This window comes from Shewanella sp., from assembly GCF_013214165.1.
Taxonomy (GTDB): Bacteria; Pseudomonadota; Gammaproteobacteria; order Enterobacterales; family Shewanellaceae; genus Shewanella.
This window is the reverse complement of the sequence record NZ_JABSSM010000005.1, coordinates 1-84,047: the sequence shown is the minus strand read 5'-3', so window position 1 is coordinate 84,047 and position 84,047 is coordinate 1. Positions and strand designations below refer to the sequence as shown.

The window sequence follows — 84,047 nt, the reverse complement described above, 5'->3', positions numbered from 1 at the left end:
AAGATGCTGTCATCGTCTGTATGGGGGCCGGTGCGGCCGCTATTGCTTGCATGACCATGATGGTTAAGTGTGGCGTGCAGCGTGAAAATGTTTATATGCTCGACAGAAAAGGCGTTATTCACACTCGTCGTGAAGATATCAATGAGTATAAGGCATTATTTGCTAACAATACTGACAAGCGTACCCTGCAAGATGTGATTAAGGGCGCCGATGCCTTCTTAGGCCTCTCGGGTCCCGATGTGCTGGGCGCCGAAGACGTAGCCATGATGGCTGCAAAGCCCGTCATCTTCGCTTGTTCAAACCCAGATCCCGAAATCAGGCCAGAAATAGCTCATAAAGTTCGCCAAGATTTGATCATGGGTACGGGACGCAGTGACTATCCTAACCAGGTGAATAATGTGCTCTGTTTCCCATTCATCTTCCGCGGCGCATTGGATGTGCGTGCATCGAAGATCAACGATGAAATGAAGATTGCAGCGGTACACGCCATTGCCGCCTTAGCGAGAGAAGAGGTGCCAGCATCTGTACTCGCTGCGTATCCGGATGTGACGTCATTGAGCTTCGGTCCTGACTATGTGATCCCTAAGCCTATGGATCCACGTCTACTCTCGAATGTGGCTAAAGCCGTGGCCCAAGCGGCCATCGATTCTGGCGTCGCTGTGATTACTGAATTACCAGAAAACTACATGAGCTAAGTTTGTTTTCATTGGTATTTAAAGGGCCATTGGGCCCTTTTTTGTTTTTAGAATCTTAGGTATGCGATTTGAACTTCTGCTTTAAAATCATTCAAAGATTGTAGCGGGGGGGATTTGTTTGTATTGTGGAATTTTAGATAGGACTCATTTGCTATCTTTCTGGCTTTATTTACTGCTGTTTAAACGACTTTCTAAACGATGAATCGAAGCTACTTGTCATAAACCTAATCTTGGTTTCGATTTTAATAATAAGAATAATAAATTCTGCAGGAAGCGGATAATGAAACTGACACGACTTTTAACTAATAAATTGACCAGCTTTTGGCTACTTTCTTTGGCAGCCGTTGCATTTATATTTTTGCTTGTTGCCCTAGTAAGCTTCACGCAATTGACCTATAAATTTCAACAGCAGAAGGTCACCGAGCTCGAGTCCATGCTCATTCATCATTATGAGCATGAGAATAATAAAGCACTCTCTACCTGGCTCCCCTCCATATTAACCGCGTATAACACGGTGAGTTTAACCTTGCACGCCGAAGGTCAAATACTCTACCAGTATGGCAGCGACAAACTTGGTGCTGGGATGATCACCTATGAGCGGCAGCTGCTCGAGGCTGGCAATCTCAACTTAGTGATCACCTTACCTCAGCCATTTAAGATGTACTCACTATCCTGGTATGAATTCTCCATATTAGTCATTGGCTTACTCTCTATCTCTGGGTTTGTTTGCTTCGGCCACAGATGGTTATCGATGCAGCTACAGGGCATAGAAGATCTGGCGGTGCGCAGTAAGCTGATTCTAGAGAATGAATACGATAAGGCCTTAGCCGAGAGAGGAGATGGCAGGCCGAGAATGATAAATCGTGCCCTGACACATCTATTGTTAGAGCTAGATGATGCGGAGAAGCATAGAGCTAGGTTCGATCAATTTATCCGCTCAAATACGTTTCTGGATCCTCAAACTGGCATAGGAAATCGGCTATTTCTTAAGAATCGTCTCGACGCCTTGAGTAACGATAAAGGTATGATGGCTCCAGGTGTGCTGTTTTTACTCGAGATGGAAGATATGGACCTGCTGCAGCAAGAGCTTGGTGATGACTCCATCGATGAGTTGTTGCATCAGACGATTAGCGATATTAATCAGATCTTGGACAGTCAGGCTAACAGTATATTTTCGCGTCGTTCTTTCAACCAGTTTGCCATCGTAGTGCCTCAAATCTCTTTAAAAGACGTTGAGAAGTTAGCCGCTAGATTACTCAAGGTATGCTTGAATCAAAACGTCCCCGAGACAGAGAACAGCGAAGACTTTTTCCACATTGGTGCCGCCTATTTTAAAGTCGGTGATACTAAGGAGCAGTTGCTCGACGAGTCAGAGAGAGCCCTAAGGGCGGCTCAATTTCAGGGAACCAGTGGCTGGTTTATGTATGATAAAGGGGCCGTGGATGAAGAGTTGGCCAAGGGGTCAGTCAGGTGGCGCAGTTTTCTCGAATATGCCCTGGTCAATAGACGTTTAGTGATTTTTTCTCAGCCTGTGGTCGACAGCGATATGGAAACTCATCACTTAGAGGTATCCAGTCGAATACGTGACAATAAAAACAACCTGGTTAGAGCCACGCTATATATCCCTATGGCAATAAAATGTGGGCTGACGCCTCAGTTTGAACGTCAGGTTATCGAGACGGTATTGTTCGATCTGCTCGCAGATCCTAAGGATAGAAACACCAGGTTCAGCATCAATCTCAGCCTAGATACCCTGATGAGTAGGGCATTTATCCGCTGGCTTAAAACGACCCTGTTAGAGTATAGGCATCTCACCCCCTGGCTCATCTTCGAGATCAATGAGGACATAGTGGTGCATCATAAGGAGGAGCTGAAATCCAGACTCGATATGATTAAGAAAATGGGCGCAAGCTTATGTGTCGACCGTGTGGGACAGCAGGTGGTCAGTACTCAATACATCAAAGAGTGTCATTTCGACCTGATAAAACTGCATCGTTCAATCGTGACTCAAATACATCTTCGTCAAGAAAATCAGTTGTTTGTGCGTAGTCTTATCGGTGGTTTATATCGAACTGATGTGCAGGTTTTTGCCGAGGGAATAGAGTCTTTCGAGGAGTGGCAGACCCTGAAAATTTTAGGTGTTAGTGCCGGGCAGGGAAGCTTGTTCAGTGAGCCTGTGGAAGAAATCTAGCCGCTTATGTAGAAAATTTATTGGCTTATAAAATTACATTTTGCCCGCAGTAAATTACTTAACACCTGCTTCAATTACAGTTTAGATGATACAAAACACTCGTTGATCGTTTTCATTCTGTTTTTTTTCTATAAAATGAGCAGATTAGCCGCTACAATGAGTGTAAGTATTTTGGCGCTCATCGGTTCGTTGACTTTTGATAGGGACATCTAGTCATTTCTTATATGTTGCCCAAGTGTTATGGGCTACTATGCTTTCATCTAAGGCATGAGTCGCCCATGATAACAGAGGTTTTGGACATTCTTTAAATGAAAAAGAGTCTTTTAACGAGATTGGCCTTCTGGCAAAAAAAACAAGCGCAGCTTGAACTCGGCATCTACGTGTGTCCGGATAAGCTTGTCGTGTTCCAAGCTAAGTCCCCCGATGTCATCTCGTCAATCGAAACCGAATCTCATGTCGGCGCGCGGATTGAAACCGAAAGTATGGCCCACGAATTTTCGTTTAATGGTTCAAATTGGTCCGCTGTCTTTGCCTCGATTGCCCAGCAATTCCAACCCGCTAAGCTGCACATCACCTTGAGTGCGTCATTTTATCAATTGTTAGTTGTCGATAAACCTAATGTAGAGCCCAGTGAGATGTCCCAGGCACTACTCTGGTCGGTCAAAGATATGGTGACTCACGAAGTCACCGATATCCACCTCGATTACTTCGATTCACCATTAGCCAATAGCGCTAAGTTAAGTGTTGTCGTTGCCGAGAAGGCAAGATTATCCGCCATGGTATTAGCGGCTCAAGAGCACCATATGCAAGTCTTAGGCATAAGCATCGAAGAGATGGCTGTTACTGGCCTCTTTGCCAAAGATAATCAAGCCAAGTTAGTCTTGTGTCATACCCCAGGGCAGGAATTATTGCTGACAGTAGTCAAACAGGGGCAGCTTTATATGCAGCGACGCGTGCGGGGATTTAACAAGCTAGATACCGTTAGCGCCGATGATTTAGCCATGGGGATGGCCGATAACCTAAGTTTAGAGCTACAACGTTCAATGGATTATTTCGAGAGTCAACTGCGTCAGGCTCCTGTGGTGTCTATCGAGTTACTGGTCAATGGTCAAGTCGATAAACTGGTTGAGCTGGTGAGTGCAAACTTCGATCAGAAGGTCAATGCGATTGCTGTCGATACCGTCGAGACCAAGATTGCCCAGCTGACATGTGGTGAGTTTTACCGTGTCGAGCCTACAGAGCCTGGAGTACAGGTATGACCTTGAAGACGAGAGTCAATCTGTATTCAGATACCTTGTTGCCACCGGTACAGAGGCTCAGCTTTAAGCGTCTGACTCTGGTGCTCGTCATCATGCTTGTCCTATTTGCTATGGCGAGCTCAGCCAGCTACATATTAGTGTCAGGGCTCGAGGCCGATAAGCTTGAACTGGCTAAGCAAAAATCTAGCCTAGATCAGCAGAAACAGTCCCTCGAAGTAGCAATCGAAAAACGTGCCCCCGACGCCAAACTCGTGGATAAAGTGGCTCTTCTCACGCAACAAGTTGAACTCAAACAGATGCTCATGGGTGAGCTGAGTCAGCGAGAAGCGCTGACGAGCCATGGATACTCAATGTTATTTAAAGATCTCGCTCGTGTTGGCAATAGTAATATCTGGCTCAACCGCATCAGAGTCGAAAATAATGAATTCATTTTCGAGGGCTTTAGCTCAGCGCCCAATAGTGTTCCTTTGTGGATTGAACGCCTCAAGTCGACAGAAACGCTAAAAGGTCATGCATTTGCGGCTATGGCAATGAGCCGGGGTGAGGATAAACCGCTAGCATTTACCTTGTCCAGCAAGGCCGGAATCGAGGAGGCTAAGTGAAGCAGCAATGGAATGAATGGGGCGCTCGATTCGATGCTCTGACCCAGAGAGAGAGAGTCATGGTAGCGAGTGTTACCTTGGTGGTGATAGGCATGTTGTGCTACCTCCCACTAGAATCATTATTGTTAGAGCATCAGTCCCTCGCGAGGCAGAATAAAGCTATCGCTAGTGAGAATAAGGTTTCATTGCAGCAGATTGACTTGTATCAGCAGCGATTAGCGCAAAATCCTAATGATGAATATAACGAGCGTTTGAATGTGTTGCTGCGCCAAGATGGCGATCTAGATGATCAGCTGTCTTTTCAGATGGTGGACATGGTTCCCGCAAATCATATGCCTGCGTTATTGAGTGAATTGCTGGGGAAAGTCACTGGCATCACACTGCATGAATTCAAATCGATAGCACCCACTCCCTTGCTAAAAATTGGGGACGATAAGAAGATGAACCTCTACAGTCATGGGATCCGCCTGACTCTGGAGGGAGATTACTTCTCGGTGCTTAAGTTTATCGAAGCCGTAGAGGCAATGCCGAGCAAGCTGTATTGGAAAAAAATAGATTATAAAGTCGATGAGTATCCGATTGCGAGTGTCGTGCTGGAACTCTATACCTTAAGCATAAATAAGGACTTTATCAGTGTCGCTACTCAAGGTTAGCCCGCTCATGGCATTGCTGATGTTGCTTGCTACTAGCACTCAGGCTGAGACATTAAGGGATCCGACAAGGCCTGGTTATGGCGCCCTTGTCATCGAGGCTTCAGCTTCGAGTCATAGCAGTGACTTGATACTCAATAGTGTGATTAAGGCGGGGTCGGCATCCCACGCCGTGATAAATAATGAAATCTTCGAGATCGGGGATAGAGTACAAGGTGTGAATATCACTGCTATCGAGATTCATTCAGTTTCATTATCCGATGGTCGTAAACTCACCATGTTCCAAGCGATAACAGAGTCAAAGGGAAATTAAATACACATGAATGCGCTAAAAATTATTACGCCTCTGTTAACTCTGTTATTGGTTGGCTGTCAAACAACCAATAGACCTGAACCTGTGGCCGCTAAAGGGGCTCTGGCTGAGTCGTTACAAGCAGAATCGAGTAAACAGGCCACGCCTCCTCCGGCGACAATGCCTGAGTCTATTCAGAAGGAACTCGCTTCAGCCGAGTTACTTGCCGGGTTAGCATCCAGCCCCAGAACCGATCGCCGTTTCGATGTGTCTGCTCATGACGTCGAAGCCAAGGTGTTTTTCCCCAGTTTGGTACAAGGCACGCCCTTGAGTGTTGCCGTGCATCCAGATGTGAGCGGCAATATCTCTCTATCGCTAAAAGGGGTCACATTGAGCGAAGCGTTACAGGTCGTCGAAGATATCTATGGTTATGAAGTGAGTCGTACCGGGAGAATCTTACGCATCTATCCAGCTGGCATGCGCACCGAGACATTTCCACTGAATTATCTGTACATGGAGCGCAACGGCTTGTCTTTGACGTCGGTTAACTCGGGGCGAATTTCAGATAGTAACAACAATTCAAGTTCGGGTAGCAGCAATAGTAATAGCAATGATTCCTCCAGTAACAGTTCTGGTTCGAATAGCAGTAATAGCAGTAATGAAACGACCAATGGTACCTTCATTCGCTCGACCACCAAGAGTGATCTTTGGGGCGAATTAAAAGAGACCTTGGTATCGATTGTGGGCCATACCGGTGGTGGACGTCAGGTGGTGCTTACTCCCCAAGCCGGATTAGTGACTATTCGCGCATATCCAAATGAGTTGCGGCAGGTACGGACCTTCCTGGAAACTGCCGAGACTCATCTACAGCGGCAGGTGATCATCGAGGCTAAAATTTTAGAGGTCACCTTGTCTGATGGCTATCAGCAAGGGATCAATTGGGAGAATGTCTTGGGACATGTGGGTGATACCAATATTGAATTTGGTACATCGACTGGAGGTGGTTTATCGGATGCGATCACCAGCGTGATTGGTGGGGTGACTTCACTCAAGCTATCGGGTACCAATTTCACCGCCATGATCAGTCTGCTCGATACCCAAGGTGATGTAGATGTGCTATCGAGTCCACGTGTCACGGCATTGAATAATCAAAAGGCCGTCATTAAGGTGGGCACAGATGAGTATTTTGTGACCAATGTCTCGTCGACAACCGTAGCTGGCACGACGCCTGTTACGACGCCTGAAGTCGAATTGACCCCATTTTTCTCCGGTATCGCCCTAGATGTGACGCCACAGATCGATGGCGAGGGTAATGTATTACTGCATATTCACCCATCTGTTATCGATATCAAGGAGCAGATTAAGACGATTAAAATCTCTAATAGCACCTTGGAGTTACCTTTGGCTCAGAGTGATATTCGTGAATCGGATACCGTGATCATGGCCAGGAGTGGTGATGTGGTGGTGATTGGTGGTCTGATGAAGAGTGAGAGCATAGAAGTGGTCTCTAAGGTGCCCTTATTAGGGGATATTCCCTTTATTGGCCAGCTATTTACTAATCGTGCTAGATCATTGAAAAAAACGGAACTGGTTATCTTACTTAAACCTACCGTTGTGGGCGTGGATACCTGGAAGAAGGAGCTAGAGCGCTCCAAAGATCTGCTAAACCGTTGGTATCCCGAAGAGCACGATGATACAGAACAAGGGCAGTAAATATTGTACCTGCAACATTTTGGCTTAGCGGAAACGCCTTTCTCACTTACCCCTAATACCGAGTTCTTCTTTGGACTCGCGCCTCATGTCGAGGCGTTGCAGGTATTACAGACGGCATTGCAGACGGGCGAAGGTTTTATCAAGGTGACCGGCGAGGTTGGTACGGGAAAAACCCTCATCTGCCGCAAGTTGATCAACGAGCTACCACAGCGCTTTCATTGTGCTTATCTACCTAATCCCTATCTATCTCCGGCGGAATTACGTTGGGCCGTTGCGCTGGAACTTGGGCTTAAATATTGCGCCAATATCGATCAGATACAGCTGACAGGGCTGATACAGCAACAATTACTTGCCCTGTGTGCCCATGGTCATTCAATCGTACTGGTGTTGGATGAGGCTCAGGCCCTCCCCGATGAGAGCCTGGAAGCATTGCGCCTGTTCACAAACTTAGAGACCGAGACTCGCAAGTTGCTACAGGTGGTGCTGTTTGCTCAACCCGAGTTGGATGAAAGATTAAATCAACATAGTTTCAGACAGTTAAGGCAGAGGATTACCTTCAGCTACTGTTTGCGTCCCTTGACCTTGGATGAAGCTGAAGCCTATGTTCAGCACCGGCTATCGGTCGCGGGTAGTGTGGGACAGCCGCTATTTGACCATAAAAATACGCGAGTGCTGGCCCTAGCATCGAAAGGGGTCCCCAGGTTGATTAATATTTTAGCTCACAAGGCCCTGTTATTGAGTTTTGGTGAGGGGGCCGAACGAGTCGAATACCGTCACGTTAAAGGGGCCATCATCGACACCCAAGATACTAAACTTAGTTATAGGGCTAGATGGTTTTGGTTTATGGGCTTGAGCCTCATATGTGTGACTAGCGTTCTTGGAGTGCAGCTATTTTATGGAGCCGGCGTATGAGCGTGATAAATTCTATGCTTAAAGATCTGGATAAACGTCAACAATCCCATGATCTGGAAAATCTAAATGTTGCTCCGGTACAATATCAGGCTAAGTCTGCCCCCAAGCTACCTTGGATATTGCTGGCGATTGTCTCCGTGTTACTGTTATGCGGCATAGCGTATAGCTGGCAAGCCTTGTCGAACACACCGCGGCTGTCATCGGCTTCTTCTGCTTCGAGTCCGTTATCGAATGTCGTCGGCGTTACAGCCACTGCAGTTAACACTAGAGAACCAGAGGTTAACGCCCTAGCGCTTGCTAGACCTTCACCTTCAATGGCAGAGGCAAGCATGGCTAAGGTGTCCTTTAGCGCCGTTAAGACTGAATCAGCTAAAGCTCAAGCGATCACATCCGTCGATGGCTCGGCATCTTCTCTACCGGTATCTGAACAGCCTTCATCAGCACATCTTAACGTGGTCGATAGTGATGTAAAACGAGTGATAACTGCCGCTGCAGAGAATATAACTGCGCCTGCTATTGAGCCTGAACCCCCTGCAGAGTCTACACCTGTCGTAGTCACGCCTGTTGCAGTTAAGCCCAGTTCGATGACGATAACTGAGGTGAAACTGTCCAATGAACAGCTCGCTCTGAGAAGGTATCGACTGGCAACAGAGGCCGAGAACCAGGGATTACTCAGTGATGCCATCGTCTACTACAGCGAAGTATTGGCGTTAGCCCCTGTGATGCATAAGGCGAGACGAAAACTCGCGGCTCTTTATTATGGTCAGGGTCGTCTCGACTCAGCCAGTGATATTCTGATAAAAGGCACGGCTCTTTTTCCCGAAGAATACGATTACCCCTTCTTGCTCGCCAGAGTACAGCAAGCCTCCGGTGATATTCAATCGGCCATGTCCAGTCTGGAGCAGATCCCAGACGCAAGCCAGCTGGCCAGGCAGAAATGGACCCTACAATCTAGCTTGGCACAGAAGAGCGATAACTATCAATTGGCCGAAGCAAGCTACCGTAAATTATTACGTTTGGACCCTGAACAGGCTAGATGGTGGATGGGGCTGGCTTATGCCCTAGATTCACAATTGGAATATGACTCAGCCAAGCAGGCTTACATACAAGCCTTGTCAGCAGACGGCTTATCTAAGCAGGCGAGCGAATATATTGAAAACAGACTAGTCCAGTTAGGAGAGAGCGAGTGAAACCGAAGTTAAAGATGCGTCTGGGTGATCTCCTGGTTCAGGAACAGATCATAGGTGAGGCTCAGCTACTTGAAGCGTTAGCCGAGCAGAGGACCAGTGGCAAAAAATTGGGCCGCACGCTGATCGATCTTCACTCTATCACTGAAGAGCAACTGCTACGATTTCTCTCCCAACAGCTGAATATTCCATTTATCGATATCAGTAAACGCCCCATTTCCAATGAAGTGGTCAACTTGCTGCCAGAAGTTCAAGCGAGACGTTACCGTGCCCTGGTCGTCGAAGATAATGGCGATAGTGTCTTGGTTGCCATGAGCGATCCGGCCGACTTGCAGGCCATGGATAACCTCGAGGTGCAGTTACTGCCTAAGTCATTGAAGATTGCCGTGGTGACCGAGAATCAGCTGTTGGACGCCTTCGATAATCTCTACCGGCGTACCGATGAGATCGCACAGATCGCGGGTAAGCTCGAAGAGGAATATGCCGCCGATGACATGTTCGATCTTGCCAGCCTCACCGAGGGTGACAGCGACAACGAAACCACAGTCGTCAGGCTACTGCAGTCCATCTTCGAAGATGCGGTGCAGATGCGTGCCTCGGATATCCATATCGAGCCAGGCGATAAGGTGCTACGCATCAGGCAGCGTATCGATGGTCAGCTACATGAGAATATTTTGCCTGAAGCCAGTATTTCCGCGGCTCTAGTATTGAGGTTAAAACTGATGGCGGGCCTGGATATCTCCGAGAAGCGCCTGCCACAGGATGGCCGTTTTCATATGGAAATTAAAGGGCATAAAATCGATGTGCGTATGTCGACCATGCCTATATACCATGGTGAATCTGTGGTGATGCGTCTGCTGGATCAATCTGCTGGCTTGCTGACTCTTAATGAAACGGGTATGCCGCCGGAAATCTTGGCGCGTATTCGTAAGCAGATTAAGCGCCCACACGGTATGTTATTGGTGACCGGGCCGACGGGTAGCGGTAAGACCACAACACTGTACGGCATCTTGAGTGAGCTCAATACCGCCGACAGAAAAATTATCACGGTAGAAGATCCGGTTGAATATCAGTTGCCGCGTATTAACCAAGTTCAGGTCAACCATAAAATTGGCTTAGATTTCTCCCATGTATTGCGCAGCACGCTACGTCAAGATCCCGATATTATCATGGTGGGTGAGATGCGAGATCAAGAAACGGTTGAAATTGGTCTTCGAGGCGCCTTAACCGGTCACTTCGTGTTGTCGACCTTGCATACCAATGACGCGGTAACCAGTGCATTACGTTTGTTGGATATGGGAGCTGCGAGTTACCTAGTAGCGAGTGCGCTAAGAGTCATTATTGCTCAGAGGCTGGTGAGGCGAGTCTGTCAGAATTGCTCCGGTGATTATCAATTAACCGCCCAAGACACAGTCTGGTTAAACTCGGTCAGTCAGCTGGATCTCTCACAGGCTAGATTCAAAATTGGCTCAGGTTGCCAAAGCTGTAATGGCAGTGGTTATCGTGGCCGTATCGGTGTGTTTGAGCTGCTGGAATTAGATGAGTCTATGGTAGAAGCCATGAGATCGGGTAATCCACAAGATTTTGCCAATGCGGCGAAACAGAGTCCAAATTTCACTCCCTTAGCTGAATCTGCACTTAAATACCTGGCTGAGGGGATGACGACCATCGAAGAGGTGGCCAAGTTAGTCGAAGATATGACCGAGTCCCACATTACATTGTCCGCCGACATGTTGAATCACTAGTGAATGTATGAGATGAGTATGATGACAAATTATGTGGCATTTTTATCGATAGTGAATGTAAGAGATAGCATGATGATAATTAATGGCAGTCTATAAATACCGCGGCCGTGATGCCAGCGGACAGCAAGTTACAGGTGTGGTCGATGCTGCCTCCGAGAGTGCGGCGGCAGATCAGCTCATGTCTCGTGGGGTTATTCCATTAGAGCTCATTGAGGCTAAGGAGAGGCAAGACTTCTCTCTGGCAAGCCTGTTCAAAGCCAAGGTTAGTCTCTCGGAACTACAGATTTTTAGCCGGCAGATGTATTCATTGACTCGTTCCGGCATCCCTATCTTGCGTGCCATCGCTGGCCTGTCTGAAACGACACATTCGCAACGTATGCGTGATGCTCTCGATGATATTTCCGAGCAGCTAACCGCCGGGCGTCCCTTGTCATCGGCAATGAATCATCATCAGGATGTGTTCGATTCGCTGTTCGTTTCCATGGTTCATGTGGGAGAGAACACAGGTAAACTCGAAGATGCTTTTATGCAGTTAGCGGGTTATATCGAACGCGAGCAGGAGACCCGACGCCGGATTAAGGCCGCGATGCGCTATCCGACGTTTGTCTTGATTGCCATCACCATAGCCATGGTGATCCTGAACATCATGGTGATCCCTAAATTTGCCGATATGTTTTCTCGTTTCGGTGCCGAATTACCCTGGGCCACTAAGCTATTAATCGGTACCTCTAGCCTATTTGTCAACTATTGGCCGGCCATGCTGGTGGGTGCTATAGGGACCTATATCGGCATTCGCTACTGGCACAATTCTGAGAAAGGTGAGAAGCAATGGGATAAGTGGAAGCTACATATTCCCGCCGTAGGTAGCATCATCGAGCGCTCGACTTTATCTAGGTACTGCCGGAGTTTTTCCATGATGCTGAGTGCCGGAGTCCCTATGACGCAGGCGTTAAGTCTGGTAGCCGATGCCGTCGATAACGCCTACATGCACGATCGAATCGTCGCCATGCGCCGGGGCATAGAAGCCGGTGAATCCATGTTAAGGGTATCCAATAACAGCCAGCTGTTCACACCACTAGTGTTACAGATGGTGGCCGTCGGCGAAGAAACCGGTCAGATAGACCAGTTGCTCAACGACGCCGCCGATTTTTACGAGGGCGAAGTGGATTACGATCTTAAAAATCTCACCGCCAAACTCGAGCCTATCTTAATTGGCTTCGTCGCGGGCATCGTCTTGATCCTGGCGCTGGGTATTTACCTTCCCATGTGGGATATGCTCAACGTGGTTAAAGGTTAAAGGTTAAAGGTTAAAGAAGCAGGTATTTACCTAGCCATATGGTGGGAACGAGATGAAACAAGATGAATGTCTGGATAAAGTAGGAATCTATTAATGCTCAGCCAGCAGAAAGCCGATGGAGAGCTATTGAAGCTATTTGGCAACATGGTCGCTATCCTGTTGCTACTCAGCGTGCTAGGGGTCTTGGGGACGAGATACTTTTCGACCCTGGATAATATCTCTGCTCAGGGACTCCGACTCGAGCATAGCCGTTTGCTCAATGTTTTGAATATGATTAAGGCTCAATGGTTAGCCGAAGGTCGCCCCAAGCAGATGATGTTAGATTGGGATGCCAACGTTTCTATCCATAGCGGTACTAGTGCCAATCAAGAGGCATCGGATAGGCATCTTGTTAGCATTAACGAGAGCGGCTGGCCCATGCCTGACAAGTTAAATTCAGCCGGATGTGAACGTCTCTGGTACCACTTGTTAGGGACAAAACCTGAGGCGCAACAAATTCTATCCTCAGTCGGCCGCGAGGGAGTCACTTGTGACTATTTTGCTAGAAATAACGACCATATTCGCTATCACCTGACCTCCGGGCGAGTAATACTTTTGACTAATGAGTAAAAACCGTTAAAATATTGACGTTATTCTAGGCCATTAAAATACTATCGACTGCTAGAATTATAGAAGATGCTATGGGCTTATATGAATAAGCCGATTGAAAATAAAAATGAAAGCTCAATATAATATAAGGTCGAACTATGCCTAACTCTAGCCGCCGTCAGCAAGGTTTCTCTTTAATAGAACTGGTGATCGTGATTGTGATCTTGGGCTTGCTTGCCGCAACCGCTATCCCACGTTTTCTTAATGTCACCGATGACGCACAAGATGCCAGTTTAGATGGTGTTGCTGGTGGTCTGGCTACCGCGGTCGGTTTTGTTCGCGCACAGTGGGAAGTCGATGGCCGCAACAATGATTCGGTTGTCTTAGATGGAACAAAAGTGTCACTGGATGTACGTTTTGGTTTTCCTACCGGAAATGTAGACTTTGGTAATGGCACAGATGTCACGGCTATGAGTGATAGCCATTGCCAACAGGTGTTTCGCTCGGTATTACAGAGTGCTCCACGCAATGTGCTTTATACAGAAGACGCGCGCAACCAGAGATACACAGTACGTGTATTAGAGGGGGAAGGCGGTAGCGCTACCGATCTTAATGGCGATACCGTTAACGGCATTGACTCATGTTTGTATCATCAGGTGGCGTCATTAACATTAGATCAAAATACCGGGGTTGCTTCTCCAGCCCCTAGTTTAAGTGTAGGTAAAGGAATTACTTATAATCCTGGCACCGGGACCGTGGTTAGTTTCACTAACTAGGTCAAGGGTATGGCGAGTCTCTAGTTGAATACTTAGAGACGTTATCAGCCTAGTATATACTTTATATTGTGACTCGTAAGGATACTTGGAACGATGCTAATTTAATTTAAGTTAAGCAAGGCATTAATACATGAACAAACAAAATGGTTTCACCCTAATTGAATTAGTGGTCGTTATTATCATTCTTGGTATTCTGGCCGTCACCGCGGCACCTAAGTTTATCAACCTGCAGTCGGATGCGCGTGAGTCAGCACTACAAGGAATGAAGGGGGCCATACAAGGCGGCAACGGATTAGTGTATGCCAGAGCCGCGATAGAAGGTGAGGAGAAGCGGGTTAAAGGATATTGGACGGGTGATGCTGAAGTGGCTGACTCGGTAAAAGGCGGGGTCGACATCGGCACCGGCACCAAGGCCAAAACTAACTTCGGCTACCTGCAAGGGTTACAGGCAGAACTCGAAAATGCGATAGATGTTAGCTTCAATGTGGGCACGTCAGCTACGGATAATACCTTAGATACCAATAACGGTGCCGATTGGATCATTTTTGTAGACTCTGGCGTGGCAACAATATGGCAGACAGGCGCGCCGACAGAGTGTCGCTTCACGTATACCGAGTCGGCGCCAAATGGCGCTGTGCCGGTATTTTCAAGCATGCCTACTGCATCAAGCTGTTAATTAGTTAATGATTAAAAATCGGATTATCGAATGAATAAGCAAAATGGTTTCACCTTAATAGAGCTAGTCGTGGTTATCATCATCTTGGGCATTCTGGCCGTTACGGCCGCGCCCAAATTTATCAATCTGCAAAGTGATGCTAAAAAGTCGACGCTAGATGGAATGAAGGGGGCGCTGCAAGGGGCAAATTCGCTGGTTTTTTCTAAAGCGGCGATATCTGCAGAAGAACAGAAAGGCTCGGCCGATGCGTCAACGACCGGTTCTGTCAATATAGGCACAACAAATCCTGCACTGACTAACTATGGTTTCCTGCAATCAACAGCCGATGAGCTGAGCAATGCCATGGATCTGAATATCAGCGATGATGAAACTGATACCGCAGACTGGTACATAGACGAAGGGGACGATGGGGCCAAATCTGCAGCTATTTATCAAGCCGGCTCGGCTCGATTCGGCAATACAGTAAGCGGCAACAGATGTTATCTGGAATATATCCCGGCACAATCGACCACAGAGACGCCTGAATATATAGTCCGTAATTTTGATTGTTAATGGTTGTGAAAACGGTGCGAGTTAACTTAAGTTAACTCAATTTCCATAAATGTGTGATGATCGGAGTGTAAACGCCATGAAAACCATGAAAACCATGAAGCAGCAGGGTTTTACCTTAATTGAGCTCGTTGTGGTGATCATCATCTTGGGTATTCTGGCTGTGACTGCAGCGCCTAAGTTTATCAATCTGCAATCCGATGCTCGACAGTCGACCCTGGCTGGCATGAAAGGGGCACTACAGGGGGCAAACTCACTGGTATTCTCTAAGGCCGCCATCGATGGCGTTGAGACCGAGAGTAGCCAAGATGTTGAGATTGCGACAGGATTTAGCATAGAACTCGACTACGGCTACATCAAAAGCTTTGCCGACGAGGCCGAGACGATTTCGAACCTGGAGGTTGCCCTGGATATGAGCTTCGAAGCGTTAGCCGCTGCTGACACGTTAACGACCGAGGATTGGGGGGTGCGATCTACCGCGACGGTTATCACCTTCGTGCCCAAGGGCAAGGCGTCAGATGGTGATTGCCGTTTAGTGTATACCGCTGCGTCAGAAGCCGCCGATGTGATAACCATTCCTAGCTATGTTATTGTCGATACCGACTGCTAAGTTAATTTTTTTACAGACCAATGTCGCCTAGCGGCGAAACTTCTGGGTAAAGCCTCCGGTAAATAGATGAGAAAAAATGCGGGCTTTACTCTGGTAGAGCTAGTCACCACCATAATACTCATCGCCATTCTCTCTGTGGTCGTCTTGCCACGCCTGATGACCAGCTCTAGTTACAGTGCCTTCACTCTACGTGACGAGTTTATTAGTGAGTTACGTAAGACTCAACTGATGGCGATGAATAATCAAGATCGCTGTTATCGGGTCGATGTCGATGCCGACGGCTATCAACTGCTTCGTTTTGATCATTCCACTTGTACCGGCACTAGCATATCGGAACCTAAGCAAGGGTTTGCCGGTGGGGCCAGCCTAGTACTCATAGCTAGTGGCAATAGTACATTTAATCTCAGTTTCGACACGTCTGGCGTTGCCAGCTTGGATTGTAGCGGCCCATGTATTAACGTGATTGCCGATGAGACCTTGGGCATAAATATCGAGAGTCAGGGGTATATCCATGGCCGTTAACCCTGTTAAGTTTAATAAGGCAGCGCAAGGCCCTCACTTGGCTCATAAATCTAACGGCTTTACGCTTATTGAACTCGTCGTCGGCATGGTGGTTCTCAGCATCGCCTTAGTCTTGCTGACTAGCATGCTGTTCCCTCAGGCCGATCGCGCCGCCGAGACCTTACACCGTGTGCGTTCGGCTGAACTGGCTCATTCGCTACTCAATGAGATCTGGAGCAAACGCTACGATCAACATACTAACTCGAACGGTGGTGTGCCCGCCTGTGGTGCAGTAGCAAGACCCGCTCTGGGTTTGCCCGCCGGCGAGGATTGCACGCTTGAACAAGACTTTGGCCCAGAAACTGGCGAGAACCGAAATAGTTTTAATGATGTCGATGATTATCATGGCCTAAACGAGGGGAGTCTGATGTTAAATTCAGACAATACCTATGCCAGTGAATACCCTAACTATCGAGTCTCTGTAACTGTGACTTATGTCGACGCCTCCAACATGGAGACTAAGTTGATCCGTATCGATGTCACCACACCTAACAGTGAAATGATCACTTACAATGCGGTTAGGAGTAACTACTGATGTTGAGCTTAAACCAGAAGCGCTCTGGCTCCGCTAGTGCTAGCAATGAAGTGAGCATTGGTAATGCAGTTAGGAGTAGTTATTAATGCTGAGCAGTGTCAGAAGGGGGAAATCATCTGGCTTCACCTTGGTTGAGATGGTGATGGTGATCATTATTCTCGGCGTTATGGTGCTTGGAGTCAGTAGTTTTGTCATCATAGGCACACGTATCTTCGTCGAATCTACTACTGTCGATCAGGTGCTGAGTCAGAGTCGCTTCGTGATGGAGCGTATGACCCGTGAGATGCGCAATGCTGTGCCCAATAGCCTGCGCGTCACGGAAAGTCCCGTTACCTTCCAATGCATCGAATTCGTGCCGATTCAGGCCAGCGGCAGCTATCTTGACCTGCCTATATCTCCTGAGCCTACTCGTTTGACTGGCACTGTGATGGTGCCATCACAAGGGATCGATACCGACCATAGGATACTGGTGTATCCCTTGCGACCGGCAGATATCTATGCTGCGACGCCAACAGCATCGACAGGGCACTTATTTGACGTTAAAGACTTTGACAGTAATACCTTGACCTTCGAACGTGCGGTACGCTTCAGTGAGGCTTCGCCACGAAATCGTTTCTTTATGGTGGGCAATGCGGTGAGCTACTGCTTCTTTGCCGATGGCAATATCAGACGTTATAGCGGTTACAATATGTTTAATACAGATCAACCGACACCCGCAGATATGGCAGGCGATACTGATACGGACGGCGCATTAATGGCTGAGAATGTGATGATAACAGGCGGAAATTGGCCAATATCTTATACTCCTGGGACCTTGATTAATAATGCCGTGGTGCAGTTAACACCGCAATTTGAGGTTAATGAACAAGCGTTCCAGTATCAACATCAGGTGCAGGTGGTCAATGTTCCCTAATCAGAATCAAGGAGCTGATATCAGCTTAAGTGGCACTCGGAGTCGCCCCCTACTCAATAGCGGGATGGCAAAGCAGCGAGGCAGTGCCTTGGTGATAGGGATATTCGTTATCACAGTGATGTTCTTGATGGCGTCAGCCTTGATCAATGTGCTCGAAGACGCCGACAAGCAAGTCAACTTGGAAGTGTGGGGCACCCGGGCGTTGGCTGCAGCCAACTCAGGTGCCGATAGCGCCCTCGCTCAGTTATTTCCCCTAGATGCATCGCTAGCAAGCTGCGTCGACAGCAGTGAGTGGGATGTCCCAGATGTCCCAAATATGCCAGGTTTTCATGGCTGTAGGGTCGCCTTGACCTGTAACGCCACGCTCCTTGATACGGTAAACCACTATCGTATTACCAGCACGGCGACCTGCGAAACCGGCGATTGTAGCGGCAATAGCGGTAATTGTCTGAGAGTCAACCGTCAGGTGGAGGTGGAAGCCCGTGACTAATATGGATATCAATTGGCGCAGAGCCCTAATCCTAGCTGGTGTATTCTTTATTGCAGTCTCAGCTCCACTCATGTACTCCGCTCGGGTGTCGGCTAGCGATTGGACTGAAGTCTTCATCGAGGGAGTCAATTCACATGATAAGAAAGGAAAAATTAAGTTTAAAGGTAATTCAGGTCTTGAAAATGCACCCAGCGATGGAGTATTGCCTGCCGATAAAGTCGAGGATAATAAGACTGCTTGCTTGCCTAGCTCAGGCTCAGGAGTTCAATGTACTGCTTCTCAGATCCCCTCATCATTACCCCTCGACAGGATCGATTTTAAACAATGTAAGTCTGCTAGTAACGAAAAGGTTGAAACCAGCAATTCTGAGCCGGAGGTACAGGTAACTGCGGGTGAATACGGGACCATTCATTTAAAAGATGGTGCGGATCGTAAGATCACTTTCACCACGACAAATGGTGTGTATAAGATTAAACACCTGAAGGCCGAGAGTGGCACCTTAGAATTCGCACCGGGTCAATATTGGATTGAGCACCTAGAGATCAACAGTGGTGTGAATGTTATCTACCCCCAGAATGGCACTGTCAGTTGGTTTATAGATAAAAAACATAAATATACACATAAAAATAGCAGTTTGGCCTATAGTGCCGAGCAGTTATTGATATACAGCTATGGAGACTTTGAGCTACAAGGATCAACTTATCTAACAGCACATGTAGTTTCAGAGAAAAAAGTGAAGTTAAAAGGCAGCTCTTCTGTCGAAGGGGCAGTATCGGGTGGTAAAGACGTTGAGTTAGAAGGTAATAGTAGGGTTATTTTTACCAATAGCGCTAGCCAAATAGATGTCACTCCTAATTGTGATGTTGAACCAGTATTACCCGTTATTCCACTGCAGTGCCCGGCAGAGCAGGCTGGAGTCGCCGGTATCACCTATCGAACCTATGACGCCACAGGCTGGAAGACGGGGCAATATACCAGTCCGGTAGATCACGCTGAGTTTAATGATCTTGTCGACACAGTAAAAACCACGACGCACCAGCTCGGTGAATCCATAGAGTCTCGCATTGAAGGCTTTGGTAGCAATATTAGCCCTCATTCGAGTCAGGGGGATAATTATGCAGGTATCTTTGAAGGTTATATTGATGTGCCTGAATCGGGAAAATATACCTTCGGTATCGATGGTGATGACGCGATAGAACTCTTGATTGACGGCCAAGTTGTGGTTGGCTTTTATGGCTTGCATGGCCAGTGTGGTTTTCCGTGTGAGACCGGGGAGATATCTTTAGCTCAAGGCACACATAAAATAGAGCTGCGTTTCCATGAGGCGACCGGGGCTGAAGCCTATCATCTGTATTGGCAGCCGCCGTCGGCATCGAGTCTAGTCAAGGTACCGGCATCGGCATATTTAACCTGTCCATTTCCTCAATTTGAGTTTGGTCGTGTCAGTTTGGACGGCAATGGCAACGCCGAGATTCATTTCGCCAATAGCTATGTCACAGCCCCAGTGATCATCTTGATGCCGACCATAGATGGCGCCAACACTGTCCAGGATGGTCCATCGTCAGTGAAGCTGAGCGCTAGCAGCGCCGCATCTGCGTCTATCGCTCAAGAGGATGCGCCGGACAACAGGGTGTCCGCTGATCTTATGCCTGATGTGGATTATTTTGTCATGGAGTCAGGCTATCGTTTTCTAGCGCGTGGCAAGGCGTTGCAAGCGGGTAAGATAGAGACGAAAAAATATCAAGGTAATCGCTTAGCCTTACCTGGTCGTGGCTACGAAGAGGTCAGCTTTAGGCACAAGTTTGGTGCCAAGCCCGCTATGGTTGGACAGGCTCAGACTAAGAGCAATAATCGCTTTATTACTACCGTGATTAATAGTGTGAGCGTCCATGGAGATGAATTCGATATAGCCATCGAGGCATCGCAAGTCAGTGCCCCGATCAATCAAGATGAAACCTTAGGCTATGTTGCCGGGCTTGGCGCTGGTTCCATGCGGGTCAACGGCGAGAATATCTTGTATGAGTTTGGCTATGCACTGAATCACAATGCGGGGGGCAACGCCCGCACACTGAGCCAGCAATGTGCCTATGCGACTACTTATCAACATACCTATGCTAGCCAGCCCTACGTAATAGCCAATAAAAACTCACGTCGTGGTGCCGATGGTGGTTGGACAAGGCGCTGTCGTCATGCAGAATTTAACAATAGCGTGAGCTTTGCCCTAGATGAAGATCAGCAACTCGATGCCGAGCGGTTTCACCTCGCAGAAGATATTGGCTATTTTGCCTTCGAGGCATCCGCCGAGCCTGCGGCGACGAATCATTATCGTATAGAGTTCTCATCTGGCGCAATTAGCTGCACGGCAAAGGATATACTTATTCGTGCTTGTGCTAATCCTGATTGCACTGCTGAAACTTCAGTCTTATCCACTGTCGACTTGACCAAAAATGGTGACCTATACAGTACGATTAACTTTACTGGACATACAATACCCCCAGCATCGCTCTGGCATGCTGACGGTGGGCTGGTTATCGTTGGTCTCGGCGCTACAGCTCCGTCCGGTTCTTATCGTTGTTTTATAGACGGTACAGAGGTGTTAGATATCGAACAATGTAAATTAGTCTATGAAGATACTGGTTTTTACTTCGATGTGCCTAATACTAGCTCTTGCAAAGATACTGCTAGCTTTGAATTGTTTGCAGTGAAAAAGGACCCCCAGACGCAAGAATGTGTCCCCCTTTTTAGTAATCAAACTAAGGCGATAGATTTTAATTTTGAGTACAAAACACCCAGCTCTGTTAATAATCAGGCAGCACTGATACTGAGTAGTTTGAATGTGCCAACAGCGAGTGTGGACATTGATGGTGGTGATACAAAGAGTTTAAATGTGCGTTTTAATGCGGACGGTAAAGCCGAGTTAAAGGCCAATTATCCAGAAGCTGGAGTGGTCACGTTGACAGCATCCCACAGACATACGGTGAACACTCCTAATGGCACCGAAGAGCTGCTACTTGAATATTCAGATGATTTTACCGCTGCTGCTGCGGGTTTTCATTTCTTTAATACGAGTGGCAATAAGACGTGTATTGGTGGGGACCCATACGATGCCAACTGTCAGGTGCTCGCTAAAGCTGGTGATGATTTTAATATGGCAATGAAGGCTGTTTGTTGGGAGTCTGATGACGACACCGACTTCAGTAATAATACAGCACTACAAAATTTCAAGTTGGACAATATAGCAATCACAGCAAGAGTAGATCAGCCATCTACAGGTAGTGACGGTAGCTTTGGAGAGACTTCAATTAACTTTGAGCTTATAGCCGGGGAAACTTGGGTAACTCGTGTTCAAAGTTGGAGTGAGGTGGGCACAGTGACTGCAGAGCTCAGCCAAGATTTAAATTATCAAGGGGTTATCATTGCCCAAGATAAGTCTAGTAGCGAAGTCTTTGGTCGTTTTACGCCTGCTTATTTGGAAATAATTGGCAATACCCCCGAAGTATCGAACGCATGCGGTAGCTTTACCTATATGGATCAGCCTTTTAGTTTCTTATCTGCAGTAGAACCTAAGATACGAGTCATTGGCAAGTCCAGCTCTACAAGTGTGACCAGTAATTACCAAATAGCGCCTTGGTGGCGCTATCGAGACCAGGACTCTTCTGAACAGAACCAATGGTCGGGTCGTAGTTATAGCGATAATAGCGGTATTGCAAGGCTCGATGACAGAGATGACCCGGCGCTTTCCGGCGCAGTGATGTTTTCGAGTGAACCCGCCGCCTACCTTGCTGGTGCTCAGGTTAATTATTTAAGAACAGCTTCGGCTGTTGCACCATTCAATGCGTTATTTCATTTGGATTTACTTGCTTTAGATGTGACTGATAATGATGGCATTTGTTTCCAATCTGATGCTAATTCGCAATGTATTGGCTTTACCTTTACCGATATTGGTAAAGATAAAAATATGCAACAACGCTATGGCCGTATGATTCTTGAAAACGGCTATGGACCTGAGTCTGAAAGCCTACGCTTGCCAATACGCACTGAATATGTGAGCTCAGTAGCCGAGAGTGTCCCGACTTGGATAGTCAATGAGGAGGATCTGTGTTCTATTTATAATACTGCTTCTTCAGCGGATAATGGGGAAACGGTCACGACAGGCATGAATATGCAGTTTCCTACAGGCTTCCCAGCGATTACGGCGCATAGTAATGCTGGACTAACCTTACAAAGCGGCACAATACAAGCGGGTATGAATCAAATATATTTCACTGTTCCAAATGCTACTGGTGTAGTACCGCTTAAACAGCATGTCGAACCTTGGCTTAAATGGTTTTGGAATTACGATGCCAGTAACGTTAATGGGCTATACGACCCAAGAGCGAGTGCTTTCTTTGGCACTTATCGTGGTCACGATAAAGTGATCTATTGGCGGGAAGTTAATTAGTGTTAGCTTAAGGCTATGTCAAAGAGTGGCTAGGAAATCTCATTTTCCCTTCTTTAAGCCAAGGACTTGGTGCACTTGCAAGCCTGCTTGGTGACATTAGAGGGATGCTCATTCTCTTAGGCCAAAGCCCCACTTATTTCTGCTTTTTCCATAATATTTAAAAATAATACACTTCATTAGCAAATGTTAACCTCATCGCCCTTGTGTCATAGGGGTGTGGTTGTTAGAGTTAGCTGATTTTTATTTTTTCGAATTCGACACTGAGACAGGCTGGTTACATGTTCAAGAAGCTGCGTGGCATTTTTTCTAACGATCTTTCGATCGATTTGGGTACGGCTAACACCTTAATTTACGTTCGCGATGAAGGGATAGTACTCAACGAACCTTCAGTTGTTGCTATTCGTACTGAGCGAGGGAATGGCGGACAGAAGTCCGTGGCGGCTGTAGGTACAGAAGCTAAGCAGATGTTGGGGCGTACTCCGGGTAATATCCAGGCTATACGTCCGATGAAAGACGGTGTTATTGCCGACTTTTATGTGACTGAGAAGATGTTGCAGCATTTTATCAAGCAAGTGCACAATAACAGTGTGTTCCGTCCAAGCCCTAGAGTCTTGGTTTGTGTACCTGTTGGCGCGACACAGGTCGAACGCCGTGCGATTCGCGAATCTGCTATGGGCGCAGGCGCTCGTGAAGTTTACTTGATAGAAGAGCCTATGGCGGCTGCGATAGGTGCAGGCCTGCCTGTTTCTGAGGCGACGGGTTCTATGGTTGTCGATATTGGTGGTGGTACTACCGAAGTGGCCATCATCTCACTCAATGGCGTGGTATATGCGTCTTCTGTTCGAATCGGTGGTGACAAGTTTGATGATGCCATCATCAACTATGTGCGTCGCAACTACGGTAGCCTGATCGGTGAGGCGACAGCCGAACGCATCAAGCACACGATCGGTACAGCATATCCGGGCGATGAAGTATTAGAGATCGAAGTGCGCGGTCGTAATTTAGCCGAAGGCGTACCTCGTAGCTTTACCCTGAACAGCAATGAAATTTTAGAAGCGTTGCAAGAGCCATTATCTGGCATTGTCAGTGCTGTGATGGTTGCACTGGAGCAATCTCCACCGGAACTTGCCTCAGATATCTCCGAGCGTGGCATGGTGTTAACCGGTGGTGGCGCATTAATCCGCGATCTGGACCGTTTACTCATGCAAGAAACGGGGATTCCTGTCATGGTTGCCGATGACCCATTAACCTGTGTTGCTCGAGGCGGTGGTAAGGCCCTAGAGATGATCGATATGCATGGCGGCGATCTCTTCTCCGAAGAAACCTAATTGGGTCGAATGAGGCGGTGTTAACCCGCCTTTTTTTTGTGCCTCATTATCGCCATAGGGCATAAAACCTGATTTTGTTTTTATGATCCCATGAATACTCATTAGTATTTCGTAACCACTTATAGTTTTTTATGAAGCCCATTTTTGCTCGTGGTATTTCAAACCAGTTTAGATTAACACTGGCTATTATTTTGTCGGTGATCCTCATTGTGGCCAACGGCCGGCTCGATCCTGTTCGTCAATCTATTTCTTCTGTTCTAAGCCCACTGCAATACGTTGCCAATGTGCCCGGCGCCCTGCTCGATTGGTCTGCCGAGAATCTTGCGACTCGCGACATGCTGGCTAAACAAAACAAGGCGCTATTGCGTCAACAGCTGCTGATGAGTGAGCGTCTGCAGCGTTTCGAGCATCTAAGACAGGAAAATGATCGTTTGCGTGGCTTGCTGGGCTCTCCCGTACACATGGATTCCAAGAAAGTGGTTGCCGAGGTGATGGCAATTGCCAGCGACCCCTATCATCAATATGTGGTGTTAAACCAAGGGCAAAGAACCGGCGTGTTTGTTGGCCAGCCTGTGGTGGATGCACAAGGTGTCGTAGGCCAAATAGTGCAAGTCAGTGAGTTAACCAGTCGAGTGCTGCTTATTTCAGATGTCACTCACGCTATTCCTGTGCGTATAACACGTAACGATGTGCGTCTGGTGGTGCATGGCACGGGTGTGCTCGATGAGCTGGAACTTAAATTTGTTTCTAAGAGCACAGATATTCGTGTCGCCGATCTGCTGGTGTCCTCCGGGCTAGGTAATCGTTTTCCCGAAGGCTATCCAGTGGCTCGTGTGATAAGCGTGATTAAAGATGATGGCCAGAGTTACGCCACGGTCACGGCTCAACCATTGGCGGCATTAGATCGTATTCGATACTTGCTGCTTATTTGGCCCGATGAACTCGAACACAGCCAAGATCATAATGACATTCCTGTAGCTCAATCCAGTGGCATGAAATTAGAGCTTAAGTCTGAAGCTAAGCAAGAGGTGAGCGAATGAGCATGCATATTGCCAATGGCCGTTGGGTGGTGTGGTTAAGCCTTCTCGGCGCCATGTTATTACAGATCATGCCCTTGCCGGATATAGTCGAAGCCTGGCGTCCCGACTGGTTATTACTGGTTATCATCTATTGGGCTATGGCGTTACCCCACAGATACAATATTTTATCAGCCTTTGCACTCGGGGTGATGTTAGATATCTTGCTGGGGGCTCACTTAGGTATTCGTGCGCTAGCCATGTCATTAGTCGTCTACGTGGTGGTACTTCATTTTCAGCGCTTGCGTAACTTCCCCATGTGGCAGCAGGCCTTGATGATTTCTAGTCTAGTCTGCCTGCATCATCTGGTGGTGTTTTGGGTTCAATTTGCGGTGTCGACTGCCACAGTCACATTCGATGTGAACCTGTTCTTGCCCGCTATTTCCAGTTTGATTATCTGGCCCTGGGTATTTTGGATGTTACGTCGCTTACGACGTTTATATAAGGTGAGATGAAATGGCTTCTTTCGCTCCTCTGGTATTGGCTTCGGCCTCCCCGCGTAGAAAAGAGATACTGACTCAGTTAGGTTTTTCACGTGCCGATTTTAGTTTTACTACCCTGGCGGCGGATATCGATGAGAGTCATATCCCCGGAGAGACGCCTCAAGTGTTCGTGTCTCGTCTGGCAGTAGAAAAGGCCCTAGCAGGGCTGGACTTGTGTCGAGTCGAGGGAACCCCAGTGGTACTTGGTTCAGATACCATAGTGCTATTAGGCGATAAGATTTTAGGTAAACCCGTCGACGAAGCCGATGCCCTGAAGATACTATCCCAGTTATCGGGTCAGGTTCATAGCGTCATGACGGCTGTGGCTTTAACGGATGGGAGCAAGACGGTGACGCGCCTGGTTGAGACCAAGGTACAATTTTGCCGCTTAACCGAGCAGGATATCTTGGCCTATATCGCTACTGGCGAACCCATGGATAAAGCCGGCGCCTATGGTATCCAGGCCTTAGGTGGCAGCTTTGTCGAGCGCATAGATGGCAGCTATTCTGCTGTAGTGGGCTTGCCTATGGTAGAGACCCGAGCGCTACTGCAAGAAATGAACATTTTATAACGTTATCTAGGCCCTAGAACCTGGAAACTGAAACCCTAATAAAAGAGAGTGTAAATATGAGTCGCATAGTCAGAAACAGAGTACAGAGAAAGATGGGTTCTGAACTATTGATCAATGTGACTCCCACGGAAGCCCGCGTCGCCTTGGTTGAACATGGCGTGTTGCAGGAAGTCCATATCGAGAGGCGAATGAAACGCGGCCTGGTGGGCAATATTTACAAGGGCAAGGTGAGTCGTGTCTTGCCGGGAATGCAGGCGGCATTTGTTGATATCGGCCTGGATAAGGCGGCCTTCTTGCATGCCTCTGATATCGTACCTCACACCGAGTGTGTTGCCGATGTCGAGAAGGGTAACTTCGTGGTACGCGATATCGCTCAGCTGGTAAGGCAAGGGCAAGATATCATAGTACAAGTAGTGAAAGATCCCTTAGGTACCAAGGGGGCTCGGCTGACGACGGATATCACCTTACCCTCTCGCTATCTGGTGTTTATGCCCGGCTCGAGTCATATCGGGGTTTCTCAGCGTATCGAGTCTGAAGCGGTTCGTGCCCGTTTGAAAGGCTTAACACAGCCTTTTGTCGATGAAGATGGCGGCTTTATCATTCGCACCGCGGCTGAGAGTGCCGGTGAGCAAGAGCTAGTCCAGGATGCCGCATTCCTTCGCCGGGTGTGGGCCAAGGTCAGTGAGCGACGCAAGCGTCCGGGTGTGTCTCTGCTATATCAAGATCTGGCACTGCCTGTGCGCATCGTGCGTGATTTCGTCGGCACCGAGCTCGATAAGATCAAGGTCGATTCTAGCAAGACCTTCGATGAGCTGCTGGCATTCGCCCAAGAATTTATGCCTGAGATTGCCGACAAAATTGAGCATTACTCAGGCCCTGTGCCTATTTTCGATCTCTATGATGTTGAAAATGAAGCGCAGCGAGCATTGGGGCGCAAAGTTGAATTGAAATCTGGGGGCTACCTGATCATAGATCAGACCGAAGCCATGACGACGGTGGATATCAATACGGGGGCGTTCGTCGGCCATCGAAATCTCGAAGATACCATCTTCAATACTAACCTCGAAGCGACTCAAGCCATCGCTCGTCAGTTGAGGCTGCGTAATCTTGGCGGCATCATCATCATAGATTTTATCGATATGCTGGATACTGAGCATCAAAAACGCGTGCTTAATAGCCTGGAGCTTGCGCTATCTCTGGATCGGGTTAAAACTAATATTAGTGGTTTCTCTGGTTTAGGCTTAGTGGAGATGACTCGCAAACGTACCAGAGAGAGTTTAGAGCATGTCTTGTGTGGAGAGTGTCCGGTATGTTTAGGCACCGGGAGTCTGAAGACGGTTGAGACCGTGTCTTATGAGATCTTCAGAGAGATCATCAGACTCAACCGCACCTATGACGCAGACGAGTTTTTAGTGTATTGCTCGCCCGCGGTTCATAACAGTTTGACGGGTGAAGAGAGCCATCTGATCGCCGAACTCGGCGTCTATATTGGTAAACAAGTTAAGCTTAAGAATGAGCCCATGTATGCTCAAAATAAGTTCGACGTGGTAATAATCTAGTGTTCGGTAAATTTTGTCCCCGAAAGTTCAGCCGGCTTTGCTGGCAAATATTAGCGAGCATTCTGGTGCTATTTGCACTGGTGGTAAGCCTATTTCGTGGGCTTTTACCTCAGCTCGATGAAGTCAGAACTGAGCTCGTTAAATATGTCGAACAGCAATACCAGATCCGGGTCAATGTTGGCCTGCTGAGCGCCGAATGGCAGGCTTTTGGGCCAGCCTTAACGGTAAGCAAGCTGGTCATCCCTGCCCAAGAGAGCCTGCCATTTACCTTAGTGGTAAATGATGTGCATATTAAATTGGATTTCTGGGAAAGCCTGTTCACAGCATCACCACAAATTGAGAATGTGATCTTCGATGGTGTCCATGTTGCCCTAGATCTAGATAAGCTCACTGAGACGGGTGACACCAAGAGTGCTCAAGAGATGGATACCGACTGGTTGTATCGCCTCTTATTAGAACAGCTGGAGCGCTTTTCGATTAAGCAGGCTAGCCTGCAACTCCTGAGCAAGAAAAACAATTACCGCCCCATATTTATCAAGGATCTCAAATGGTCTAACTCTCCAAATCGTCATCGCGGTCAAGGTAAACTCTATCTCGATGAAGATGCGTCACAGGTGGAGTTATTGTCACTGCAAATCGACATTAATGGCAGCGGTGATAAGCCCGATGAGCTTAAGGGCCTAGTCTATCTCGCCGCCCAGTCATTAGACATTGGGGAATGGGCGTCCAGACAGCAAAAACCCTATGATAATGTGGAGCTGGCGTTAGAGGGGGTGATTAATCTTCAAGCCTGGATGAACTTAGGCAACCGCTCTGTCGAGTCCAGCATCATAGAGTTTTCTCCTAGCTGGCTCGAGTGGGAGCTCAATGAGCAAAAGCAGTATTTCGAGATCAAGGGCGGCCAGCTCGAGTGGTTGCCGACACAAGCCGGCTGGCGCTTCACTAGTCGCGATCTCGATTTCGAGTCTAATCAACAGGCTTGGCCTGATTTTAACTTAGTTGTCGAGATGCGAGAGCAGGGCTTGTTCACCTATCTCGATCGACTCCATACTGGCTCACTCTTACCCCTGTTGCCCCTAGTGCCGGGCTTGGAGTTAGCCGGCCTGAAACACTGGCAGGTTCTGGACCCCCAAGGCGAAATCGAGTCCATCAAGCTGACTAAACTTAAGGGTCATGATCCTCAGCTGTCTCTATCGGTAAAACAATTAACTTGGTCACAAGATGGCGGGATCCCGGGTAGCGCACCCATAGATTTTCAACTCGGTTGGGGAAATGAGTCCCTCTATCTGTCGGTGCCGCAGCAAGATTACCGCTTAGATTTTGGCCGCGGCTTGAAACAGCCCTTGTCTCTCTCGGGGGAAGCCTTCGAGGCCAAGTATGATCTTCTTGCTCAGGCGATATTGGTTCCTCAGCTGAAGATGAGTAATCAGGACCTAGCTATCGATGCTGCAATGAAGCTAGAGTTTGGGGAGCAAGTCCATCTGGCTTTACTGTCAACATTGAAGCTTAATGATGTCGCCGAGGTAGGTAATTACCTGCCACTGGACGGCATGAGCCAAGGTCTGCTCGATTACCTCAACGTCGGATTAGTCGCTGGACGTATTCAAGATGGTCTAGTGGTTTGGAACGGCGCCTTGAGTGATTACCCCTATCTGGACCATTCTGGCGTATTCAAGGCAAATTTTACCCTGGAAGATGCGGAGTTTAAGTTCCTGCCCGATTGGCCGGCTGTGACCAACTTGAATCTAATGGCGCAATTTGACAATGAAGCTATGGCACTCACCATCGAGCGAGGTCATTTATTAGATGTGGTTGTCGATGGCGCTAAGGTGAGTATTCCTCAGTTAGGGGCGAGGCCATTACTGGAAGTTAGGGCTAATCTTCACACCTCAGGCCAGGCCGCGACTCGAGTCATACAGGCCTCTCCACTGGTGGATTCTGTTGGGTCGACCTTAGCCGTGGTGCAGATAAATGGTGATGTGTCGGCGTCATTGGATCTCGCCTTTCCTCTATATGAGGCTGAGGCTGGGGAGTTTGTGACACACGATATTCGCGGTTTAATCACGTTCGATAACACGCCGGTTTATATCACAGAGCCGGGGGTATTACTCGACCAGGTGAGCGGCCAGGTGAGTTTCGTCAACGACCTAGTTTACGGGGAGGATATTACCGCCTTACTGTATCAACAACCCATCTCTTTGACGTTCGATACGGGTAATGTCGGCAGAAATTATGGCCTCAACCTGGATATGAAGGGGGCTTGGTCACTCGCTGACTTGCCTGAAGAACTACACAACCCACTGCAAGATTTCTATTCAGGGGATGTTAGCTGGAAGGGGGCTATGACTTTAGTTTTCGACCCATATGGCTATCGCATACAGGCTCAGGTTGAGACGGATCTGGTGGGCGCCGAGCTGGCGTTGCCAGCGCCATTTACCAAGGTCAAAGACGAGCCAAGAAAGCTAACGGCCGAGTTAATTGGTGATAACAAACAATCGTCTCTAGGCATTAAGTTAGGTAAGCAGATGGAGTTTTGGGGAGGGTTCGATCAAGAGTCCGGTCATCGCCTCGCTCATTATGATCTACTCTTGGGGCGCTTATTTAAACCCGGAGATCAACTGAAAAAAAATAAGGGCCATCTGCAGTTAGACATAGACCACACTGAATTAGCTCCTTGGCTAGCCATCATCAATGAGTTTACCGCCGGAAATAAGGTGAGTGACGCGGCTAAGATTACCGCCGGCGCTGAGCTCACTGGCGTCGAACCTGGCTTAGAAGTTCGAGCCGATATTGCAGATCCGGCAGCTGAAGAGCCGAGTAGACAAGAATCGTTTTTCCCGCCCTTGATGAGTCTGGATGCAGACATTGCCGACTTTAACCTGATGGGACAAACCTTATCCGATCTGAAAATGACAGCTTATCCCACCCCTGTCAGCTGGCGTTTCGAGGCGAGTTCGAATGAGTTTGACGGTAGAATCGATTTTTATCCGGACTGGGCGACCCAGGGACTCAAGTTGGTCGCGACCAAGTTCCATCTGGCGCCCAATGTTAAGGCAGCGGAAGAGGCTGACTTTAAAACCGATACAATATTGGACAATCTGCCTCCTATAGCGGTGGATGTGGATGAATTTTCCTTCTATGGCAGTCCTCTCGGGCACCTGGTTCTGCAAGGTTCTCCTAAGGGCGACAGCTATCACATTCAGACCCTGTCGCTGACCACTCCTGAGGTCAAGTTGCGAGGCAAAGGCATTTGGCAGAATGACAATAATGAGAACTTAACTCAATTCGATGTGACATTAACCGCGACAAAATTTGATGCCATTTCGGCAATTGTCGACATGGATCCGGGTTTAAAAGATGCGCCGGTCGAGGTCGATGCTGAAATATCCTGGCAAGGCGCGCCCTATCAGTTTTCCATCGAAAGCCTCAATGGCCTGGTGAATTTCGAGTTAGGCAAGGGACATCTCTCCGAAGTCAGCGATAAAGGTGCCAGAATTTTTTCTTTGTTTAGTCTGGACTCGTTACTGAGAAAGCTGTCCTTAGATTTTTCGGATGTATTTGGCAAAGGCTTATATTTTAACTCCTTCACCGGCACCCTGAATATCGATAATGGCGTGGTCAAAACTCATGATACTGAGATGGACGCGGTAGCGGGGAACATGAAGGTCAGAGGTTATACGGATCTGATGACTGAGAGTTTGAACTACGATATTCGATTCGTGCCGCAATTAGCCTCGAGTGTGCCTACTGTGGTTCTCCTGACCACAGGCGGCTGGACATTCGGCCTAGGTGCATTTGCACTGACTAAGGTATTAGAACCTGTGATTGAAGTGATCACTGAGATACGTTTTCAGCTCACCGGCACCATGGCCGACCCTAAGTTAGAAGAGATAGGGCGCAAGAGTAAAGAGATAGAGATCCCCGAATCTGCGCTACCTAGTGTGAAAGAGCCTCAGCTAAATGAAGAGCTTCAGCCTGATGGAGAGCCTCAGCTAAATGAAGAGCCTCAGCCAGATGAAGGGCCTCAGACTGACGAAAAGTCTCAGCCGAAACAACCGGTGCAAGCACAAAATTCAGCTGTCGAACTACCGGCAACAAACGTGATAGAGATGCCAATTTTTAAAGACAGTGAGCGCATAGATAAGGAGACAGAAGATGCAGATCAACCTACTTCAGTGCCAAAGTAGCCAAGACGTATCCAGGAATTTGGAGTATATCGAGTCGCAGCTTAATCAACTTCCCAGAGTCGAAGGTGAAGCGCAACTCGTAGTCTTGCCTGAATGCTGTCTCCTGTTTGGTGGTCACGAGAGCCAGCAACTCGAGTATGCCGGCGATAACCAATCGAATCCTTTTAAAACGGCACTCGCAGATCTGGCGCGCCGTTATGATGTTTACCTGGTGGCGGGCAGCATCCCCGTTGCCGTCGGCGATGGCCGAGTCTATAACCGTACCTATCTTTTCGATAACCTAGGCCGGGTCTTGGGTGAATACGATAAAATACACTTGTTCGACGTCGATGTTGCCGATGGGACTAAGGAGTATCGTGAGAGCGATACCTTCTGCGCCGGAGATAAAATTAGTGTGATCGACACACCCTTTGGTAAGTTAGGCTTAGCAATATGTTACGATCTGCGTTTCCCGGATCTATTCAGAGCCATGAGATTAGCCGGAGCCGAACTGATTGCCCTACCAGCCGCCTTCACTAAGGTGACGGGGGAGGCCCATTGGCAAGCCTTGATCCAGGCCAGAGCGATTGAGAATCAGTGTTTTATTCTCGCGGCGGCTCAGTGGGGACAGCATAATCAGGGGGGCCGGGAAACCTGGGGCCAGAGTATGGTAGTCGACCCGTGGGGACGTATCACAGCCCAGAAGATGACAGGCTGTGGCTGGGTCCAGTCGACGCTGGATAGAGATGAGATGATCAAGATTAGGCAGCAGATGCCAATCGCCAGAAATAACCGCTTTGCTGAGCCAAAGTTACAACACAAAGATGCTAAACCATAGCAAGTAGATGTCAGTGTCTTATAAAAATTACGCACAAAGAGAGAGTAATTAATGCCATTTTTAACCCAAGTTGAGCAAAGCCTTTTACAAGATGGACTATCGTTGGATGACCTTCAGGGTTATCTCAAGCTGATCCATCAACATGATGTCGACTTTTCTGATCTCTATTTTCAGGGTAGCCGTCATGAGTCTTGGGTATTAGAAGATGGCATAGTGAAAGAGGGTAGTTTTCATATCGAGAGAGGCGTGGGCGTCCGGGCCATCACAGGTGAGAAAACGGGATTTGCCTATGCCGATGAGATCACTCCTGCAGCATTAACAGCATCCGCCGAGGCGGCTCGTAGTATTGCAGCCCATGGCGGCGAGAGCGCTTCGGTACAAGCCTGGAAGCGCACAGAGATGAAGGCCTTGTACCAGAGCGCCGATCCCATCGCGGCGATGGAAGAGGCCAAGAAGATCGCGCTACTTAAGCAGGCCGATGCGTATATTCGTAGTCTAGATAGCCGTATTATTCAGGTAGTCATCAGCCTCTCAGGTGTTCACGAAGAGATACTCATAGTAGCGAGTGATGGCACCTTGGCGGCGGATATTCGTCCATTGGTGCGTTTCAATTGTAGCGTGATCCTGGAAGAAAATAGCAAACGTGAACGCGGTGCCAGTGGTGGCGGTGGACGTCATGATTATCAGGTGATGATGGAGACTGATGATGCGGGTCTGCCAGTTTGTTTCCAGTTTGCTCGAGAAGCGGTGAGACAAGCCGCAGTTAACTTGCACGCGGTAGATGCACCGGCTGGCGAAATGCCGGTGATCTTAGGCCCAGGTTGGCCTGGTGTATTACTGCATGAAGCGGTTGGCCATGGCTTAGAAGGTGATTTTAACCGTAAGGGCAGCAGCGCATTCAGCGGTAAGGTCGGCCAGCAGGTCGCCTCTAAGCTGGTGACTGTGGTCGATGATGGCACCCTGGTAAACAGGCGCGGCTCCTTGAGCATCGATGATGAAGGTGTGCAGACTCAGAAGACTGTGCTGATCCAAGATGGGATCTTGAAAGGTTATATGCAGGATAAATTAAATGCGCGCCTCATGGGTGAGCAGTCCACGGGTAATGGCCGTCGTGAATCTTATGCACACTTGCCAATGCCGAGAATGACCAACACTTATATGGAAGCCGGCGAGTCGGATCCGGCTGAGATGATCAAGTCCGTTAAGAATGGTATCTACGCGCCTAATTTCGGTGGTGGTCAGGTCGATATTACGTCCGGTAAGTTTGTGTTTTCGGCGTCAGAAGCCTATTTGATTGAGAATGGTGAAGTGACCCAGGCGATTAAGGGCGCCACCCTGATCGGCAATGGCCCGGAAGCCATGAGGCAGATATCTATGGTGGGTAACGATCTGGCATTAGATCAAGGTGTCGGCGTCTGTGGTAAGGATGGTCAGAGTGTTCCTGTCGGCGTTGGCCAGCCAACACTCAAGATAGATAAATTAACCGTAGGTGGAACGGCGTAAACTCAGGCGAGAAGGCGCTAGGCTTAGCGCCTTCTATTTAGGCGCAATGAATGCTAACATCGACCAAGGAATAGAGTAAACACTCTAGGTTGTGCACGCTAAGGTGCAAAGGAAAAGGGATGAAGTTTTCAACGTTAGCGCTAGTGTCATTTTTGGCATTGGGCTCTTTTACTGCACAGGCAGCTAATCTGGGCTTCGAACAAGCCTGGAAGCAGCTGCTAACAGTCAGTAATAAACTACAGGCTAGCGCACAGGAAGTGCGACGCGCCGAGGCCGAGCATGAAGCGGGGAAAGATCTCAACCTTCCCTCTATTAGCCTCAGTGGCAGCTACACCAGATTAGAGAGGCCCATCGAGATGGACCTGAGGGATCTTAATCCCTTGGCATCTATGGATCCCGGTTCGCTTCCTCCTGCACTCGGTGGGGCACTGGCAGCGATCCCTGGCTCCATGTTTATCACTCCCTTTACCGAACAAGATATCTTCCGCTCCAGCCTCCAAGCCATGTGGCCCATCTATACTGGTGGCAAAATCACCGCGGCTCAAGGCATTCATGCGGCGCATGTGGCAGAGAAAGAGCAAGAATTTCAACTGACCACACGAGATCTCTTCATTCAGCTGGTGGATCGTTATTACGGCGTAGCAGTGAGCCAAGCCCTGGCCCGTACTCGAGGCGAGCTTGTTACCTCACTTGAAGAACATGCAGAGCATGCGGTTAAGCTGGAAGAGCAAGGTCAGATAGCGAAAGTTGAGCGATTAAATGCTCAAGTTGCATTAGAGAATGCCAAGGTCAACTTTGCCAGTGCCAGGCGTCAGGCCGAGATGGCAGAAATAGCCCTGTCGCGCATGTTACATGAACGACAGGTGAACCCTAGCTCCGAGCTGTTTATGCTCAATGATGCTCCGTCACTGCCCCGATTAAGTCAGCTTACCCTGGCACAACATCCGGCATTGAAATTACTCGAGGCAAAAGAGGCTCAGGCACAGGGTCTGGTTGACGTTGAAAAAGGCCAGTATTTACCGACGGTCTTCCTCTACGGTAACTACACACTCTATGAAGACGACAGCCTGTTTTCCAAGATGGAGCCGGACTGGATGTTAGGCGTGGGCGTCAAGATCCCCTTGCTAAGCAGAGATGGACGCAGCGGCAAAGTCGAGGCGGCTAAGAGTGCGCTGCTGCAAGCGCGTTATACCAAGGCGCAGACGCAGCAAGATCTCAGCTTGTTACTGGATCAAAGTTATCGTCAATTGCTACAGGCTCAAGAAGAGGTGCAGTCTTTAGACTTATCACTGAGTCTGGCAACAGAGAATAAACGTCTACGGGATCTGGCCTTTCGTCAGGGATTATCCACTTCCATCGAGAAGGTAGACGCAGAGCTTAAGCTCACAGGTGTTGAGATGCAGCAACTGGGTGCCAAGTACCGTTATGTGCAGGCCTATGCCCGCTTGATGGCGGTGAGTGGTCAACTGGATGAATTTTTAGGTCGCAGCAGTAACGAGGCTAGCGCGATGCAGGAGAGTAATGATGCAGGCTAATCGTATAATCGCAGTTGTGGCCCTACTGGGTTTAGTGGCTGCATTGGGCTATGGGCTTAAACTGGCCTATACCCCGAAAGCCGTCTATCTGCAGGGACAGATAGAGGCGAGAGAATACAATATTTCCTCCAAGGTTCCCGGGCGTGTCGAGCAGGTACTGGTGAGACGTGGCGATAGGGTAGAGGTCGGCGATCTCTTGTTTGCCATCGACAGCCCAGAACTTAATGCCAAGTTGATGCAGGCGGAAGGCGGCAGAGATGCGGCTCAGGCGATGCAGCTAGAAGCCAATAGCGGCGCCCGTAAGCAGCAGGTGATGGCCTCTCGTGAGCAGTGGTTGAAAGCCAAAGCGGGAGCCACATTAGCCAAGACCACCTACGAACGGGTAGAGAACTTGTTTGTCGAAGGCGTACTGGCCAGGCAGAAACGTGATGAAGCCTTTACTCAGTATCAGGCGGCCAAATACACAGAGCAGGCTGCCTTAGCCATGTTTCAGATGGCTCAAGAGGGGGCGAGAGTAGAGACCAAGGCCGCCGCAGCGGGTAATGCTCGTATGGCCGAAGGTGCCGTTCACGAAGTCAGTGCCATCTTGGCCGATAGCCAGATGCGCGCACCTAAGTCCGGTGAGATAAGCGAAGTGTTACTGCAAGCCGGTGAGCTCGCTCCTAGCGGCTTCCCTGTGGTTAGCCTGATAGATATGCAAGACGCTTGGGCCGTATTTCAAGTCAGAGAAGATCAGCTTAAGCAGTTCTCTAAAGGACAGAAGCTGATGCTGACTCTGCCGGCTCTCGAACGTGAGATCGAATTTACTGTGTCGCATATTAGTGTGATGGGTGATTTTGCGACCTGGCGTTCGACTGAGAGTGGCCATGACTTCGACATGCGTACCTTCGAAGTGGAGCTGCGGCCTAATGCAGACATTAAAGATCTAAGGGTCGGCATGTCAGCGATCTTAACTCGCTAAACCTGAGATTATCATGGACAGCTTAGTGGCCCTTATTCGTCGTGAGCTCCACGCACTGTGGAACTCGCCATGGCAGCTCGCCCTAGTGAGCTATATTCCTATCTTGAGCATACTCTGTTTATGGTGGCTGTTCAGTGCGGGTTTACCGAGACAGCTGCCTGTGGCTGTTGTGGATACGGATCATAGCCAATTGAGCCGTATGTTAACGCGTAAATTGCAGGCCAACCCTGTGGTTGCCCCGCAGAATTTTGTCGACCTAGCTTCGGCGGTAACCGCCATGAAACAGTCCCAAGTATATGGCATAGTGGTGCTTCCTTACGGACTGCAACGGGATCTTATAACGGGTCATAGCCCGGTCATAGATGTTCGCTATAACAGTCAGTTCTTGTTGGTGGGTAAACTCTTATCCAGCCAGATCCAGCTCACATTAGGCGCGGGGCTTCTCGAGGTAGCAGGAGTGAAACAACTGCTTCAAGGCGTGCCTAAGTCTCAAGTAGCGTCGCATTTGAGTCCGGTGAGCAGCCAGACCACGGCACTGTTTAATCGCAATAATAACTATCTGAGTTTCCTGGTGCCACCTGTGCTAGTTGCCCTTTGGCAATTACTGGCCATGCTCACTTTTTCCAACAGCTTAAGCCGGGAGTTAACCCCAGAAGGAGGGTTCGCCGCACAGAGCGGTATCTGGCCTAGGGTTTGGGCCAAGATTACCGTGTTTACGCCGATTTTACTCATGCATGGTGGCTTTATTCTGGCCCTGCTATATCAGTATTTAGCCCTGCCTGTGGCGGGAAGCTTAGCGCTATTAATCTTGGCGCAACTGGTGATGTTATTGGCGGTCTGGCTACTGGTATTGCTGGTGTTTTTCATCACGCGAGACAGCGCGCGCATGGTGAGTTTCGGCACCGCATTATTCGCGCCGGCATTTGCGTTTATGGGGATCACGTTTCCTGTCCATGAGATGCCCATACTCGCCCAGTGGTGGCGCTTGATTATGCCGTCCAGTCACTATGTAGACTCACATGTCAGCATCGTCAGTTATGGACTGGGTTGGCAGACTATAGCTGTGCAACTTACTAGCTATTGGGGCTTCCTCTGCATCATTCCGGTGCTTTTTTTACTATCACGCCGCATTGAAAAGGCCGCGAAAGCCGAGTCAGAACGGCCGATGTTAGATCCGAAATTGACGCCGAAAAGTAGTGAGGCTGATCTGTGATAGATAATAAGATGATGAGTTTTTGGCAGCTGGTATTAGCCGAACTAAAGGCAATAGTGGCTGATAAGGCCATCGCAGTGACCCTATTTGGTGGTGTGTTGTTTTATTCTGTTTTATACCCCTTACCTTATCTGCATCAGGTACCGACCGAACAGCAGCTGGTGGTGGTGGATCTGGATCGCTCCTCATTGAGCCGCCGTCTGATCCGTCATGCGGATGCCAGTGCGAAAATCAGTGTCATCGGCCAGGTGACCAGTATCAGTCAAGCTCAGAGCTGGATAGAATCCGGCCGCGCCCATGGCCTGTTGGTTATTCCTGAAAATTTCAGGCGAGATCTACTATTAGGCAAGGGAGTCACCTTAAGTTATGGCGGTGATGCCAGCTACTTCCTTATCTATTCCGCGGTTGCCGAGGGCCTGATCACGGCTGGCATGGATGCGGGTAAACAAGTACAACTGCTGGGCATGCTGGCTAAAGGTGAGGCACCTAAACAAGCGGATTTAAGCCTAAACTCGGTGAAGATCAACAGTGTGCCGGCGTTTAACCTTAGCCTGGGATATACCCCCTATGTGGTGCCTGGACTCTTCTTGCTCATCTTGCATCAGACTTTACTGATAGGCACCGGGATCTTAGGTGCCAGCCAATGGCGCAGAAAGGGCTATTGGCGAGATGTTTCACCTCTACAGCTCATCTGTGGTCGCATCTGCGCATTCATGCTGCTCTACCTGTTTTTCAGCAGCTTCTATGTGGGGTTTTGTTTTTACTGGTATCAGGTCAGCGTGCAGGCAAGTCTTGGTCTGGTGGCCCTGTGGATGTTACCGTTTTTATTGGCAACTAGCGCTGCAGGTATCGCCTTGAGCAGCTTGTTTGTCCGCCGGGATCTGCCGACCCAAGTCTTGTTGTTGGTCTCTATGCCCATCATGTTCGTCTCCGGCTTCGTCTGGCCATTGGCGCTTATCCCAGAGCCGCTGATTTGGCTGTCTCAGGTTATCCCAGCCGTCCCTGCTATCATGGGCATGTTAGAGCTTAATCAGATGGGCGCGTCTTGGACTAGTGTCATGCCTAAATGGCTACAGCTATGGGCCTTGTTCGCTGTGTTCTTTATGCTGGCCTGGTATGGGGTCAAGAGAAGACTAAAACCAGCAGGTAATGATACTCGCTAGTTCTTAATCAGATGGTCGATGCCTACAGGACTAGTGTCATGCCTAAATGGCTACAGCTATGGGCCTTGTTCGCAATATTCTTTGTGCTGGCTTGGTACGGGGTAACTAGAAGACTAGAGGCTAGCGGCTAGAAAGCTAGCGGCTCCTAGACCCTGGTGAAGTATTTGGCCTTGAAGTAAAAAAAAGCCCATTTAGCATTAATCTAAATGGGCTTTTTTATTGGATATAGTTAGTCGAGCTGCACCGAGATGGGTAATTTTGTTATCACTCCACCCGGTGTGGTTAAGCTGATAGTGACTTGGCTCAGAGCCGTAGTTCCAGAGTGTGCCAAGCTAAAGCTAGTGCTGGTTCCGCCATGAGCATTAGCATTAGGCACGGTATAGCCATCAAAGGCCAGACTCCCATCGGTCGCAGTAATAGCAGCCGTACTGCCAGCGGGCATTATTTGGTTGGCACTGTCATAGAAACGGACAACGAAGGTTGAGCTTTTTTCGGCGGGAATTGAAGTCATAATACCAAAACCATTTTCGGTGCTATAAATTTCGTTACCATCTTGTAGCACAGTAAAGCGTGCCGTTGAGCCTGACATGGTCATGATCAATGCTTTACGAATGTAGGTATTATTATCTCCACATAAGCTACCACTACACTGGGGGCCGTTGAATAGTGTATCGCGAGATCCGTATTCATTTTGTGCTTTGAGGTTAAAGAACTTTTCGCCTTCGTCATGAATTGCATTTTCATTATCATCGCGAAATGCATCACCTAGATCGCTAAAGCCATTTGGCATGTAAGCCTCACGATCCATGCCATTACCGGAACAGGCTATTGAGTTATCATCCGAGTCCAGACAAGCATTCACTGGTCCACCGTCAGCATCATCGAAAATGTTATTACCATTGGTATCGAAGAAGGTTTCATGGCCTAAAGCATAGGCGAGTATCGTGATTCTGTGGTTCGCTACTCTAGGGCTTGCAGATGTCCACTCGACACTACAGGACCCATTCACGGTTGAGCAACTAGGGACTATCTGGCCGCCTTCAGCGGTAAAGTTGATGGTAGTGTCATCGGGTGCTGGGTTACCGAAGCTATCCGAGGCATAGGTTGTTATCGTGGCTGTTACACCATCTTCATTACCAGCCTCTGGGTTTATTATTGATGTAGATAAACTAAAACCCAGTTGCTGCGGCAGGCCTGTATTGACGGTTAATTGTTCCGATTGACTGGTAATGGTCTCACCTGTGTCGGCATCGGTCGCCGAGGCGAGTACTCGTACCGGCGTTGGCACTGTACCCGATTGCACCCGAACGCTGGCTAAACCTTCAGAGTTAGTTAAGCTGCTAGTGGTAGCTTGTCCATTAGAGAAACGTAAGCCACCGACGAGAGTATCGAGAGAAAAGGATACCTCTTGCTGGGCACTAGGCTGCCCGTTTGAGCCGGTTACCTTAAAGGTCACCAATGAAGATTCTGTGCTGCCTGTACCGCCAGCGCCCTTGATGCGGATCACCTTAGGTTCAGCCGAGACGAAGCTAAGGCTGGCGAGTGTCTGGCGTGCGAGTGTGAAAGGAAAACTGGCCGTTAGTGTTTGATTCCCAGCTTGAGTGCTAGCAATCACCTGATCGTCTCGCTCACTGTTGCCGCTACAGCTGGTGTCCTGGAAGGTTGAACTCGCACTGCCTGATAGTGTGGTGACTGGGGTGTCTAGGCTAGCATGATTACCCAGTACACAATCTGAGCTAAAGCTGATTGAAGAGGGGGTCTGCACTCGAGTGATAGTGCCATCATCTGCTTGGTTGATAAGCGTTGCCGTGATACCAAAACTGCCGCCTGCGCTGATGATGTATTTACCATCGACTTGGGTCAGTGAACTGGCTAACTCACCCGCTACGAATTGGTCATTACTATCGAAATGACCAAGCTTAAGTATGCCTTCACCCCCGATAGCATCGGCCGAAAGCACCTCATACAGGCTATTAATCTGGTAATTTTGCTCTTGATAATCTACCGATACATTCAGGCTTGCCGCCCCCAGCTCACTGGTGCTTGGGGTATAATTAACCTGAGCTATGCCTTGCGCGTTAGTGAGTGCGGTACTTGGGTTTAAGCTCACGCCGCCGGCGGTAAAGGTCACCAGCTGATTCGCTATGCCTTGACTCGAAGGGTCTAGGAACTCTGCTTGAAGCTGCACTGTCTCATCGACCTTAAATTGAGTCACTGTTGCTGCACCGTTTACAATACTGGCACTGATCTTAGGCGTCTCTTCAACAGGTGCCGTACTCGTGCTGGTAAATTCGTAGTTCTTATTAGCGAAGAGGATATTATTCTCTGCAGCTCCGGTATCAAACTCCGCCGTTAAGGTTCCCGCGCCTACCGCTAGGTCAGGATTACTGAGTATGACTTGAGCTATGCCAGTTGAATCTGTCAATTTAGTCGTTGGCGTCAAGGTGCCGAATGTGGCACTGAAACTGATTAAGCCGCCGCTGCTATTCCTGCCACCTTGAGTCAGCTTAGCTTCAACGCAGATGCTGGCGTTGCTGGCAAAGCTCAAGTCGCTACTGGCCTCGGCACATTGGCCGTCGACAAGGTTTTTAAAGCTCAGGGAGAGCGCGAACTCTCCGGTGTTGTCGCCATTATCGCCACTGTCATCGGATGAGCCATTACAACCTCCGATAAACAATAAGACAAGCAAGGTGAACAATGCAGCGGGGGCAGATTTTATCAGTCGCATCAGCAACATCCTTGTGAAACTAAAATAGTGGTAAATTCAACGTTATAAGGCGAATATATCGGTGTCGATATTTTACGCCAGGTTATTCAGCGAGTTCGCTGCGTATATATTTAACTAACTCTATTGCAGACTTAGATGCCTCATCGGGCTTTTTCGTGAGCTCTTTCTTAGACTGGCGTACGAGTTGGCGCAGCTTCTGTCTTTCTAAGTCTGGATACTTTTCGATGAGAGCCTGTACAGCACTGTCCCCTTCGCTTAGAAGCTGATCTTTAAATTTTTCAGCGACATTTTGCTTAGCACTCTCGTTACTGTTCTGGTTCAACATATTTTTCATCTTGAGTTGCAGCTCTTCGATGTCGACATAACGCATTAACTTGCCAATAAATTGCAGCTGACGACGGTAAGCCTCAGTATTTATTTTTATGGTCTTAGTTTTTAGTACATTGTCATACAAGAGTTCATCAAGTTCCAATCTGTCGATCTGAGTTTTGCTCAAGGCAACGAGTTTCTTGCCTAGCTCTTGATATATCACAATTTCACGTTTGGTTTCAGCTCTACTGACATAATCTTCATCATGGTCGAAGGGCTGTTTAAAATGTTCTGAATCACCGACTACTTTCATATATAAAAATCTCTCTCTTAAACTGAGGCAATAATAACATTTCATTAGAAAATCACCTATCGGTGAGGCAAGTTATTTAATGTACTTGGGTATTGGGTTTGTTATGCTATCAAGATCCCTGATAACAAAAGAGCAGATTTGTGACGACACCTAGCATTGACATCGAATTAGATTCATTAAAAGACGCTGTATCTATGGCACTCGAGTATGCCAAGCAACTCGGTACATCGGGTGCAGAAGTTGCTATCAGTAAACAACAAGGATTATCCGTATCGACTCGAATGAAAGAGGTTGAAACGGTTGAGTTTAATAAAGATGGTGCGTTAGGTATCACCCTGTTTCGCGATGGCTGTAAAGGCAGTTCATCGACCTCAGACTTGAGCCCTGAAGCCATAAAAGAAGCGGTCAAGGCTGCCGATGGTATTGCAAAGTTTACCTCATCGGATCCTTACAATGGACTCGCAGAAGCCGAGCTCATGGCAAAGAATTTTCCTGATCTAGACTTGTATCATCCTCAGGAAGTCACTCCAGCAGAGTTGATTGAGTTAGCTGCGCGCGCAGAAGAAGCTGCATTGGATGTCGATAGCCGGATCACAAACTCTGATGGTGCCAGTGCAAATGCCCACACAGGTATAAAAGTTTACGGTAACAGCCACGGATTTTTAAATGGTTATTGCAGCTCTCGTTACAGCCTAAGCTGCGTGGTTATCGGTGAGACTGACGGCAATATGCAGCGTGATTATGATTACACCATCTCTCGAAAATTGAGTGAGCTGCTATCACCGGAAGAGGTGGGACGCAAGGCATCAGAGAAGACGTTAGGTCGTCTTGGTGGACGTAAAATTGCGACCACTGAGCTGCCAGTATTGTTGTCTCCTGAAATCGCCACCGGCCTCATGGGTCATTTAGTGGGTGCTATCAGCGGCGGTAGCCTCTACCGCAAGTCGAGCTTCCTACTCGACTCTATTGATACTCAGATATTCCCTGATTGGTTTAACATCGAAGAGCAGCCACATATAGTGGGCGGCTTAGCGAGCGCTAGCTATGACAGTGAAGGCGTTGCGACTCAGGAACGCGCCATCATTCAGGACGGGGTGCTTTCTAGCTATCTGTTAACCAGTTATTCGGCACGAAAACTGGGCCTGAAGAATACCGGACATGCGGGTGGTATATACAACTGGACGCTATCTCATACAGGACAAACCTTCGATGAGTTAGTGAAAGAGATGGGCACGGGGCTTATCGTGACCGAGGTCATGGGCCAAGGCGTCAATGCCGTGACTGGTGATTATTCTCGCGGCGCGGCGGGCTTCTATGTTGAAAACGGCGTGATCCTCTATCCAGTAGAAGAGATCACCATAGCGGGCAACCTCAAAGACATGTTTCAGAATATCGTTGCAGTGAGTAAGGATCGCGATCTGAGATCTTCGATCCGTACTGGTGGCATGTTACTCAGCGATATGAAGATCGCTGGTAACTAGTTTTTTGAACGTTCCTGGTTCCTGGTTCCTAGAATCTAGAGTCTAGATTCTAGGAACGCTTTCCTTTTCTTCTGCTTCTCTGCAAAACTCAGCTACGGCTAGATGCGAGTGTGAATTCTTTAGAATACTCACATAGTCTTCGTCGTGTCCCTAATAAAGTCTGAACTCTGGCTATAAGCATATAAATCAAGCCAAAATAATAAGTTAGTTTTCTTATTCCAAAATTATCAGATCGCTCACTTTTCTAGAATAACTTAGTTGTTGAATATATGGCTAAACAGATATATTATTTTCCGTATATTCGTTTTTGCGTATATGTTGTTTTTTACTGAGTGCCCAGAGATTTTGAAGCCGAGGCTATATGTCGAAGACAAGCTTGTATGGAGTAAATATGACCACTTTAGAGTTTTTTAAACTGTTATCCGATGAAACCAGACTACTCAGTTTGCTGTTGATCATTGCAGAGAGGGAGTTATGTGTCTGTGAGTTAATGCAGGCACTAGACGAGAGCCAGCCTAAGGTCTCAAGACACTTGGCTCAAATGAGAAAGGCAGGTCTACTTCTGGATAAGCGCCAGGGACAGTGGGTGTTTTATAGAGTAAATCCTGAGTTACCAGAGTGGATCAATAAGACGCTTACAGAGCTCAGTGCAAATAATAAGGCACTTATTTCAAGTCATATCACTCGTTTATACCAAATGGGCGAGCGTCCGGAACGTGTACTAGCTTGCTGTAAATAAACAGTCGTAATAGAAGTAATCAAGGAACTGAGTCATGAGTATTAAGATAGGTATCAATGGATTTGGCCGCATGGGCCGCTTGGCATTAAGAGCCGCCTGGGATTGGGATGATGTCGAATTTGTACATATTAACGATCCAGCTGGAGATGCCCGTACTTTGGCTCACTTGTTGATGTTCGATTCGGTCCATGGACGCTGGCAACATGAAGCCAAAGCAGATGAAACGGGTGATAGGCATTACATAGAGATCGGTGATAAGCGTATCCCTACTAGCCGCAATACAGCTATTGCGGATACCGACTGGTCTGGCTGTGATCTGGTTATCGAGGCCTCGGGTGTGATGAAGTCTAAGGCTAAGCTGCAGGCTTACCTAGATCAAGGTGTGAAGCGTGTAGTGGTGACAGCGCCAGTGAAAGAGGAGGGGGTGCTCAATGTGGTGATGGGAGTCAATCATCATCTATATGACAAGGACCTTCACCCCATAGTCACAGCGGCTTCCTGTACGACTAACTGTTTAGCACCCGTGGTGAAAGTTCTCCACGAGAACATAGGTATCAAGCATGGCTCTATGACCACGATACACGATATTACTAACACCCAGACCATACTCGATGCCCCCCATAAAGATCTGCGCCGCGCTCGAGCCTGTGGTTTGAGTCTTATCCCGACTACGACAGGTTCGGCCACGGCTATTACCCATATATTCCCTGAACTTAAAGGCAAGCTTAACGGCCATGCGGTGCGTGTTCCCTTGGCCAACGCTTCGCTGACAGACTGTGTATTCGAGCTTGAACGCGCCACGACAGAGGATGAAGTCAACACCCTACTCAAAGAGGCTGCAGCGGGAGAACTCAAGGATATCTTAGGTTTCGAAGAGCGTCCTCTGGTATCGGTAGATTACAAGACAGATCCACGTTCCTGCATCATAGATGCGCCATCGACCATGGTCGTTAACGGCACTCAGGTGAAGCTCTATGTCTGGTATGACAATGAGTGGGGATATGCAAACAGAACGGCAGAGCTAGCACGTTTAGTTGGAAGTATGGATAAGGGCTAATGTGACAATGAGTGGTCTGGTATTAGGACAAACAGAACGGCAGAGCTAGCACGTTTAGTTGGAAGTATGGATAAGGGCTAATGTGACAATGAGTGGTCTGGTATTAGGACAAACAGAACGGCAGAGCTAGCACGAATGGTAGGTCTTCAAGATAAGAAGCTATAAGTTATAAGCTCAAGATAGGGCTAAGAAAGCTGTAAGTTCCTAGCATCTAGCATCTAAAATCTAAAATCTAGGAACTCGACACTAGGATCGCTATGATATCCAGAGTTAAGTCTTTACCGGAATCTGTGAGGCAATATCTGCTAGTCACAGGCAACTATTGGGCATTTACCTTGACCGATGGTGCCCTGCGGATGCTGGTGGTGCTGCATTTTCATCAGCTAGGTTATAGCCCTCTGGCTATCGCCATGCTGTTTCTCTTCTACGAGATTTTCGGTGTGATCACCAACTTAGTTGGCGGTTATCTGGGGGCGCGTATAGGGCTTAACAAGACCATGAATATGGGTCTCGGCTTGCAGGTCGCGGCGCTTGCCATGTTGCTGGTGCCAAGCTCCATGCTCACCTTATTTTGGGTGATGATGGCCCAAGGGATTTCCGGCATAGCCAAAGATCTCAATAAGATGAGTGCCAAGAGCTCAATCAAGATGCTGCTGGTTACTGAGCAGGCCGACGGCCAGGCTAAGGCTAGAGACGATGCCAATGCTAAGCAACAGAAACTCTATGGCTGGATTGCCAAGCTTACAGGTTCTAAAAACGCCCTCAAGGGAGCGGGATTCTTTCTCGGTGGTGCCCTACTGAGCCTGTTTGGCTTCACGTTTGCCATCGCTATCATGGCAATCGCACTAACCTTAGTCTGGGTCTTGAGTCTGTTTACTCTCAAGCGAGAATTAGGCAAAGCCAAGAACAAGCCCAAATTTAGCGAGATATTTTCTAAGAGCCGCAGCATCAACATCTTATCGGCTGCGCGTATGTTCCTGTTTGCGGCCCGTGATGTCTGGTTTGTGGTGGCATTGCCCCTCTATCTCGGCAGCCAGTTTGGCTGGGATCACTATTATGTGGGAGGATTTCTGGCCCTCTGGGTTATTGCATATGGTTTGGTGCAGACTCAAGCCCCAAGGTTGACCGCTAAATCCGATGGCTCGGCGCCAGGAGGAAGGGAAGCCCTACTGTGGGTTGGTGCACTTACGGCTATCCCAGGGCTGATTGCGTTAGCCTTGACCTTTAATATCAGCCCCCAACTGAGCCTGTTAGCTGGCTTGATGCTCTTCGGTGCAGTATTCGCGGTTAATTCTTCGCTACACAGTTTTTTGATCGTCAATTATGCCAGTGATGACTGTGTCTCCCTGGATGTGGGCTTTTACTACATGGCCAATGCCATGGGGCGCCTAATCGGCACTGTGCTTTCTGGTTATGTGTACCAGGTAGCTGGGTTAGAAGCCTGTTTGTGGATCTCATCGGCTATGTTGGGGCTGACGGCTATTATCAGCATTTATCTACCAAAAGATTAGCCGCCTTGGTTAGTCTTCGAATCAAGGCTGATCACATTTTCTGTTTTAGCTCTGGCTGGCTCGTGTGTTTATAACTTTTAGCTTCATTGATATCTATCGCCTGCGGCGGTGCTGTGCAGGGTCTTGTATGTTCCAGACATACATAAGACATTTCCTATCTCCCTATACGCTCTGCGATTTTATCCCTCTTTATCAGCGACCTTATCCCAAGTGTTGAATAAGCCCCATAAAACCTGAAAAAGTTGCGCCATTTTTGTAAGCATCTGTGCTAGGCGTTAGGGTCACTTTGAACAACTTGGGCCAGTGTACATACAATGTACATATGATTAAGTTTGAATGGGATGCGGTCAAAGCGGCATCAAATATCAACAAACACGGTATATCCTTCAAAGAAGCTCAATCAGTCTTCTTTGATAATTCGCGGTGCAGTTCTGGGATCGCAAGAACTCCGAAGCAGAAGATCGCTTTTTGATGCTTGGAATGAGCAATGAAACAAACCTACTCCTTATTTGTCACTGTGAGCGTGACGAAGGAAATACTGTAAGAGTTATTTCAGCCAGAAAAGCAACAAAAAATGAAGGTAAGCACTATCAGCGAGGCTATTAATTATGCAAGATGAATATGATTTATCAACTATGGAGTCGCGTAAAAACCCTTACGCTAGCAAACTTAAAAAACCTGTCACAATGCGTTTAGGTGAAGACGTTATCTCCTACTTTAAAGGCATGGCAGAAGAGTCAGGTGTGCCATATCAAAGTCTGATCAATCTATATTTACGTGACTGCATGGCAAAACACAAAAAAATAGATATCAACTGGCATGCATAATCACAGCCCTAATCGAGTCGCCAGAGGTGTCTCGCTTCGAGCCCCACACACCGCCCAGCATGCCAATTTCATGAAACCGCTAGACACGCGACTGAATGGTCTATTGTGTTCCATACAAAAGATGACATTTACCCTTAGTAATGAAATGTCCTCTATACCAATCCCACGGATCATCGCTTGCCATTAGCGAGTAGTTAGCATTACTATCTGACAAACTAAACAGTAGCTTATTAAATGGTGATCTTCCTACAGCTGATCTCTAGTGGATAGTCACCTGGGTGTACACAAGCTAAATCAGTTAGACGTAAATAAATGTGAAGGAACACAGCAATGATAAAGGATTTCAATGAAAAACGTACAGACTAGTCGATATCAATTGAGCCACTCTGCTCTACAGCCCAGACACAACTTCAAAAAATCCCTTTAGCAAAAAAAGTGCTAATAGCGAATGATAAAGTCATTAACTTGGACTCGGCAGCGGCCAAGTCCAACAAGCAGTTTATGCCTTGCAAGCAGCACAACGCACCCATACTAAGACGTTAGAGTTCATCACTACTGTGGAGTTACGATGAAAAAAGTAGTTGTTATTTTTGGTTGTCTATTACCTTTTTTTGCAGTGTCTGCTGCACAAACTGCCAAAGTTGGCGAGTTTGAAATAGAATATGAAATATCAGGTTCAGGAAAGCACACCGTCTTGCTTGAGGCGGGGGGCACCGCTGGTTTAAGCGATTGGGATCCCGTTTTTGATAAGATAGCTAAGTTCACCAAAGTTATTCGCTACTCTCGTGTAGGCAACGGCAACTCTACTCAGATCCAACGCCACTTTAGCTCGGACGATTATGCCAAGCATGTAAGTGATTTCTTGAACGTCATTGACGTACAGGAACCCGTTTTGTATTTGGCACATTCGTACGGTGCCTATATAGCGAGGACTTTTTCGGTGTCTTACCCCGAACAAATTAACGCTATGATGTTGATAGAGCCCTCCTCAGAGCACGATGTTGATATTATTCGTGCCATTGATCTTAAAAAAGGTAACCAGGAAATAGCTCAAATCAAGAAAGATGACCTGTCCAATGGCATGTCAAATCAATACTTAGATTTTTGGAGCAAACGACCCTTGCCAGATTACCCTGAAATCAGAGATATTCCGGTCACGGTTATTGCCTCAGTGAAAAAGTATAAAGAGCCTGAGTTATTATTTTTCACCGATGAAGCAAGATATGAATGGGGGCAGTTACACAAAGAATGGGCGGAAAGTTTCCCCCAAGGCCAAGTTATACTGACTGATAAAAGTTATCATTATGTTCAGATTGACGAGCCAGAATTAGTGATAACAGAATTACGTAAGCTCTTACAAAGAGTAAACTGAAAGGATAGGTCGCTCACAGTCTATCCTTTTACCAAGTCTACGCTTTATCACTGCGAGTAAGAAAGTTATGGCTGCCCTGTCTTTTTTTTGTCTTTTTTGTGAGATAAAATCATGATCTTAGATCTTGTAAATAATATATAACTACAATAAATTCAATTAGATATAATGCGCGCGTTGCCAAGTAATAGGCTTGTAAATTTTTCATGCACGTTTATCAAATCTATAGGCAATACATAAACACTAGGACGCTATAAAACTAGGGAGGGTTTGGCACATGAGAAAACTATCGATATCGATTTTTGTTGTCTTCGCTTTATTACAATGGGCAAATATCGCCGAAGCAATAACGTTGAAAGAGGCTTATCAAAGCCAAAAAAGTAATGTACAAGTCAAAGGGAAGGGGACCGTTATTCGTATTTTAAGAGACGATAATAATGGCTCGCGTCATCAAAAATTCATTCTTAAGTTAGCTCTAGGTCAGACTATCTTGATAGCTCATAATATTGACCTTGCACCAAGAGTCAGCTCTATTGCAAAGGGTGATCTGGTTCAATTTTATGGTGAGTATGAATGGAATAATAAAGGTGGTGTAGTGCATTGGACTCATCGAGACCCAAATAACAAGCATATAAATGGCTGGCTAAAGCATGAAGGTCATATGTACCAATAATGTTATAACCAGCGAAAAAATAATGATAAGGGGAGCCTCTTATCATTGAGGCATGCCAGCATAGTCAAGTGTCTTAATCTATTCAATCATTGCCAGCCTTCACGACATTGATGCATACATACACGGCACTGCAGCAGGCAATATACACTAGCGAAGCTATGGACTTCATGAATCCTATAACTAGCCATACAGCTAGATCAAGAAAAAGATATTTGAATCAAACGGGTTATCCGACAAGTTACCGTATTCTGAAGTGTAAAACTATTCACTAATAGTTTCCCTCTGCCCCCTTTCCAAACCTTGACTATTCGGTGTACTCTGGGGCGCAATCAAAAAATATTAGCCATAGAGCTAAACGTAAAAACATAAAAATAATCAGCAAGAAATGAAGAGGTTTGAATGGAAGGAATAACTGAAGTTGTCAGTATGATCAATGGTTTTGTATGGGGTGTCCCCATGCTGGTCATGATCTTAGGAGTGGGTCTGTTTCTCTCCGTGGGTTTGAAACTGATGCCAATTTTAAAGTTGGGTGCAGGCTTTAAACTGCTCTGGTCTGGCCGGATCCCTGATAAAGATAAGTCGATGAAAGGGGAAATTAGCCCTTTCAATGCATTAATGACTTCGCTTTCAGCAACAATTGGTACGGGTAACATTGCCGGCGTTGCTACAGCTATCTTTATTGGTGGTCCGGGTGCGCTATTCTGGATGTGGTGTACGGCGCTGGTGGGTATGGCGACTAAGTTTGCCGAGGCGGTACTCGCGGTAAAATATCGTGAAATAGATGCAAATGGCAACCACATCGGTGGCCCTATGTACTACATCAAGAATGGACTCAGTAGCAAGTGGGCCTGGTTAGGTACCGCGTTTGCCCTGTTCGGTTCTTTTGCCGGGTTCGGTATCGGTAACACGGTACAGTCAAACTCGGTAGCCGATGCCCTAAGCAGTAACTTCGGTGTGCCGACCTGGATAACGGGTCTAGTGTTGATGGTATTAGTCGGTGCCGTACTGATGGGCGGGATCAAGCGTATCGCCGATGTGGCGGGTAAGCTGGTACCACTCATGACCCTGTTCTATATCGCCGCGGGTCTTGCGGTATTAGCCGTTAACGCTGCTGCGATTCCAGATGCCATTGTCTTGATTGTGCACAGTGCATTTAACCCGGTTGCGGCTCAAGGTGGCTTCGCCGGTGCAGCTGTATGGGCAGCGATTCGTTTCGGTGTGGCACGAGGCATCTTCTCCAATGAAGCAGGCCTAGGTAGTGCACCGATTGCTCACGCTTCTGCTCAGACTAATAACCCGGTCGCTCAAGGCCTGGTTGCCATGTTGGGTACGTTTATCGATACCTTAATCGTCTGTTCTATCACAGGTTTGGCCATCATAGTATCGGGTGCCTGGACATCGGGTGAGAATGGGGCGGCAATGACCTCCTTGGCCTTCGCAACGGCGCTGCCTATGGGTAACTATATTGTGGCCATTTCCCTGTCTGTGTTCGCCTTCACCACCATCTTAGGTTGGAGTGTGTATAGCGAGAAGTGTGTGCAGTATCTATTTGGCGTGAAAGCGGTCAAGCCGTTTAGAGTGCTATGGATTCTAGTGGTGCCATTGGGTGCGGTCAGTTCACTGGATTTCATCTGGCTACTGGCGGATACGCTCAATGCCATGATGGCGATTCCAAACCTTATCGCTCTGGCATTACTCAGTCCGGTAGTGTTTAAACTGACTCGGGAATACTTTATTAAGAAGCGCGAAGAAGAAGAGGCTGCTAAAGCTTAATCTATAATCGCGACATAATCGAAAATTAAAAGCGCCGAGAGGCGCTTTTTTATTGTCTGTGATTTGACCGCTTGGTATGAGTAAAAAAGCGCTTTAGCATAGGATGTTAACTCTGTTGAGTTGGAAGTATCTAGCTGCATATTATACCATTTCGAGTAAGTATCTGATCATTTAGCGGGAGTTCAAAGCGCTGTAGGCAAGGCGGATGTTTGCAGCTAATAAAAATTAATAGTTCGTGGGGGTTAACTTAGAGTTGAGTTAATTTCACTATAACCAATGGTTTAATTTATTTGTGAACTAGGGGGACGCCGAGAAAACGATAACCTACTAGGTTCTATATCGCAAATGTAGCAAACTCTAACCTAAGCTAGCACCAGAATAGAGATTTTAGTAAAGGTCGAAACTATAGCTGCAATTTAAGACTAGTTTTGGATAATCATCTTTTAGGTCGTATCGCTCAAGCTCAAAGAGATGGATCCACAATCTGTCTTCTTATGGAGTGATATCGAGTCGTCGGTATCACTGCTGGTGCCGAAGCAAGAGGTGACAGTATCACAGCTGGAGTAGTCATAGTGTACCGATATGGATAGGGGAAAGCTCAGGCATAAAAAAACCTCCCAGTAGGAGGTTTCTTGAGGCAGAAAATGTTACTGATTAACGCTATCTTTCAGTGTTTTTCCTGCTTTAAACTTAGGTACGGTTGCAGCTGGGATCTGGATTTCTTTACCCGTTTGTGGGTTACGACCAGTACGTGCAGCTCGATTTGTAGTTTCAAAAGAACCAAAGCCAATAATAGAGATTTTATCACCACCCTTCAGCGCTTCTGTGATTGTCTCTTCAAAAGATTTTAGTGCGCGTGCAGCTTCTGCTTTAGTCAGGTCCGCATTTTCAGCCATTTTTGCAACAAGTTCAGTCTTATTCATTTGAATCGTCTCTTCTTTCCGTAGATTTAATTAAGCTAACCGCATTAGGTACTTATCAATTACTCTAGCTAACATGCCATAAGCTTAGCCATTTTTAAAGGTTTTTAGCACCCTGGAATAGCGTTTTAGGTCAATATTTGGGTGAATAATCATCAAAATGCGCTTGTTTGACGAATCATCGAGCATCTAGCCTAGTGGTGGACCAGTTATCTGCTGCATTTTAACTTGTTACACTGTATTTCTCGGGCATCTGCTGCATTTTACCTGCTCAGACTGTATTTCTCGCGCTAATGGGGGTTATTCATCGAGTAGTTGATAAAGAAGTCGCTTAACCAGTTGAGGTTCGAAGGGCTTGTCACAGAGGGCATTGACGCCGGCATGAGACACGTTACTCAGATGCGTTTCGTTCGCTTCAGATGACACCATTAAGATGGGGACATGTGATTGTTGGCTATCGTTACGAATAAACTGGGTGAGAGCGAGTCCGTCTACACTTGGCATATTGTAATCTGTGATCACCAGATCAAACATGTTCGACCGCATCAGTTCAATTGCTTCGGCACCATCGCAGGCTTCGGTGATCAGCCTCAGGCCTAAATTGTTTATGGTACGTTTAATGATATTTCTTGCCATCATGCTGTCGTCCACCAGCAATACCCTAAGGTTATGGACATCGAAATGGTTGAGATCGAGTTCATCATTACTGAGTAGATCTATGGTGGCGTTAAGCGCCTTACCTAAATGCTCAGAAGAGAAAGGCTTTGGCAATATTGATACTACACCGGATTGGCGATAAGCCTCTAGATGCTCACGACGGCATTCACTGGAGACCAACATAAACTGTATATCTTGATATTTGTCATTGCCTTTGAGCCGTTGGAGCAGATCTAATGCCGTACCTTCTTCGAAGTGCATGGCACAGGCGACAAGATCCGGATGATGTCTGTCTATGATAGTGAGGGCTTCATCTAGGGTCTTGGCAGTCTGAATATTATTAATGCCCTCCTGATTCAATCGGTTACTGATTATTTTTCTTTGAGTATCAGAGGGCTCAACCAGCAGTATTGAAAGTTCACTCGGGAGTAGCATGCTCATCGTCACGATTCTCGGAATATTATTGTCATTATGTAGCGGCTAAATTACATTAAAGATCATGCATGATCAAACCGCTTATTCTTGCTTGCTTCTTCCACTTGCAGGTAGGCCTTAGTGGATTTGGCTAGGGCAAGATAGATCTGGAATGACAAGAGTAGGGTGGCGATTATTGCGATGAGTGGCACGGGAATATCATGGCCATCTAGAATGACTTTGACATCTTGGGGCGAGATTTGGTAGGCGATAATGGCTGTGCCAGCCAGTGCCGATAATCCCAATGTCTGTACTGCTAAGTAAACGTTAAAGACAACGCTGGCCCAGTTAGTCCTTAGTATCAGACCTATGAGAACCGGGATAACCCCGAGAGAAAATAGATCCACGGCTTGGGTGTTGACGGCCCGGAATAGGGCGACAACAGCCAAGGCGAAATATAGCAACATGAGTATAGATAAGCCTAAGGGTGGTTTTTTCATTGAATGTCTCATAGAACCTAAGTGATAGTTTATGTTGATGCTAGGAATTTGGCGAGTGTAGAAAAGTCCATCGGCGCTGTCAAAGGTATATCCCATTTTCTTTCGGGGGGAGCGGCTGAGACCTCGATAGAGAGTTTGACTGGATCTGATTGTCAGCGAATTTGTACTGTCTCGAGTCAGTATATTGGTTAGAATAGTCAAAAGCAGTAGATGAGAGTGAAGATAAACAGTATGACTGAAATAGAATTCTGGCAACTGGTCACGAGAGACACACCCGCGCAAGACCAGATAAGCCTTGCCGATAACCTTAAGAGTAAATTAGAACGACTATCTGACCAAGAATTACTCGAATTCGATAAAATATTCGGCCAGCAGATGCGCAGATCTTATTTTTGGTCTATTTGGGGAGCGGCCTATATCATCACTGGTTGTGATTCAGAATATGCTTTTGCCGAGTACCGATGTTTTCTTATCTCATTGGGTCAAGAGTGGTACGAAAAAGTGATCGCCAATCCCGATGAGATTGCCCTGTTGACTCAGTGGCCGGAGAAAGATGGTTATCCTTATCCGTTTTTGGATGAATATGATTTGATAGCCGGTCAGATCTTCGAAGATAGAACTGGCGAGGAACTGCCTTTTATCCCTTCCGGAAAAGCGACGCCACAAGGTAAAAAGTTCACCAGCAAGAAAAAGCAGTTAAAAAATGCTTATCCGCAATTGAGTCAAAGGTTTCCATTCTAAACTGACGCATATTTCGCTGATGTTTTACAGCCGAGAAGGTAAAAAAGCGAGATCAAGCTCGCTTTTTTATTGAGTATCTATACCTAGTACTTATTGGTATTAGGCAATGATCATTTTTGATCGTAACAGACCTCGGTGGCATTATCATAAGCACGTCCATGTTCGTTACAGATATTACTCATAAACGTGTTTTCAGCCTTTTCCAAGCCAAGGTTGAAATCTAGTTGTTGGTTATCAATCATAGCTTCATCTGACCTATCTTGCTGCTCTGACAAGAGTTCGATATGCTGATTGACGGCAGCCCGTTCAGAAGGCGTAAAGCCATTGGCTGATGCTTGACCTGTGATCATGGCGCCTAAGATAAAGACTGAAACTAGTGCGATTTTACCAGAGAAGTTGACGTTAGTTTTCGTGTTTGCATGGCTCATAAATGTCTCCAAAATGTATTGTGTCCAGATAAGAAACCGTTTGCTCTTGGTCGACATCTGTCTTAAATGTCGATCAAGAGGTGTCATCCCCTGGTAGTAAGCTTGTTTTCGCGGCTTCTGTTGAAACGTGTTCTCGGAACCTTCTCGCAGAAGAGCTAGTGCTCGTTAACTTGTCCAGTATGGTAAACGGTAAACCATGAACCTAAGCTGAATGAAAAGTGAGCAGTGTAATTTGGATGAGGCCAGATGTTGACTAGGTGATCTATTGAGGGGGCACTAGCTTGCGAGCCTACTCTTGGGTGAAACTCGTGTTGAATGCGAGGCATGGGCTGCCTCGCGGCGTTTTTACACCAGTATATGTGGGCCGACGATACTGATTATCGTACGTTACAGATCTCTTCAGCAGTATATGTGGGGCGACGATACTGATTATTGTAAATTACAGATCTCTTCACCCGTCTTGAGGTCGATAGAATATTCGGTACAGATGGACTTTAGCATCTCGTGGACTTCTTGATCGAGTTGTCGATCTATCTTGTCTAATTGTGTCTCTGCATCCATACCTTCGGTGAGAGCCTGATACTGGCTTAGCACTTCTTCGGCTGTGGCCTTAGTTTCATCTATCTCGAAACGCGACAGATCGGTGGCATTAACTAAAGAAGAAGTGGTGAGAAGAGAGATTATTAATATGTTTTTTAGTGATGAAATCATAGCCATACCCTTAATAGCGTCTTGGTCACATATTGTTACACAATAATATCGCCAACTGAAAGTTAACACAAGTGTTGGCGATGCCAAAAAGCTAATAGGCTAACTAAGGAGCGCTTATTCTCTTTTCATTGTCTCACATTGAAACCCTTGGCGGCTGGAGTCGAAGCGGCATCTTAGCCCGCATTCCCAGGGGGCGTTATCGAACTTGACCGAGGTTGCTAATGCGTGTTCACTGCAAGCCTCATAGCTGATGAAGTCATCTTGTTTCTTATATCGACCCGAATTGTAGCCATTGGTATATACGAAAGAGGACCAAGTTTCAGCTGAGTGGCTCTTTTCTGAGCTATTGATAAGATAGAGGCTAGTACCAAGACCGATGAAAATCAGAGTAACGAGAATAATAGCGGGGGAATTTTTCATTTTATGTCAGGATTGTTTAGCATTGAGTGACGCTATTCTATTTATCAATGATAACTTTTGATACAGTTTTATCTGAATATTATGTAATTAAATCTAGCGTGTTACGGTCTAATACTTATGGTGCGCGATACAATGGATGGTCACTAATTGTTTTGCATTAAGCTCATGTACAGGTTATATTTTGTACGATAAACTCCATGAAGAACACTTAGCCCAGGAGGCTGATATGAAGTTACCCTATCTATTACTAGCAGGAACTATGGTTTCTGGTGCGATGCTTTCGGGTTGCGCGGTTGCCGATGACGTGGCTGAAAACCCAGTAACAGAACAAGGTGTGGTCAAGATAACTTGGCAAGACCCTAAGAGTTTCCGTGATGTTAAAGCGGTGAGCGATATTCAGTCGCGTTATGAGGCGCGTACGTTTGAAACATTAACCAAGGGTCTAGATAAAGAGGCGAGAAAAATTCTCAAGCCTGAACAAAAACTTGAGTTGATCGTGACAGACTTAGATCTTGCCGGCGATGTCAGGCCGACATTCGGTGCGACCATGCATGATATTCGCTTAATCAAAGATATCTATCCGCCTCGCATTACCTTTAGCTATTCTGTACTCGAGGGCGATAAGGTGGTCATGGTAGGTAACGAGAAACTGACCGATATGAGCTTCATGCATAACATAGGTCGCGCTAACGATAAGCCATTAAAATATGAGAATAAATTACTCGCGGATTGGATGAAGAAGACGGTTGAACCTAAAATCTAACTGCTAAGTTCAGATCCTAATACAGTTCTCATGTGTTAAATGCAAACAGGCTAAATGAGCGAATCGCTTATTTAGCCTGTTTTGTTTTTTCTGGCAGAGTTCACTAAATACAGGTTATTTTGATTGCTCTTTAAATGCCTGTAATGTCTGAATCAAAATGCCCAACTTGCGTACAAACGTCTCTAATGCAGCAGGCATTGTTTCGCTATCTGTCGGCAAGACTTCGAGTTCATCGGCAAGCTCTTGGACATAGGGCTTGAAGCGATTACTGCTGGTGGTGAAGCCTTCAGTTTGAGCGAAAATCCGATTGAATTTCCCATGACCCGCTTTTTTTAACTCATCGAGCTTGCCATCTGCATCGATGGATTTACGATAGGCTGATTGTAAGTTTTGTTTCAATTGTTCAATAACACGTGTATGTGGCACAAAAGCCTCTCATTGCATAAACTTTTAAATTATCGAGATTATAAGGGGCTAATCGGATGGCAACAAGTCGGCATAGATTATTACTCGGTGTTATATGGCTCGCTTTCTCGGGTTTTATGGCATCGACCCAGGCTGCGGTAGAAGATAGGCCTCCATTTTTTAAGATCGATTATCAAGATCAGACCGCTTATCTACTCGGCTCCATTCATGTGGGCCGGGCTGATTTCTATCCTATGGCAGCGATGATCGAATCTAAATTTGAGTCAGCTGGCTCTCTCGTTGTCGAGGCTGATGCGGGTAGCGCCGACATCATGGCCTTGATAAGAAAATATGGCTTGAACACGCTTCCCATAGACGTTGAAACTAAGACAGTGCTCGATGCCTACTGTAAGCCAAGAGGCAGCGTGTGTGCGGCACTGAGTGGATTCGCACCTTGGCTGCAGTCGATGCAATTGGGAATGAATCGGTTCGAGGCACTAGGGTACAGTGCAGGTTATGGTGTAGATCAGAGGTTTATTGCTAACAATCAAGGCCGCCCCCTGTTAGAGCTAGAGAGTACCGAGTTCCAGTTTCAGTTACTCTCCTCCTTCGATGAGGAGTCTCAGTGGGCCATGGTGAGAGAAGCGATAGAGTCACCGGACGAAGATATGCATGGCCTAGTTACGGCATGGAGAACGGGAGATGCGGCACATATCGCCGAGCTTATGGAGGGGCAGATGTCAGATGAGGAGGATATCTTTATGTTGGAAAAATTGCTCTGGCAACGCAACATAGATATGGCGGCGAGAATTCGTGAGCTAATGCAAGAGCCTAGCACTCAACAGCCGTTATTTATCATTATCGGTGCCGGCCACCTGGTTGGTGATAGAAGTATTCCCATGGAGATGACTCAGCACGGGGCTAAGGTGACAAGCTGTTGGCCGCAGGCGTGTGATTGAGCCCCATTAATCCTAGAGTTAATGTTAATCGCCAACTCAATAGGCGTAAATAATGAGCAAGTATTAGGGCTTGCCTGCATTTGCCTGACTATACTTTTGACTCATGTTGGTACTCAACACCATACTCGCATCTTAGCTAGAGTTTGAGTTGGCGCAATTAAGAGCAAGGAGGCTGAATGCAAGCTGTCGCTATTCCTCCCCCACGAATGGGTTTCGAGGAGATCCCCAGAAACTGGGATAGGAAGCATAACAAGGTCATAGCCAGAGTCGACCCCGGCGCCTTCTATATATCCTCCCACGACGAATATATCTTCACCCGTTTGGGTTCCTGCGTTGCCGCCTGTATCTGGGACCCCTTAGTGGGGATCGGGGGTTTGAATCACTTCCTCTTGCCCGAGAAGGAACTCCATGAAGACTGGCACCAAGTGACAAGCTATTCGTGTCGCTATGGTAACCTGGCCATGGAAAAATTGATCAATGGCATCTTGACCTCTGGTGGTCAACGACAGAGATTGAAGGCAAAGGTGTTTGGTGGGGCGCAGATAACCAAGAGGTCAGTGCTCAATGTCGGTCAATCTAACATAGAGTTTGTCAAGGAATACCTGACACTCGAGGGCATCGCGATAGAGGCGGAAGACTTGGGCGGTCCCTGGCCGCGTAAGGTGCTGTTCCACCCTAACAGCGGTAAAGTCTTGTTGAAACGCATGTCACCTGCGCGTATAGGTCAGATGATGACTGAAGAGAAAGTTTATCTTAATAATATCGTTAAAAAACAAGAGGATAATCAGGTGGAGCTGTTTTAAAGTCAGGTTATCTTTAGCGTCATGACCACTCGCGTGGCGATTTATACCGGTGGATGTTAAGCAAAACCCTGTCCAGGAGTCGCTCAAAATCTTGCTATATCTGCTTTACACTTTTAACCATGGAGCTCTAGTCTATTTTCATCTAATTCTGCCGCCTTGTGTACGCTCAAAAGCTATTTGAAATAGATTAATTCAGTTTGAATTTAGCGGATCGGCTGTACTTTAATGTATACTCGCCGGCTTAAAATCTGCTTGGTGAGATAAAATTTGAAAGGTTCGGTTAACGTGGAAAATGATTATTCTATTCAATTGAAGGCGATGCCCTCTCTATTTTCCCTCTATCGTAAGATCTTCTTCGGGCGTAAGCCGGGGTGGAATGAGCAGCCTTTGCCAAAGATCTATGTCTCAGTCTCTAATGTCTGTTTATCGAAAGATAAAGTGGCCCAATATTCATCGGTATGTGGCTTCGATTTCGACGGCAAGGCACTGCCCATGACTTACATGTATGTGATGGCCTTTCGTCTGCATGCGGCTATCTTTACCCATGATGGCATCACGTTTCCACTGCTTGGAATGATTCATCTTAACAACAGTATTTCTCAATACAGAATGTTAAGTGTCGATGAAAAATTCGATATTGAGTGCGCCTTAACGAGTAGCACAGTGACGGATGCTGGATTAGAATTCAACCTAGTCTCGAAAGCCTTCGTCGATGATGAATTGGTGTGGGAGTCATTGTCTACCTATCTCTATCGTATCGAGAACGGTAAGCGCCGTATTCGCCCACCTAAGGCCAATGCCATGGCTTGGGAGTCCCCTGAATCTTGGAGTCTGGGCGACGATCTAGGTCGCCGTTATGCGAAAGCGTCGGGAGACTATAACCTTATTCATCTTCACCCAGTATTGTCGAAGCGTTTTGGTTTCGATCGTGTGTTGGCTCACGGTATGTGGTCTAAGGCGCGCTGTATCGCCCAGATGATGCCGCAAATTGGCGAGCGTCCTTGCAAGGTGGAAGTTGCATTCAAACTGCCACTGTTAATGCCAGCCGATGTAACCTTCGATTCCGAGGCCGATGAAGATGATTTAGTCTTTGAACTCAGAGATAAACGAGGTCGTCGTCCGCATCTCTCGGGAAAAATCAGCTTCCTGTAATTAATACCTGTTAATTGGTATTAATATGACTCGAATAGAAAAGGCGCCACTGGCGCCTTTTCTATTCGAGTCTGAGACGCTTATCTAGGGAACGCTGTGGCCCATCGAGGCCTGCCAGATGCTGAACCATTGCTGCTTGTCTAACTTTATCCGCCTCGATGCTTGAGCGGCTGCGATTCTGTGGGCTTGTCCACTGCCAATGATGGGTTTAGGTTGGCTGGGTAGAGCCAATATCCAAGCATAGATGATCTGGCTGATATCTTGGGTGCCATGTTCATCGGCTATCTTGGCTAGCTGTAGCCTCAATCTTTGGCTGGACTCATCGTCTGAGGAGAAAATATTTCCACCACCCAAACAAGACCAGGCCATGGGAGGGATCTTATGCTGCTGGCAGTGATCTAAGGTACCGTCGCTGAGGCTGGTCATATTCATCGGCGATATCTCCACCTGATTCGTCACCAAAGGAATATCGAAGCGATGCAAGCTAGATTGCAACAGGTCAAATTGAGCCGGTGTGAAGTTAGAGACGCCGAAGTTGAGCACCTTACCGGCTTGCTTGAGTTGCTCAAAGGTGGCGGCGACCTCATCGGCACGCATCAAGGGGTCCGGTCTGTGGATCAGCAGGAGATCGAGTCGATCCGTTGTTAGCCGGGTGAGTGAGGCATCCACCGAGGCGAGAATGTGCGCCTGGCTGGTATCGTAATGATTAACATAACGTTCTGGAGCCGAGTCGAATGCGGGTTTAATGCCACACTTACTGACTATCTGCATCTGCTCACGCAATGATGGCCTCAAGGCTAGGGCTTCACCGAATAGGCTCTCGCATAGAGACTGGCCATAGATATCCGCATGATCCATGGTGGTGATCCCCAGATCAAGATAGGTCTCTAGTAAGTGAAGCCGCTGTTGAGTCGACATATCCCAGGTGTGCATGCGCCAGAAACCGGCGATAAATTCAGACATTTCAAGGCGGGGCGTGCTGGGCTCCCGTGTGTCTATTTGGTCCTCATCTCGCTTAGATGTCGTGTTCATGTATTCGCTCATATGACGTTAATGGTCGCCTCTCATCTAGTGGATCACTTTCAATTGATTCAGATTAAGCTGCGTAAAAAACTCGGTTAGAGCTGGTTATTTTTGATAAATATGTACATCGCGCTGTGGGAACGGAATGCTGATGTTCTCTCTGTCGAAGCAGACCTTCACTTCACGGGTGATATCCCAGTAAACATTCCAGTAATCCTCTGGCTTGGCCCATGGGCGTACCACGAAGTCTACCGAAGAGTCGCCCAGGGTATGTAGCTTGACCATAGGGACTGGCGTCTTAAGTACTTTAGGATGTGATGAGACGATATCCATAAGCACACGTTCCGCTTTCTCAATGTCATCACCGTAGCCGATGCCGAAGGTCATATCGACACGCCTCTGATGCTCAACTGTGATGTTATTGATGGTATCACCCCAGATCTTATTATTGGGGATGATGAGCCTCTGGTTATCTAAGGTCTTGATGGTGGTCGACACCAGATTCATGTGACTCACCTTACCGGTCACCCCCGCCGCGTTGATGAGGTCGCCGACATCATAGGGACGGTAGACCAGTATCATCATGCCGGAGGCAAAATTAGATAGGGTGTCTTGCAAGGCAAATCCAATGATGACACCGGCAACACCGAAACCTGCTAATAAGGGGCCTAGCTCGAAACCGAGTTGCGATAAGGCTATCAGTACCCCGATAGTGAACACTGTCTTACCCGATAAAGAGGTGAAGAACTCTTGCAGCAGCTTGCTGAACTTGAGTTTAGAGTTGCTCACCGTTTTCTTCACCAGTTTCTCAACGCCTTTGGCGACTAAGTTAGTAATCACTATGATCAGCAGGAAGATAAAGACCTTGAAAACCACATTAGGGCCATTATCTATGAACTGATTCTTTGCCCTATACAGCCATTGTTCTATGAGGCTGCTGGCGACGTCCAGATTGAGTACATCCTGAGTGATGTCGCCAGAAGTACTGAACAGGGTCTGTGTTAGCTCCGAGGTGTCCAGGCCTAAATTATCCAGCAATTGAATCACGACCCCTAAGCTTGAACTGCTATGGGACAGTCGCTCATTAAGCTGAGTGATCTTAGCCGTTTGCTCGCCGGAGACATCTTTACCTGCCAGGTTGGCATCATTCACTGCGGCCCTCAATCTGTCTTGAGTGAAATGTACCAGGCTATCTAAGTTATCGGCTCGCTCAATCAGGCTAGCTGTGAATTGCTGCTTCACATCGCCAGTATCGATAGATAGCTGCTCTGCCCAGTTTAAAGTATCAGATTTGGCTTGTAGCATCTCATCTCGCTCTAACTCTCTATTGGTTAGTTGCATCATGATATCGGCGTCATTGCCATGTCCCAATGTCAGTTTGAGGATGGCTATACTGATCTGGTAATGAGCGTCGATAGTCTCGATTAGATTGAGATGTTCTTTGACGTAGGAGGTCAACAAGTCGGTGTTTAAGGAGGGCTGCTCCATTAACGCTTTGAGCCTATGATGTAATTGAGCCGATTTTTGTTTTATACGGTATTCGGTTAATTCAGTTAACTCGCCTCGGATCTTGCGCAACTGGATGAGATGGCTCTCTATCGATTGCTGCAAAGCGGTGAGCTCAGACGTGATATCAGCCTCTTCGGCTCGGACCTGAGTCCCAATAAGTGCCATCAAGGTGAGCATGATAAGGGCGAATGGTCGATTCATAGGAAAATCCTGCTGATATTGTAAACATCAAGGGTATTACTTAGAACGATGAATGTAAATTAATGGTTAAAATATATGATGAGCTGTGGGAGGGGGCGATAGGGGGGAAAAGCAGCATGTTTTTGACACCGATTCTGTTAAACTCTTTCACCGAATTTGGTTAAGCGAAAGAGAGCCTGTCTGTGTTATGTACTCATTGTAGTAAGGCGTTTGGTGCCAATGCGGTCAAAGACCAGCGTGGTAAGGGGTTAAACGGGCAGATTCAATGTCCCCATTGTGATGCCTGGTTAGGTAATAATCCTATTCTCACAGGTTTAAAAATCGCCGCCTTCTATTCTGGATTAGCTGCTTTAGTCTATGGTTATTTTGAGCCCGAGATGCGAGGTTTCACTACACCTCTGGCCATAGTGGCTGTGATTGTATTACTGATCAGCCATATGATGGATCACCTAAGAGTGACTCAAGCGCCTGAGGTTAAAGAGGTCGACGATAGCGAGCATAGGCAGAAGTATCGCTAACTCTGGTTGAATATGAACGAGAACTCGCCACTGTGTGGTTTAGGTGAGGGCTGCTAGGGGAAACATCGCAGCGATGACTCGCATCACTGCTCATATATGCATTGAAAAGCGTTAATCAATAACCGTAACTTGCGCTTCCAATGCGGCATCGACATAGTAGATCCCGCCGCCTATGGCGATGAAGAAAAAGGCAGTCCAAAAGATCATTTTACCGTTTTCACGTAGGAACTCTAACATGGTGTTTACTCCCCTGATGGGTTTACGCTCGCTCAAATAGGATTAGCTTATTTAGCTATCTGGGGTAATTTTAGACTTTAGAGCTTAAGTCAGTATTAATTGTGTGCCAGCATTGAGTGATGGCGATCATATTCTATTATGATATTTTTCAATTAAGATCGCCAGTTATACATCTTTCCTCGCCACTGACTCATTTTTGCTTACATTTTTTTGGTGAGTTTTACCTGGTTTTATCACAATCGTAACTTGACTTAACTCCCTGTTTGCATAAAATCGAATGCGCTTTTACCCTGTCTCGATTCGGGGCGAGGCTATTAATTTGTGTCTTCAACGGTGGTATTCATGGTCAATAATAGTGTGAGACGAGGAGTTGCTTTATGGCTATCAGCCATATTGATCTGCCTGTCGTTTGCCGCTTCTGTCCATAGTGTTGAACATATAGATCATGGTGTCCAGGGTCACTGTACCCTCTGTTTTCATAAACATCAGCTTAATAAACTCTTACCTAGTTCTCCATTTACCCTTCCGGCCGCAATTCAAACCTATGAATCCGTCGCCTATCGGGTATGTGAGCGTCTGGCGTCACATGTCAGCGTTTTCCGCAGTCGCGCTCCTCCTGTCGTGTAAATCAAATCAATTTCAGTTAACTAGTTTCAATCGTGAACTCATTTTTTGGGCGGGATGACGGTACTTGTTGTACCTGTCTGGCACCCTATCAAGTTGTTAAGGCCAAGCCAAACCCGGCCTGACTACAGCTATTGGGGCTATAGCTCCTTGGCTTGAGCGTGCGTCTGTCTAGTTAACCCCAGTAATACGATTTTTTTGATTTAGTCCACCTGACATCAAATGTTGATGAACATGTTAGGGGACCCAGTGCTGTATTTTGGAGAAACAAATGACCGTTTTAAATAACCGCGTAACTCGCGTGGCCGCTGCATGTGCCTTTTTTACCACCTCTGCTCTGGCAGCAGATCCGACGCTGACAAATCCGGCGATCAGTGCCGTGCTCGATGGTTACTATCAAAACACCGATCGTCCTATGGCTGAGCGTGGCGAGGGCTTCGGCTTAGGGCACACCGAGATTGCCATGAGTGCCAATATCGACGATATGTTTTACGGTAAATTGACCGCGGTAATTGAGGTGCACGAGGGGGAAACTGAGCTGGGCCTGGAAGAAGCCTTCATTCAAACCTTGGCCATGCCGGGGGGATTCTCTATCCGTGCGGGTCGTTTCCTGTCCGATGTGGGTTACTTGAACAATCAACACGTTCATACTGACGCCTTCTCGGACCGTCCTGCCGCATATCGTGCCTTCCTCGGCAGTCATTATTTCGATGACGGTGTGCGTCTAAGCTATGTGGCACCTACGGATCTCTACTGGACCATGGGTTTGGAGAGTTTTAAGGGCGACAGCATGCGCGCCGCGGGTGAGGAACATGATGAACATGATGAACATGATGACCAGGTTGATGCAGATTATAAGACCATAGGCATCTATACCGCCTTTACCAAGATAGGTGGCGATATCGGCAATGGCTCATGGCAGGCTGGTCTAAGTTACATGCGCAACGAGAATGGTCGCCTGGTCGAAGGTGAGCACGAAGAGCATGGCGCATTGGCAGCCGAGAACGAGGGGCACGACCATAGCCACAGCGCTACCTTTACCGGTGAGAACACCTATATTGCCGATTTCGTCTATAAGTGGGCGCCGAACGGCAACTACAAGTATCAACACCTCACCATCAGTGGTGAATACTTCAGGGTGACAGACTTTGCTCCCCTCGAAGATGATCATGACCATCCTTCGGCCGACAGTGTCGATGATATGCAAGGCTGGTATCTGAGCAGTGTGTATCAGTTTAGTCCAAGCTGGTCCGCCGGTGTGCGTTATGGTGAGACCGATGTCCAGGAGTTTCATGGGGATCATTTCGATGGCCAGAAATTAAAGGAAACCGAGGTCAGCCTAGCTTGGCATCAGAGCCATTTCTCTACGGTTCGTCTGCAGTACACCAATCAGCAAGGCACCAATTACTTCGGTATCGAAGATGATAATGTGATCACTCTACAATACGTTATGACTCTGGGGGCTCACGGTGCGCATCAATTCTAAGTTAGTAAAGTCGGCTATCGCCGCAATAGTAGTGAGTTATTCGAGCGTGGCATCTGCCGAATTAAATATCTTTGCTTGCGAGCCTGAGTACGCGGCTCTGGCGAAGGAGTTGGCACCCAATGCCAAGATATATTCGGCGACGACTGCGATGCAAGACCCTCATCAGGTGCAAGCCAGACCCAGTCTGATAGCTAAGATGCGCCAGGCGGATATCGCTGTCTGTGCCGGCGCCGATCTGGAGATCGGTTGGCTGCCTATGCTGCAGATGAAGTCATCTAACGCTAAGGTTCGCTCAACTGATCAGGGTCTCTTCTTTGCCGCCGAGCAGGTGGACACCTTAGGCCAGCTTAAGTCTGTGGATCGAAGCATGGGCGATGTTCACGCTAAGGGGAACCCTCACCTTCACTTCTCACCAGAGCGGATGTTGGCGGTGGCGCAGGCACTTACGGCTAAGCTCACAGCCATAGATCCCGCCAGCAAGGCGGATTATGAGTCTGCCTTGACTGATTTTAGCCAGAGGTGGACTGCTGCTATGCCGGTTTGGGAGTTGAAAGCTGCGCCTCTGCATGGCATGAAGGTCATCGCCTATCACTCCAGCTTCAAATATCTGTTCGATTGGGTTGGCATAGAGCAAGTTGCCGATCTCGAGCCTAAGCCTGGCCTACCACCGAGTAGCAGTCACCTTGCGAGTCTGCTGACACGAACGGAAGCGGGTGATGTGATGGCGATTATCCTGGCATCTTATCAGGATGAGCGTGGCGCTCATTGGCTGGGGGATCGTGCTAATTTACCGGTTCAGGTGCTACCCATGTCAGTGGGTGGCAACGAGCAGAGCCAAGATCTCTTCAGCCTCTACGACAGTGTGTTAGATCTCTTACTGAGCGTAAAAGCTAGCTAGAGAGACTCGATATAAGGGCAGAGGTTTGGCCACTGCCCTTATCTTCTATTCGATTACCTTCAACAAGCGAGTATTCGCCCATGTTTGATATTCATTTAATCTCAATACTCCTGCCTGCATTAGCGGCGGGTGTGCTGGTGTTGTCGACCCATGTGTTACTCGGTCAGCAGGTGCTCAAGCGGGGCATTATTTTCATCGATCTTGCGATTGCGCAAGTGGCTGCATTGGGCGCGATTGTCGCCCACCTCAATCATGATATTGAGCATCTTCCTTTCTCTAATGTGTGGATGCCGGCCCTGTTTGCCCTCGCCGGAGCTGGGTTTATTGCCTGGTTATCTAAGTGTATGGCCGATGAACTCGAGGCGATAATTGGCTGTTTCTATGTGCTGTCTGCCGTGGCTGCCATGTTGCTCTTGTCCAACGATCCCCATGGGGCAGAGATGCTTAAACAATTGTTGTCGGGGCAAATACTCTGGGTCAACTGGTCACAACTTATCTGGCCTGCTTGTGTCTCCGCGCTGGTATTAGCCGTGGTGTTCTTCAAGCCTAAGCTGCTCGATGGCAGTGGTTTCTATATCCTGTTCGCCATAGTGATCACCTTATCGGTGGAGTTGGTTGGCGTCTATCTGGTATTTAGTACCTTGATATTACCCGCCCTCGCGGTCAATAAGTTTGGCTCTAGATACAGGTTGGGGGCTGCTTACATGGTAGGGCTGGCGGGTTACATTCTTGGTTTACTTCTTTCTGCCACCCTAGATCTGCCGAGCGGCGCCGCCATAGTGGCCACGCTTGCGGTCTGTGCCATCCTGTTCAGGCTGGTACTGAGTTTGACCAAAAAGTCCGCTCAGCCAGTCGCTATGCAGGTTAAGATTAACCAAAACTAGGCTAATGCTTCTGGATGCGATTATGCACCTTGTCAGATAATCGCGTTATTTTAGTCTGTTTACTCTAATTGATACATATCAGTCCCGGGCTACAAACGTAAACAAAATATTGAGTCATGCCCTCTTGCTGGCTATAATGACGCGATTAGAATCATGGGAGTGTGTTGTGCTGTTAATCCTCAGATCGTTGATATTAGCTGTGATGCTGTTGCTAGCATTTGTTTTTGGTGGCCTTTTTTGTTTGCTTAGGCCTCGTCATCGAGATAATGTACACATGTTCGCTAAGATATTTTCCTATGCCGCGCCTGTGTTAGGCATCAAGGTCATAGTGCGTAAGCCTAGTTTAGGCTTGAAAGATGAGCCTTGTGTCTATCTCGCCAATCACCAAAACAACTACGATATGTTCACTCATACCGCAGCTGTGCCTAAGGGAACCGTGAGTTTGGGCAAGAAGAGCCTCGCCTGGGTGCCTTTCTTCGGTCAGATATACTGGTTATCGGGCAATATCCTCATCGACAGAAAGAACCGTAATAAAGCCTTCGAAACCATGGCGGAAACAGCCAGGAAGATTAAAGATAAGTGCCTATCTATCTGGATCTTTCCCGAAGGTACACGTTCCAAAGGTAAGGGCTTGCTGCCGTTCAAATCAGGTGCCTTCCATACTGCAATCGAAGCCGGTGTCTCTATGGTACCCGTATTAGCCTCCTGTCAGGGGCATATCAAGATGAATCGTTGGAACAATGGCGTGGTCATCATAGAGATGATGGAGCCTATCGAGACCAAGGGCTTAGCTAAGAAGCAGGTCAAGGAGCTGTCATCACGTATCCACGCGCTTATGTCGGCTCGCTTGACTCAACTTAACCAGGAAGCATCGGCGCTAATGGCCAAGTAGGCCAAATGGGTCGATAGTCGATAAACAAGCCTCCATTGTCGGAGGCTTGTTTGTGTCTGGATTAATGCCATTTCCTTGCCTACATCCTTGTTAACTCCTGCTCAATGATCACTTACTTAATGGAACTGGTATTAGCTATGGTATATAATTTGCCGAGATTTTTTATTGGGAGTCATCCATGTCAATTGAGCGTTTACTTAAGGCACAGCAACAAGAAAACCAAGAGATAGTCGATGCTATTCTTGGTGATGGTTCACATCCGGATGCCGACTACACAATTGAGCATCACTTTTCATCGACTAACTTCGAACGCCTGGAAAAAGCGGCAGTAGATGCGTTTAAATCAGGTTTTGAAGTCAATGATGCCGAAGAGATGGAGCTCGACGATGGCTCTGTTATCTACTGTTTCGATGCCGTCGCAAGCCATAAGCTTGAAGTTGAACTGCTCGATCAGGCTTGTGAAGCCCTATTAACGTTAGCGGCTAAGCAAAAAGTCGACTATGACGGCTGGGGTACGTATTTCATCGATGAAAACGGTGATGAGGTGCGCGACGAGGAGTTTGAAGATGAAGACGAAGAAGATATCATCCATTAGACGCTAATCGCTATCCCATGAAAGGCCCATTATGGGCCTTTTCTGTTTGCGTCAATCGATTGTTTATAAGCTGTTTATGCCTTGGCCTTATAGATCACACAATTGTTACGCCCCGCCTTCTTGGCTTCATAAAGGGCTTGATCGGCAAATGATAACCATTGGCCACTGTTGCAGACCTGCTCTTGTAGATCGCTGATCCCCATGCTGACAGTGACCTTGATAGGCACGCCCTCATAAACCAGTTCGGTAGTTTCAATTTTATGGCGTAAACGATCGGCGAAGTTAAGGGCTTCTTGGGCACTGGTTTTCGCCAGCACCACAGAAAACTCTTCACCACCATATCGACCCGCGCAATCGGTTTCACGTAGAGACTGCTGAAGCAGGTGGGAGATATGTTGAATCACCTTATCACCTGCCATATGGCCATAGGTATCATTAACCCTCTTGAAATGATCGATATCGAACATGACCAGACTGGTCTTATCACCATAACGGGCGTGGCGATCGAACTCTTTCTGCATGCATATCTGCCAGTATCTGCGGTTATGCAGCTGAGTCAATCCATCGGTCTGACTCAAATGCTCTAAACGCTCATTGACGGCCTTTAGCTGTAATTTGTTGATGGCAACATCGGTCACATCGTAAACAATCATGCTGATGTGGGTGATCTGTCCCGTGAGCGAGGAGAGGGGCAACAGAGTGACATTTTGGTACATAAAATCTGCTCGTCCTGTGATGGGACGATAGTTTTTAAATTTAAACACATAGGGTCGCTGTTCCCAGCTGATGAATGCCCGGTTCTTGAGTAAAAAAACCGATTCCATCTTACGTTTCAGCCAGTCGGCGGGAAGGTAATCGAACTGTTCAAACAGATTGGACCCCTTGATAGAGTTAGGCGAGACTCCACTATGGTTCTCCATGAAGCCATTCCAAAGCTGAATATCAAAGTTTTTATCTAATACTACCAAGCCAACTTCTATGGTTTGAACCATATCGATTAACCAGTGGAGTTCGTTCATTGCGCTTTGGTCATATGCCATAGATGGATCCAACCTAATCTAACAGATAGCCGAGCTTAGAATTGAGCGTCGGTAATGAGTCTTCGGTAAACAGTAAGAGCAGATCACATTGGATATCATGACCTTCGATTTGATAATTTATCTCCATGGCCAAGGTGCGAGACCACTTCTCCGAATTATCATGGATCAGATCGTTCACTGTGCAATGGCGTCCGAGTACCACGGGATGACCTTGGCTGAATTTCATTTGCAGTTGTTCGGAAATGCCATTGAGAAAGGCGCCAATCAATACGTTCCCTGTATCTATCATGACCTCTATCTCGGTATTCTTATCTTCGGGATTGGCGAGTCCCATTAATTTCGCCATATCTTTAAAGGACGAGTCATGGAACAGGAGTAATGCCTCTCCGGCGATTCCTGCACCGATAAAGCCTTGGCATAGTGCGGAAACCGTACTGTGTTCTTCGGTGGCTTTGAGGGTCATGGTCAGTTCGCTGACCTCGAGCACGTTTACATTTGGGATAGGTAATAGCACGAACACATCGAGCAACTTGGCCAGCAGATCGGCCGCGCGTCCCATGGCGACATTGGCTACCTCCCGACAGGCGTCAAGTAGGTCCACTTCGATCATTGGGCTGTCAGCAACCTCATCGCCTAATGCAATGGTGAGAATGCCATACTCTTGTAATATGTTACTGATAGCATCGGCGCTAACAGGTTTCTGGATAAAGTCCAGCGCACCCAGCGCCTTGACCCGTTCATGGGCTTTTATCTGAATATCACCCGAAACGACTATGACTAGAGCGGGGAGATCTTCTTGCTGTATGGTTTGCAGTACTTCATAGCCATCCATGACAGGCATGTTGAGATCGAGAAAAACAACTTCACCCTTGCCCGCTCGAATTGCCTCAATACCTTCGGCACCATTATTTGCAAACGTGATGTCGATGTCCCATTCTTTGGGGAGTGTTCGCGCCATCTGTTTTCTGGCTAGCGCGGAATCATCGCATATCAGTACCGGGATCGACATTATCGTTTTAACATCCTAATCTGCTCATAAATTCAAGATAACACTTATTTTATTATATCATTTTTTGCCTATCGGCAAGAGTCCAAAGCGGAATAATATGCCATTTTTTTGACGCAGGTCAAATTTTCTTTGCATGTTATCCCCATTAGTTAAATTATCCAAATATGTTAACCTCATAATCTGGACTGACCAGTTTAATGGTAGAGGATAATATGGCAAGGAAGTTCGTTCAGTTAAACATTAATAATCAGGTGGCCCATGTCATCTTAAATCGGCCGGAAAAATGCAATGCGCTAAATTTCGATATGTTCCGTGAACTCGATGAGGTGATAGGTGAAATAAAGCGCGACCGCTCGGTTCGTGGGGTTATTCTCTCGGGGAGTGATGGCAACTTTAGTTCAGGCTTAGATGTGAAGAGCGTGATTAAGTCACCCATGCAGGCGGTGAAGCTGTTGTTTAAGTGGCTTCCGGGCAATGCCAACCTGGCCCAGAGGGTCTCAATTGGCTGGCGCAGACTCCCCGTACCTGTTATCGCCGTGCTTGAGGGGGTGTGTTTTGGTGGTGGCATGCAGATCGCCCTTGGCGCAGATTTTCGCATAGCGGCTTCTGATGCACGTATGTCGGTCATGGAAGCTAGGTGGGGACTCGTCCCAGATATGGCGGGTCTCGCCTCTTTAAGGGAAGTGGTATCTAAGGATCAGGCACTACTGCTAACGATGACGGCTGGGGTGCTCAGTGCACAAGATGCCTTGTCTAAAGGCCTGGTGACTGAAGTCGTCGATGAGCCTATGGCGCGAGCGATCGAGTTAGCCGCAGTCTTAGTTAAGACCTCACCGGACGCCAACGCGGCAATTAAGCTGAGTATAAATAACAGTTGGAGCTCGAGCATCCGCAGCTTGTTATCCCGGGAGTCGTTCAGCCAAATAAGGTTACTGCTGGGGAAAAATAGGCTGATAGCGGCAAAACGGCAAACAAGCGAACCGGAGAAGGCCTATAAAGACAGGCAAGCCAGATGGTAAACACCAATGGACTCTTGGCTACTGGATTAGTCTTAGGAAGAACGTGAAGCGGATGATTAAGCTTTGCTGCTATGTTATCGAGCCTAAGTACTAGGGCCTAATTTCTAGGGCCTTGGCTTATTCGTAATGCAAAGCCCTCGATGGACTTCAAGGCTGTCTCCCAGGACATGGGATTATTGAGGTTAAGTGCCAATCTCTGCTGACTGTATCGATAGGGTGCATTTTGCGGCGATAGCTCGGCTCTCATATGAACCGTCGCAGCAGAGGCTCTATGGCCATCGAAAGATTGGATATCCAGTACGGGTATGTCTAACTCTGCCAGTTGCTTAGCTAGCGCCATATTCTCATCTTTCAGCTGCAGATAAGGGTTGATCAGCACCAGTATGTCGGGCTTAACCAAGAGGTTTTTACTTATCATGGCTAGGGTTAATCCGGCGCCCTGTCCGCTGGTTATCAATAAACGTTTACCCGGATAAGGGGCGCCTATTGCGTCGAGCTGGTTCATGCTCTGACTGATGAACAGGCTCTGTTTGTCACGAATATCTTGCCAGACTTCATCTGAGTATTGCTCAGTTGCTTCATTGGCTTTTTGATTTCCCTTCATCTCACCGACCTTGGCGATCTCTGCTGCGGAGGTGGCAAAATTAGGTGTCGCTATTTTTTTAGGTGGCGTTATCGCGACAGTTGCCCAGCCCGCAGGGTTCAATTTTCGTCTCAAATAGGCTTGAAATCCAGCGCCATCGGCACTCATGCCCGGATTAGCGAGTAAGATGGCTATGCCCAATTTTTTCTTGCCACTCCAAGATCTAACTAATACTTCAGTCTGCTGTGCCCCTACGATTATTTCCATGACCTCCTCCTTGGGGAGGTACGCATATTTGCTCGGCTTAGGGGCTTTATCCTCAACCTTGCTCGCTTTGGCCATAGCTTGGTTAGGTGAGGTATCTTGGGGATCGGCAGCAATGACGGTAACGCTCACAGATAGGCATAAGGCGCTAAGAAGCAGAACGAGTACCTGAGATGGGATAGAAGGCATAGACGGATAGCTGAATGGGTTTGAGATCTATAAAGTATAACAGGATCGCGAGGCGATTGAGGCAAAAGTCTAATTTATACCGGCAGGTATTCGTTATAGAAAACGACTAGACCTTAGGTTCTCGAACCTAAGGTCTAGTCGTCTATGTTAAGCGTGACTCACTAGTACCAGACGTACGGCATCGAGTTGCAGCAAGCTATCATCCAAGTAACCATTGAGTTCGGTCATCTGATCCTTGAGGTGAGTTAACTCTTCGTCACGAATGTTAGGGTTAACCGCCTTGAGTGCTTCGAGACGCTCGAGCTCCACCGTGAGCTGAGAAGTCATTTTGGCTCTGGCAGTCTCCACCAGCAGTTTAAGCTCGGTCTGTGCAAACTCTTCTCCCTTAGCAAATAAGGGATGTAAAACGGTCTGAGAGGCATTGACCAGCTTACTGGCTATGTGTCGATTGACCGCACTGAGCTGCTTATTGAAGCCTTCGTAGGTGACGTTGTCAGACAAGTTGTTACCGTTTTTGTCCAGTAAGATACGCACAGGTGTCGGCGGCAGATAGCGATATAGCTGGCTAGATTTAGGTGCCGAGGCATCGGCCATGTAGATCAGTTCGAGGAAGATGGTACCCGCAGGGAGTGCCTTATTCTTCAATACCGCCACGCTGGTGCTACCCGTCTCAGATGAAGTGATCAGGTCTAAACCTGTCTGGACCAGAGGATGTTCCTGGGTGATAAGGGCTATATCATCACGAGACAGGGCCACTTCTCTATCGAAGGTGATCGTCATGCCATCTTCAGATAATCCCGGATAGGTCGGGAACATCATATGTTCACTGGTCTTGAGCACTATGGTGTTTTCACCGCAGTCTTCCTGCTCGATGCCTATGATGTCCCATAAACGGATAACCGAGCCGATGAGTTGTGTGTCTTCATCACGTTCTGCCAGACGTTGCACTAGCTTAGCGGCGCGATCGCCGCCATGAGAGTTGATCTCAAGCAGCTTATCCCGGCCTTGTTCCATCGCAATCTTCAGCTCTTGGTAACGGGTCTTAGTATTGCTGAGTAATTCTTGAAGCGCCGTCTCATCTGGTGTGATCAACTGTGAAAGCAGAGACTCAGAAAATTCGCTGAAGAGAATGTGTCCACTGGGGCAGGTCTGCTCGAACGCATTGAGTCCCTGGTGATACCACTGCATCAGACACTCTTGGGCCGTGCCTGCCAAATAAGGCAAGTGGATCTCGACATCCTTGTTTTGACCGATACGATCTAAACGGCCAATGCGTTGCTCCAGTAGATCCGGATTCAGGGGCAGATCAAACAGGACTAGTTGGCTGGCAAACTGGAAGTTTCGACCCTCGGAGCCAATTTCGCTGCAGATGAGTGCCTGAGCACCACCGGTTTCCTGAGCAAAGTAGGCGCCGGCCTTATCACGTTCGATGATCGACATGCCTTCATGGAACACGGTCGCTTGTATGCCTTCACGCGTACGCAGGGCCTCTTCCAGGCTGAGGGCGGTTTCTGCCTGGCTGGCAATAATCAGCACCTTCTTGCTACGGTTGGTCTTCAAAAACTCGATGAGCCAATCGACTCTAGGATCGAATTTCCACCAACTGGCGCTGCTGTTCTCAAAATCCTGATAGATTTTTTCAGGGCTCAGGGCCTGTTTGACCTTAGCGGCTGTATCTAGGTGGCCATTCATCATGGCGCTGACTCGTGCGGCGGTCACATATTGGCTCGGTATCGCTTGTGGGTGTGTATGTAAGATACGTGTCGGGAAGCCTTTAACCGATGCTCGGCTGTTACGGTAGAGCACACGGCCTGTGCCATGTCTGTCCAACAGATCTTGCAACAGCTCATCTCGGGCGGCTTGTTGCTGATCCACATCGGCGTCGCTTGCCTGAATTAACTCCAGCGTCGCGCCGATATTTTTCTCACTGAGCAGGCTCGTCAACTGGGCAACTGCGTCGCTGGTGAGCGGGTCGCCACTGGCGAGCGCTTCGGCGGCACTGGCAACATCCTGATAGCTTTTTTCCTCTTCGAGGAAGGCGTCATAATCGTAGAAACGATCGGGATCGAGCAGGCGTAATCTGGCAAAATGACTCTGATGACCCAGTTGATCCGGCGTTGCTGTCAGCAGTAATACGCCTGGTACGGCTTCACTCAGGGCCTCAACGATACGGTAAGCGCGGCTAGGCGCGTCTTCGGTCCACTCCAGGTGATGCGCTTCATCGACAATCATAAGATCCCAATCGGCATCTATGGCTTGTTCCAGGCGCTTCTTCTTGCGCAATAGCTCCAGTGAGCAGATCACCAGTTGTTCGGTATAAAATGGATTATCGTTATCGGCGTAGGCTTCGATACATCTGTCTTCATCGAATACAGAAAATTTAAGGTTGAAGCGGCGCAGCATCTCGACCAGCCATTGATGACGTAGGGTATCGGGAACGATAACCAGAATTCGCTCGGCGCGGCCGGTAAGTAGCTGCTGATGAATGATCAGTCCCGCTTCTATGGTCTTGCCCAGGCCAACTTCATCGGCGAGTAATACCCTAGGGGCAAAACGGCGACCCACTTCATGGGCGATCCACATTTGATGTGGGATCAGGCCGACTCTTGGTCCCTGTAATCCCAGAAGATCCGATGTGGCCAGCTTATTTCTCAATAATTGACTCTGGTAGCGGACGCCGAATCTGTCTAAGCGATCGATCTGACCGGCGAATAACCTGTCTTGAGGCTTATTGAATCTAACATTGTAGTTGAGTAAGGTTTCTCTGAGAGAGACTTGCTCACCGGTTTCGGTGTGAATTCCGTGGTAGGTAATGAGCTCATTCTTCTCTTCGAGCTCACTGACTGTCAGGCTCCAGCCTTCATGGCTTTCAATTTTATCGCCAGGATTATAAATAACTCGAGTCAGGGGAGCCTCGGCGCGCGAGAACAGCCTGTTCTCATCGGTTGCTGGAAACATTAGCGTGACCATACGGCCTTCTAATCCTACGACTGTACCTAAACCAAGTTCTGATTCGGTATCACTTATCCAGCGTTGACCTAAGGAAAAGGGCATTAACTATTTCTCATCTACGGGTGAACCACGAAAGGGCGCGTATTTTACCTAAACTCCCTCAAAGTGCAAGGATCTGAGCTTTTTCGAGAGGCTTAATCGACCCTATTTTGTGTCGAGCCTAAGCTTAATTAGTAAAAGTGCCGATTACAAATTATACCAGCAGTTTCTTTATCTGGAATTTGTCATATCAGTGAGATCTAACTAAGTGACTCTCAATTATAGAAAGTTCTAAGCAAGTGATTGAAGCGGCACTTCAATAGTGGCAGTATAAAATCAAGGTGATAGCTATTTGTTTACTCTTGGTTAACACTTAAGTTGATTACTCGACATTATTTTTAAAGGACTAATTTAAGGACTGGGAGCCGCGACAACATCACATCATATAGACAGGAATAATTGGAGGCGCCATGGAACAAGACGACAGAAAGTTGTTTGTACTGGATACCAATGTATTACTACACGAACCCTTAGCCATCTATTCGTTTAAGGAACACGATGTAGTTGTCCCCATGACAGTGTTGGAAGAACTGGACCAGATTAAAGACAGGAAACGAGACGTAAGCAGAGACGCACGGGTTGCCATCAGGGCGCTCGAAGACATACTCGGCGGTAAAACCACTCCAGAGCAGATACTTCAAGGGGTCAAATTACCTCGGCGAGAAGACCACGGTGAGGCCTGTGGCACCTTGTCCATCTTTCCCGACCATCAACTCGAGATGACCCATGCCTCGCTACCGGACAACAATAACGATAACCGCATCATCAACACAGCATTACATCTGCAAAAAAACCATCACCCCCGTAACGTCGTTCTGGTCACTAAAGATATCAACATGCGTCTCAAGGCCAAAGGGGCGGGCATAAAACTTGTCGAGGATTATCGCACCGATCAGCTCATCGATGATATTCGCTTCTTAACGACTGGGTTTCATCAATTCAAGGGGGACTTTTGGGAGCGCAAGGAGCACGTTACTACCGAGTCCCATGGACGCCATACCGTGCATACTGTGCCCACCCTCGAGGTCGGAGATGAGAATTTCTATATCAATCAATACTTGTTAGACGAAGACTCCAACTTCTGTGCCCGAGTGTTGGAGAAGACCAATGGGGATCTTAAACTGTTAGATCTCGGTAAAGATAGATTACTCAACATGGAGGCATGGGGCATACGTCCGAAGAATATTTATCAGGGCATGGCGATGCAGGCGCTGCTGGATCCGAATATTGACCTGGTGATCCTCACCGGGCCGGCGGGCTGTGGTAAGACACTATTGGCCATGGCCGCAGCGCTGGAGATGGTGGTGGAGAGAGGGCTCTACGATAAAATTATCGTCACGCGTAATACGCCTGAAATCGCCGAGTCCATAGGTTTTCTTCCCGGTACAGAAGAGGAGAAGATGACGCCTTGGCTGGCGGCAATTACCGATACCTTAGAGGTGCTGCATAAGAATGATGTCAATCCCAGTGGTAGCATGAACTACATCATGGACAAGGCCAATGTCCAGTTCAAGTCGATCAACTTTATGCGTGGTCGCTCGATACAGAACTCTGTGGTGATCCTCGATGAGTGTCAGAACCTGACGGCTTCACAGATTAAGACCATGATCACCCGCATGGGGGAGGGGACTAAGCTTATCTGTAGCGGTAATTTGTCACAGATTGATTCTAACTACCTCACCGCAGTGACATCTGGCTTGACCTATATCGTAGAGCGTTTCAAAGACTTCGAAGGCAGTGCCAACATCTATCTCAATGGGGTCGTACGTTCGCGTCTGGCCGAATTTGCCGAGGAGAACCTGTAAATTATCTGAGTTACTATTTTTTCGCCCTTAAAAATAAGGCCTCCATCTTCATGGTGGCCTTATTTATTAGCATATTGGCTTGAGAGCAAATATGTAGCAATAAGGTTAAATTTCAACCGTCTGTGTATCTGTCTGTAACCTAGGTGTTTATCCAGAGTCTTTATCTCACCTTAGTTATCTGATTAAACTAATATGGTGTATTCAATTCATCTATCTTCCTGATACTATACTGTTAATGAAATTTAAAGCCTGTGCAGGGAAATGCAGGCTGATTCAAGGGCCATGAATGAAATCGACTGAGCCAGATCTTCAATTGAAGTCGCCGATACAGAAAAACTATAATCGCGCTGTTTTTTATACCTATATTGGGGTGATCATCATGGCGCTGATCACCGCCTGGTTCTTCTTCGATCGGCAAAAATCTCAGCTTATGGAACAGAGAGAGGAGCAGGTGGATCGCCATGTGCTGCAGATCGACCTCTTGCTGGAATCGAGTATCCGCGCGGTCAAGAGCCTGAGGAACGTGGCCGTCGATCATCTCAGGCTAGGTGAACTGGTGCGTAAAGATCGCTTGCCTCAGTATGAGAAATTCAATGAGAGTGGCCAGTATTTTACCTTAGAGCCGAGTTACGCTCAGAGTGGCGAACCTTTTACCAACATGGGGCGCATCACAGGTGCCGGTTCCCTCAATGGCCGCAGCGAGAAGTTCTATCAGGAACTGGAGATGTTGTTCGAGTTATCGCTGTCCTTTCCCGTAGCAACCGAAGCCGCGCCCAAAGCCTCATCTATCTATTATATTTCCAAGCGCCGCATCATGTCTTATTTTCCCTGGCCCTCGGATGAGCAAAGATTCAGAGATGAGTTGCTCAATAAGAACCAGTTTCAGCTAGCGACGCCGGCGATGAATCCCCAGCGAAGCGTGTTCTGGAGCCCTGCGTACGTTGACCCGACCGGTAAAGGCTTGCTGACCACCTTAGGTGTGCCCATCTATCTGGAAGATGAATTTATCGGTTCGATCAACCTGGATATGACCCTGGCCTCGCTGGCGAGACAGATACGTCTCTACTTCAAGATGCCCGGCACTGTCATCTTGTTGGATCAGAAGAACAATATTCTTTCCCACAGCGATGATGATAACTCTGAGATTAGTCGTGTCTTCCATATCAGTCAGAAAATCCCCTCGGCGTTACACTCTATTCCTGAGTCTGAGCTGTTCGATGCCCATGAAGGTATCATCAGAAATGGCTACTACATCCACTCGGTAGCGCTGCAGAATGCCCCCTGGCGCCTGCTCTACCTGCAAGATCGAGATGATCTATTTAAGGATTCTTGGGAAAAGCTGGAACTGACCTTTATCTTAGTGGTGTTGGCCCTGTCGATACTGGTGACCATAGTTCACTGGCAGACCCGACGCTCATTCGTGAACCCGGCTTCCCTGCTGTTGACCCATCTTGAATCTTGCTCCCAGGAACCACGTAAGCCCCCCGAGCAGATCTCCCAAGGCTGGGGGCCCTGGTTCCAACTGGTGAGTCGGATCTTCGAAGAGAACCAACAGTATACCCGGCACCTGGCGGAGCAAAACCGGCGACTCGATAAGCTGGTGGCTCGCCGTACCGAGCGACTAAAAGAGACCACCGAGCGGCGAGAGCGTGAATATGCCTTGCTTAGGTCCTTGCTCGATGCTATCCCTGAGGCGATTGTCTTCAAGGATAAAGAGGGCAAGTACTTAGGCTGTAACAAGGCGGCCGAGCGCATGTTAGGTTACACCGAGAGTGAACTCATCGGCCTGGAATCGATAAAACTCACCTCTAAAGAACAGTCGGTGCGTATCAAGGCCGAAGATGAACGCGTACTGGCGGAACGTACTCCGCTTCGCTACCAGGAAAAAGTGGAACTCGCCGGTAAGCCGGTGCTACTCGATACCCTTAAGCTGCCCTTCTATAATCGACGCGGTGAGCTGCTAGGTTTGATCGCCGTCTGGCGAGATGTGACACGCGAATATGAGTCGGCCGAACAATTAAGATTATCGGAAGAGCGTTATCACCTAGCCATGGATGCGGTGGAAGATGGCCTGTGGGATTGGTATCTGGACTCGCAACAGATCATCTGTAATCCCGCTTACTACTCCATGCTTGGTTACAAGAGCAATGAGTTCCCGGCATTGGTTTCAACCATAGACGATCTGATTCATCCCGACGATAGGACCCGGGTGCAGGAGTATCGCGAGCAGTATCTTAGTGATCCTACCGGCGCCTTCGATGTCGAATTCAGGATGCGTGGCAAGAGTGGCCAGTATCACTGGTTACTCTCTCGTGGGCGTGTGGTTGAGTTTACTACCAATAATCAGCCTAAACGTATGGTGGGGACCCATAGAGATATTACCCGACATAAGAGTAACGAGGTGGCTCTGTTAGAAGCTAAGCAAGATGCCGAGTCTGCTAACGTGTATAAGAGTGAATTTCTGGCCAACATGAGCCACGAGATCCGCACGCCCATGAACGCCATTATCGGCATGTTACAGCTGGCTCAGCGAACAGATCTCACCCCGAAACAGCAAGATTACTTGGAGAAGGCGGGCTTCTCGGCCCAGTCTCTGCTTAGGATCATCAATGATATTCTCGATTTCTCTAAGATCGAGGCGGGTAAATTAGAGCTAGAGAGGGTGGCATTCCCGCTGGATAAGGTGCTGGATCATGCCCTGGATCTCAATGCGCTCAAGTCCCAGCAGAAGGGCGTCGAGTTACTACTCTACGCCCCGGTCACGGCCGGGTTAATTCTTGAGGGTGATCCCCTGCGCTTAGGTCAGGTGCTGATCAATATGCTCTCTAATGCGGTCAAGTTTACCCAAACGGGTGAGATAGAGTTGGGTTGTGAAGATGTGGGTGAGCGCGATCATCGCATCACTCTCAAGTTCTGGGTCCGTGATACCGGCATAGGGATCAATAATGAGCAACAGGCTAGCCTGTTCGATGCCTTCGCCCAAGCCGATGGATCCACCACACGTAAGTATGGTGGTACCGGTCTGGGTCTTTCCATCAGTAAACATCTGGTGTCCATGATGGGCGGTCAGATGCAGGTCCAGAGTGAGATGGGGGTCGGTAGTACCTTCAGTTTCACCATCAGCTTCGAGATCGCCGAAGAGGCCGAAGTTAGGCCTATGATAGTGCCGGAGCGTTTAGGCAATCTTACCACCTTAGTGGTCGATGATAATCCGACCGCACTGCAGATCTACTCCGCCGTGATGCGCGACTTCCACTTCGAGGTGGACACCGCGGCCAATGGCTCGGAGGCGCTATATAAACTGGAGAAATCATCGGTGGATCTTCTGCTGCTCGATTGGATGATGCCTGAGATGGATGGCATTCAGGTGATCGAAGAGCTGGATCGTATGGTGGCCGATGGTCGATTAGATAAGCGTCCTATCGTCATCATGATGACAGCCTATGCCGCAGAGCCCCTCAAGGAAGATGCGGAGCGCTCAAATATCTACGCCATGTTACAGAAGCCGTTTAAAGCCTCGGCTCTGTTCGATGAGATCATTGGCGCTTTCGCCGAAGAGCCTAAGGTCAGCTCTGTGATAGAAGTCGAAGTCGAAGAGGTGGTCGATACTCATGCGGGCGTGGTCTTGCTGGTAGAGGATAATCTTATCAACCAGCAGGTTGCGACCGAACTTCTTAAGAGCGCTGGCTACGAGGTCGATGTTGCCGATAACGGTCAAATCGCCATAGATATGCTGGCCGAGAAGGATTTTGATGCGGTACTCATGGATATTCAGATGCCGGTGATGGATGGGTTAACGGCAACAAGAGAGATCAGGAAGCACTTTAGTCTGCAGGAGCTGCCTATCATAGCCATGACGGCTCACGCTATGTCCGGCGATAGAGAGAAGAGCCTGTCGGCGGGGATGAATGCGCATATTACTAAGCCTATCGTGCTCAATGAGCTGTTCGATACCCTAAGTTATTGGATTAAACAGAAAGAGGAAGTGAATTAAGGGGGGGGTTATCTTGTGGGCCATTCTCGATAGGCAGAATTACGTTAACTTCCATAAGACTAGGCTAAATGAATGATTTACACTTGAGACTAAAGGGATAGCTGTTAAGCTATCCCTTTAGTATTTTTAGTGCGAAATTAGCACAGCAGTTAAAACAAAAATTAATATTGAATTGCTGAGTACTAAAGATCGTCTTAGCCGCATTCAAGGAGACCCAATGAAGCCCTATAATCTCGCATTGGCGATAGCACTTCTCTCTGTGCCCGCCATCGATGTCGTCGCTGCCCCAAGTAATAGCGCCACTATCATCAAGAAAAGCCAGTCTGCAAACGGCTTTATTAATTTGTTTTACGCTAAAGCCGATGGTGAGCTCTATCTGGAAGCGAACAAGCTAGAGCAGCCCTTCCTATTACTGACAAGTTTGCCCCATGGCGTCGGCTCCAACGATATTGGTCTAGATCGTGGTCAACTCGGCTATACCCGCATGGTGCAATTTGAGCGCCATGGTCCCTACTTGATCTTGAAGCAGCTCAATACTCACTATCGTGCCAATACCGATAACCTTGCCGAGCAAAGAGCGGTTAAAGAAGCCTTTGCCGAGTCAGTGCTATGGCGAGGCAAGATCATCGCGGGTAAGCGGGCTCTGGTGTCGATCAATGATCTGGTGATTAACGATCTTCACGGCATTTCCTCGGTGCTCGAAGACACTAAGCAGGGCAACTATCAGCTAGATAAAAGCCGTTCACTCATCTTACCCAAAGGAGTCAAGTCCTTCGAGCGTAACAGCGACGTGGATGTCTTGTTGACCTTCAACAGTGCCAAGGCGGGACCCTATGTGGCTCAGGTGACGCCCGATGCTAATCATATGTCGGTTCGTCTGCGTTACTCCTTCATTCAGTTGCCGGATGAGGGCTATGTGGCTCGCGATTACCACCCGATGAGCGGCTATCTGTCCGATGAGTATTTTGATTACGCGACTCAGGTTAATCAGGATATTCGTCAGCGTCATTTGCTGCGTCATCGCCTGCAAAAGGTGGATCCTGGATCTGAGCCAAGTGAAGTGATCGAACCTATCACTTACTACCTAGATCCTGGAGTGCCCGAACCAATTCGCAGCGCACTCTTAGAGGGAGCTGGCTGGTGGGAAGAGGCATTCGAACAGGCCGGATTTATCGGTGGCTTTAAGGTCGAATTATTACCAGAGGATGCCGACCCTCAAGATATCCGCTACAACGTGATCCAATGGGTACACAGGGCGACGCGCGGCTGGTCATATGGCTCGGCGATTGCCGATCCCAGAACCGGCGAGATCATCAAGGGCCATGTGACCTTAGGCAGCCAAAGGGTGCGACAGGATCATATGATTGCCCGCGGCCTCACTGCGGGTTGGGAGGATAGACAGGCCGCAGAAGATGCATCTATGGCACTTTCTCTGGCCCGAATTCGTCAGTTGGCGGCCCACGAGGTTGGCCACACCTTAGGTTTCGATCATAACT

Annotated in this window: 72 protein-coding genes and 2 pseudogenes; 58 read left to right on the top strand and 16 right to left on the bottom strand. The window is 47.8% G+C overall.

Annotated elements, in window-relative coordinates; all coding sequences use genetic code 11:
* The 34 genes and pseudogenes from HRU42_RS02905 to HRU42_RS02740 all read left to right on the top strand — a co-directional run.
* A partial coding sequence (locus tag HRU42_RS02905; RefSeq protein ID WP_295028840.1) for a malic enzyme-like NAD(P)-binding protein occupies window positions 1-695 on the top strand: 695 nt, incomplete at its 5' end.
* Window positions 696-975: 280 nt separating this feature from the next.
* Window positions 976-2,886, top strand: a complete 1,911-nt coding sequence (gene csrD, locus HRU42_RS02900) for an RNase E specificity factor CsrD (protein WP_295028839.1) — start codon at window positions 976-978, stop codon at window positions 2,884-2,886.
* A 308-nt stretch (window positions 2,887-3,194) separates the two neighbouring features.
* The gene (locus HRU42_RS02895; protein WP_295028838.1) at window positions 3,195-4,145 is read left to right on the top strand and encodes an MSHA biogenesis protein MshI; all 951 of its coding nucleotides are present in this window, start codon (window positions 3,195-3,197) and stop codon (window positions 4,143-4,145) included.
* A complete protein-coding gene (locus HRU42_RS02890) occupies window positions 4,142-4,747 on the top strand; it encodes a PilN domain-containing protein (protein WP_295028837.1) in 606 nt (201 codons plus the stop codon). Before HRU42_RS02895 ends, HRU42_RS02890 begins: the two co-directional genes overlap by 4 nt.
* Window positions 4,744-5,400 (top strand): MSHA biogenesis protein MshJ, encoded by a 657-nt coding sequence (locus tag HRU42_RS02885; RefSeq protein WP_295028836.1) that lies wholly within the window; start codon window positions 4,744-4,746, stop codon window positions 5,398-5,400. Before HRU42_RS02890 ends, HRU42_RS02885 begins: the two co-directional genes overlap by 4 nt.
* A complete protein-coding gene (locus tag HRU42_RS02880) occupies window positions 5,381-5,710 on the top strand; it encodes an MSHA biogenesis protein MshK (protein WP_295028835.1) in 330 nt (109 codons plus the stop codon). The genes HRU42_RS02885 and HRU42_RS02880 overlap by 20 nt, the downstream gene beginning before the upstream one ends.
* A 6-nt stretch (window positions 5,711-5,716) precedes the next feature.
* Window positions 5,717-7,402, top strand: a complete 1,686-nt coding sequence (gene mshL / locus HRU42_RS02875) for a pilus (MSHA type) biogenesis protein MshL (RefSeq protein WP_295028834.1) — start codon at window positions 5,717-5,719, stop codon at window positions 7,400-7,402.
* A gap of 3 nt (window positions 7,403-7,405) precedes the next feature.
* Window positions 7,406-8,314: an AAA family ATPase gene (locus HRU42_RS02870; RefSeq protein ID WP_295028833.1), complete on the top strand. Its 909-nt coding sequence runs from the start codon at window positions 7,406-7,408 to the stop codon at window positions 8,312-8,314.
* A complete protein-coding gene (locus tag HRU42_RS02865; RefSeq protein ID WP_295028832.1) occupies window positions 8,311-9,504 on the top strand; it encodes an MSHA biogenesis protein MshN in 1,194 nt (397 codons plus the stop codon). The genes HRU42_RS02870 and HRU42_RS02865 overlap by 4 nt, the downstream gene beginning before the upstream one ends.
* On the top strand, window positions 9,501-11,246 hold the full coding sequence (locus HRU42_RS02860; protein WP_295028831.1) for a type II/IV secretion system protein: 1,746 nt from the start codon (window positions 9,501-9,503) through the stop codon (window positions 11,244-11,246). The genes HRU42_RS02865 and HRU42_RS02860 overlap by 4 nt, the downstream gene beginning before the upstream one ends.
* Before the next feature lie 82 nt (window positions 11,247-11,328).
* Window positions 11,329-12,543 (top strand): type II secretion system F family protein, encoded by a 1,215-nt coding sequence (locus HRU42_RS02855; protein ID WP_295028830.1) that lies wholly within the window; start codon window positions 11,329-11,331, stop codon window positions 12,541-12,543.
* A 93-nt stretch (window positions 12,544-12,636) separates the two neighbouring features.
* The gene (locus HRU42_RS02850) at window positions 12,637-13,152 is read left to right on the top strand and encodes a hypothetical protein (RefSeq protein WP_295028829.1); all 516 of its coding nucleotides are present in this window, start codon (window positions 12,637-12,639) and stop codon (window positions 13,150-13,152) included.
* A 137-nt stretch (window positions 13,153-13,289) separates the two neighbouring features.
* The gene (locus HRU42_RS02845; protein ID WP_295028828.1) at window positions 13,290-13,907 is read left to right on the top strand and encodes a type II secretion system protein; all 618 of its coding nucleotides are present in this window, start codon (window positions 13,290-13,292) and stop codon (window positions 13,905-13,907) included.
* Between the two features lie 130 nt (window positions 13,908-14,037).
* On the top strand, window positions 14,038-14,583 hold the full coding sequence (locus HRU42_RS02840) for a type II secretion system protein (RefSeq protein WP_295028827.1): 546 nt from the start codon (window positions 14,038-14,040) through the stop codon (window positions 14,581-14,583).
* A 30-nt stretch (window positions 14,584-14,613) separates the two neighbouring features.
* Complete coding sequence (locus HRU42_RS02835; protein WP_295028826.1) at window positions 14,614-15,135, top strand: type II secretion system protein; 522 nt, start codon at window positions 14,614-14,616, stop codon at window positions 15,133-15,135.
* 76 nt (window positions 15,136-15,211) lie between these two features.
* On the top strand, window positions 15,212-15,742 hold the full coding sequence (locus HRU42_RS02830; RefSeq protein WP_295028825.1) for a prepilin-type N-terminal cleavage/methylation domain-containing protein: 531 nt from the start codon (window positions 15,212-15,214) through the stop codon (window positions 15,740-15,742).
* Between the two features lie 66 nt (window positions 15,743-15,808).
* A complete protein-coding gene (locus HRU42_RS02825) occupies window positions 15,809-16,264 on the top strand; it encodes a type II secretion system protein (protein ID WP_295028824.1) in 456 nt (151 codons plus the stop codon).
* Window positions 16,254-16,838: a type II secretion system protein gene (locus HRU42_RS02820; RefSeq protein WP_295028823.1), complete on the top strand. Its 585-nt coding sequence runs from the start codon at window positions 16,254-16,256 to the stop codon at window positions 16,836-16,838. The genes HRU42_RS02825 and HRU42_RS02820 overlap by 11 nt, the downstream gene beginning before the upstream one ends.
* An 85-nt stretch (window positions 16,839-16,923) precedes the next feature.
* On the top strand, window positions 16,924-17,751 hold the full coding sequence (locus HRU42_RS02815; protein ID WP_295028822.1) for a type II secretion system protein: 828 nt from the start codon (window positions 16,924-16,926) through the stop codon (window positions 17,749-17,751).
* Between the two features lie 64 nt (window positions 17,752-17,815).
* Window positions 17,816-18,241, top strand: coding sequence for an MSHA biogenesis protein MshP (locus tag HRU42_RS02810; protein WP_295028846.1), 426 nt, complete (start codon window positions 17,816-17,818; stop codon window positions 18,239-18,241).
* 1 nt (window position 18,242) lies between these two features.
* Window positions 18,243-22,682 carry a DUF6701 domain-containing protein gene (locus HRU42_RS02805; protein ID WP_295028845.1) on the top strand — a complete coding sequence of 1,480 codons (4,440 nt, stop codon included), beginning with the start codon at window positions 18,243-18,245 and terminating at the stop codon, window positions 22,680-22,682.
* Window positions 22,683-22,960: 278 nt separating this feature from the next.
* Window positions 22,961-24,010, top strand: a complete 1,050-nt coding sequence (locus HRU42_RS02800) for a rod shape-determining protein (RefSeq protein WP_295028821.1) — start codon at window positions 22,961-22,963, stop codon at window positions 24,008-24,010.
* 131 nt (window positions 24,011-24,141) lie between these two features.
* On the top strand, window positions 24,142-25,050 hold the full coding sequence (gene mreC / locus HRU42_RS02795) for a rod shape-determining protein MreC (RefSeq protein WP_295028820.1): 909 nt from the start codon (window positions 24,142-24,144) through the stop codon (window positions 25,048-25,050).
* Window positions 25,047-25,541 (top strand): rod shape-determining protein MreD, encoded by a 495-nt coding sequence (gene mreD / locus HRU42_RS02790; protein WP_295028819.1) that lies wholly within the window; start codon window positions 25,047-25,049, stop codon window positions 25,539-25,541. The genes mreC and mreD overlap by 4 nt, the downstream gene beginning before the upstream one ends.
* A 1-nt stretch (window position 25,542) precedes the next feature.
* A complete protein-coding gene (locus tag HRU42_RS02785; protein WP_295028818.1) occupies window positions 25,543-26,139 on the top strand; it encodes a nucleoside triphosphate pyrophosphatase in 597 nt (198 codons plus the stop codon).
* Window positions 26,140-26,231: 92 nt separating this feature from the next.
* Window positions 26,232-27,698 (top strand): ribonuclease G, encoded by a 1,467-nt coding sequence (gene rng / locus HRU42_RS02780; RefSeq protein ID WP_295028844.1) that lies wholly within the window; start codon window positions 26,232-26,234, stop codon window positions 27,696-27,698.
* Window positions 27,698-31,885 carry a YhdP family protein gene (locus HRU42_RS02775; protein ID WP_295028817.1) on the top strand — a complete coding sequence of 1,396 codons (4,188 nt, stop codon included), beginning with the start codon at window positions 27,698-27,700 and terminating at the stop codon, window positions 31,883-31,885. Before rng ends, HRU42_RS02775 begins: the two co-directional genes overlap by 1 nt.
* Entirely contained in the window at window positions 31,854-32,702 is an 849-nt protein-coding gene (locus HRU42_RS02770; protein ID WP_295028816.1) for a carbon-nitrogen hydrolase family protein, read from the top strand. The genes HRU42_RS02775 and HRU42_RS02770 overlap by 32 nt, the downstream gene beginning before the upstream one ends.
* Before the next feature lie 51 nt (window positions 32,703-32,753).
* Window positions 32,754-34,205: a metalloprotease TldD gene (tldD, locus tag HRU42_RS02765; protein ID WP_295028815.1), complete on the top strand. Its 1,452-nt coding sequence runs from the start codon at window positions 32,754-32,756 to the stop codon at window positions 34,203-34,205.
* A gap of 119 nt (window positions 34,206-34,324) precedes the next feature.
* Entirely contained in the window at window positions 34,325-35,740 is a 1,416-nt protein-coding gene (locus HRU42_RS02760; RefSeq protein ID WP_295028814.1) for a TolC family protein, read from the top strand.
* A complete protein-coding gene (locus HRU42_RS02755; protein ID WP_295028813.1) occupies window positions 35,730-36,701 on the top strand; it encodes an HlyD family secretion protein in 972 nt (323 codons plus the stop codon). The genes HRU42_RS02760 and HRU42_RS02755 overlap by 11 nt, the downstream gene beginning before the upstream one ends.
* A gap of 13 nt (window positions 36,702-36,714) precedes the next feature.
* Window positions 36,715-37,914, top strand: a complete 1,200-nt coding sequence (locus tag HRU42_RS02750; RefSeq protein ID WP_295028812.1) for an ABC transporter permease — start codon at window positions 36,715-36,717, stop codon at window positions 37,912-37,914.
* A 14-nt stretch (window positions 37,915-37,928) separates the two neighbouring features.
* Complete coding sequence (locus tag HRU42_RS02745; RefSeq protein ID WP_295028843.1) at window positions 37,929-39,077, top strand: ABC transporter permease; 1,149 nt, start codon at window positions 37,929-37,931, stop codon at window positions 39,075-39,077.
* A pseudogene (locus HRU42_RS02740) lies at window positions 39,074-39,208 on the top strand (ABC transporter permease); the annotation flags it as partial. The gene HRU42_RS02745 and the pseudogene HRU42_RS02740, both read left to right, overlap by 4 nt.
* A gap of 98 nt (window positions 39,209-39,306) precedes the next feature.
* Here HRU42_RS02740 and HRU42_RS02735 read toward each other — a convergent pair.
* Both HRU42_RS02735 and yjgA read right to left on the bottom strand, forming a co-directional pair.
* Window positions 39,307-41,805, bottom strand: a complete 2,499-nt coding sequence (locus HRU42_RS02735; RefSeq protein ID WP_295028811.1) for an Ig-like domain-containing protein — start codon at window positions 41,803-41,805, stop codon at window positions 39,307-39,309.
* An 82-nt stretch (window positions 41,806-41,887) separates the two neighbouring features.
* Window positions 41,888-42,427 (bottom strand): ribosome biogenesis factor YjgA, encoded by a 540-nt coding sequence (gene yjgA, locus HRU42_RS02730; RefSeq protein WP_295028810.1) that lies wholly within the window; start codon window positions 42,425-42,427, stop codon window positions 41,888-41,890.
* Between the two features lie 140 nt (window positions 42,428-42,567).
* On the opposite strand from yjgA, the gene pmbA reads away from it, so the two are divergent.
* The 9 genes and pseudogenes from pmbA to HRU42_RS02690 all read left to right on the top strand — a co-directional run bounded on the left by pmbA (window position 42,568) and on the right by HRU42_RS02690 (window position 51,857).
* Complete coding sequence (gene pmbA / locus HRU42_RS02725; RefSeq protein ID WP_295028809.1) at window positions 42,568-43,908, top strand: metalloprotease PmbA; 1,341 nt, start codon at window positions 42,568-42,570, stop codon at window positions 43,906-43,908.
* A 391-nt stretch (window positions 43,909-44,299) separates the two neighbouring features.
* Window positions 44,300-44,647 (top strand): metalloregulator ArsR/SmtB family transcription factor, encoded by a 348-nt coding sequence (locus tag HRU42_RS02720; protein WP_295028808.1) that lies wholly within the window; start codon window positions 44,300-44,302, stop codon window positions 44,645-44,647.
* A 34-nt stretch (window positions 44,648-44,681) separates the two neighbouring features.
* Complete coding sequence (locus HRU42_RS02715) at window positions 44,682-45,704, top strand: ArsJ-associated glyceraldehyde-3-phosphate dehydrogenase (protein WP_295028807.1); 1,023 nt, start codon at window positions 44,682-44,684, stop codon at window positions 45,702-45,704.
* Between the two features lie 257 nt (window positions 45,705-45,961).
* Window positions 45,962-47,215: an organoarsenical effux MFS transporter ArsJ gene (gene arsJ / locus HRU42_RS02710; protein WP_295028806.1), complete on the top strand. Its 1,254-nt coding sequence runs from the start codon at window positions 45,962-45,964 to the stop codon at window positions 47,213-47,215.
* Window positions 47,216-47,537: 322 nt separating this feature from the next.
* Window positions 47,538-47,821: pseudogene (locus HRU42_RS21140) on the top strand (BrnT family toxin).
* Window positions 47,822-47,823: 2 nt separating this feature from the next.
* Window positions 47,824-48,042, top strand: coding sequence for a BrnA antitoxin family protein (locus HRU42_RS02705; protein ID WP_295028805.1), 219 nt, complete (start codon window positions 47,824-47,826; stop codon window positions 48,040-48,042).
* A 568-nt stretch (window positions 48,043-48,610) separates the two neighbouring features.
* Window positions 48,611-49,414: an alpha/beta hydrolase gene (locus HRU42_RS02700; RefSeq protein WP_295028804.1), complete on the top strand. Its 804-nt coding sequence runs from the start codon at window positions 48,611-48,613 to the stop codon at window positions 49,412-49,414.
* A 274-nt stretch (window positions 49,415-49,688) separates the two neighbouring features.
* A complete protein-coding gene (locus tag HRU42_RS02695; RefSeq protein ID WP_295028803.1) occupies window positions 49,689-50,084 on the top strand; it encodes a DUF3465 domain-containing protein in 396 nt (131 codons plus the stop codon).
* A 399-nt stretch (window positions 50,085-50,483) separates the two neighbouring features.
* The gene (locus HRU42_RS02690; protein ID WP_295028802.1) at window positions 50,484-51,857 is read left to right on the top strand and encodes a sodium:alanine symporter family protein; all 1,374 of its coding nucleotides are present in this window, start codon (window positions 50,484-50,486) and stop codon (window positions 51,855-51,857) included.
* 647 nt (window positions 51,858-52,504) lie between these two features.
* Here the strand turns inward: HRU42_RS02690 and HRU42_RS02685 are convergent.
* The 3 genes from HRU42_RS02685 to HRU42_RS02675 all read right to left on the bottom strand — a co-directional run bounded on the left by HRU42_RS02685 (window position 52,505) and on the right by HRU42_RS02675 (window position 54,348).
* Complete coding sequence (locus tag HRU42_RS02685) at window positions 52,505-52,780, bottom strand: HU family DNA-binding protein (RefSeq protein ID WP_144044637.1); 276 nt, start codon at window positions 52,778-52,780, stop codon at window positions 52,505-52,507.
* Window positions 52,781-53,077: 297 nt separating this feature from the next.
* Entirely contained in the window at window positions 53,078-53,875 is a 798-nt protein-coding gene (locus HRU42_RS02680) for a response regulator (RefSeq protein ID WP_295028801.1), read from the bottom strand.
* A gap of 56 nt (window positions 53,876-53,931) precedes the next feature.
* Window positions 53,932-54,348 carry a hypothetical protein gene (locus HRU42_RS02675; protein WP_295028800.1) on the bottom strand — a complete coding sequence of 139 codons (417 nt, stop codon included), beginning with the start codon at window positions 54,346-54,348 and terminating at the stop codon, window positions 53,932-53,934.
* A gap of 231 nt (window positions 54,349-54,579) precedes the next feature.
* On the opposite strand from HRU42_RS02675, the gene HRU42_RS02670 reads away from it, so the two are divergent.
* On the top strand, window positions 54,580-55,089 hold the full coding sequence (locus HRU42_RS02670) for a DUF4240 domain-containing protein (RefSeq protein WP_295028799.1): 510 nt from the start codon (window positions 54,580-54,582) through the stop codon (window positions 55,087-55,089).
* Between the two features lie 110 nt (window positions 55,090-55,199).
* Here HRU42_RS02670 and HRU42_RS02665 read toward each other — a convergent pair whose 3' ends face one another.
* The 3 genes from HRU42_RS02665 to HRU42_RS02655 all read right to left on the bottom strand — a co-directional run bounded on the left by HRU42_RS02665 (window position 55,200) and on the right by HRU42_RS02655 (window position 56,648).
* Window positions 55,200-55,517 (bottom strand): hypothetical protein, encoded by a 318-nt coding sequence (locus HRU42_RS02665; protein ID WP_295028797.1) that lies wholly within the window; start codon window positions 55,515-55,517, stop codon window positions 55,200-55,202.
* 429 nt (window positions 55,518-55,946) lie between these two features.
* Window positions 55,947-56,228: a hypothetical protein gene (locus HRU42_RS02660; RefSeq protein WP_295028796.1), complete on the bottom strand. Its 282-nt coding sequence runs from the start codon at window positions 56,226-56,228 to the stop codon at window positions 55,947-55,949.
* Between the two features lie 114 nt (window positions 56,229-56,342).
* On the bottom strand, window positions 56,343-56,648 hold the full coding sequence (locus tag HRU42_RS02655; RefSeq protein ID WP_295028794.1) for a hypothetical protein: 306 nt from the start codon (window positions 56,646-56,648) through the stop codon (window positions 56,343-56,345).
* 226 nt (window positions 56,649-56,874) lie between these two features.
* Between HRU42_RS02655 and HRU42_RS02650 the strand changes: the two genes are divergently transcribed.
* Window positions 56,875-57,411, top strand: coding sequence for a DUF3016 domain-containing protein (locus HRU42_RS02650; protein WP_295028792.1), 537 nt, complete (start codon window positions 56,875-56,877; stop codon window positions 57,409-57,411).
* Window positions 57,412-57,525: 114 nt separating this feature from the next.
* Here HRU42_RS02650 and HRU42_RS02645 read toward each other — a convergent pair whose 3' ends face one another.
* On the bottom strand, window positions 57,526-57,837 hold the full coding sequence (locus tag HRU42_RS02645; RefSeq protein WP_295028790.1) for a prephenate dehydrogenase: 312 nt from the start codon (window positions 57,835-57,837) through the stop codon (window positions 57,526-57,528).
* 56 nt (window positions 57,838-57,893) lie between these two features.
* On the opposite strand from HRU42_RS02645, the gene HRU42_RS02640 reads away from it, so the two are divergent.
* The 3 genes from HRU42_RS02640 to HRU42_RS02630 all read left to right on the top strand — a co-directional run bounded on the left by HRU42_RS02640 (window position 57,894) and on the right by HRU42_RS02630 (window position 60,730).
* The gene (locus HRU42_RS02640) at window positions 57,894-58,775 is read left to right on the top strand and encodes a TraB/GumN family protein (RefSeq protein WP_295028788.1); all 882 of its coding nucleotides are present in this window, start codon (window positions 57,894-57,896) and stop codon (window positions 58,773-58,775) included.
* 176 nt (window positions 58,776-58,951) lie between these two features.
* A complete protein-coding gene (locus HRU42_RS02635; protein ID WP_295028786.1) occupies window positions 58,952-59,578 on the top strand; it encodes a chemoreceptor glutamine deamidase CheD in 627 nt (208 codons plus the stop codon).
* Between the two features lie 318 nt (window positions 59,579-59,896).
* Window positions 59,897-60,730, top strand: a complete 834-nt coding sequence (locus HRU42_RS02630) for a MaoC/PaaZ C-terminal domain-containing protein (RefSeq protein WP_295028842.1) — start codon at window positions 59,897-59,899, stop codon at window positions 60,728-60,730.
* Window positions 60,731-60,814: 84 nt separating this feature from the next.
* Here HRU42_RS02630 and HRU42_RS02625 read toward each other — a convergent pair whose 3' ends face one another.
* Both HRU42_RS02625 and HRU42_RS02620 read right to left on the bottom strand, forming a co-directional pair.
* Window positions 60,815-61,693: an aldo/keto reductase family oxidoreductase gene (locus HRU42_RS02625; protein ID WP_295028841.1), complete on the bottom strand. Its 879-nt coding sequence runs from the start codon at window positions 61,691-61,693 to the stop codon at window positions 60,815-60,817.
* 165 nt (window positions 61,694-61,858) lie between these two features.
* Window positions 61,859-63,463: a mechanosensitive ion channel domain-containing protein gene (locus HRU42_RS02620; RefSeq protein WP_295028784.1), complete on the bottom strand. Its 1,605-nt coding sequence runs from the start codon at window positions 63,461-63,463 to the stop codon at window positions 61,859-61,861.
* Window positions 63,464-63,645: 182 nt separating this feature from the next.
* On the opposite strand from HRU42_RS02620, the gene HRU42_RS02615 reads away from it, so the two are divergent.
* Entirely contained in the window at window positions 63,646-63,981 is a 336-nt protein-coding gene (locus HRU42_RS02615) for a hypothetical protein (protein WP_295028782.1), read from the top strand.
* Between the two features lie 111 nt (window positions 63,982-64,092).
* On the opposite strand, the gene HRU42_RS02610 is transcribed toward HRU42_RS02615, so the two are convergent.
* Window positions 64,093-64,218, bottom strand: a complete 126-nt coding sequence (locus HRU42_RS02610; protein WP_295028780.1) for a hypothetical protein — start codon at window positions 64,216-64,218, stop codon at window positions 64,093-64,095.
* 895 nt (window positions 64,219-65,113) lie between these two features.
* Here HRU42_RS02610 and HRU42_RS02600 point away from each other — a divergent pair.
* The 5 genes from HRU42_RS02600 (at window position 65,114) to rraB (ending at window position 69,597) form a co-directional block, all read left to right on the top strand.
* Window positions 65,114-66,328, top strand: coding sequence for a hypothetical protein (locus HRU42_RS02600; RefSeq protein WP_295028769.1), 1,215 nt, complete (start codon window positions 65,114-65,116; stop codon window positions 66,326-66,328).
* On the top strand, window positions 66,312-67,226 hold the full coding sequence (locus HRU42_RS02595; RefSeq protein WP_295028767.1) for a zinc ABC transporter substrate-binding protein: 915 nt from the start codon (window positions 66,312-66,314) through the stop codon (window positions 67,224-67,226). The genes HRU42_RS02600 and HRU42_RS02595 overlap by 17 nt, the downstream gene beginning before the upstream one ends.
* 80 nt (window positions 67,227-67,306) lie before the next feature.
* Complete coding sequence (locus HRU42_RS02590; protein WP_295028765.1) at window positions 67,307-68,110, top strand: metal ABC transporter permease; 804 nt, start codon at window positions 67,307-67,309, stop codon at window positions 68,108-68,110.
* Between the two features lie 166 nt (window positions 68,111-68,276).
* A complete protein-coding gene (locus HRU42_RS02585; RefSeq protein WP_295028763.1) occupies window positions 68,277-69,002 on the top strand; it encodes a 1-acylglycerol-3-phosphate O-acyltransferase in 726 nt (241 codons plus the stop codon).
* Between the two features lie 178 nt (window positions 69,003-69,180).
* Window positions 69,181-69,597: a ribonuclease E inhibitor RraB gene (gene rraB / locus HRU42_RS02580; protein WP_295028762.1), complete on the top strand. Its 417-nt coding sequence runs from the start codon at window positions 69,181-69,183 to the stop codon at window positions 69,595-69,597.
* A gap of 74 nt (window positions 69,598-69,671) precedes the next feature.
* On the opposite strand, the gene HRU42_RS02575 is transcribed toward rraB, so the two are convergent.
* Both HRU42_RS02575 and HRU42_RS02570 read right to left on the bottom strand, forming a co-directional pair.
* Window positions 69,672-70,637 (bottom strand): sensor domain-containing diguanylate cyclase, encoded by a 966-nt coding sequence (locus HRU42_RS02575; protein ID WP_295028760.1) that lies wholly within the window; start codon window positions 70,635-70,637, stop codon window positions 69,672-69,674.
* Window positions 70,638-70,650: 13 nt separating this feature from the next.
* The gene (locus HRU42_RS02570) at window positions 70,651-71,646 is read right to left on the bottom strand and encodes a response regulator (RefSeq protein WP_295028758.1); all 996 of its coding nucleotides are present in this window, start codon (window positions 71,644-71,646) and stop codon (window positions 70,651-70,653) included.
* 212 nt (window positions 71,647-71,858) lie between these two features.
* Here HRU42_RS02570 and HRU42_RS02565 point away from each other — a divergent pair, with 212 nt between their 5' ends.
* Window positions 71,859-72,665, top strand: coding sequence for a crotonase/enoyl-CoA hydratase family protein (locus tag HRU42_RS02565; protein WP_295028756.1), 807 nt, complete (start codon window positions 71,859-71,861; stop codon window positions 72,663-72,665).
* 97 nt (window positions 72,666-72,762) lie between these two features.
* On the opposite strand, the gene HRU42_RS02560 is transcribed toward HRU42_RS02565, so the two are convergent.
* The gene (locus HRU42_RS02560) at window positions 72,763-73,701 is read right to left on the bottom strand and encodes a DUF3530 family protein (protein WP_295028754.1); all 939 of its coding nucleotides are present in this window, start codon (window positions 73,699-73,701) and stop codon (window positions 72,763-72,765) included.
* Between the two features lie 147 nt (window positions 73,702-73,848).
* Window positions 73,849-76,755, bottom strand: coding sequence for an RNA polymerase-associated protein RapA (gene rapA, locus HRU42_RS02555; RefSeq protein WP_295028752.1), 2,907 nt, complete (start codon window positions 76,753-76,755; stop codon window positions 73,849-73,851).
* Window positions 76,756-77,162: 407 nt separating this feature from the next.
* Here rapA and HRU42_RS02550 point away from each other — a divergent pair, with 407 nt between their 5' ends.
* The 3 genes from HRU42_RS02550 to HRU42_RS02540 all read left to right on the top strand — a co-directional run.
* Window positions 77,163-78,557, top strand: a complete 1,395-nt coding sequence (locus HRU42_RS02550; RefSeq protein WP_295028750.1) for a PhoH family protein — start codon at window positions 77,163-77,165, stop codon at window positions 78,555-78,557.
* A 286-nt stretch (window positions 78,558-78,843) separates the two neighbouring features.
* A complete protein-coding gene (locus HRU42_RS02545) occupies window positions 78,844-82,551 on the top strand; it encodes a response regulator (RefSeq protein ID WP_295028748.1) in 3,708 nt (1,235 codons plus the stop codon).
* Window positions 82,552-82,768: 217 nt separating this feature from the next.
* Window positions 82,769-84,047: DUF5117 domain-containing protein (locus HRU42_RS02540; protein ID WP_295028746.1), on the top strand; the 1,279-nt coding region annotated here is incomplete at its 3' end.

What these genes read in the sequence shown, in the direction of transcription:
- csrD (WP_295028839.1), top strand. Translation starts at nt 976, where the DNA reads ATGAAACTGACACGACTTTTAACTAATAAATTGACCAGCTTTTGGCTA.
- HRU42_RS02895 (WP_295028838.1), top strand. Translation starts at nt 3,195, where the DNA reads ATGAAAAAGAGTCTTTTAACGAGATTGGCCTTCTGGCAAAAAAAACAA.
- HRU42_RS02890 (WP_295028837.1), top strand. Translation starts at nt 4,142, where the DNA reads ATGACCTTGAAGACGAGAGTCAATCTGTATTCAGATACCTTGTTGCCA.
- mshL (WP_295028834.1), top strand. Translation starts at nt 5,717, where the DNA reads ATGAATGCGCTAAAAATTATTACGCCTCTGTTAACTCTGTTATTGGTT.
- HRU42_RS02865 (WP_295028832.1), top strand. Translation starts at nt 8,311, where the DNA reads ATGAGCGTGATAAATTCTATGCTTAAAGATCTGGATAAACGTCAACAA.
- HRU42_RS02855 (WP_295028830.1), top strand. Translation starts at nt 11,329, where the DNA reads ATGGCAGTCTATAAATACCGCGGCCGTGATGCCAGCGGACAGCAAGTT.
- HRU42_RS02850 (WP_295028829.1), top strand. Translation starts at nt 12,637, where the DNA reads ATGCTCAGCCAGCAGAAAGCCGATGGAGAGCTATTGAAGCTATTTGGC.
- HRU42_RS02845 (WP_295028828.1), top strand. Translation starts at nt 13,290, where the DNA reads ATGCCTAACTCTAGCCGCCGTCAGCAAGGTTTCTCTTTAATAGAACTG.
- HRU42_RS02840 (WP_295028827.1), top strand. Translation starts at nt 14,038, where the DNA reads ATGAACAAACAAAATGGTTTCACCCTAATTGAATTAGTGGTCGTTATT.
- HRU42_RS02835 (WP_295028826.1), top strand. Translation starts at nt 14,614, where the DNA reads ATGAATAAGCAAAATGGTTTCACCTTAATAGAGCTAGTCGTGGTTATC.
- HRU42_RS02830 (WP_295028825.1), top strand. Translation starts at nt 15,212, where the DNA reads ATGAAAACCATGAAAACCATGAAGCAGCAGGGTTTTACCTTAATTGAG.
- HRU42_RS02825 (WP_295028824.1), top strand. Translation starts at nt 15,809, where the DNA reads ATGAGAAAAAATGCGGGCTTTACTCTGGTAGAGCTAGTCACCACCATA.
- HRU42_RS02820 (WP_295028823.1), top strand. Translation starts at nt 16,254, where the DNA reads ATGGCCGTTAACCCTGTTAAGTTTAATAAGGCAGCGCAAGGCCCTCAC.
- HRU42_RS02815 (WP_295028822.1), top strand. Translation starts at nt 16,924, where the DNA reads ATGCTGAGCAGTGTCAGAAGGGGGAAATCATCTGGCTTCACCTTGGTT.
- HRU42_RS02810 (WP_295028846.1), top strand. Translation starts at nt 17,816, where the DNA reads ATGGCAAAGCAGCGAGGCAGTGCCTTGGTGATAGGGATATTCGTTATC.
- HRU42_RS02805 (WP_295028845.1), top strand. Translation starts at nt 18,243, where the DNA reads ATGGATATCAATTGGCGCAGAGCCCTAATCCTAGCTGGTGTATTCTTT.
- HRU42_RS02800 (WP_295028821.1), top strand. Translation starts at nt 22,961, where the DNA reads ATGTTCAAGAAGCTGCGTGGCATTTTTTCTAACGATCTTTCGATCGAT.
- mreC (WP_295028820.1), top strand. Translation starts at nt 24,142, where the DNA reads ATGAAGCCCATTTTTGCTCGTGGTATTTCAAACCAGTTTAGATTAACA.
- mreD (WP_295028819.1), top strand. Translation starts at nt 25,047, where the DNA reads ATGAGCATGCATATTGCCAATGGCCGTTGGGTGGTGTGGTTAAGCCTT.
- HRU42_RS02785 (WP_295028818.1), top strand. Translation starts at nt 25,543, where the DNA reads ATGGCTTCTTTCGCTCCTCTGGTATTGGCTTCGGCCTCCCCGCGTAGA.
- rng (WP_295028844.1), top strand. Translation starts at nt 26,232, where the DNA reads ATGGGTTCTGAACTATTGATCAATGTGACTCCCACGGAAGCCCGCGTC.
- HRU42_RS02770 (WP_295028816.1), top strand. Translation starts at nt 31,854, where the DNA reads ATGCAGATCAACCTACTTCAGTGCCAAAGTAGCCAAGACGTATCCAGG.
- tldD (WP_295028815.1), top strand. Translation starts at nt 32,754, where the DNA reads ATGCCATTTTTAACCCAAGTTGAGCAAAGCCTTTTACAAGATGGACTA.
- HRU42_RS02760 (WP_295028814.1), top strand. Translation starts at nt 34,325, where the DNA reads ATGAAGTTTTCAACGTTAGCGCTAGTGTCATTTTTGGCATTGGGCTCT.
- HRU42_RS02755 (WP_295028813.1), top strand. Translation starts at nt 35,730, where the DNA reads ATGCAGGCTAATCGTATAATCGCAGTTGTGGCCCTACTGGGTTTAGTG.
- HRU42_RS02750 (WP_295028812.1), top strand. Translation starts at nt 36,715, where the DNA reads ATGGACAGCTTAGTGGCCCTTATTCGTCGTGAGCTCCACGCACTGTGG.
- HRU42_RS02745 (WP_295028843.1), top strand. Translation starts at nt 37,929, where the DNA reads ATGAGTTTTTGGCAGCTGGTATTAGCCGAACTAAAGGCAATAGTGGCT.
- HRU42_RS02735 (WP_295028811.1), bottom strand. Translation starts at nt 41,805, where the DNA reads ATGCGACTGATAAAATCTGCCCCCGCTGCATTGTTCACCTTGCTTGTC.
- yjgA (WP_295028810.1), bottom strand. Translation starts at nt 42,427, where the DNA reads ATGAAAGTAGTCGGTGATTCAGAACATTTTAAACAGCCCTTCGACCAT.
- HRU42_RS02720 (WP_295028808.1), top strand. Translation starts at nt 44,300, where the DNA reads ATGACCACTTTAGAGTTTTTTAAACTGTTATCCGATGAAACCAGACTA.
- HRU42_RS02715 (WP_295028807.1), top strand. Translation starts at nt 44,682, where the DNA reads ATGAGTATTAAGATAGGTATCAATGGATTTGGCCGCATGGGCCGCTTG.
- arsJ (WP_295028806.1), top strand. Translation starts at nt 45,962, where the DNA reads ATGATATCCAGAGTTAAGTCTTTACCGGAATCTGTGAGGCAATATCTG.
- HRU42_RS02705 (WP_295028805.1), top strand. Translation starts at nt 47,824, where the DNA reads ATGCAAGATGAATATGATTTATCAACTATGGAGTCGCGTAAAAACCCT.
- HRU42_RS02700 (WP_295028804.1), top strand. Translation starts at nt 48,611, where the DNA reads ATGAAAAAAGTAGTTGTTATTTTTGGTTGTCTATTACCTTTTTTTGCA.
- HRU42_RS02695 (WP_295028803.1), top strand. Translation starts at nt 49,689, where the DNA reads ATGAGAAAACTATCGATATCGATTTTTGTTGTCTTCGCTTTATTACAA.
- HRU42_RS02690 (WP_295028802.1), top strand. Translation starts at nt 50,484, where the DNA reads ATGGAAGGAATAACTGAAGTTGTCAGTATGATCAATGGTTTTGTATGG.
- HRU42_RS02685 (WP_144044637.1), bottom strand. Translation starts at nt 52,780, where the DNA reads ATGAATAAGACTGAACTTGTTGCAAAAATGGCTGAAAATGCGGACCTG.
- HRU42_RS02680 (WP_295028801.1), bottom strand. Translation starts at nt 53,875, where the DNA reads ATGAGCATGCTACTCCCGAGTGAACTTTCAATACTGCTGGTTGAGCCC.
- HRU42_RS02675 (WP_295028800.1), bottom strand. Translation starts at nt 54,348, where the DNA reads ATGAAAAAACCACCCTTAGGCTTATCTATACTCATGTTGCTATATTTC.
- HRU42_RS02670 (WP_295028799.1), top strand. Translation starts at nt 54,580, where the DNA reads ATGACTGAAATAGAATTCTGGCAACTGGTCACGAGAGACACACCCGCG.
- HRU42_RS02665 (WP_295028797.1), bottom strand. Translation starts at nt 55,517, where the DNA reads ATGAGCCATGCAAACACGAAAACTAACGTCAACTTCTCTGGTAAAATC.
- HRU42_RS02660 (WP_295028796.1), bottom strand. Translation starts at nt 56,228, where the DNA reads ATGATTTCATCACTAAAAAACATATTAATAATCTCTCTTCTCACCACT.
- HRU42_RS02655 (WP_295028794.1), bottom strand. Translation starts at nt 56,648, where the DNA reads ATGAAAAATTCCCCCGCTATTATTCTCGTTACTCTGATTTTCATCGGT.
- HRU42_RS02650 (WP_295028792.1), top strand. Translation starts at nt 56,875, where the DNA reads ATGAAGTTACCCTATCTATTACTAGCAGGAACTATGGTTTCTGGTGCG.
- HRU42_RS02640 (WP_295028788.1), top strand. Translation starts at nt 57,894, where the DNA reads ATGGCAACAAGTCGGCATAGATTATTACTCGGTGTTATATGGCTCGCT.
- HRU42_RS02635 (WP_295028786.1), top strand. Translation starts at nt 58,952, where the DNA reads ATGCAAGCTGTCGCTATTCCTCCCCCACGAATGGGTTTCGAGGAGATC.
- HRU42_RS02630 (WP_295028842.1), top strand. Translation starts at nt 59,897, where the DNA reads ATGCCCTCTCTATTTTCCCTCTATCGTAAGATCTTCTTCGGGCGTAAG.
- HRU42_RS02625 (WP_295028841.1), bottom strand. Translation starts at nt 61,693, where the DNA reads ATGTCTGAATTTATCGCCGGTTTCTGGCGCATGCACACCTGGGATATG.
- HRU42_RS02620 (WP_295028784.1), bottom strand. Translation starts at nt 63,463, where the DNA reads ATGAATCGACCATTCGCCCTTATCATGCTCACCTTGATGGCACTTATT.
- HRU42_RS02610 (WP_295028780.1), bottom strand. Translation starts at nt 64,218, where the DNA reads ATGTTAGAGTTCCTACGTGAAAACGGTAAAATGATCTTTTGGACTGCC.
- HRU42_RS02600 (WP_295028769.1), top strand. Translation starts at nt 65,114, where the DNA reads ATGACCGTTTTAAATAACCGCGTAACTCGCGTGGCCGCTGCATGTGCC.
- HRU42_RS02590 (WP_295028765.1), top strand. Translation starts at nt 67,307, where the DNA reads ATGTTTGATATTCATTTAATCTCAATACTCCTGCCTGCATTAGCGGCG.
- rraB (WP_295028762.1), top strand. Translation starts at nt 69,181, where the DNA reads ATGTCAATTGAGCGTTTACTTAAGGCACAGCAACAAGAAAACCAAGAG.
- HRU42_RS02575 (WP_295028760.1), bottom strand. Translation starts at nt 70,637, where the DNA reads ATGGCATATGACCAAAGCGCAATGAACGAACTCCACTGGTTAATCGAT.
- HRU42_RS02570 (WP_295028758.1), bottom strand. Translation starts at nt 71,646, where the DNA reads ATGTCGATCCCGGTACTGATATGCGATGATTCCGCGCTAGCCAGAAAA.
- HRU42_RS02565 (WP_295028756.1), top strand. Translation starts at nt 71,859, where the DNA reads ATGGCAAGGAAGTTCGTTCAGTTAAACATTAATAATCAGGTGGCCCAT.
- HRU42_RS02560 (WP_295028754.1), bottom strand. Translation starts at nt 73,701, where the DNA reads ATGCCTTCTATCCCATCTCAGGTACTCGTTCTGCTTCTTAGCGCCTTA.
- rapA (WP_295028752.1), bottom strand. Translation starts at nt 76,755, where the DNA reads ATGCCCTTTTCCTTAGGTCAACGCTGGATAAGTGATACCGAATCAGAA.
- HRU42_RS02550 (WP_295028750.1), top strand. Translation starts at nt 77,163, where the DNA reads ATGGAACAAGACGACAGAAAGTTGTTTGTACTGGATACCAATGTATTA.
- HRU42_RS02545 (WP_295028748.1), top strand. Translation starts at nt 78,844, where the DNA reads ATGAAATCGACTGAGCCAGATCTTCAATTGAAGTCGCCGATACAGAAA.